The organism is Salinibacterium sp. ZJ450, from assembly GCF_011751885.2.
Lineage (GTDB): Bacteria > Actinomycetota > Actinomycetes > Actinomycetales > Microbacteriaceae > Ruicaihuangia.
This window is the reverse complement of the sequence record NZ_CP061771.1, coordinates 1,651,969-1,767,311: the sequence shown is the minus strand read 5'-3', so window position 1 is coordinate 1,767,311 and position 115,343 is coordinate 1,651,969. Positions and strand designations below refer to the sequence as shown.

Below are 115,343 nucleotides of genomic sequence, written 5' to 3'. Positions count from 1 at the left end.
GCCGGGCGTGACTACTACCAGCCCACCGAGCATGGGTTCGAGCGGGAGATCAGCGCCCGCTGGGCGAAACTGCGGAAGATCATCCGAGGCCACTAACGAACGGATGCCGCAATCGGCGCCGCGTCTGTTAGTCTGGTCGCTGCCTAATATCGGTTTCTCGCGTGCGGCTGCGTCGAGGATCTGATCAGTGAGCGATGGTCTGTAGCCGACCAGTCTCCGTGGCGTATCCCTCTAACTTTCACCGGTCATCCGTTGTGCGCTCATGCGTGGTCGCAAACCGGCCGGTGCCATCGTTGGATTCTTACAGAAAAGGAAACCGTGTCTACCAAGTCACGTACTCGTAGCAAGACCCGCCTCTCACGCGCCCTGGGCATCCCCCTGACGCCGAAGGCAGCCAAGTACCTCGAAAAGCGCCCGTACGCTCCCGGCGAGCACGGCCGCACCAAGCGCAAGGCTGACAGCGACTACGCCGTCCGTCTGCGCGAGAAGCAGCGTTTGCGCGCCCAGTACGGCATCCGCGAAGCACAGCTGAAGATCGTCTTCGCTGAGGCCCGCCGCGCCCCCGGACTGACCGGTGAGAACCTGGTCGAGCTGCTCGAGATGCGTCTCGACGCTCTCGTCGTTCGCGCAGGCTTCGCCCGCACCACCTCGCAGGCTCGCCAGCAGATCGTGCACCGTCACATCCTGATCGACGGCCAGCTCGTTGACCGCCCGTCGTACCGCGTCAAGCCCGGCCAGCTCATTCACGTGAAGCCGAAGAGCGAATCGATGGACATGTTCCAGGTTGCAGCGGCCGGCGGCCACGCCGACGTTCTGCCCAAGGTTCCTGAGTACATCGAGGTCGAGCTGGACAAGCTGCAGGCACGCCTGCTGCGACGTCCGAAGCGCGCCGAGGTTCCGATCACGGCTGAGGTTCAGCTCGTGGTTGAGTACTACGCAGCCCGCTAAGCAACTCGCACACACGAAGGGCGGGACATCCATCGGATGTCCCGCCCTTCCGCATTCTCTCGCCGCTCAGGTACACGCGCGGCCACCCGATAAGCTGAGTATTCGGATTATCGTCGAGGGAGAATCGCTATGAAGAAAGCACTGTGGCTGCTGATCGGCGTCGTCGCCGGCTTTATCGTCGCCCACCAGGTCAACAAGACCCCCGAGGGTCGCCGGTTCTTCGCCGAGGTTGACGACAGGACTCGCTCCTTCGGCAGCGCCGTTGTCGATGGCTACAAGTCGCGTGAGGCTGAGCTGCGTGCTGCCGTCGCCGACGCCGAAGAGGCCATCGCCGATCTCGCCAAGCGCGTCAAGTAGACCCAGCCGGGCGCAGGTCCGGTTTCCCCGCCAACACCCATCAGGACTCCATGCAAACCGCTGACATCCAACGCCGCTGGCTCGACTTTTTCGGGCAGCGCGGACACACCGTCGTCCCCTCCGCCTCGCTGGTGAGCGACGACCCGACACTGCTCTTCACCGTCGCAGGCATGGTGCCGTTCATCCCGTACCTCACCGGACTGGTGCCACCGCCGGTTCCCCGCGCGACGAGCGTGCAGAAGTGCATCCGCACGCTGGATATCGACGAGGTGGGCAAGACCACCCGGCACGGCACGTTCTTCCAGATGAACGGCAACTTCTCGTTCGGCGACTACTTCAAGGAGCAGGCAATCGCCTACGCCTGGGAGCTGCTGACCACCCCCGAGCGCGACGGCGGACTCGGCTTCGATGAGAAGGACCTCTGGGTCACCGTCTACGAGGACGACGACGAGGCTGCGGGCTTCTGGAAGAAGATCGCCGGGCTTCCGGATGAACGCATCCAGCGCATGGGCAAGGCAGACAACTACTGGCACACCGGGCAATCCGGACCGGCAGGGCCCTGCTCGGAGATCTACGTCGACCGCGGACCCGCGTACGGCCCCGACGGCGGTCCCGCCGTCGACGACACCCGGTACATCGAGATCTGGAATCTCGTGTTCATGCAGTACCTGATCGACGACGTCACCTCCAAGACCGACTTCCGCATCGTCAGCGAACTGCCGCGCAAGAACATCGACACCGGCATGGGCATGGAACGGGTCGCGTTCCTCAAGCAGGGCGTCGAGAACTTCTACGAGATCGACCAGGTACGCCCGGTGCTCGATCGGGCGGCCGAACTGTCGGGACGCCGCTACGGCGCGAACCACGACGACGACGTGCGGATGCGCGTGATCGCCGACCACGTGCGCTCCTCGCTGATGCTGATGTCCGACGGCGTCACCCCATCGAACGAGGGCCGTGGCTACATCCTGCGCCGGCTGATGCGCCGCACCGTCCGCGCGATGCGCCTGCTCGGCGTCGAGGACCCCACCTTCACCGAGCTGTTCCCCGCCTCGCGCGACGCCATGAAGGCGTCGTACCCGGAGGTGGAGACCGAGTTCGACCGGATCAGTCGTCTCGCGATCGGCGAGGAGGAAGCGTTCCTCCGCACCCTCGCCAGCGGAACCAACATCCTCGACCTCGCGGTCGCGAAGACCAAGTCCGACGGCGCCGAGCAGCTGCCGGGTGACACCGCGTTCCTGCTGCACGATACGTTCGGCTTCCCGATCGACCTCACGCTCGAGATGGCGGACGAGGCCGGGCTGTCGGTTGACCGTGACGCGTTTGACAAGCTGATGGCCGACCAGCGCGCCCGGGCCAAGGCCGACGCGAAGGCTCGCAAGACCACGCTCGCCGACCTGTCCGTGTACAGCGCCTTCCGCGCCCAGGGCGAGACGGTGTTCACCGGCTACGAGTACCTGCAGACGGAGAGCTCCGTGCTCGGCCTCATCGTCGGCGGCGAGAGCGTAAGCCGCGCGGTCACCGGCGACATCGCCGAGGTCATCCTCGCCGAGACGTCGTTGTACGCCGAGTCCGGCGGCCAGGAGTCAGACGCCGGCAGCATCGTCGGCGCCGGATTCGACCTCGAGGTGCTCGACGTGCAGCGCCCGGTCAAGGGACTGATCAGCCACAAGGTGCAGGTGCGCGCCGGCGAGGTCGGCGTCGGCGACGCCGCCACCAGCGTCGTCGACCCGGCCTGGCGTCAGGCCGCGACCCAGGCGCACTCCGCCACCCACCTGATCCACGCGGCCCTGCGGCAGACCCTCGGCCCGGATGCGCACCAGGCCGGTTCGTACAACAAGGCCGGCTACATGCGCCTGGACTTCAACTGGAACAAGCCGCTGTCGCCCGAGACCCGCACCGAGATCGAAGAGATCGCGAACAACGCGGTGCACGAGAACCTCGAGGTCGTCACCCGGATCATGCCGCTCGATGAGGCCCGCCAGCTCGGTGCCATGGCGCTGTTCGGCGAGAAGTACGGGCAGACCGTGCGCGTGGTTGACATCGGCGGCCCGTGGTCGCGTGAACTGTGCGCGGGCACCCACGTCAGCCGCTCCGCCGAGGTGGGATTGATCAACCTGATCAGCGAATCCAGCATCGGCTCCAGCAACCGACGGGTGGAGTCCCTGGTCGGCCTCGACGCGTTCCGCGACCTCGCCACCGAGCGCACCATCGTGTCGCAGCTGACGTCGACCATGAAGACACCGCGTGAGCAGCTGCCCGAGCGCATCGCCGACCTGATGGCCAGCCTGAAGGCTGCCGAGAAGAAGATCGCCCAGTTCGAGTCCGCTGCGCTGTCCGGGCGGGTTCCCTCGATCACCGAGACGGCGACCCGGCTGGGGGAGAACACCGTGGTGCTCGAGAACATCGGCGAGATCGCCTCGGCCGACGACATCCGGAGCCTCGCCACTGCCGTGCGGGAGCGTCTCGGCAGCGATGCCGCCGTGGTCGCCCTCGCCGGTTCGGTGTCGGGCAAACCGGCCATCATCGTCGCCACCAACGCCGCCGCTCGCGCCAACGGGGTGAAGGCGGGCGCGCTGGCGAAGCTCGCTGCCGGCATTCTCGGCGGTGGCGGCGGCGGCAAGGACGACCTGGCGCAGGGTGGCGGGTCGAACGCGGCCGCGATCCCCGCCGCGATCGACGCGGTGCGGTCCGCGCTCGTCCGGTAGCGTGCGCACCGGAAGACGACTCGGCATCGACGTGGGCAAGGCCCGCGTCGGTGTCGCGGTGAGCGACCCGCACGGCATGCTGGCGACGCCGGTCGCCACCGTGCAGCGGGCGGATGACTCGGTGCGGCGGGTGCTGGAGCACGCCGCGGAACACGAGGTGATCGAACTGGTGGTGGGGCTGCCCCTGTCGCTGTCCGGCGGGGAAACGCCCTCGACCGCGGACGCTCGGGAGTTCGCCGCGCAGCTGGCCGCCGGCACCGACGCCCCGGTGCGGCTGGTGGATGAACGGCTGTCGACGGTCACGGCGCAGTCGGCGCTGCACGCCACCGGCCGCAACACCAAGAAGTCCCGCTCAGTCATCGACCAGGTTGCCGCCGTGATAATTTTGCAACACGCTCTGGACACCGAACGTTCGGGCGGTACCCCGCCCGGCAGCATCGTCGCCCCCGAGTAAGGATCACAGTGGCCCTAGAACCGAGCTGGGACGAGATGTTCACGCCCTCGCCCGACGCGCAAGCCCAGGCTCCGCAGGGGCCGGCCGCTCCGGCGAGCCGCCGGGCGCTGCGTGAGGAATCCGGTTCCCGTAGCAGCGGAGGCGGCCGATCGGGTCCGCCTCGCCGGAAGCGGCGACTGGGCTGGTTGTGGGCACTGATCGCCGTGGTCGCGGTACTCGGCGCCGGCACCGCGGCAGTCTGGTTCACGTTCGAGGACCAGGTGCGGTCGGTGCTCGGCTGGGAGCTGCCCAACGACTACGAGGGCACCGGCAACGGCGAACCGGTGACTGTCGTGATCGCCGAGGGCGACTTCGGCGCCGACGTCGCCCGCAGCCTGGTCGAGGCCGGCGTCACCATGACGTACGACGCCTTCTACGACCTGGCCGTGGCCGAGAACCCCACCTTCAGCCCGGGCGCTTACTCCCTGCAGAAGCAGATGAGCGCAAAGGCCGCCCTCGCGGCCCTGCAGGACCCCGCGAATCACGTCACCGCCACCGCGCTGATCCGGGAGGGCATCACGCTGCCGCAGATCTTCGCGGCACTGAGCGAGGCCACCGGCGTTCCCGTGGAGGACTACGAGGCGGCGGCGGCAGACCCCACGGCGTTCGGCATCCCGGCCGAGGCGCCCAGCCTCGAGGGCTACCTGTTCCCCGCCAAGTACACGTTCGATCCCGGAATCAGCGCACACGACCAGATCGCACACCTCGTGAACACGATGATGCAGCGCCTCGACAAGCTCGGCGTGGCACCGGAAGACCGTCAGCGCGTTCTCACCACGGCGTCGCTGATCCAACGTGAGGCGCGTCAGTCAGACGACTTCTTCAAGGTGTCCCGCGTCATCCAGAACCGTCTGGACACCGGGATGATGCTGCAGTTCGACTCCACCTCCCACTACGGTTTCGCCGTCACCCACGGCACGAGCTCCGCCGGTGCGACGGTGTTCACCACCGACGAGGAACGCGCCGACCCCAACCCGTTCAACACGTACGCGCACACCGGGCTGCCGGCCGGACCGATCTCAGCGCCCGGCGACGTGGCACTGGATGCCGCGCTGCACCCGGCCGACGGAACCTGGATCTACTTCGTCACGGTCAACCTCGAAACCGGCGAGACCGTGTTCACCACCACCACCGCCGAGCACAACGCGGCCGTGCAACAGCTGCGCACCTGGTGCAAGACCACCGACTTCGACTGCTGACGCGTCCATGACGACACAGCTCGCCGTTCTCGGCTCCCCGATTGCGCACTCCCAGTCGCCGGCGCTGCACGCCGCCGCGTACCGCACGCTGGGCCTGGACTGGTCATACGAACCGATCGAGGTGACCGAGGACACCCTCGCCGCGTTCGTCACCTCGCGGGACAGCAGCTGGCGAGGGCTGTCCCTGACGATGCCGTTGAAGCAGCAGGTGCTTCCGCTGCTCGACCGGGTCGACGAGCTCGCCACCCTGACAGGGGCGGCGAACACGCTGCTGTACACCGACGGCGGGCGGTTGGGGTTCAACACCGACGTCTTCGGGATCACCGAGCCGCTGAGAAGCGCCGGCCTCGACTCGGTCGAGTCTGGCGTGATCCTCGGGGCGGGGGCGACGGCCGCATCCGCACTGGTCGCACTGTCCCAACTCGGCGTAGACACGGTAACCGTGGCGGCCCGCAGCCCGCAGAAGGCGTTCCACCTGGTTGATCTCGGTCTGCGGGTGGGCGTGCGCGTGGATGTTCGTGAACTGGCGGATGTCGCGGCATTAGATGCCGATGTGGTGGTCAGCACCCTGCCGAACGGCGCCACCGTGAGCCTCGACTTCGCCGAGCGGGTGCGCCAGAGCGCCGTGCTGTTCGACGTTGCATACAAGCCCTGGCCGACCGGGCTCGCGACGGCCTGGTACCAGGCGGAGGGCACGGTGGTGCCCGGCATCGAGATGCTGATCGGGCAGGCCCTGCTCCAGGTGCGCATCTTCGTTCAGGGCGACGCCAGCACCCCGCTGCCCGATGAAGCCACCGTGCACGCGGCGATGCGCGCCGCGGTCGGAGTCCAGGGCTGAAATCCGAACGCTCCGGCTGTGGGAAGATTGAACAATGCTTCGATGGTTGACCGCAGGTGAGTCTCACGGCCCGGAATTGATTGCCGTCCTGGAAGGCCTGCCGGCCGGTGTGCCGGTGCGGCTGGAGGACCTCCGAGCCGACCTGGCCCGCCGCAAACTCGGCTACGGGCGCGGCGCGCGGATGAAGTTCGAAGAAGACGAACTGCACCTGTCCGGCGGCGTCCGCCATGGCTTCAGTCTCGGCAGCACCATCGCGGTGCGTGTCGGCAACACCGAATGGCCCAAGTGGGTCGACGTGATGAGCCCGGAGCCGGTCGAGCCCGAGAAGCTCACCGGCGGCCGCGGTGCCCCGCTCACCCGGCCACGCCCCGGCCACGCCGACCTGGTCGGCATGCAGAAGTACGGCTTCGACGAGGCCCGTCCGGTGCTCGAGCGGGCAAGCGCCCGGGAGACCGCCGCGCGCGTCGCCCTCGGCGCCGTCGCCAAGTCGTTCCTGGCTGAACTCGGCATCCGCCTGGTCAGCCACACCCTCTCGATCGGGCCGGTACGCGTGCCGGAAGGCAGCCCGCTGCCGCACCCGGACGATGTCGCCACGCTCGACGCCGATCCGCTGCGCTGCTTCGACCCCGCCACCAGCGAACTGATGGTCGCCGAGGTCGATGCCGCCCACCGGGACGGTGACACCCTCGGCGGCATCGTGGAGGTGCTCGCGTACGGATTGCCACCGGGACTCGGCTCATACGTGCACTGGGACCGGCGTCTGGACGCCCAACTGGCCTCAGCCCTGATGGGCATCCAGGCGATCAAGGGCGTCGAGGTCGGCGACGGCTTCCTCACCACCACCCGCCGCGGCTCAGCCGCGCACGACGAACTGGTGCAGGCCGGCGACACGATCGCCCGGCTGAGCGACAAGGCGGGCGGCACAGAGGGCGGCATGTCCACCGGCACCGTGCTGCGGGTGCGCGCCGGCATGAAGCCGATCGCCACCATCCCGCACGCGCTCCGCACGGTCGACGTCGCCACCGGAAGCGCCGCTGCCGCGCACCACCAGCGCTCCGATGTCTGTGCCGTTCCGGCGGCCGGCGTCGTCGCCGAAGCCATGGTCGCGCTCGTTCTGGCGAACTCGGTGATCGAGAAGTTCGGAGGCGACTCCGTCGCCGAGACCGCCCGCAACCTGCAGGGCTACCTCACCGCCATCCCGGACGCGCTGCGCACCGGCGACACCTCGATCTCGGTCGACTAGCCCATGGCCACTCCGATCGCCGTCTTCATCGGCGCGCCCAGTTCCGGCAAGTCGAAGATCGGCAAGCGGGTTGCGCGCCTGCTCGGCGTGCCCTTCATCGACACCGACAAGCGGATCACCGCGCTGCACGGCGAGATCACCGAGATCTTCGCCACGCACGGAGAACTGCACTTTCGCGAACTCGAACAGCGGGTGGTCGCCGAGGCGCTCACCGAAGAGGCCATCGTGTCCGTCGGCGGCGGCGCCGTCATCCACGAACTCACCCAGGCGGCGCTGCGCGACCAACGCGTGGTGCTGCTCACCACCACCGCCGACGCCGTGGCGGCGCGGATCACCAGCGGCAAGCGCCCGCTGCTGAAGGACGGCGGAGTGGACGCGTGGATCAGGCTCGTCGAGGCGCGCCGGCCGATCTACGAACGCCTCGCCGTGCGCACCTGGGACACCTCCGCCCGCCCGATCGACACCATCGCCGCCGAGATCGCCGACTGGCTGGCCGCCGAGCTGCCGCAGCTGACGGACACGCACCGTAAGGACACCGAGAAATGACCGACACCACCGTCATCACCGTTCCCGGCCTGGAGCCGTACGACGTGCGCATCGGCCGCGGCCTGGTCGGCTCCATCGCCGACCAGCTCGGCAGCAAGGTCAAGAAGGTGCTCGTCGTGCACGCCCCCACCCTGGGTGCCCGGGCGGAAGCCCTGCGCGAGCAGCTGTCTGGGCAGTACGAGGTGCTGCTGGCCGAGATCCCGGATGCCGAGGCGGCCAAGCGCATCGAGGTGGCCGCGTTCTGCTGGCAGATCATGGGACAGACCGACTTCACCCGCTCCGACGCGGTCATCGGCCTCGGCGGGGGAGCGACCACCGACCTGGCCGGGTTCGTCGCCGCCACCTGGCTGCGCGGCGTCACCCTGATCCAGGTGCCCACCACCGTGCTCGGCGCCGTCGACGCCGCCGTCGGCGGCAAGACCGGGATCAACACCAACGAGGGCAAGAACCTGGTCGGCGCCTTCTACGCACCCGCGGCCGTGCTCGTCGACCTTGACCTGCTCGATTCGCTGCCGAAGAACGAGATCCTCGCCGGTTTCGCCGAGATCGTGAAGGCCGGATTCATCGCCGAGCCGGAGATCCTCGACATCATCGAGGCCGACGTCGACGCCGTCACCGACCCGACGACGCCGCAGTTCCGCCGCGTGGTCGAGTTGGCGATCGGGATGAAGGCGCGCGTCGTCGGTGTCGACTTCAAGGAGTCCGACCAGCGCGAGATCCTGAACTACGGACACACGCTCGGTCACGCGATCGAGCACGCGGAACGCTACCAGTGGCGTCACGGTGCCGCGATCGCGATCGGCATGGTCTTCGCCGCGGAACTATCCCGCCTCACCGGGTCGCTCAGCGACGAGGCCGTCGACCGGCACCGCAGCATCCTGGAATCCCTCAGCCTGCCCACCACGTACCCTGTCGGTCGCTGGCGCACGCTGCTGGCCACCATGAAGCGGGACAAGAAGGCCAGGGGCAGCATGCTGCGCTTCATCGTGCTCGATGACATCGGCCGCCCCTCGGTGCTGACCGGGCCAGACGAGTCGCTGCTGTTCGCCGCGTACCAGGAGATCGGCCGCTAACCGACTGTCCTCAGGTCTGGCGCGCTAAACTACTTCGCGGGCATTTTCTGCCGACTGACTTTCTCCCAACTGAATGGATTTCTTTCATGGCTTCTACCGCTGACATCAGGAACGGCGTCGTATTGAAGATCGACGGCCAGCTGTGGACCGTGATCGACTTCCAGCACGTCAAGCCCGGTAAGGGTGGCGCGTTCGTGCGCACCAAAATGAAGAACGTGGTCTCGGGCAAGACCGTCGACAAGACCTACAACGCCGGCACCAAGATCGAGATCGAGAACGTCGACCGCCGCGACTTCACCTACCTGTACCAGGACGGTGACTCCTTCGTCTTCATGGACACCGCAGACTACGACCAGATCAACGTGTCGAGCACGGTCGTCGGCGACGCCGCCAACTTCATGCTCGAGAACCAGTCGGTCACCATCGCGCTGAACAACGGCAACCCGCTCTACGTCGAACTGCCGGCATCCGTTGTGCTCGAGGTCACCTACACCGAGCCTGGCCTGCAGGGCGACCGGTCGAGCGCCGGCACCAAGGCGGCCACCGTGGAGACCGGGTACGAGATCCAGGTTCCGCTGTTCCTCGAGACCGGCACCAAGGTCAAGGTCGACACCCGCACGGGTGACTACCTCGGCCGCGTGAACGACTAGTGAGCGCTCGCACCAAAGCGCGCAAACGCGCCCTCGATGTTCTGTACGTCGCCGACATCCGCGGGCTTCCGATCGCCGATGTTTTCGCCGATGAATCGCTGCGCGCCGCGGAGCGCCCGGAGCGGTCCTCGTCGTGGGGCTACGCCGCCGACATCATCACCGGCGTGAACGACCACCTCGACGAGATCGACGAGCTGATCGAGACATACGCGCAGGGCTGGACCATCCAGCGGATGCCGGTGCTTGACCGCGCGATCGTGCGGATCGGCATCTGGGAGATCCTGCACAACGACGAGGTACCCACCGTCGTCGCGATCTCGGAGGCCGTCGAATCGGCGACCGTGCTGAGCACGGAGGACTCCGCCGGGTTCGTGAACGGCCTGCTCGCGCGCATCGCGCAGCTCGCGGAGTAACCACCGCCCTGTAACCACACCACCATCGGCCGTCGCCGGCGCGCTCATCGCGCGTCCGCGGCGGCCTTCGGCGTTTAAAGAGCACGCGCGGCGTTTCGTGTCGCTGTGTTACGTGAGGTTTATGCCACTTCGCGCTGCGGCAATAACGTGAGGGTGTGACGTTGACAGCCGCTGCCCCCACCCGCACGAACCGCGCCCTGAGCGTGTCACTGCAGGGCGTAGGCCGCGCCTTCGCGAACGGCGCCGGCGCCGCCCGCCCGGTGCTCCGCGACGTCAGCATCGACATCGTCCCCGGCGAGATCGTCGCCCTGCTCGGCCCGTCCGGCTGCGGGAAGTCCACCCTGCTGCGGCAGATCAGCGGCCTCGACTTCCCGGATGCCGGTGAGGTCAGCATCGACGGCAGCCGGGTGACCGGAATCGACCAGCGCAGCGCGGTGGCCTTCCAAGAGCCGCGCCTGCTGCCGTGGCGCACCATCGAGCGCAACGTGGAACTGGGACTGCCGAAGGGCACCCGACGGGCCGACGGCCGCGCCAGGGTCGCCGAACTGCTGAAGCTGGTCGGCCTCGCCCACGCCAACACGCTGCGACCGCGCGAGGTATCCGGCGGCATGGCGCAACGCGCGTCGCTGGCCCGCTCGCTGGCGCGCAACCCCGGCGTGCTGGTGCTCGATGAGCCGTTCGGCGCGCTCGACGCCCTCACCCGGCTGCGCATGCAGGACCTGCTGCTCGAAATCCACGCCGCAGAACCGGCCACCATCGTGCTGGTCACCCACGACGTCGACGAAGCCCTCTACCTGGCCGACCGGGTCGTGCTGCTCGGCTCGGAACCGGGCATCGACGGCGCCACCGTGCGCCGCATCGTGACCGCACCCGGCGACCGGCCCCGCGACCGCGGCGCCGCCGCCCTCGCCGAACTCCGCGCCGACCTGCTCGACGGACTCGGCGTGCCCAGCCACCACACGGCACAGCACTAGCACCCCCAGCACGACCAGCACTTGCACCAGCACTCACAGCACTCACCAGATCAAGGACCCGATATGAAACAGCGCTCCATCCTCAGCCTCGCCGCCATCGCGGCCGCCGGCGCCCTCATCCTCACCGGATGCGCGGCAGGCGAAGGTTCCGCCGTCGCCCCGGCGGAAGAGAAGGCGGCCGACGGCTGGTCGACCGACACGCTGAACATCGACTTCGCCACCTACAACCCGCTCAGCCTGGTGGTCAAGGAGCAGGGGCTGCTCGAAGAGGCGCTCGGCGCCGACGTCACCGTCAACTGGGTGCAGTCCGCCGGGTCGAACAAGGCCAACGAGGCGCTGCGCGCCGGCGCCGTCGACGTCGGATCCACCGCGGGCTCGGCCGCCCTGCTGGCCCGCTCCAACGGGTCACCGATCCAGGTGATCGACATCTACTCGCAGCCGGAGTGGGCCGCGATCGCCGTGCCCGCGACATCCGACATCGACTCGGTCGAGGACCTTAAGGGCAAGTCGATCGCCGCCACCAAGGGAACCGACCCGTACTTCTTCCTGCTGCAGGCACTCGAAGAGGCCGGCATCGGCATCGACGAGGTCGAGATCCAGAACCTGCAGCACGCCGACGGCAAGGCCGCGCTCGAATCCGGCGCGGTCGACGCCTGGTCGGGACTCGACCCGCTGATGGCGACCAGCGAGATCACCGCAGGCTCGAAGCTCATCTACCGCAACATCGACTTCAACACCTACGGCTTCCTGAACGCCACCGAGGACTTCATCGCCAACTCGCCGGACGTGGCGCAGGTCGTCGTGAACGCCTACGAGAAGGCCCGCGAGTGGGCGCTTGCGAACCCGGACGAGACCGCGGCGATCCTCGCCGAGGTCGCCGGCATCGACATCGCGGTCGCCGAGAAGGTGCTGCTCGAGCGCACGGTGCTCGACCTCGACCCGATCCCCGGCAAGACCCAGCGCGACGTGCTCGCGATCGTCGGCCCGATCTTCGTCGAGTCCGACGACGTGGCCAACCAGGGCCTGATCGACGACGCGCTCGACTCGCTGTTCAACGACACCTTCGCGTCGAAGGCTGACGCTTCGGCAATCGGATGACAGTGACCCTCGATTCGCACACCGCCGAAGCAGCCCCCACCGGGGCTGCTTCGGCAGCGCCGATTCCGCCCCGGAACACCAGCAGAACCACACCACGCCGCTCCCGCAGGGCTTGGGTCATCCTCGGCGGCTTGCTGCTGCCGCTTGTCGCGCTCGCGAGCTGGCAGTGGCTCTCCGCCAGCGGCACGGTTCCCGCATACCGTCTGCCGTCACCGGCATCCGTATGGCAGGCCGGAATCGACATGACCGTCGACGGCGTGCTCGGTCAGCACATTGCCATCTCGACACAGCGGGTGCTGCTCGGCTTCCTCATCGGCTCCGTCGTCGGCCTGATCGTGGCTGCTGTCGTGGGGCTGTCCAAGGTCGGTGCGGTATTGCTGAGCCCGTCGCTCGGGGCCCTGCGGGCGGTGCCCTCGCTGGCCTGGGTGCCGCTGCTGATCCTGTACCTGGGCTTCAGCGAGGACCAGAAGGTCACCCTGATCGCCATCGGCGCCTTCTTCCCGGTGTACACCACCGTCGCCTCGGCCCTCCGGCACGTCGATCCGCAGCTCGTCGAGCTGGGACGAACGTATGGGCTGGGTCGGCTCCAGCTGCTGCGGCAGGTCCAGTTGCCCGCGATCATCCCGACCATGGTGTCGGGGTTGCGTCTCGCGCTTGCGCAGTCCTGGCTGTTCCTGGTGGCCGGCGAACTGCTCGGCGCGTCGATGGGACTCGGCTTCCTGCTCACCGATTCGCAGAGCAACGGCCGACTCGACCGGATGTTCCTGACCATCATCCTGCTCGCGGTGCTCGGCAAGGTCACCGACGCCCTGATCGGTCTGCTCGAGAAGTACCTGCTGAAGCGCTGGGGCTGATCCGCGCGCATGCAGGCGCTGCACCGGAAGCCGGTGCAGCGCCTGTATGCTGGAGCGCGGTAACAGACATCCTTTAAAGCCGTCCAGAGAGACGGGGAAGGAGGTCAGCATGACTGTGCGCACTGTGTTGCAGCAAGCTGATATCACCCGGGCGTTGACTCGGATCTCCCACGAGATCCTGGAGTCCAACCGGGGTTCACAGGGACTCGTCATCCTCGGCATCCCGACCAGGGGAGTCACCCTGGCCCGACGCATCGGCGACATCCTCGACGGCATCGAACCGGGCGCGGGCATTGTCGGGTCGCTCGACGTCACCCTGTACCGCGACGACCTGGCCCGGCAGCCGATGCGGGCGCCGTCACCCACCCAGATTCCCGCCGGCGGCATCGACGGCAAGACCGTGGTGCTGGTCGACGACGTGCTGTACTCCGGCCGCACCATCCGCGCCGCCCTCGACGCGCTGAACGACCACGGCCGGCCCCGCGTGGTGCGGCTCGCCGCGCTCGTTGACCGCGGCCACCGCGAGCTGCCGATCCGCGCCGACTTCGTCGGCAAGAACCTGCCCACCTCCACCAGCGAACGCATCCGGGTGCGCCTGGCCGAGGTCGATGGCGTCGACGAGGTGACGATCGAATCATGAGACACCTGCTCTCCACCAAGACCCTGACCCGTGACGAGGCCATCGGGCTGCTGGACGTCGCCGAGGACATGGCGGATGTCGCCACCCGCGAGGTCAAGAAGCTGCCCACCCTCCGCGGCAAGACCGTCGTGAACCTGTTCTTCGAGGATTCCACCCGCACCCGCATCTCGTTCGAGGCCGCCGCCAAGCGGCTCTCCGCCGACGTGATCAACTTCAGCGCCAAGGGCTCCAGCGTGTCCAAGGGCGAAAGCCTGAAGGACACCGCGCAGACCCTCGCCGCGATGGGCGCAGACGGCGTGGTGATCCGGCACAGCGCGTCCGGCGCCCCGCATACCCTCGCGGCCAGCGGCTGGATCGACGCCGGCATCGTCAACGCCGGCGACGGCACCCACGAACACCCCACCCAGGCGCTGCTCGACGCGTTCACCATGCGCCGCCGGCTGCACGGCACCGCGGCCCGCGGCAAGGCACTCGACGGTCTGCGGGTCACCATCGTCGGCGACATCCTGCACTCCCGCGTGGCCCGCTCCAACCTGTGGCTGCTGACCACCCTCGGCGCCGACGTGAGCTTCGTCGCCCCGGCGAGCCTGGTGCCGGTCGGCCTCGACAGCTGGCCGGTGAGCGTCGGCTACGACCTCGACGCGGCACTTGCCGCCGGGCCGGATGTCGTGATGATGCTCCGCATCCAGGCGGAACGGATGCACGCCGCATACTTCCCGAACGCCAGGGAGTACGCCCGCGAGTGGGGACTCGACGACACACGGTTCGACCGGTTGCCAGCGTCTACGATAGTGATGCACCCCGGTCCCATGAACAGAGGGCTGGAAATTTCCGCCGCTGCCGCCGACTCTCCACGCTCGACTGTGCTCGAACAGGTCACGAACGGGGTCGCGGTAAGGATGGCTGTTCTGTATCTCGTACTCGCCGGTGGTCGGGAGGCCCTCGTATGACCATGCTCATTACCGGAGCAACGCTGCCCGACGGCAGCCGCACCGACCTGCTGGTCGGCGACGGACGCATCCTGGAGACCGGCACGGCCCTGTCGGCTACCGGCGCGCAGCTGATCGACGCCGACGGCCTGCAGGCCCTGCCCGGCCTGGTGGATCTGCACACCCACCTGCGCGAACCCGGCTTCGAGCAGAGCGAAACGGTGCTCACCGGCTCGCGCGCCGCCGCCGCCGGCGGCTTCACCGCCGTGTTCGCGATGGCGAACACCTCACCGGTCGCCGACACCGCCGGCGTGGTGGAGCAGGTCGCCTCGCTCGGTGACACCCACGGCTACGCCACCGTGCGCCCGATCGGCGCCGTCACCGCGGGCCTGGCCGGCACGCATCTGTCCGAGATCGGCGCCATGGCGAAGAGCCGCGCCAGGGTCACCGTGTTCTCCGACGACGGCAACTGCGTCAGCGACCCGCTGCTGATGCGCCGCGCCCTGGAATACGTCAAGGGCTTCGGGGGAGTGATCGCCCAGCACGCCCAGGAACCGCGGCTCACCGAGGGCGCCACCATGAACGAGGGCGCGCTCTCCAGCGAACTCGGCCTCACCGGCTGGCCGGCCGTCGCCGAAGAGGCGATCATCGCCCGCGACCTGCTGCTGGCCGAACACGTGGGTGCCCGCATCCACATCTGCCACGTCTCGACCGCCGGCTCGGTCGATCTGATCCGCTGGTTCAAGTCCCGCGGCGTGCGGGTGACCGCGGAGGTCACCCCGCATCACCTGCTGCTGACCGAAGACCTGATCACCGGCTACGACTCCCGGTTCAAGGTCAACCCGCCGCTGCGCCGCCGCGACGACGTGCAGGCGCTCCGCGAGGGCCTCGCCGACGGCACCATCGACATCGTCGCCACCGACCACGCCCCGCACCCGGCCGAGGCGAAGGAATGTGCCTGGGATGAGGCCGCCAACGGCATGGTCGGCCTCGAGTCCGCCCTGTCGGTGGTGCAGGATTCCATGGTCGACACCGGTCTGATCGGCTGGGCGGATGTCGCGCGCGTACTGTCCGCGGCCCCGGCCAGGATCGGCCAGCTCGCCGGCTACGACGCACCGTTCACCATCGGTGCGCCGGCGAACTTCACCCTCTACGACCCGAACGCCCGGCGGAAGTTCGGCACCGAGCACCTGCACGGCAAGAGCCGGAACAGCCCATACCTCGAGCGCAGCCTGCCCGGCGCCGTGCTCGCCACCGTGCACAACGGCTACCTGACCGTGCAGGACGGCGCCCTCCGCGACGCTTCCGAGGTCGCCAGCCAGGCGGAGACTCGCCGGGGAGCGGAGGCACACCGTGGATAGGACATTCTGGGCAGCCATCACCATCGGCATCCTGGCCCTGCTGCTCGCGCTGATGCTGCTCGGCTGGCGCGCCCGCGGCAAACGGCAGGCCGGCCTCGCCACACCGGAGGCAGCGCCGAGCGACGTCGGCAGCACCCTGATCGACACCCCCGCGCTCTACGTGGGCACCACCGTCGCCGGGGAACCGTTAAACCGGGTCACCGCGAAAGGCCTCGGCTTCCGCGCCCGCGCCACACTCACCGTGGCCGAGGCCGGGCTGGTGCTGGCGATCCCCGGCCAGACCGACCTGTTCATCGCCCGTGACCGGATCACCGGTGCCGGCCGCGCCACCTGGACCATCGACCGCACCGTGGAACCGGACGGACTGCTGATGATCGGCTGGCTGCTCGGCGATGCACCGGTCGAGAGCTACTTCCGCCTGACCGGCGACGCCTCGCTCGACGAGGTCATCCGCCGGATCGCCAACCTACGTTCCGCACACACAGAGCCTGCATCAACAGAGCCCGCACCAACAGAGAGTGAGTCAGCGTGACCCACCACACCACGTCACAGGCCAAGGCCGTTCTGGTCCTCGAAGACGGCAGTCGCTACGTCGGCCGCGCCTACGGCGCCACCGGACGCACGCTGGGCGAAGCCGTCTTCGCCACCGGCATGAGCGGCTACCAGGAGACCCTGACCGACCCCAGCTACGCCGGACAGATCGTCGTGATGACGGCGCCGCACATCGGCAACACCGGCGTCAACGACGAGGACATGGAGTCCCGCCGCATCTGGGTGAACGGCTACGTGGTGCGCGACCCCTCCCGCATCGTCTCCAACTTCCGCGCCCAGCGCAGCCTCGACGACGACCTCGTCGCGGGCGGCGTGGTCGGCATCAGCGGAATCGACACCCGCGCCATCACCAGGCGGCTCCGGGATGTCGGTTCCATGCGCGCCGGCATCTTCAGCGGCGACGACGCCGCCCTTGACCCCGCCGAACAGTTGGCGATCGTCACGGGCGCGGAATCCATGATTGGGCGGAATCTGTCTGCCCAGGTCTCGACCACCGAGACCTACGTGATCCCCGCCGAAGGCGAATCCCTCGGCAAGCTCGCCGTGCTCGACCTCGGCGTGAAATTCTCGACACTGCGCAACCTGGCAGCACGGGGCTTCGAGGTGCATGTGATGTCGCAGGCGAGCACCCTCGACGACGTGCTCGCCATCGAACCCGTCGCGGTGTTCTACTCCAACGGCCCAGGCGACCCGGCCGCATCTGACGCCCATGTCGAACTACTGCGAGGCGTGCTGCGCGAGAAGCTTCCGTTCTTCGGCATCTGCTTCGGCAACCAGTTGCTCGGCCGCGCCCTCGGCTTCGACACCTACAAGCTGCCGTTCGGCCACCGCGGCATCAACCAGCCGGTCTGGGACAAGCTCAGCGGCACGGTGGAAATCACCAGCCAGAACCACGGCTTCGCCATTGACGCCCCGCGCGACGGCGTGCTCGACTCGCCCGCCGGATTCGGCCGGGTGGAGGTCAGCCACTTCAGCCTCAACGACCAGGTCGTTGAAGGGCTGCGGGCGCTCGACGTCCCCGCGTTCAGCGTGCAGTACCACCCCGAGGCGGCATCCGGCCCGCACGACAGCAACTACCTGTTCGACCGGTTCCGCGAGCTGGTGGTCTCGCAACGCGGAACAAACGGGACCAGCACGACCAACGACAACACGAAGGACGCCAAGTAATGCCCAAGCGCGACGACATCCAGAGCGTCCTTGTCATCGGCTCCGGCCCGATCGTCATCGGCCAGGCGGCAGAGTTCGACTACTCCGGCACCCAGGCCTGCCGGGTGCTCCGCGAGGAGGGCGTGCGCGTCATCCTGGTGAACCCGAACCCGGCGACGATCATGACCGACCCCGACTTCGCCGACGCCACCTACATGGAACCGATCACCGCGGAGGTGCTCGAGACCATCATCGCCAAGGAGCGCCCGGACGCGATCCTGCCGACGCTCGGCGGGCAGACCGCGCTGAACGCGGCGATCCAGCTCGACGCGCTCGGCATCCTGGCCAAGTACGACGTCGAACTGATCGGCGCCAAGGTCGAGGCCATCCAGAAAGGCGAGGACCGGCAGCTGTTCAAGGACCTGGTGCTCGCCGCCGGGGCGGATGTCGCGAAGAGCCGCGTCGCCCACACCGTTGACGAAGCCGTCGAGTACGCCGAGGAACTTGGCTACCCGCTCGTGATCCGCCCGTCATTCACCATGGGTGGGCTCGGCTCCGGATTCGCATACACCCGCGCCGAGCTGATCCGCATGGTCACCGACGGGCTGCACCAGAGCCCCACCACCGAGGTGCTGCTCGAGGAGTCCATCCTCGGCTGGAAAGAGTACGAACTCGAACTGATGCGCGACAACGCCGACAACACGGTGGTCGTCTGCTCGATTGAGAACGTCGACCCCGTCGGCGTGCACACCGGTGACTCGATCACCGTCGCCCCGGCGCTCACCCTCACCGATCGCGAGTTCCAGAACCTGCGCGACATCGGCATAGAGATCATCCGCCTGGTCGGCGTCGACACCGGCGGCTGCAACATCCAGTTCGCAATCGACCCCGCCGACGGTCGTGTCATCGTGATCGAAATGAATCCGCGCGTGTCGCGGTCCAGCGCCCTGGCATCCAAGGCCACCGGCTTCCCGATCGCCAAGATCGCGGCAAAGCTCGCCATCGGCTACCGCCTCGACGAGATCCCGAACGACATCACTAAGGTCACCCCGGCATCCTTCGAGCCGGCGCTCGACTATGTCGCGGTAAAGGTGCCGCGGTTCGCGTTCGAGAAGTTCCCGCTGGCGGACGCCACCCTCACCACCACCATGAAGTCGGTCGGTGAGGCGATGGCCCTCGGCCGCAACTACAGCACCGCGCTGCAGAAGGCGTTGCGCTCACTCGAGAAGCGTGGCTCGTCGTTCCACTGGCTGGGGGAGCCCGGCGACAAGGACGCCCTGCTGGAGACCTCGAAGGTGCCCACCGACGGCCGCATCATCACGGTGCAGCAGGCGCTCCGCGCTGGCGCCACGATCGAGGAGGTCTTCGAGGCCACCAAGATCGACCCGTGGTTCATCGATCAGATCGTGCTGATCAACGAGGTCGCCGACGAGGTGCGCGCCGCCCAGGAGCTCACCGAGGACCTCATCCGCACCGCCAAGGACCACGGCTTCAGCGACGCCCAGATCGCGCAGCTGCGCGGGCAGAGCGAACTCGAGATTCGCGCCATCCGGCACAACTACGGGCTGCGCCCGGTGTTCAAGACCGTCGACACCTGCGCGGGCGAGTTCCCGGCGCTGACTCCGTACCACTACTCCAGCTACGACCTGGAGACCGAGGTGGCGCCGAGCGATGCGCGCAAGGTCGTCATCCTCGGATCCGGCCCGAACCGCATCGGTCAGGGCGTCGAGTTCGACTACAGCTGCGTGCACGCCTCGTTCGCGCTGCACGACGCCGGGTTCGAGACCATCATGATCAACTGCAACCCCGAAACGGTGTCCACCGACTACGACACCAGCGACCGGCTGTACTTCGAACCGCTCACCCTGGAGGACGTGCTCGAGGTCATCCACGCCGAGAGCCAGTCCGGCGAACTGGTCGGCGTGATCGTGCAGCTCGGCGGGCAGACCGCCCTGGGACTTGCCAAGGGGCTGAAGGCCGCCGGCGTCACCATCCTCGGCACCTCACCGGAGGCCATCGACCTCGCCGAGGAGCGCGGCCTGTTCGCCGGCATCCTCGACGACGCCGGCCTGCTCGCGCCCCGCAACGGCACCGCCGTCGACGTGCACACCGCGATCGAGGTCGCCGAGGAGATCGGCTACCCGGTGCTGGTGCGGCCGAGCTTCGTGCTCGGCGGCCGCGGCATGGAGATCCTTTACGACAGCCCCTCGGTTGCCGACTACTTCGTGCGGGTGAAGGACCAGGCCATCATCGGCCCGAACCAGCCGCTGCTGGTGGACCGGTTCCTCGACGACGCCATCGAGATCGATGTCGACGCGCTGTACGACGGCACCGAGCTGTACATCGGCGGCATCATGGAGCACATCGAGGAGGCCGGTATCCACTCCGGCGACTCCGCCTGCACCCTGCCGCCGGTCTCGCTCGGCCGCGACATCATCGACCGCGTACGGGTCGCGACGCTCGGCATCGCGCAGGGCATCGGTGTCGAAGGCCTGCTGAACGTGCAGTTCGCGATCGGCCAGGGCGTGCTCTACGTGCTGGAGGCCAACCCCCGCGCCTCGCGCACGGTGCCGTTCGTCTCCAAGGCGCTCGGCATCCCCCTCGCCAAGGCCGCCGCGCTGATCATGGCAGGCTCCAGCATCCGCGACCTCGTCGAGGGCGGCATGCTGCCCACGCAGGACGGCTCCGTAGTGCCCGCCGATTCGCCGGTCGCGGTGAAGGAAGCGGTGCTGCCGTTCAAGCGGTTCCGCACCACCGAAGGGCAGATCGTCGACTCGGTGCTGGGCCCGGAGATGCGCTCCACCGGTGAGGTGATGGGCATCGACTCGAACTACCCCAAGGCGTTCGCGAAAAGCCAGGAAGCGGCATACGGCGGGCTGCCGGCCAGCGGCACCGTGTTCGTGTCAGTGTCAGACAACGACAAGCGCGCCGTCACCCTGCCGGTGCACCGGCTGCAGCAGCTCGGCTACACCATCCTCGCCACCGAGGGCACCGCGGAAGTGCTGCGCCGCAACGGCATCGAGGCACGGGTGGTGCGCAAGGCGTTCGAAGGCCAGCAGTCCACCGATGGTGAGCCGACCATCGTCGACCTGATCAACGCCGGCGAGGTCGACATCGTGGTGAACACGCCGTCCGGGCGCAGCTCCCGGGCAGACGGCTACGAGATCCGCACCGCCACGGTCGCCGCGGACAAGCCGATCTTCACCACCATCGCGCAGTTGGGCGCCGCGGTGGCCTCGCTCGAGACCGTCGGTCAGCCGTTCGAGGTCACCAGCCTGCAGGACTACGCGCTGCAGCGCGCCGAAAGGCTGGCGCGTGCCTGAATCCTTCGGTGACCGGCTGCGGGCGACCTTCGCCGCAGCCGGTCAGCTCTGCGTCGGAATCGATCCGCACCCGTACCTGCTGGCCGACTGGGGCCTGGCCGACACCGCCGAGGGCGCCCGCGAGTTCGGGCTGCGGGTGGTGCACGCCGCCGCGGGGCAGGTGGGCCTGGTGAAACCGCAGATCGCGTTCTTCGAACGCTTCGGATCGGCCGGCTTCCAGGCGCTGGAAGCGGTGCTCGCCGAGGCCCGCGCGGCCTCGCTGATGGTGATCGCCGACGTGAAGCGTGGCGACGTTGGATCCACGGTCGAGGCCTACGGGCAGGCCTGGCTGACCCCGGGCAGCCCGTTGGAGGCCGACGCCATCACGGTCAGCGCCTACCAGGGCGTCGCCTCCCTCGGCGCCGTGCGCGACCTGGCGGTGGCGGGCGGCAAGGGCCTGTTCATCCTCTGCGCCACCTCCAACCCGGAGTCGTTCGACACCCAGCGCGCGCTGGTGCAGCGCGGACCGCACGCCGGGCGCACCGTCGCCGCCGCGATCGCCGCGCAGGTGGGGGACTGGAATGCGGGGGCGGATGTCGGATCCTTCGGCCTCGTCGTCGGGGCCACCGTCGACCTGCCGTCCTACGGGATCGACCCGTCCGAGCTGATCGGCACCCCGTTGCTCGCCCCGGGGTTCGGCCATCAGGGTGCCCAGTTCAGCGACATCCGCTCCATCTACGGCGCCGCCGCGGATACGGTGGTGGTGAGCGCTTCGCGCAGCATCCTCGACGCGGGACCGTCCCGAGTTGGCGACGCGATCCGCGTGCAAGCAACGGAGGTGGCCCTGTGCCTCGCGTGAATCCGCCCGACGTCGATCGTGTGGCCGCAGCCCAGGCGGCCGTCGCCGCCCGGCGCGCGCGAGCCGCGGTGAAGCATACAGTGGCCACTCGCGCCCGCAGTGCCGTCGACGTGCTCGATACGGCCTGGTCGGATGAGGCACCATTCGCCGAGGCGACCTTGCGCGTGCGGGAGTTGCTGACCAGCATCCCGACCCTCGGCCCGACCCGCGCCGCCCGAGTGATGGAGCAGTTGGGCATCGCGCAGTCCAAGCGGGTCGGCGGACTCGGCGTGCGCCAGCGCGCGAAACTGCGGGCCTGGATCCAGGAGCGCGAGTCCGGCAAGGCGCCCAGCAGCCGACTCGTCGTGCTCGCCGGACCCACCGCGGTCGGCAAGGGCACCGTCTCCACCTACATCCGGGAGAACTACCCGCAGGTGCTGCTGAGCGTGTCCGCCACCACGCGGTCACCGCGCCCCGGCGAGGTCGAGGGCGAGCACTACTACTTCGTCAGCGACGACGAGTTCGACGCCATGATCGCCCGCGGCGAGTTCCTGGAATGGGCCACCGTACACAACCACAACCGGTACGGCACCCCGCGCCCACCGATCGATAAGGCGATGGCCGGCGGCAGCAGCGTGCTGCTCGAGATCGACATCCAGGGTGCCCGTCAGGTGCGCCAGGCGATGCCGGAGGCCGTGCTGGTGTTCCTACTGCCCCCGACCTGGGATGAACTGGTGCGCCGGCTTATCGGCCGCGGCACGGAAGACAGCGCAGAACAGGCCAGACGGCTGGAGACCGCCAAGGTCGAACTGGCCGCCCAGGACGAGTTCGATTACAAGATCGTGAACGCCGAGGTCAGCAGCGCCGCCCGGGAGGTCGTAGAATTGCTGACAGTGCCCGGATCACACTGACCCGACGGCACGCATTTTTATGTGAACGGCGGCGAAGCGCACGTTCCCCGATACAAGGAGTTCCCATGGCTGACAAGCTGTCCGGCATCATCGACCCGCCCATCGACGAGCTGCTCACCAAGGTGGACTCGAAGTACGCGCTGGTCATCTTCGCGTCCAAGCGCGCCCGCCAGATCAACGACTACTACGCCGACCTGCACGAGGGCTCGCTGTTCGACAACGTCGGACCGCTCGTCGACTCCACGATCGACGACAAGCCGCTGTCGGTTGCGCTGCACGAGATCAACGAGGACAAGCTCGAGATCAAGCCGCTCGCCGAGTAGCGTGACACCACGCCCGTGAGCACAGAGTCTGACCAGACCCACCAGCGCCCGCTGAACATCGTCGTCGGTATCACCGGCGGAATCGCCGCGTACAAAGCGGTCGGTGTCGTGCGGGCGTTTGTGCTTGCCGGGCACACCGTGCAGGTGGTCGCCACCGAGGCCGCCCTGCGGTTCGTCGGCCGCCCCACCCTCGAGGCCATCAGCCGCAACCCGGTGCACACCAGCCTGTTCGACGGTGTCGCCGAGGTTCGGCATGTGATGATCGGGCAGCGCGCCGACCTCATCGTGGTGGCTCCGGCCACGGCCAACTCGCTCGCGAAGCTGGCCGCGGGGCTTGCCGACGACCTGCTCGGCAACACCATCCTCGCGTCCACCGCTCCGGTGGTGGTCGCCCCGGCGATGCACACCGAGATGTGGCAGAACCCCGCCACCCGCGCGAACCTGGACACGCTGCGCGCCCGCGGCATCACCGTCGTAGGTCCCGCATCCGGTCAGCTCACCGGAGCAGACTCCGGCCCCGGCCGGATGAGCGAGCCGGACGACATCGTCGCCGCCGCCCTTCGCGCCATCACCCCGCAGGATCTCGCCGGGCGGCGCATCCTGGTCACCGCGGGCGGCACCCGCGAACCGCTCGACCCTGTGCGCTACATCGGCAACCGCTCCAGCGGCCGGCAGGGCGTCGCCATCGCCGAGGCAGCAGTTGCCCGCGGCGCGACCGTGACCCTGATCGCCGCGAACCTCGACATCCTCGCCCCCGACACGCTCGAGGTGGTGAGCGTCGGCACCGCGCTGGAGTTGCAGGCTGCCGTGACCGCCGCCGCCGAAACCGCCGACACGGTGATCATGGCGGCCGCCGTCGCCGACTACCGCCCAGAGGCGATCGTCGACGCGAAGATCAAGAAGGAACAGCAGGGCGACACGCTGACCCTCACCCTGGTGCAGAACCCAGACATCCTCCGCGGTGTGGTCGAGAACCGGCGCGACGGGCAGGTGGTGATCGGCTTCGCGGCCGAGACCGAACCAGACCGCGATGCCCTGCTCGCCCTCGGCCGCGCGAAGGTGGCGCGCAAGGGCAGTGACTATCTGGTCGTCAACAGGGTCGGGTGGACCGAGGGCTTCGGCACCGAGACCAACGCCATCATCATCCTCGATTCCACTGGCGTTATAGTGAGCGAAGCCGAAGGCTCCAAGGCGTCGGTGGCCGACCGTATCCTCGACCTACTGGCCTGAGACAGAAGCCGTCTGCTTCACGAACCACGAGCACAATCCACGACAGGATCCCTATGAGCACGCCCCTGCGCCTTTTCACTTCAGAGTCTGTGACCGAAGGTCACCCAGACAAGATCTGTGATCAGGTGTCCGACAGCATCCTCGACGCCCTGCTCGCAGCCGACCCGAAGAGCCGTGTCGCGGTCGAGACGCTCGTCACCACCGGCCTCGTGCATGTCGCCGGAGAGGTCACCACCGAGGGCTACGTCGACATCCCCGGCATCGTGCGCAAGCGGATCACCGACATCGGCTACACCTCGTCAGACGTCTGGTTCGACGGCCGCTCCTGCGGCGTGACCGTGTCGATCGGCGGCCAGTCGCCCGACATCGCGCAGGGCGTCGACGACGCGTTCGAGTCCCGCGAAGAGGCCTCGATCGACGAGGAAGACCGGCAGGGCGCCGGCGACCAGGGCATCATGTTCGGGTTCGCCACCACCGAGACCCCCGAGCTGATGCCGATCCCGATCTGGCTCGCCCACCGCATGTCCGAGCGGCTCGCCGAGGTGCGCAAGAGCGGCGTCGTCGACTACCTGCGGCCAGACGGCAAGACCCAGGTCACCATCGGCTATGACGGCGACAAGCCGAAGACGGTGGAGACCGTGGTGCTCTCCACGCAGCACTCTCCGCTGATCTCCACCCCGCAGTTGCGCGAGGAGGTCGAGGAGCTCGTGATCCGTCCGGTGCTGGAACGGGTCGGCCTCGACTCTGCCCAGGCACGCATCCTGGTCAACCCCACCGGTCGGTTCGAGATCGGCGGCCCGCAGGGCGACGCCGGGCTCACCGGCCGCAAGATCATCGTCGACACCTACGGCGGCGCTGCCCGCCACGGCGGGGGAGCGTTCAGCGGCAAAGACCCGTCGAAGGTGGACCGGTCGGCCGCGTACGCGATGCGCTGGGTCGCCAAGAACGCGGTGGCCGCAGGCTTCGCCGAGCGCCTCGAGGTGCAGGTCGCCTACGCGATCGGCAAGGCGTCACCGGTCGGCCTGTACGTGGAGACCTTCGGCACCGGGCATGTCAGTGACGAGACGATCATCGACGCGATCCGGGAGGTCTTCGACCTGCGCCCGGCCGCGATCATCCGCGAACTCGACCTGCTTCGCCCGATCTACGCGCAGACGGCCACCTACGGCCACTTCGGCCGCGAGCTTCCCGACTTCACCTGGGAAAAGCTCGACAAGGTCGACGACTTGCGCTCCGCAGCAAAGCTTTAGCGATGCCAGCAGCATCCATCGCCAGGGTGCTCATCGATTCGCCGCTCCCGCAGCTCGATCGACTCTTCGACTACCGGATCCCCGACGAGCTGCTGACCGGGGCCCAGCCAGGGGTGCGCGTGCGCGTGCCGCTGCGCAGCGCCGGCCGGATCGCCGACGGCTTCATCATCGAGCTCACCGACTCCGTCGACTACGAGGGCACGCTGAGCGACATCGACGCTGTCGTGTCGGCGGTGCCCGTGCTGGCTCCGGAGATCTGGACCCTGGCCCGCACGGTCGCCACCCGGGCAGCCGGCACGGCGAGCGATGTCATCCGCGTCGCTGTGCCGACCCGCCAGGTGCGGGTCGAGAAGGCGTGGCTCGCGCGGGATCCGCTCGCCCGACTCAGCCCGGCGCTTCCGGCCCCGCTCTCTGGCTACGGCGACGACTTGACCGAAGTGCTGGCCGGCTGCCGCCGGGCCGCCGTCGACGCCATCCCGCGCGTCGTGCCGGTGACCCCGGATCGCTGGGTCGGCCACTGGGCGGTCACCATGGCCGCCGCCGCCGCGACGACGGTGGCAGGCGGCGCATCCGCGATCCTCGCCGTCCCCGACTACCGCGACCAGGACCAGCTCGAAGCCGCCCTCGCGGCGGTGCTACCCGCGGATCGGATCGTGCGGCTGGATGCCCGGCAGTCGAACCCCGATCGCTACCGCGCGCTGCTTCGCTGCCTCGGCGACGAGCCGCTCGCGATCGTCGGCAACCGGTCGGCGGTGTACGCGCCCGCGGCGAGCCTCGGCCTCATCGCCCTGTGGGATGACGGCGACCCGCTGCACGCCGAACCGCACGCCCCGTACGCGCACACCCGCGACGTGGCTCTGATCCGGCAGGAACAGCAGGGCAGCGCGCTGCTGTTTCTCGGTCATTCCCGCAGCACCGAGGTGGAACGACTGGTCGAGGTGGGCTGGCTGACGTCGATCTCGCCCGCCCGCATCGTCTCGCCGAAGGTCATCCCCACCGCGCAGCAGACCTCAACCGATCGGCTGGCGGCGCAGGCGCGCATCCCGTCATCCGCGTGGCAGGCGGCGCGGCAGGCGCTGGATTCCGGTCCGGTGCTGGTGCAGGTCGCGCGGCCCGGCTACGCCCCGCGGGTAGCCTGCGAGTCCTGTCGACAGACCGCCCGTTGCAATCGCTGCGAAGGCCCGCTCAGCATGGCGTCATCGACCTCGACCCCGGCGTGCACCTGGTGCGGTGCCCTGGCCGTGGACTGGGCATGCTCGCTCTGCGAGGGGCGGCGATTCCGGCTGGTCGGCTCAGGATCCGCGCGCACCGCCGAAGACCTCGGCCGCGCCTTCCCCGGGGTGCGGGTGATCATCGCCGACGGCGACCATCCGGTGCAAGAGGTGCCCGGTAAGCCGGCGCTCGTCGTCGCCACCCGCGGCGCCGAACCCCTCGCCGCCGGCGGTTATCAGGCTGTGCTGCTGCTCGACGGGGAACGGATGGTGGCGAGGGAGAGCCTGCGCGTGGGCGAGGACTGCCTGCGCTGGTGGGCGAATGCCGCCGCGCTGGCCGCGCCCGGCGCCCCGACCGTGCTCGTCGGCGTGGGCGGCGCGCTCGCCTCCGCGATGGCCACCTGGCGGCTCGCCGACTACGCGCGGGCGGAACTCGCCGACCGGCGGCGGTTGCGCTTCCCGCCGGCGATCCGGGTGGCGACCGTCACCGGAGCGACCGATGCCGTGGCCACCGCCGTCGAAGCCACCCAGGGCGCCAGCCCCGGCGTCGATGTGCTCGGGCCGGTGGAGACCGACGAGGGCATGGCCCGCGCGATCGTGCGGTTCGACTACAGCGCGGGTGCAACGGTGGCGGCGACCCTGCGCTCCGAGGTGGTGCGCGCCGCCGCGAATCGGCGCAGGGCGGCCGCCGGCAAGGGCGGCAGGGGGCCGATGAAACCCCCGTTCCGGGTGCGCTTCGACGACAGTGAACCGTTCGCGGAGCAGTAGCGCCCGCCGATCGGCGAGAATTGACGCATGACCCCGTTGCGAATCGTGTTTGCCGGCAGCCCAGCAGCGGCGGTTCCCAGCCTGCACCTGCTGGCCGGAAGTGCCCACCAGATCGTGGCCGTTGTCACCCGTGAAGACTCCCCGCGGGGGCGCAAGCGCGTGCTGACTCCCACCGCGGTGGCGCAGGCGGCCGACGAACTCGGCCTGCCCGTGATCAAGACCAACCGGCTGGCCGGCGACGCCGCAGACGCGATCACCGCGCTCGACGCCGACCTGGGCGTCATCGTCGCCTACGGCGGCCTCGTGCGCGAGCCACTGCTCAGCGCGCCGCGCCTGGGCTGGATCAACCTGCACTTCTCCCTGCTGCCCCGCTGGCGGGGAGCCGCGCCGGTGCAGCACGCCATCATCGCCGGAGACGACATCACCGGGGCGACGGTCTTCCAACTGGTCGAGCAACTCGACGCCGGGGCCGGCTTCGGCCAGTTCACCCAGGCGATCGGACGCCATGAGACCGCCGGGCACCTGCTCGAATCGCTGTCGCAGGCCGGCGCCGGCCTGCTCGCCAACGTGGTGGACGCCCTGGCCGACGGCACGGCCCGCGCCGAACCGCAGACCGGCGACGTCACCCTCGCCCCGAAGCTGACCCTGGACGACGGACGCCTGGACTGGACGTTCGACGCGCAGAGCATCTACAACCGGCTGCGCGGGGTTACCCCGGAACCCGGCGCCTTCACCGATCTGGATGGCGCTCGCCTGAAGATCCTCGAAGCCGCCCTCACCCACGACGCCCTGCCGATCGAACCCGGCCAGCTCGAACTGGTCGGCAAACGCGTGCTGATCGGCACCGCAGACCGCCCGATGGAACTGGTCACGGTGCAACCCGCAGGCAAGAAGCCGATGGCCGCCGCCGACTGGTGGCGCGGCCGGGTGCACGCCAGCACTCGCAGCAACAGCACCAGCACCCAGACGGAAGACGCACGATGAACGCCGCACAGAACGAATCGGGCAGCCGGGGAGGCAGCCGGGCAGGCACCCGTCAGGGCAGCACCCAGCGCGGCGCTCAGGGCGGCCGCGTCCAGCCGGCCCGTCAGGTGGCATACGACGTGATCGCCGCCGTGCGCGATTCCGACGCGTACGCCAACCTGCTGCTGCCGGTGCGGATGAGCCGGGCCGCGCTCAGCACCGCGGACGCGGCACTGGCCACCGAACTCACCTACGGCACCCTGCGCCGACAGGGCTACTACGACGCCGTCATCGCGATCGCCGCCGGCCGCGCCGTCGACCAGATCGACCCGCCGATCCTCGACGTGCTACGACTCGCCACCCACCAACTGCTGTCGATGCGCACCGCCCAGCACGCCGCCGTCGACGAAGCCGTATCGCTGGCCCGGTCGGTCGGCTCCCGCTCGGCCACCGGGTTCGTGAACGGGGTGCTGCGCACCATCACCCGCACCGACCCCGCCGAATGGCAGCGGCGCGCGATCGCGACGGCGACCACGGATGACGAACGCCTGTCGATCGAGCACTCGCACCCGGTGTGGATCGTGCGGGCGTTCCGCCAGGCGCTCACCGCCGAAGGGCGCGAGAACGAGCTGGTCGCGCTGCTCGAGTCCGACAACGCCGCCCCGCGCGTGGGCATCGCCGCCCTGCCCGGCCTCGCCAACACCGACGAGCTGCAGGGCGCCGACCCCGCCGGGTTCTCCCCGGTGGGCGCCACCCTGCACGGCGGCGACCCGTCCGGGCTCCCGGCCGTCTCCGCCGGCCGTGCCAGGGTGCAGGACGAGGGCTCCCAACTGGCAGCGCTCGCGCTCAGCCGGGCGCGTCCGATCGAGGCGGGAGAGCGCTGGCTCGACCTGTGCGCCGGCCCAGGCGGAAAGGCCGCCCTGCTCGCCGCGGAGGCCCGAAACGGCGGCGCCACCCTCATCGCCAATGAGATCGTGCCCGCTCGCGCTCAGCTGGTGCGGAACGCCCTGGCCGTGTTCCACCCGGCGATCGAGGTGTGGGAGCAGGATGGCACGATGACCGGGGCCGAGCACCCGAACAGCTTCGACCGGATCCTGCTGGACGCCCCCTGCACCGGACTCGGTGCGCTGCGCCGCCGGCCGGAGGCCCGCTGGCGCAAGCAGCCGAAGGATGTCGGGCAGCTGACTCGCCTGCAGGAGGAGCTCCTGAGCTCCGCCCTCGACGCGCTGAAGCCCGGCGGCATCCTCGCCTACGTCACCTGCTCGCCGCACGTCGGCGAGACCCGCCTGATCGTCGACGCCGCGGTGAAGAAGGCCGGCGGCTCCGTCGTGAAGCTGAACACCGGTGCCGTACTCGACGGGGTCACCACCGAACAGCTCGATCTGCCGGACGCCGATCACGTGCAGCTGTGGCCGCACCGGCACGGCACTGACGCCATGTTCATCCAGCTGCTCAGTAAGGTTGGCTAGTGCCCGTTCGGATCAACCCCAGCATTCTCGCCGCCGATTTCGTCAACCTCGAACACGACCTGCAGCGCATCAGCTCCGCTGATCTGGTGCACGTGGACGTGATGGACAACCACTTCGTGCCGAACCTCACGTTCGGCCCGCAGATGGTCGGTCGCATCCAGGATGTCTCGCCGATTCCGCTCGACGTGCACCTGATGATCTCGGATGTCGACCGTTGGGCGCCCGGCTACGCGGAACTGGGCGCATACTCTGTGACCTTCCACGTGGAGGCCGCCACCGACCCGGTGGCCGTTGCCCGCCGACTGCGGCAGATCGGCGCACGCGCCGGCATCGCGGTGAAGCCCGGCACCCCCATCGAGCCCTACCTCGACCTGCTGCCGGAGTTCGACCAGGTGCTGGTGATGACCGTCGAACCCGGATTCGGTGGCCAGTCGTTCATGCCGGAGACCATGCCGAAACTGACCGCGCTGCGCGACGCGGTGAACCGGCAGGGGCTCGGCGTGTGGCTGCAGGTCGACGGGGGAGTGAGCCTCGACACCATCGGCATCGCCGCCGACGCGGGCGCCAACACCTTCGTGGCAGGCTCGAGCGTGTACACCGGCGGCGACCCGACCGACAACATCGCCGCGCTGCGGGCCGAAGCCGCACGCCACACCCACTGATTTCCGACCCACGAACTCATCCGTACCGACACCGACCAGAACCCTTTGATTGGATTGAACCCATGACGAACAAGACCAAGCCTGAGATCGACTTCATCGAGGGCCCCGAGCCCACCGAACTCGTGATCACCGACATCGAGATCGGCGACGGCGCCGAGGCCACCCCCGGCGCCACCGTTGACGTGCACTACGTCGGCGTCGACTTCGAAACCGGCGAGGAGTTCGACTCCAGCTGGAACCGTGGCCAGTCGATCAGCTTCCCGCTCGCAGGCCTGATCAAGGGTTGGCAGGAGGGCATTCCCGGCATGAAGGTCGGCGGACGCCGCCAGCTGGTCGCCCCGCCGCACCTGGCATACGGCCCGGCCGGAAGCGGCCACCGTCTGTCCGGCCGCACCCTCGTTTTCGTGATTGACCTGCTCGGCGTCAAGTAGGTGACCCGTCAGACCGGTTCACCCTCAGCCGGTAGCCTTGACACCGTGAAGACTTTCGATTCCCTGTTTGAGGAGCTGAGCGAGAAGGCCGTCAGCCGGCCCGCCGGCTCCGGAACGGTTGCCGAGCTCGATGCCGGCGTGCACGCCATCGGCAAGAAGATCGTCGAAGAGGCCGCGGAAGTCTGGATGGCCGCCGAGTATCAGAGCGACGACGAAACGGCCGAGGAGATCTCGCAGCTGCTCTACCACTTGCAGGTGCTGATGCTGGCGAAAGGGCTGAGAACCGCAGACGTCTACCGACATCTGTAACGGTCTCCCTCGTCATCATCCAGAACCCCAACGCCGCCAAAGCGGCGAGAAAAGATCAACAATGCTTCGCATAGCGGTGCCCAATAAGGGCTCACTGTCTGAGACCGCCGTTCAGATGCTGTTCGAGGCCGGGTACGCCACCCGCCGCGACTCCCGCGAGCTCACCGTGTCCGACCCGCGCAACGGGGTGGAGTTCTTCTACCTGCGCCCGCGCGACATCGCCACGTACGTGGGATCGGGCGCGCTGGACGTGGGCATCACCGGCCGCGACCTGCTGCTTGACTCCGGGTCGGTTGCCGCTGAGGTTGCCCCACTCGACTTCGGCGATTCCACCTTCCGGTTCGCCGGACCGGCTGGCGAGTTCGCGGACCTCGCCGACCTTGACGGCAAGCGTGTCGCCACCAGCTATGTCGGGCTCGTAGGTGACTTCCTCACCCAGCACGGCGTGTCAGCAGACCTAGTGAAGCTCGATGGCGCGGTGGAGTCGGCCGTGCGTCTCGGCGTCGCCGACGCGGTCGCCGACGTCGTCTCCACCGGCGGGACCCTGCGCGCACAGGGCCTCGAGATCTTCGGACCCGTGATCCTGCAGTCCACGGCCGTGCTGATCGCCGGGAACCCTGAGATCAGCGGGCTCGACACACTGCAGCGCCGTCTGCAGGGCGTGCTCGTGGCGCGGCAGTACGTGCTGATCGACTACGACCTTCCGGCGGACCTCGTCGAGGAGGCGGTCCTCATCACACCCGGATTCGAGTCACCGACGGTGTCGCCGCTGCGTGACGGAAACTGGGTGGCGGTTCGCGCCATGGTTCGCCGCAGCGAGACCAACCAACTGATGGATGCCCTGTATAGCCTGGGCGCCCGCGCCATCCTCGTCAGCTCCATCCACGCCGCGAGGATCTAGCCATGTCGGTCGCAGTGCGCGTGATCCCGTGCCTGGATGTCGCGGCCGGCCGCGTGGTGAAGGGCGTCAACTTCCTCAACCTGCGCGACGCCGGTGACCCCATCGAGCTGGCCCGGAAGTACTACGAGCAGGGTGCGGACGAGATCACCTTCCTCGACGTCACCGCCACGGTCGATGACCGCGCCACCACCTACGACGTGGTGCGCGCCACCGCGGAGCAGGTTTTCATCCCGCTCACCGTCGGCGGCGGCGTGCGCAGCGACGACGACGTGGCCCGGCTGCTCGCCAGCGGTGCAGACAAGGTGGGCGTGAACAGCGCCGCCATTGCCCGGCCGGCGCTGCTCGGCGAGATCGCCGACCGGTTCGGCGCTCAGGTGCTGGTGCTCTCGCTGGATGTGAAGCGGGCCGACCGCACCCCGTCAGGGTTCGTGGTCACCACGCATGGCGGCCGCACCGAAACCGACCTCGACGCGCTGGTCTGGGCGGCCGAGGCAATCGACCGCGGCGCCGGCGAACTGCTGGTGAACTCGATCGACGCCGACGGCACCAAAGCCGGCTTCGACCTGGAACTCATCGCCGCGATGCGTGAGATCAGCAGCGTGCCGGTGATCGCCTCCGGCGGCGCCGGCCGGGTCGAGCACTTCGCGCCCGCGGTGCACGTCGGAGCAGACGCCGTGCTCGCGGCATCCGTGTTCCACAATGCCGAACTGACCATCGGCGACGTCAAGGCGGCGCTGGCCGAGTCTGGAGTGGTAACCCGATGAGCGAACTGAGCAACAGCGAACTGACCAGCGAGACGGTGGGAGCGGTCATCGATCGCGCCCGGTTCAGCGCCGACGGCCTGCTGCCCGCCATCATCCAGCAGCACGACAGCCGTGATGTGCTGATGCTCGGCTACATGGACGCCGAAGCGCTGCGCCGCACCCTCACCGAGGGGCGCGTCACCTTCTGGAGCCGCTCCCGGCAGGAGTACTGGCGCAAGGGCGACACCTCCGGCAACGCCCAGTACGTGCGCGGCGCCGCCCTCGACTGCGACGGCGACACCCTGCTGGTCACGGTCGAGCAGATCGGTCCCGCCTGCCACACCGGCGCACACGCCTGCTTCGACGTGGACCCGCTCACCCCTCACGTGGGACACGCGGCATGAGCAGCACCACCACCCGCGCCGACTTCGCCGCCAGACTGGCCTCCGGCCACCGGGTGATCCCGGTGATTCGCGAGCTCTTCGCCGACGGCGAGACCCCGGTGGGCATCTACCGCAAGCTCGCCCAGGGCCGCCCCGGCAGCTTCCTGCTGGAGTCCGCCGAGCAGGGCGGGATCTGGTCGCGCTACAGCTTCGTGGGCGTGTCCAGCTTCGGCGTGCTGACCCAGGACGGGGATGCCGCCACCTGGCTTGACTACGGGATACCGGCCGACCGGGCCCTCGGCGCGGACGCGCCCGCCGGGCCACTCGCCGCCATCGCCCACCTGTACGAACGTTGGAGCACCCCGCACGTCGAGGGCCACCCGCCACTCACCGGCGGACTCGTCGGCTTCATCGGCTGGGAGGCCGTCCGCCAGCTCGAACGACTGCCTAACGTGCCGCCCGCCGAGTTCCCGGTGCCGGGGCAGGCGCTCAGCTTCGTCAGCGAGCTCGTGGTGCTCGACCACCGCACCGGCGCGGCCCTGTTGATCGCGGCCGCGCTCGGCGACGGCACCGACGACGAGAACACCCTCTGGGACGATGCCCAGCGTCGGCTCGACAGCATGCAGCACGGGCTCGCCCAGCCGGCCGAGGCCTGGCTCGCCCACGTCGACATGAGCATCGACCCCACGCCCACCCCGCGCGTCAGCGCCGAGGAGTTCCAGGACTCCGTGCTGCGCTCGAAGGAGTTCATCCGCGACGGCGACGTCTTCCAGGTGGTCATCTCGCAGCGCTTCGATCACGTGGCCACCGCCGACCCGCTCGACGTGTACCGGGTGCTGCGGGCGCTGAACCCCAGCCCGTACATGTACCTGCTCACCCTGAACGACACCGCCGGACGCCCGTACTCCATCGTCGGGTCGTCGCCGGAGGCGCTGGTCAAGGTGCAGCACGGTCGCGCCTTCTCTCACCCGATCGCCGGGTCGCGGCCGCGGGGCAGCACCCCGGAACAGGATGCCGCCCTCGCCGAGGAACTCGCCGCCGACGAGAAGGAGCGCGCCGAGCATCTGATGCTGGTCGACCTCGCCCGCAACGACCTGCTCAAGGTGTGCCAGGCCGGCACCGTGGAAGTCACCGAGTTCATGCAGGTGGAACGGTTCAGCCACATCATGCACCTGGTCTCCTCGGTGGAGGGCACCCTGCGACCGGGCGTGAACGCCGTCGACGCCTTCCGGGCCACCTTCCCGGCCGGCACCCTGTCCGGTGCGCCGAAACCCCGGGCGCTGCAGATCATCGACGAGCTCGAGGTGGCCCAGCGCGGCGTGTACGGGGGAGTGGTCGGGTACTTCGACTTCGCCGGCGACGCCGACCTCGCCATCGCGATCCGCACCACCGTGATCGCCGACGGCATCGCCACCGTGCAGGCCGGCGCCGGCCTCGTCGCCGACTCCGACCCGGCAACCGAACACCAGGAAGCGCAGAACAAGGCGGCAGCCCCGCTCCGCGCGGTCGCCGTCGCCAACGCCATGACCCGCATCGGACACGACGACCAGTGACCGTGCCTCGCCTCTCCGGCCGCGCCCTGAAGACCACGGCCATCCTCGCCGGGCTCATCATCGGCGGCGTCGAGCTGATCGCCGCCACCCAGACCTGGGTGCAGCTGCAGCTCACCAGCGGGCTCAGCCTGGCGGTATCCGGCGAGACCGCCGCTCCGGCGCTGGCGGCGATCGGCCTCGCCGGGCTGGCGCTGGCCGCCGCGCTGTCGCTGGCCGGCCCGGTATTCCGGGTGATCCTCGGCATCCTGCAGCTGCTGGTGTCCGCGACCGTGCTGCTGATGACCGCGCTGGCGATCATCGACCCGCTCGCCGCGTCGGCCTCCGCCGTCACCGACGCCACCGGGGTCGGCGGGAACGACTCCGTCACCGCGCTCGTCGCCACGGTTCAGCTCACCGCCTGGCCGTGGATCGTGCTCGTTCTCGGCGTGCTGGGGGCGCTGCTCGGCCTCGGCATCCTGATCACCACCCGCCACTGGCCGAGAACCGGCCGCAAGTACCAGGCGGTGCGCTTCGAGCAGGCCGCCGGCGAGTCATCCGTCGACGACTGGGACGCCCTGAGCGACGGTCAGGATCCGACCGCGCGCTAGACTATCTGCGGGCTATCGGACGAAATCACCAAGGAGAACTGTGTCACTAGACAACGACCCCGGCCACGGCAACTCACCGGCGGCGTGGACCGCCGTGATCATCATGCTCGCCGGCGTCCTCATCGGAACCGTCGCCTTCGTCCTCGACGCGCAGTGGCTCGTCTGGGCCTCCGGCGCTCTCGTGATCGTCGGCCTGCTGGTCGGCTGGGGCATGGCCAAGGCAGGCTACGGCGTGAACGGCGAGAAGACCACCGAAGCCACGATCCCGTCGAAGGTGCACTAACGCTTTGTTGTCCGATCTCGTAGCAGGATCCGTCGCCGACGCGCAGGATCGCCGCGCGCTCCGCAGTCTCGCCGAGGTGGAGGCGGCCGCACTGGCACGCCCCGCCGCACTCGATGCGCTGCAGGCCCTCGCGCCCGCCGACCGCATCAAGATCATCGCCGAGGTGAAGCGGGCATCTCCCTCACGCGGCCCGCTCGCCGACATCCCCGACCCGGCCGCCCTGGCCGCCGCGTACGAAACCGGCGGCGCCAGCGCCATCAGCGTGCTCACCGAGGGACGCAAGTTCGGCGGGTCGCTGGCCGACCTGGAGGCGGTGCGCGCGGCCGTGTCGATCCCGGTGCTGCGCAAGGACTTCATCGCCGAGCCGTACCAGGTGTTCGAGGCCCGCGCCGCGGGCGCCGACATCGTGCTGCTGATCGTGGCCGCACTGGATGACGCCACCCTCGGCTCGCTGCACACCCTGATCGGCGAGCTCGGCATGACCGCGCTGGTCGAAACCCACGACGCCGCAGAGCTGGACCGGGCCGTGCAGCTCGGCGCCCAGTTGGTCGGCGTCAACGCCCGCAACCTGTCGACCTTCGAACTCGACCGCGACCTGTTCGGCCGGCTGGTCGACAAGATCCCGGCCGGCGTCACTCGCGTCGCCGAGTCCGCAGTGATGGCGGCGGCGGATGTCGCGCACTACCGCGCCGCCGGAGCCGATGTGGTACTCGTGGGTGAGGCCCTGGTCACCCAGGGCGACCCCGTCGCCACGCTGACCGAATTCCTGGGCGCCTGATGGGCCTCCGCGACCAGGACGGCCCCTTCTTCGGCGAGTACGGCGGACGGTTCATGCCGGAATCGCTGATCCGCGCCATCGATGAGCTGGCCGCCGCCTACGACGTGGCCAAGGTCGACCCCCAGTTCCAGAGCGAACTGGCCGAGCTGCACCGCAGCTACACCGGCCGCCCGTCGATCATCACCGAGGTGCCCCGGTTCGCCGAGCACGCCGGGGGAGCGCGCATCATCCTGAAGCGCGAAGACCTGAACCACACCGGCTCGCACAAGATCAACAACGTGCTCGGCCAGGCGTTGCTGACCAAGCGACTCGGCAAGACCCGGGTGATCGCCGAGACCGGGGCCGGCCAGCACGGCGTGGCCACCGCCACCGCGGCCGCTCTGTTCGGCATGGACTGCACCGTGTACATGGGCGAGGTCGACACCCAACGGCAGGCGCTGAACGTGGCCAGGATGCGGCTGCTCGGCGCCGAGGTCGTCTCGGTCACCACCGGCTCCCGCACCCTCAAGGACGCCATCAACGAGGCGTACCGCGAGTGGGTCACCTCCGTCGAGACCACCAACTACATCTTCGGAACCGCGGCGGGGCCGCATCCGTTCCCCACCATGGTTCGCGACTTCCAGAAGATCATCGGCGAAGAGGCCAGGCAGCAGGTGCTCGACCTCACCGGCCGACTGCCCGACGCGGTCGCGGCCTGCGTCGGCGGCGGCTCGAACGCCATCGGCATCTTCCACGCCTTCCTCGACGACGCGAATGTCGCACTGTACGGGTTCGAGGCGGCCGGAGACGGCGTCGACACCGACAAGCACGCCGCGTCGATCGAACGCGGACGCCCCGGCGTGCTGCACGGTACGCGCAGCTACCTGCTGCAGGACGAAGACGGCCAGACCGTGGAGTCACACTCCATCTCGGCGGGCCTCGACTACCCCGGCGTCGGACCGGAACACGCCTGGCTCGCCGACATCGGCCGGGCCAGTTACCTGCCCGCCACCGACACCGAGGCGATGGACGCCCTGCGGCTACTCAGCCGCACCGAGGGAATCATCCCCGCGATCGAATCGGCACACGCCCTGGCCGGTGCACTCCGCCTCGGCAAGGAACTCGGACCTGACGCCATCATCCTCGTGAACCTCAGCGGCCGCGGCGACAAGGATGTCGCGACCGCCGGACGCTGGTTCGGACTGATGGATGAGGGAGCACGTCAGGAATGAGCACAGCAGTGCACTCCGTCGAAGAACGGATCCAGGCCAGGAAGGCAGAGGGCAAGGGCAGCTTCGTCGGCTACCTTCCCGTCGGCTTCCCCAACCTGCCGACCAGCATCGACGCCGCCGTGGCACTCGCCGAGAACGGCGCGGACGTGCTCGAACTCGGTGTGCCGTACTCCGACCCCGTGATGGACGGCCTGGTCATCCAGCAGGCCACCCGGTCGGCGCTGTCCGGCGGCTTCCGGCTGCGCGACGTGTTCACCGCGGTTGAGCAGATCCGCGCCAGGGTCGACGTGCCCGTGCTGGTGATGACCTACTGGAACCCCGTGCTGCAGTTCGGCGTGGACCGGTTTGCCGACGCCCTGGTCTCCGCCGGCGGCTCCGGTCTGATCACCCCGGACATCACCCCCGATTCGGCCGATGACTGGATCGCCACCAGCGAGCGCACCGGCCTTGACCGGGTGTTCCTGGCCGCGCCCACCTCCACCGACGAACGCCTGAAGCGCACGGTGGAAGCCACCCGCGGATTCGTCTACGCCGTGTCGACCATGGGCATCACGGGACTGCGCACCGACCTGGACGCCGCCGCACGCACGCTGGTCGCGCGGCTGCACGATGCCGGCAGCACGACCACCTGCGTCGGGATCGGCATCTCCACTGCCGACCAGGTGTCGCAGGTACTCGAGTACGCGGATGGCGCTATCGTGGGCACCGCCCTCGTGAAGGCACTGGCCGACGACGGAATTCCCGGGCTGGTGCGCACCGCACAGACCCTGAGCGCTGGCAAGTAGTCTTACCTAGTCTTTTCCCTGAAAGGTGACCAGAGCCGTGATCGCTCCCCTCAGCATCCCGAGCCCCGATGAGTCGTGGCGCGTCTTCAACCTCGGCGAGTGGTTGCGTGATATCGGCCTGACCTGGTTCGCCTTCGACATCAACATCCACGCCTACGCGCTGTGCATCCTGCTCGGCATCATCGTCGCGGGGATCATGACCAACTACCGGCTCACCCGCCGCGGCGCCGAGCCCGGCATCATGCTCGACATCGTGATCTGGGCCATCCCGTTGGGCATCATCGGGGCGCGCATCTTCCACGTGATCACCCACCCCGACGACTACTTCGCCGGCCAGGACATCATGCGGATCTTCTACGTCTGGGAGGGCGGGATCGCGATCTTCGGTGCGCTGATCGGCGGCGCCGTCGGCGCATGGATCGGCTGCCGCTTCACCGGAATCCGGTTCTGGACCTTCGCCGACGCCGTGGCACCCGCCATCCTGCTGGCGCAGGCGTTCGGCCGGTTCGGCAACTGGTTCAACCAGGAACTGTTCGGCCTGCCCACCGACCTGCCGTGGGGCCTCGAGATCGACGCAAACAACCCGGCGTTCCCGATCGGACTGCCGGAAGACACCCTGTTCCACCCCACCTTCCTCTACGAGGTGATCTGGAACGTCATCGGCGTCGCCGCCATCCTGTTCCTCGAGCGCCGGTTCCGGCTGCAGTGGGGCAAGGTCCTCGGCGTCTACCTGATCTGGTACGGCCTCGGCCGCATCGTCTTCGAGTCGATCCGCATCGACCCGAGCGAGGTCTTCTTCGGCCTGCGCACCAACGTCTGGGCCGCCGTGTTCGCGGTGGTCCTCGGCGTGGTCATCATCCTGGTGCAGCGTCGCCGGCACCCCGGTGCGGAACCCGGCCCGTACATGCCCGGTCGGGAGTGGATTCCGGCCGCCAGCGGTGTTGTAAACTCTGACGCGATCTATTCTGATCACGACGAGTCGGGCGATGACGCCGTTGATTCGTCTCACGACAACAGCGAGAGCACGCCCGCCACAAGTGGGGCTTCCCGCTCCTGATGTCCGTCGGCGATTCTCACCAGGAACACCGCACCAGCGCAGCACTTCGATAGAGGCGCGCTTCTTCGTCAACGAGGGCCAGCGACGTCCCTACAGCTTCAACTCGTGAGGACGGATCCAGATGGCATCCACGCCACCTTTTGACCGTGTCAGCACCGCGCCGTCCAGCGCGCCCACCCGGAGCGCGCCGTTCAGCACCGCGCCGGAGGCGACTGGCCTGTACAACCCCCGGTTCGAGAAGGACGCCTGCGGCCTGGCCATGGTCGCCACGCTCCGCGGCACCGCCGGGCACGACATCATCGACACCGCCCTCGGTGCGCTGCGCAACCTGGAGCACCGCGGCGCGGTCGGCTCCGACGCGGGAACCGGCGACGGCGCCGGCATCCTGAGCCAGATGCCCGACGCGTTCTTCCGCGCCGTGCTCGACTTCACGCTGCCGGCGATGGGCCGGTACGCCGCCGGAATCCTGTTCCTGCCGACCGACGCCGACGCGCGGGCCACCGTGAAGGCCGGCATCGAACGCATCGCGGAGGAGGAGAACCTCACGGTCCTCGGCTGGCGTGAGGTTCCGGTGAACCCCGACGTGCTCGGCACGCTTGCCCGTGACGCGATGCCCGCGTTCGAGCAGCTGTTCGTCGCCAGCGCGCTCGGCGCGGACGCCGCCGCGATCCCCAGCGGGATCGACCTCGACCGCCTGGTCTACCGGCTGCGGAAGCGCTCGGAGCGGGAGCTGCAGGCATACTTCACCTCGCTCAGCTCACGCACCATCACCTACAAGGGCATGGTCACCACGCTGCAGCTGGAGCCCTTCTACCCCGACCTGAGCGACGAACGGTTCGCCTCCCGCCTCGCGCTCGTGCACTCCCGCTACTCCACCAACACCTTCCCGTCCTGGCCGCTCGCCCAGCCGCTGCGGATGATGGCCCACAACGGCGAGATCAACACCGTGCAGGGCAACCGCAACTGGATGCGTGCCCGCCAGTCCCAGCTCGAATCAGAGCTGCTCGGCGACATCCGCCCCCTGCTGCCGATCATCTCCGACGGCGGCAGCGACTCCGCCTCATTCGACGAGGTGCTCGAGCTGCTCACCCTCTCCGGCCGCTCCCTGCCGCACGCGATGATGATGATGGTGCCGGAGGCCTGGGAGAACCAGGAATACAGCGACCCGGCCCGCCGCGCCTTCTACGAGTTCCACTCGATGCTGATGGAACCGTGGGACGGCCCCGCCGCGCTCACCTTCACCGACGGCTCCATGGTCGGCGCCACCCTCGACCGCAACGGGCTGCGCCCCGGACGCTTCCTCGTCACCGATGACGGCCTGGTAGTGCTGGCCAGCGAGATCGGCGTCATCGACGTCGACCCCAGCAAGGTGGTGCGCAAGGGCCGGCTGCGGCCGGGACGCATGTTCCTGGTCGACACCGTCGCCGGACGCATCATCGAAGACGACGAGGTCAAGGCCGAACTTGCCTCCGCCGAACCGTGGGGCGAATGGCTCGACGCCGGCCGGATCAACCTGAAAGACCTGCCGGATCGGGAGCACATCGTGCACACCCCGGCATCGGTCACCCGCCGCCAGCGCACCTTCGGATACACCGAAGAAGAAGTGCGGACGCTGCTGACCCCGATGGCCCGCACCGGCGCAGAGCCGCTCGGCGCCATGGGCTCGGACACCCCCATCGCGGTGCTGTCGAAGCGCCCCCGCCTGCTGTTCGACTACTTCGTGCAGCAGTTCGCGCAGGTCACCAACCCGCCGCTCGACTCGATCCGCGAGGCCGTGGTCACCTCGATGAGCCTCGGCCTCGGCCCGGAACGCAACCTGCTGTCGGCCGGCCCCAAGCACACCCGCCAGGTGATCCTCGATTTTCCGGTGATCGACAACGACGAGCTGGCGAAGATCCAGCACATCGACCCGCGGCCGGGCAACCGGGTCACCCGCACCATCCGCGGCCTGTACCGGTTCGACGCCGGGCCGGACGCGATGGAGCGCCGCATCGAGGCGATGTGCGCCGAGGCCGACGAGGCGATCGCCGACGGCGCAGAGTTCCTGGTGCTCTCGGACCGCGACTCCAACAAGGACCTTGCCCCCATCCCGTCGCTGCTGATGGTCGCCGCGGTGCACCACCACCTGATCCGTCAGGAGAAGCGCCTGCGGGTCGGTCTGATCGTCGAGGCCGGCGACGTGCGCGAGGTGCACCACGTCGCACTGCTGATCGGCTACGGGGCATCCGCCATCAACCCGTACCTGGCCATGGAGAGCTGCGAGGACCTGGTGCGCCGCGGCGTCATCACCGGGGTCACCGAAGACCAGGCGGTGCACAACGTGATCAAGGCGCTCGGCAAGGGGGTGCTGAAGATCATGTCGAAGATGGGCATCTCGGTCGTCAGTTCCTACGCCGGCGCGCAGGCGTTCGAAGCGGTCGGCCTGAGCCGCGGCTTCATCGACCAGTACTTCACCGGCACCACCACCCAGCTCGGCGGCGTCGGCATCGACGTGATCGCGGCCGAGACCCTCAGCCGGCACACGTCCGCGTACCCGGAGGACTCCGCGGCACTCGCGCACGAGCGCCTCGCCACCGGCGGTGAATACCAGTGGCGTCGCGACGGCGCCCCGCACCTGTTCAACCCCGAGACGGTGTTCCGGCTGCAGCACTCCACGCGCACCCGCCGCTACGACGTGTTCCGCGAGTACACCAAGCTCGTCGACGACCAGTCGGAACAGCTGATGACGCTGCGCGGCATGTTCAAGTTCCGCTCCGACCGCAAGCCGGTACCGATCGACGAGGTCGAGTCGGTGGAGTCGATCGTGAAGCGGTTCTCGACCGGCGCGATGAGCTACGGCTCCATCTCCGAAGAGGCGCACACCACCCTCGCGATCGCGATGAACCGGCTCGGCGCCAAGTCGAACACCGGCGAGGGCGGAGAGGATGTCGCGCGCCTGCTCGACCCGGAACGTCGCAGCAAGATCAAGCAGGTGGCGTCCGGACGATTCGGCGTCACCAGCCTGTATCTCACCCACGCCGAGGACATCCAGATCAAGCTCGCCCAGGGCGCCAAGCCCGGCGAGGGCGGCCAGCTGCCGCCCACCAAGGTGTACCCGTGGGTGGCCCGCACCCGGCACGCCACCGCCGGGGTCGGCCTGATCTCCCCGCCGCCGCATCACGACATCTACTCGATCGAAGACCTCAAGCAGCTGATCTTCGACCTGAAACGGGCCAACCCGTCCGCCCGGATCCACACCAAGCTGGTCAGCCAGTCCGGAATCGGCGCGGTCGCCGCCGGCGTCGCCAAGGCGCTGTCCGACGTGATCCTGGTCTCCGGCCACGACGGCGGAACCGGGGCAAGCCCGGTCAACTCGCTGAAGCACGCCGGCACCCCGTGGGAGCTGGGCCTGGCCGAGACCCAGCAGACGCTGATGCTGAACGGCATGCGCGACCGCGTGATGGTGCAGGTCGACGGGCAGCTGAAGACCGGCCGTGACGTGATCATCGGCGCGCTGCTCGGCGCGGAGGAGTTCGGCTTCGCCACGGCACCGCTCGTGGTGTCCGGCTGCATCATGATGCGCGTCTGCCACCTCGACACCTGCCCGGTGGGCGTTGCCACCCAGAACCCCACCCTGCGCAGCCGGTTCACCGGAAAGCCGGAGTTCGTGGTGAACTTCTTCGAGTTCATCGCCCAGGAGGTGCGGGAGTACCTCGCAGAACTCGGCTTCCGCTCGATCGAAGAGGCCGTCGGCCACCACGAGGTGCTCGACACCGATGGCGCGATCGACCACTGGAAGGCGTCGGGCATGGACCTGGCCCCCATCCTGGTCGGCCCGCAGTTCGCCGAGAACGAGCCGCGCTCCCACGCCCGCGAGCAGAACCACGAGCTGGAGAAGCACTTCGACAACCAGCTCATCGCGAAGGCCGCGAGCGTGATCGAGAACGGCGGGCGGATCAGCATCGAGCTGCCGATCCGCAACACGGAACGCGCGGTCGGCACCATGCTCGGCCACGAGGTCACCAAACGCCACGGCGAGCACGGGCTGCCGGCCGGGTCGATCGATATCACGCTGACCGGTTCTGCCGGCCAGTCGTTCGGCGCGTTCCTGCCGAGCGGTATCACGCTGCGGCTCGAGGGTGACTCCAACGACTACGTCGGCAAGGGCCTCTCCGGCGGTCACATCGTGGTCCGCCCCGACCGCGGCAGCGTGTTCGCCGCCGAACGCAACGTCATCGCCGGCAACGTCATCGGCTATGGCGCCACCCAGGGCAGCATGTTCATCCGCGGCGTCGTGGGGGAGCGGTTCCTGGTGCGCAACTCCGGAGCCACCGCGGTGGTGGAGGGGGTAGGCGACCACGCGCTCGAGTACATGACCGGCGGGCTCGCCGTGATCCTCGGCGTGACCGGCCGCAACCTGGGCGCCGGCATGTCCGGAGGCACGGCGTACGTCTACGACCTGCACGCCGACCGGGTGAACCGCGAGTCTCTCGCCTCCGGCGAACTGGACCTGTTGCCGCTCGGCAGCGGCGACGTGGAGATCGTCACCGACCTGCTCACCCAGCACCATCTGGAAACCGGTTCGGTGCTCGCCGAACGCCTGCTCGCCAACCTCGACGACACCATGGACCGGTTCGTCAAGGTGCTGCCACGCGACTATGCCGCGGTGATGGCCATCCGTCAGGAGGCCGTCGACGTGGGAACCGACCCCGACGGCGACGTTGTCTGGGGCAAGATCTTGGAGGTGACCGGTGGCTGATCCCAAAGGTTTTCTGAAAACCACCGAACGCGAGTTGCCCGCCAGGCGCCCGGTGTCGGTTCGGCTGATGGACTGGAAAGAGGTCTACGAGCAGGGTGACCCTGCCCAGTTGCGCCGCCAGGCCGGACGTTGCATGGACTGCGGCGTGCCGTTCTGTCACCAGGGCTGCCCGCTCGGCAACCTGATCCCGGAATGGAACGACCTCACCTGGCGCGGCGAGGGCCGCGACGCCATCGACCGCCTGCACGCCACGAACAACTTCCCGGAATTCACCGGGCGGCTGTGCCCGGCGCCCTGCGAGGCGAGCTGCGTGCTCGGCATCAACCAGCCGCCGGTGACCATCAAGCAGGTTGAGGTGTCGATCATCGATGACGCCGTCGCCAACGGCTGGGTGACTCCCATCCCGCCCTCGCGCCTGACCGGGAAGACCGTCGCCGTCGTCGGCTCCGGACCGGCCGGCCTCGCCGCCGCGCAACAGCTCACCAGGGCGGGCCACACCGTGGCCGTGTTCGAACGTGACGACCGCATCGGCGGTCTGCTGCGGTACGGCATCCCGGACTTCAAGATGGAGAAGAAGCACCTCGAGATGCGCCTGGCGCAGATGAAGGCGGAGGGCACCCGGTTCCGCGCCGGAGTCGAGATCGGCGTCGACATCAGCTGGCCAGAGCTCAAGCAGCGGTACGACGCGGTGGTGGTCGCCACCGGCTCCACCGTGCCCCGCGACCTGGCGATCCCCGGCCGTGACCTGCTCGGCGTGCACTTCGCCATGGACTACCTGGTGCAGCAGAACCGCGTGGGCGCCGGAGACAGTGTCGAGAACCAGATCAGCGCGGAGGGCAAGCACGTCGTTGTGCTCGGCGGCGGTGACACCGGCGCCGACTGCATAGGCACCGCCCACCGGCAGCGCGCGCTGAGTGTGACCAACCTCGCGATCGGCAAGCAGCCGCCAGAGGAACGCACCGCCGACCAGCCGTGGCCGATGTACCCGAACCTGTTCGAGGTGCAGAGCGCACACGAAGAGGGCGGCGAGCGGGTGTACCTCGCCTCGACCGTGGAGTTCCTGGCCAACGAGGCCGGTGAGGTTCGCGCCATCCGGGTCGCCGAGACCGAGTATCTCGACGGTCGCCGGGTTCCGAAGGCCGGCACCGAGCGGGAGATTCCCGCGGACCTGGTGCTGCTGGCGCTCGGCTTCACCGGCGCCGAACCGGAGACGCTCGACGCGCAGCTTGACGTTCCGTTCGACTCGCGGGGTAACGTGGAGCGGGACGGGCAGTACCAGACCAGCGAACCCGGCGTTTTCGTCGCCGGGGATGCCGGTCGCGGTCAGTCGCTCATCGTGTGGGCCATCGCTGAAGGGCGGGCCGCGGCATCCGCAGTTGATCGGTATCTGGAAGGGGACACGCAACTGCCGTTCCCGGTCAGGCCGACGGACCGTTCCATCACCGTGTGACAGCCCACATCTACCACCACCACTGTTAGGAAGTCATGAGACGCGCGAAAATCGTCGCCACCCTGGGGCCAGCAACCTCCAGCTACGAAGACATCAGGGCGATCATCGAGGCGGGCGTCGATGTCGCCCGGATGAACCTCAGCCACGGCAGCTACGCCGTGCATGAGGAGGTGTACGTCAACGTGCGGAAGGCCGCAGAGGATGCCCACAAGCCGGTCGCCGTGCTGGTCGACCTGCAGGGCCCGAAGATCCGCCTGGGCAAGTTCGAGAACGGCCCGCACCAGCTGAACGTCGGCGACATCTTCAAGATCACCACCGACGACATCACGGGCACCAAGGAGATCGTCTCCACCACGTTCAAGGGCCTGCCGGGCGACGTGAAGCCGGGAGACTACCTCCTGATCGATGACGGCAAGGTCAAGGTCAAGGTCATCGAAACCGATGGGGTCGTCGTCACCACCGAGGTGATCGTTGCCGGTGCGGTGTCGAACAACAAGGGCATCAACCTGCCCGGCGTTGCGGTCAACGTGCCCGCGCTGTCGGAGAAGGATGAGGCCGACCTGCGCTGGGGCCTCCGTCTCGGCGCCGACTACATCGCGCTCTCCTTCGTGCGGAACGCCGCAGACGTGGAGCGCGTGCACGAGATCATGGCCGAGGAGGAGCGCAAGGTTCCCGTGATCGCCAAGATCGAGAAGCCGCAGGCGGTCGATGCGCTCGAGGAGATCATCGACGCGTTCGACGGCATCATGGTTGCCCGCGGCGACCTGGGCGTCGAACTGCCGCTCGAGGCGGTGCCGATCGTGCAGAAGCGCGCGATCGAGCTGTCCCGCCGCATGGCGAAGCCGGTGATCGTGGCCACCCAGATGCTCGAGTCGATGATCAGCAGCCCGATTCCGACCCGGGCGGAGACCTCAGACGTCGCCAACGCGGTGCTGGACGGTGCAGACGCGGTCATGCTGAGCGGCGAGACCAGCGTCGGCGCATACCCGGTGATCACCGTGCAGACCATGGCCCGGATCGTCGAGTCAACCGAAGACCACGGCCTGGAGCGGGTTCCTCCGCTGGGCACCAAGCCGCGCACCCAGGGCGGGGCCATCACGCTGGCCGCCGCCGAGGTCGCCGACTTCGTCGATGCCCGCTACGTCTGCGTGTTCACCGAGTCCGGTGACTCTGCCAGACGGATGTCGCGACTCCGGTTCAAGATCCCGATGAAGGCCTTCACCCCGGATGCCGGCATCCAGCGCCGCATGTCGCTGACCTGGGGCATCGAGGCGTTCCTCGTGGAACGGGTGACCCACACCGACGCCATGTACCACCAGGTGGACGAGATCCTGTTGGCCGAGGGGCTCGCCGAGATCGGCGACAAGGTCGTGGTGATCTCCGGATCGCCTCCCGGAATCCCCGGCTCGACCAACGACCTGCGTGTGCACCGCATCGGCGATGCGCTGAACGCGGTCGCGCCGGCCTGGGCCAAGTAGCGCCATAGCGGCGGTCGCGACCGCCGGGCAAACCTACGAGCGCCGCTGTTTTTGCAGCGGCGCTCGTTTGTTTCTGCGGCGCTCGGGGCGACGGGAGGCCAGCCCTCAGCGTCGGTCGAGTACCGGTCGAGTACCCTTGAGCTGATGAACGAGATCACCGTTACCGACCTTGCCGCGCTCGGCCCCGCCGCCACCATCATCGACGTGCGTGAGCAGAACGAGTACCAGGCCGCCCGGGTGGAGGGCGTGACGCTCATTCCGCTCAGCGAATTCCAGGAGCGGATCGGCGAACTCCCGGCCGACGAGACCCTGTACATCATGTGCGCGTCCGGCGCCCGCAGCGCCCGCGTCGCCCAGTACCTCGAACAGAACGGCATCGACGCCGTGAACGTGGTCGGCGGCATCCAGGCCTGGCACGCCGAGGGCCTTCCGGTCACCGTCGGCACCGCCGCGTAGCGCAAGTTCAGGATGCGCCGTCCGCCCGCGGCTGCGGCGGCGCGTTTGATCCACCTCGTCGTGATTGAGCCACCGCGCGGTGGCTCAACCACGACAAACTGGCTCAGAAGCCGAGGGCACGCGCCGTGAGCCGGAAGCGCCCCACTCTCGGCGACCTCCGGCTCGAACCGGTCAGCGTGCGGCGGGGACGACCTCGATCCGGGTTCCCGGGCCGACCAGCACAAACACCTCGTCGCCGGTGACGCCGTCAAGCGCCCGGACAAGCTGAGCGGCGTCGGCCCCGGCCCCGGCTCCGGCTTCGGCACCGGGTCCCGCACCAGCACCCGCACCGACTGAGGCCGCGACATCCGTTCGTCTCCACACGGTGACGGCGGCGCCGGTGGCATCCCTGATCAGCCGCACCGCTGCCTCGGAATCGCCCGCGGTGACCAGCGTCACGTGGCCGATGGTGCGCGGACGCACCGGGGTAGCGGCGGCAATAGCCGCCCGGTCGCGCCGCCAGATACTGAAGTGGTACCCCGACACCAGCGCGGTGGCGACGAGCAGCCCGAACGGGGCGCGCACCCGGTCGAGCAGGCTGCCCGCCTGATCCACGTCGAAGAGGAACTCGAAGATCCGGAACCCGATCACCAGCAAGGCGATCAGGGCGACCACGGCACTCAGCCCGAACACCACGATCAGGTACACCCGGCGGGCGGGGGAGAGGGTGTCGGTCCCGCGCCAGAACAGCCACCACACCGGCGCGCCGACAATGAGCGAGCTGATGCCGCCGAGCAGCAGGGTGCGGGTGTCGGTGCCGGCGAGCGTCGGGGTCACCGCACCGAGCGTCGCATTCACGATCACGCCGACCCCGGATGCCGCGAACACCAACGCCACACCCGACGTGATCAGCCGGGCAGCCTGCCGAGCAGCGTCCGACCGCTCCGGCAGGACAGCGCGGTGGTAGAACCACACCAGCGCTCCGACCAGCGCGGCCGCGATCGCGGGCGCGAGCGGCTCGAGCAGCACCCGGTTCGGCTCGGAGCGATCGAACCCGAGTCGCAGCAGCACCCAGAGCACCACGCCGATACCGCCGAGCGTCAGGATGCTGGGAATGAGCACCCCGAACCCGATCACGGCCACGTCGGAGAGCACCGTGCGTAGCCGCCGTGCCCCCGACCGAACCCAGTGCCACCACCAGACGATCGCGCCGCCGACCGCCCACACCAGTGACTGCAGTACCGGTTGCCACCACGGATCGCCGACCGCCCCGGCCCCGGCAGAGCCGAGGATGGCTTCGTCGAGCAGGCTGCTGAGCGCCGTGATGGCACCGCCGACGCCGACCGCGAGCCCGAACGTGAAGCCGACGACATCCGGAACGCTGGACAGCCGGGTGGGCGCCTTGCCCGGGTGCCGCAGCATCCACCGATGCCAGGCCCAGACCGCGGCCCAGACCAGTCCGGTCGCGAGGTCGCCCGGCCGCCAATCGCCCTCGATCAGGGATGCCACGGTGGCAAGCAGCGCCGTCGTGAAGGTAATCAGCGAGACGGTGTACATGCCGGCGAGGTACAGCCCCCACGCGAGCGACGATCGCTCGGCCCGGTCGTCCAGACGTTTCCACACGAACCACCACAGAATCGCCGCGAGCGGCCCGGCGATCAGGGTGAAGGCGAATGACCTGGCCAGCTGGGAGGAGCCTCCGCCGACGATCACCTCGGTGGAGCCGAGCAAGCGCTCAAGCAGGCCGCTTACGCCGATCGCCGCGGTCACCACCAGCGCGAACAGCAGGATGTAGACGACCAGCCGGCGCACCGTGCGCTGCGCCGAGCCCGCAGAGGAGTCGGAAATCTGCGGCAGCGCCGTCACGTGATCACCTCGGTGTTCGGGCAGATCGCTCACTTGGTCACCTCGGTGTTCGGGCAGATCGTCAGTTGCCACGGCGCCGTGTCGACCAACCAGTCGCCGTTCTGTTTCACCAGGTCGAACACCTCGTCGACCTCATACTCCGACGGGCCGAAGGGGCCACTGTCGAACGAGGTCACGATCGTCACCCGCACGTCGGCGGACTCGTCGCGCTCGGTCGTCGACACGAGCGTGACACGGATGTCGTCGGTGACCGGCCGCTCGAACTGGTCGCACCCCTCCCGAGACCCTGCGGTGAGGTAGGTCATCGCCTCGGCTTCGTCGCCCGCGATGACCGCCGCCGAATAGCGCTGCACCACACCCTCGGGAGTGGACGCATCCAGCAGCTCTGGCTCGCCGCGTGAGAGCACCACCACCAGCGCGATCACGACCAGGGCGCCGATGATCGACAGGATCACGATCAGGCTGCGGTCACGCCCGGGCTTGGCCTCGGCTGCGGGAGGGGGAACCTCTGTGCTCATGGTCACATGATGGCAGTTGGACGCTGTCGCATGGTGGTATCAGATTCAGGATGTCGCGGTGCCGCACCAGCGGCGGTCAGGAGGTCGCGGTGCCGGACTTCGCGTGCCGCCCCAACGCGATGGTGGCGAGCACGGCCCGTCCACCGGGCGACTCCGCCGGGGCCATATCGACCAATGCGATCTGGGTCAGGCGCAGGCGGTCACCCTCGTGCACCCGACCGTGGTGCTTCTCGGTGACGTGGGCTCGGAATCGCCCGCCGGTGAAGGCGGTCTGGTTGGGGACTGCGGCGAACGGACGCACCGCATCCACGAGGGTGCCGTGCAGGGCGGTCAGCTCGGGATTCTCGACGAGCACCGTGACCGGCACGGTGCGCCGCCGCCCGAAGAGGTCGTGGTGGCCGGCAACCACGGTGAGAGGGGACTGGCGGGATGTCGCGGCAGTGATCGTCGCCGCGATGTCGGCGGGCTCCGCGTAAGTGAGGAACGGCGCCAGCACGGTGACGTGCAACGGCCAGTCCCGCACCGCGAAACGCTCGCCCGCGGTGAGCGGCGTCAGCGGCAGAACCACGACCAGTCGCGACATGCGCCGAGTCTAGGTGCCCGCACCAGAAACCGACCAATGGAGGTGAAAGTTCATCAGTCCCGCTAGGCTCCGATCGTGCATCACGCACCCCCGAGGAGGAAGCCGATGAAGACGGACGCCCCGTCCCGTTCCACCCAGGACAGCCAACAAGTGACTGCGCCGAACAGCGCTAGGCGAATTCTCTGGGGATTGGCAGCCTTCGTTATCGCGGCCGGCATCGGCATCGTGATCTGGGCGAGCGCCACGATTCCCCACTATGACCCGCACCTAGATGCCAACCTGAGCACCATCTTCGGGAGCAGCGACTGGCTGTCGTATCTTCACGCGCCACGCTAGCCCTACAGGAAGTACCGGTGGTGGGACTCGAACCCACACGTCTCTCGACAAAGCATTTTGAGTGCTCCGCGTCTGCCATTCCGCCACACCGGCTCGCCACAACGATGGCAACAATACCGTAGGCTCTACTGCGTGAACGACCAGGAAACAACACCAACTGCCCCGCGTCGCGTCGTCGTCGCTGAAGACGAGTCACTCATCCGCCTCGACATCGTCGAGACCCTGCGAGACAACGGCTTCGAAGTCGTCGGCGAGGCTGGTGACGGTGAAACGGCAGTGGCCCTCGCCACCGAGCTCCGCCCCGACCTGGTCATCATGGATGTCAAGATGCCCCAGCTCGACGGGATCTCCGCGGCCGAGCGACTCAGCAAGAACCACATCGCTCCCGTGGTGCTGCTGACCGCGTTCAGCCAGAAGGAACTCGTGGAGCGCGCCAGCGAAGCCGGCGCCCTGGCTTACGTGGTGAAGCCGTTCACCCCGAACGACCTGCTACCGGCGATCGAGATCGCGCTCAGCCGGTACCAGCAGATCATCACCCTCGAAGCCGAAGTCGCCGACATGGTCGAGCGGTTCGAGACCCGCAAGCTCGTCGACCGGGCCAAGGGCCTGCTCAACGAGAAGATGGGGCTTACCGAGCCCGAGTCGTTCCGCTGGATCCAGAAGGCGTCGATGGACCGCCGCCTGACCATGCACGACGTCGCCCAGGCGATCATCGAGCAGCTCAGCGCCAAGTAGCACCCAGCAAGGTTCAGGCCGCGCGACCCTTCGGGGACGTGCGGCCTTCTTACTGCGCGCTCCTACGCTGCGCGGTCCTTCAGGATGTTCGTCATCCGCACCGTCGACAGCCGGTTGCCTTCCTCGTCCCGCACCACGATCTCGTGAGTGGCGAGGGTTCGTCCGAGGCTCAACGCCGTGCAGGTGGCCACCACGTAGCCGCTGGTCACCGCACGGGAATGCGTGGCGTTGATCTCGATTCCCATTGCGATCCGGCCGGGCCCGGCGTGGATCGCCGAGGAGATCGAGCCGAGCGATTCGCCGAGCACCACGTGCGCTCCGCCGTGCAGCAGGCCGATCACCTGGGTGTTGCCCTCAACCGGCATCCGCGCCACCGAATGCTCGGCGGACAGTTCGAGGAACTCGATGCCCATCTTGTGAGGCAGCGCCCCACCGCCGGAATCGACGAGCCGTTCGATGAGTTCCGGGTCGAGGTGGGCGGGATACGTCGTCATCGGCTTCCTTCGCTGAACGGGGCTGTCGGCAGCCGCCTATAGGCTGTTTCGGTGTCGGATTCCGAAAAGCCTACCCTCCTGATCATCGACGGCCACTCCCTGGCATTCCGGGCGTTCTACGCCCTCCCGGTCGACAGTTTTGTCAACCGCGAGGGGCAGCACACCAATGCCATTCACGGCTTCATCTCCATGCTGATCCTGCTGCTGCAGAACGAGAAGCCCACCCACCTGGCCGTCGCCTTCGACATCTCCCGGTACTCGTTCCGCACCCGCGAGTACGCCGAGTACAAGGGCACTCGCGGTGACACTCCATCGGAGTTCATCGGCCAGGTGCCGCTGCTCGAGGAGGCTCTCGCCGCGATGAACATCGTGACGATCTCCAAGGAGGACTACGAGGCAGACGACATCCTCGCCACCCTCGCCACCCGGGGCGCCGCCGAGGGCTTCACCGTGCTGGTTGTCAGCGGCGACCGCGACAGCATCCAGCTGGTGAACGACGATGTCACCCTGCTCTACCCCAACGCGCGCGGCGTCTCCGAGCTGAAGCGATACGACCGGGAGGCCGTGCTCGAGCGCTACGGCATCGAGCCGGAGCAGTATCCGGATGTCGCGGCCCTGGTCGGCGAATCCAGTGACAACCTCATCGGCATCGACAAGGTCGGCGAGAAGACCGCGGTGAAGTGGATCAAGCAGTACGGCGGGCTCGACGGCATCCTCGAGCACGCCGAGGAGATCAAGGGCGTCGTCGGCCAGAAGCTGCGGGAGCAGAAAGACAACGCCATCCGCAACCGCAAGCTGAACCGGTTGGTGACGGATGTCGAGTTGCCGGTCGGCCCCGCCGATCTGGAACGGCAGCGCATCAACCCGGACGCGGTGCGCGAGATCTTCGACCGGCTGCAGTTCCGCACACTGCTCGAACGTGTGATGAAGATCGCCGCCGCGGAAGGCACCACCGACGAGATCGGTCACCCGGCGACGATCGTGGAGCCCCCGGCGGAGAAGACCGCGCCGGTCATCCGCACCCTCGTCGACGAGGAACTGGGCCAGTGGCTGCAGAAGGCGTCCCAGAACGGCAGCGTTCCACTCGGCGTGCAGCTGGAAACCGGCCCGAACGGCCTCACCGGCATCGGCATCGCGTCACCGCACGACTCCGCCTACGTGCCGTGGGCGCCCGGTCGCCCCGACTACACCGCCCTCGAGCGGTGGCTGGCGAGCGAATCGCCGAAGTACCTGCAGAACTCCAAGCGTCAGGTCAAGATCCTGAGCGAAGCCGGTCTGCCGCTGGCCGGAATCGCCTTCGACACCGCCCTCGCCGCCTGGCTGCTGAAGCCCGGCAGCAAGGCGGAGAGCCTCGAAACGCAGGTCTACGACTACCTCGGCGAGACCCTGCCGCAGGCCGACCCGAACCAGCTGCTGCCCGAGGCCACGGTGAGCGTCGCGACCGAAGCCTGGCTCGTTCTGCGCATCGCCGACCACCTGATCGAGCAGCTCGACACCGGTTCGCGGCGCGTGCTCGACACCATTGAACTTCCGATGGTCTCCGTGCTCGGGCAGATGGAACTCACCGGCGTCTCGGTGCGTCGCGACATCCTGACCGGCCTGAAAGAGAGCCTGACCCTGTCGGCCGCCGACTACGCCAAGCAGGCGTACGCCGAGATCGGCCACGAGGTGAACCTCGGCTCACCGAAGCAGCTGCAGCAGGTGCTGTTCGACGAGCTGAAGATGCCGAAGACCCGGGCCAACAAGACCGGATATTCGACGGATGCCGCGTCGCTGGCCGATCTGCAGGAGAAGTCCCCGCATCCGTTCCTCGGCCTGTTGCTGCAGCACCGCGACGCCACCAAGCTGAACCAGATCGTCGACTCGCTCGACAAGGCGGTAGCCGCGGACGGCCGCATCCACACCACATACGACCAGACCGGCACCAGCACCGGCCGCATCTCGTCGAATGACCCGAACCTGCAGAACATCCCGATCAAGACCGAGATCGGCAGGCAGATCCGCTCGGCGTTCGAGCACGGTTCGGAGTTTGAGACGCTGCTCACCGCCGACTACTCGCAGATCGAGATGCGCATCATGGCGCACCTGTCCGGCGATGAGGGCCTGATCGCGGCGTTCAACGCGGGGGAGGACCTGCACCGGTTCGTCGGCTCCAAGGTCTTCGGTGTCGACCCCAGCGAGGTCACCGCGCTGATGCGCACCAAGGTGAAGGCGATGTCGTACGGGCTGGCGTATGGGCTGAGCGCGTTCGGTCTGTCGAAGCAGCTGCGCATCGAGACATCCGAGGCCAAGGAACTGATGGCAGGGTACTTCGAACGCTTCGGCGCGGTGCGCGAGTACCTGCGGAACGTCGTCGCGCAGGCGCGCGTCGATGGCTACACCGAGACCATCTTCGGCAGGCGTCGGCCGTTCCCCGACCTGAACTCCAGTAACCGGGTGCTCCGCGACAACGCGGAACGCGCGGCGCTGAACGCACCCATCCAGGGTTCGGCGGCGGACATCATGAAGATCGCGATGCTCGGCATCGCCGACGACCTGCGCGGCCAGGAACTCAGCTCCCGCATGCTGCTTCAGGTGCACGACGAACTGATCTTCGAGGTGGCGCCCGGTGAGCTCGACCGGGTCACCGCGGTGGTGCGCACGCGCATGGGGTCCGCCGCCGAGCTGCTGGTGCCGCTGGACGTGCAGATCGGTACCGGCGCGAACTGGGATGCCGCCGCGCACTAAACGGCAGGCCGCGTAACGCTCACCACAACAATCGCGGGCGCCGCGATCCGGATGCTTGACAGTCACCCCCAAGAGGACTTGTATCGACCCACAAGTGGGCGTAACCACAAAGGGGTACAAAGATGTCCGACTACACACCTCAAGTGACCGGCACCGGCGTCCGTGCGCGAATCCAGCGGGGCGGAGCATTCCTTGCCGGCATGATCATGCCGAACCTCGGGGCGTTCATCGCCTGGGGTCTGATCACCGCCCTGTTCATCCCCGACGGCTGGGTCAACCAGATCGCCAGGTGGGGCCCCCTTCGCGAGGGTGAGACGCTACCGTTCGCCGACTCCTCCGCGGCGATCGTCGGCCCGATCATCCTCTTCCTGCTGCCGATCCTGATCGGATACACCGGCGGACGGCTCGTGCACGGTCAGCGTGGTGCGGTCGTCGGCGCGGTGGCCACCATGGGCGTCGTGCTCTCGCCGATCGCCTACGGGCTGGTCGACAACCTCGGCGAACTCAGCCCGCAGTTCCTCGGTGCTCTGTTCATCGGCCCGGTGACCGCATGGATTCAGAAGCAGGTTGACAAGCTGTTCGAGGGCAGGCTCAAGGCCGGCTTCGAGATGCTCATCGACAACTTCAGCGCCGGCATCATCGGGGCGGTGATGGCACTGGTCGGGTTGTGGCTGGTCGGCCCGGTCGTGCAATGGATCACCAATCTGTTCGCCACCGTCGTGGAATGGCTGGTGGTGATCGGCCTGCTGCCGCTGGTGTCGATCATCATCGAGCCGGCGAAGGTGCTGTTCCTCAACAACGCCCTGAACCACGGCGTACTCACGCCGCTCGGCGCCGATCAGGCCGCGGAGACCGGCAAGTCGATCCTGTTCATGCTCGAGTCGAACCCGGGACCTGGGTTTGGCGTGCTGACCGCGATGCTGCTGTTCGGGCCGCGGCTGATCCGTCCCACCGTGCCCGCCGCCATGGTGGTGCAGTTCCTCGGCGGCATCCACGAGATCTACTTCCCATACGTGCTGATGAAGCCGATCCTGATCATCGCCGCGATCTGCGGCGGAGCATCCGGCATCCTGATGTTCGTCCTCTTCGCCGTCGGGCTGCGAGCCCCGGCATCCCCTGGCAGCATCTTCGCCTACATCCTGGTGTCACCGCCGGCCGACCTGCTGTTCATCCTGCTTGGCATCCTCGTCTCCGCGGGAGTCTCGTTCATCGTCGGCGCGGTCCTGCTCAAGTTCGGCCGCGGCGAAGCACCCATCATGGAACTCGACGAGGCCCAGGCGCAGAGCGCCCGGAACAAGAACCGGCCATCGACGGCCACCGCATAACCGAAAGCAGAGGAGACCCCCATGGCCACGATCGACGGCTCACACGTCAAGAAGCTCATCGTCGCGTGCGACGCGGGAATGGGGTCGAGCGTCATGCTGGCCTCGACCCTGAAGAAGCAGCTGAGCAAGCAGGGCGTCACCGTCGAACATTCGGATGTCGCGCACATCCCCGCCGACGCGGACGTGGTGCTCACCCAGTCCGGGCTCGCCGACCGCGCCCGCGGGGTGGTGCCAGACATCCCCGTGGTGCCGTTCCAGCTGTTCCTCGGCGATCCCGCGGTGGCGAGGCTGGTGAAGGCCATCCAAAACGGCGACTCGCTCGAGGTGTGACCGGTGGCTGACGAGACCGTTCCCCTGACCGACCTGCTCGAGGAGCAATCGATTCGGCTGAACCAGACGGCGACCGACCGTGATGACGCGATCCGTCAAACCGGTCAGGCGCTGCTGGACTCCGGCGCCATCGACCCGACGTACATCGACGCGATGCTGGAGCGCGAGCAATCCGTGTCGACGTTCGTCGGCGAGGGGGTCGCCATCCCGCACGGCACCCTGGCGGCGAAGGATGTCGTGAAACACGACGCCATCTCGGTGCTGCGGTTCCCGGCCGGGGTCGACTGGGACGGCAACGACGTGACCGTCGCGGTCGGCATCGCCGCCCGCGGCAACGGCCACATCGCCCTGCTCGCCCAACTCGCTACGATCCTCCTTGACCCGCAGAAGGCGGAGTCCTTGCGAAACGCCACCACCAGCGCCCAGGTGTACGAGCTGCTGGCAAGCGACGACGACACGTCCGACGAGTAAGCCCGCTTGCCCGATCAGCCCCGGCCAGCAGGCCGGACCCACCCGGAGGAGACCCCCATGCCAGAACGCACCGTCACCGTCGCATCCAGTGTTGGACTGCATGCCCGCCCGGCGTCGCTGTTCAGCCAGGCGGCCGCGAAAGCCGGCGTGCCGGTCACCCTGACCTCGGCGGCGGGGCGCAGCGTGAATGCGGCAAGCATCCTGGGTGTGCTCTCGCTCGGGGTCGGCCACGGCGAGGAAGTGACGATCAGCGCGGAGGGCGATGGCGCCGACGCCGCCCTCGACAGCCTGGTCTCGCTGCTCAACACCGACCTCGACAAGGAGTGATCCTGACCGGAGCGAGCCTGACCTGAGCGATCATGACTGGGTACGCTGGCAGCATGACGAATGCTGATGCAAACTCGACGGAACGGACAGCCACGGCGATCGACGCGATCGCCGAAGAATGGGTGACAACGCTCGCCGACCTCAACCCCGACGTTGCCATCTGGATCGGCATTCCGGGACGCCACGGCGAGTTCGCGGATCTGTCTCCGGCCGGCCACGAGCAGCGCATCCACGCGGCGAAGCGGGTGCTGGCACAGCTCGAGCAGGCGCGCCCCGTCGACGAGGTGGACGAGGTGACCCTCGCGGATCTGACCGCGGAGCTCCGGCTCGACGTCGAAGAGTCCGAGGCGGGGCTGTTCAAGCGTGACCTCAACGTGATCGCATCGCCGGCGCAGGGGATCCGTGACACGTTCGACCTGATGCCGCACGCGTCGGAGTCAGACTGGGACACCATCGCCACCCGCCTGTCGAATCTGCCCGGCGCGGTCGACGGCTACATCGAGACCCTGCGACTGGGCATCAGCGACGGCACCACCCCGGCGAAACGCCAGGTGCGGGAGGTCATCGCGCAGGCCCGCAAGCATGCCGCCGCGGACGGGTTCTTCTACGCCTTCACCCAGAACGCCGAAGCCGAGGCAGGCCAGCCGCTGCCCGCATCCCTGCGCGCCGACCTCGAACGCGGCGCCGCGGCATCCGCCGAGGCCTATCAGAAGCTCGCCGGCTTCCTCGAGAACGAACTGGACGCCGCCGCCACCGACGACGACGCGGTCGGCCGTGACCTGTACGCGCTGCAGTCCCGTCGTTTCCTCGGCGCCACCATCGACCTCGACGAAACCTACGAGTGGGGGATCGAGGAGCTGGCCAGGATGGTGGAGGAACAGACGGCGATCGCCGGTGAGATCAAGCCGGGAGCCTCCGTCGCGGAGGCCATCGCCGTGCTCGACGCCGACGAGGCCCGCACCCTGCGCGGCACCGACGAGCTGCAACGGTGGATGCAGCGGCTGAGCGACAAGGCCGTCGACGAGCTGTCCCGCACCCACTTCGACATCCCCGACCAGGTGAAGCAGCTGGAGTGCATGATCGCTCCCACCACCGAGGGCGGCATCTACTACACCAGCCCCAGCGACGACTTCGCGCGGGCCGGCCGGATGTGGTGGTCGGTGCCCGAGGGCGTGACCGAGTTCAACACCTGGCGCGAGACCACGACCGTGTACCACGAGGGCGTTCCCGGCCACCACCTGCAGCTGGGCCAGGCGGTGTACAACCGGGCGATGCTGAACACCTGGCGGCGCCAGCTCGCCGGCACCAGCGGGCACGCCGAGGGCTGGGCCCTGTACGCGGAACGCCTGATGCAAGACCTCGGCTACCTGGATGACCCGGGAGACCGCCTGGGCATGCTCGACGGCCAACGGATGCGCGCAGCCCGCGTCGTGCTCGACATCGGCGTGCACCTCGGCAAGCCGCGCCTGGATGGCACCGGCACCTGGGACTACGACTACGCCTTCGAGTTCCTGAAGCAGAACGTGAACATGAACGAACCGTTTGTCCGGTTCGAGGTGAACCGCTACTTCGGCTGGCCGGGCCAGGCACCCGCATACAAGGTGGGGCAGCGCATCTGGGAGCAGATCCGCGACGAGTACCAGCGTCGTGAGGGCGACCAGTTCTCGATCAAGGAGTTCCACAAGAAGGCGCTCGATCTCGGCGGCGTCGGCCTCGACACGCTGAAGTCGGCGCTGCTCAACTAGTCGCTGCCGCTGGCCTCAGCCGAGCGCGCCCCTCACGACGGTGTCGATTGGGGGGCGCGGGTCGGCGTCGTCATGGCGCGCTATCCGGTGCAGCACGATTCCCTCGGCGCACGCCATCACGGCCCGCGCCGCGGTCAACGGCCTCAGAATTGAACGCGTGGAGGGTGTTTGGGCTCCCCGAGGCGCTGGCCCCGCGCGACGGGTGATGTCACACTTGTTCCCAGGACGAACGACGACATGGTTGATCTCGGGAATTCACTTTCGTACGCGGTCGAGAGGCCGCGGCTTCTGCTGACACTCGAGGGCGCTCTCGAGCTCCCGCTAACCGTCATCACCGCGCAGGCAGGGTCGGGCAAGACCGTACTGCTGTCGCAGTGGCATCAGCGGCATCCGCGCGACAACTTCTTCTGGCTCGACGTGATTGCCGCCGACAACGATCCCGCGCATCTCATGCGCAGGATGCTGACCGCACTGCCGCGCCAGGAGGCAGGCGACAGTCTGCCCGCCTTGGCCGCAGAGAACGACGGCGGATGGGGGGAGGCGTTCCTGACCGCCTTCGCGGCACAGCTCGGACAGCTGCCCGACACCGTCGTCATCTTCGATGACCTCCACCACCTGTCGAACACTCGGCTGATCGCCGACCTCGGACGTCTGGTGGAACGGCTGCCCGCCAACGTGCACTTCGTGTTCTCGAGCCGCGCCGATCTCCCGATCGGATCGAGCCGCCACCGGCTCCGTCTGGCCATGCTCGAAATCCGTCAGGCTGACCTCGCTCTGGACAACCGCGAATCCGCCCTCCTGCTCGAGCGAGTGACCGGCCGCGCCCTCGACGAGTCGGATGTCGCGTCGCTGGTGAGCCACACCGAGGGCTGGGCAGCGGGCATCCAGCTGGCCGGGCTGAGCCTGCGGTTTCACCCTCACCCGTCCGAGTTCATCGACCAGCTGACGGGCACCGACCGGCTGATCGCCGAGTACCTAACCGATGAGGTGCTGCAGGATCAGACCGCGGAGCGTCGCGCGACGCTGCTGCGCATGTCCGTGCTCGACACGATGTGCGACGGCCTGGTCAGCGCGGTCGCGGGGGAGCCCGAAGGCCACCTGATTGTCGAGCAGCTGGAACACGAGTCCCTGTTCCTGGTGCCGCTCGACAACCGTCGGGAATGGTTCCGATTCCATCCCCTGTTCCGTGACCTCCTCCGCTACCGGCTCAGGGTTGAGGACCCGGCAGCCGAAGAGCAGCTGCTCGACCACGCGGCGAGATGGCACCTCACGCGCAATGAGGCGACCGCGGCCGCCGCCTACTTCGCGCGTGCCCGGAACTGGGATGCGGTTATCGATCTCACCTTCACGCACGGTCTCGACCCCGTGATGCGCGGTGACCTGGCGACGGTCATCCACTGGATAGATCAGGTGCCCATCGTCGTTCGGTCGCGACATCCGAACCTCGAGATCCTGCGCGGGGTGCTCCTGGGCATGAGCGGCCAGTTCGGGACGGCAGAGGACGTCTTGACGCGGCTGGCGAACGACCCCGCCCTGTCGACCGGGCAACGGATGATCGTCTACGCGTATCTCGCCAGCCGAGTGCAGTTCCGACCAGACGTGCAGGTCTCGATCGCCTGGGGGGAGCGCTCCCTGCATCTGTTGGACAACCACCCGGACACCGTCCCACCCGACCTGCTCCGCCTCACCGATCGTGACCTGCTGCTGACCACGACGCTGCTGAGTCTCGGTCGCTCATACCTGCTGGCCGGCGATTTCGCCGGCGCCCGTCACTGCCTGAACCGGGCCCTCGGCATCCCGGGTTCCACGTTCTCGGCTCACCGCGTGCACACGCTCGGATCGTTGGCGCTGCTCGATGCGCTGACCGGCCGTCTCGACGCCGCCGACGACCGCGCCCACGAGGCCATTGCCCTCTCCGACGAGATCGGAGCACGGTCACGCCCGGCCACCGCCGATGCCTACCTCGCCTCGGCGTTCTCGTCACTGCAACGGGGTGAGCTTGCCCGCGCGGTTCCCGCGTTGCGAGAAGCCCGCCAGCTCGCCTCGGCCAACCGACGAACCCAGCTGATGTGGCTGGAGCACGTCGGCACCGCGTGGCTGAACGCCGATCAGGGTCGAACGGCGGTCCTCGACGAGCCTCCCGACACCCCACCGCCCCTGGTCCACGACCGTCTGGTCGCGCTCGAGAGCCGGCGTTTGCGGCTGGCCGGGTTCCCCGAGAAAGCACTCGCCATGCTGCCCTCCGCCCTGGGCCCCACGCCTTCGGCGATCATGTTCGAGAGCGCAGCCGCTGCCATCGCCAGCGACCAACTGATCCAGGCGCGCCTGGTGATCGACACGATCGCACCGGATGCCGAGAATCTCCGGGCCTCGCTCGACCAGCAGATCCTCCGGGCCTGGCTGTCCGAGGCCAGCGGTGAGCGGGAGGCCGCGGCCAGCCAGCTCGCCTCCGCCGTGACCTTCGCCGAGACACACGGTCTCATCGAGTCGTTCATGCAGGCCGGACCTGCCGTTCTGCGGCAGCTTGCTGCTTACGGGAACCGTCTGCCGGACTACCGCACCAGCATCCTGCGTCGAGCGAGCGAAACCGACCTGGAGCTCGCCGGTCCCGATCTTGCTGAGCCGCTGACCAGCCGCGAACTCGAGATCCTGTCCTATCTGCCGAGTCGATTCACCAACACCGAACTCGCCGAACAGTGCTTCATCTCGGTGAACACCATCAAGACCCACATGGCGCACATCTACCGCAAGCTGGATGCCCCGAACCGGAACGCCGCAATCCGCAAGGCCAGGGCGATCGGACTGCTCTGAGCGCAGGTTGCCCCTGTTCCGGCAGACACGGTACGCTTGAGAGTCGCTTTATGCGATCTTCCATCCGCACGCCGCCGGCGAAACAAACAGCAACATCTCGCGAGTGGCCCGAATTATGTCCATAACGGAGCAATAACTACATGACAATCGTAACGACCAAGGCACCCAAGCAGGTCGCCATCAACGACATCGGATCTGCTGAAGACTTCCTTGCCGCGGTCGAGAAGACTCTGAAGTTCTTCAACGACGGAGACCTCATCGAGGGCACCGTCGTCAAGATTGACCGCGACGAGGTTCTCCTCGACGTCGGTTACAAGACCGAGGGTGTTATCCCCTCCCGCGAACTTTCCATCAAGCACGACGTCGACCCGAGCGAAGTTGTTCAGGTCGGAGACACCGTCGAGGCTCTTGTTCTCCAGAAGGAGGACAAGGAAGGCCGCCTCATCCTGTCGAAGAAGCGCGCTCAGTACGAGCGTGCGTGGGGCGACGTCGAGAAGATCAAGGATGCCGACGGTGTTGTCACCGGTACGGTCATCGAGGTCGTCAAGGGCGGACTCATCGTCGACATCGGACTCCGCGGCTTCCTGCCTGCGTCGCTCATCGAGCTGCGCCGTGTTCGCGACCTGACCCCGTACCTGGGCCAGGAGATCGAGGCCAAGATCCTCGAACTCGACAAGAACCGCAACAACGTCGTGCTGTCCCGCCGCGCCCTGCTCGAGCAGACGCAGAGCGAGAGCCGCACCACGTTCCTCAACAACCTCAGCAAGGGACAGGTCCGCAAGGGCATCGTCTCGTCGATCGTCAACTTCGGTGCGTTCGTCGACCTGGGTGGCGTTGACGGTCTGGTTCACGTCTCCGAGCTCAGCTGGAAGCACATCGAGCACGCCAGCGAGGTTGTCGAGGTTGGCCAGGAGGTCACCGTCGAGATCCTCGAGGTCGACCTCGACCGCGAGCGCGTCTCCCTGTCGCTCAAGGCAACGCAGGAAGACCCGTGGCAGGTCTTCGCCCGCACCCACGCCATCGGCCAGGTTGCACCGGGCAAGGTCACGAAGCTCGTCCCCTTCGGCGCGTTCGTTCGCGTTGCAGAGGGCATCGAGGGCCTCGTGCACATCTCGGAGCTCTCCGCCAAGCACGTGGAACTGGCAGAGCAGGTTGTCTCGGTCAGCGACGAGGTGTTCGTCAAGATCATCGACATCGACCTCGAGCGTCGCCGCATCTCCCTCTCGCTGAAGCAGGCGAACGAGGGCGTTGACCCCGAAGGCACCGAGTTCGACCCGGCGCTGTACGGCATGCTCACCGAGTACGACGACCAGGGCAACTACAAGTACCCGGAGGGCTTCGACCCCGAGACGAACGAGTGGAAGGAAGGCTTCGACACCCAGCGCGAGAAGTGGGAGCAGGACTACGCTGCAGCCCAGGCTCGCTGGGAGGCGCACAAGAAGCAGGTCGCCGCATCGCTCGTCGAAGAGGCCAACTTCGTGGCTCCCGCCGCTGGCTCGTTCTCGAGCGAGTCGACCGGTGCTGGCACCCTCGCAGACGACGAGTCGCTCGCCGCTCTGCGTGAGAAGCTCTCGAGCAACAACTAGCAGTTCAGCAACACCGGCAGCTCAGTAGAGCTGCACGAAGCGGTCGGTCCCTCCGGGGCCGGCCGCTTCGGCGTTGCGCGGGCGTGGGCGTGAGCGCCGCACTTTCCCACGAGCGCCGCGGTCATGACAGCGGCGCTCGTGGGTTTCAGCGGCGCTCGCGCTGCTCGGTGCGCGTAACCCGCGCCTCGCGACATCCGTGTCGACGAGAGCTGCCCAAACGGCCGAGCGCGCGTGCCGCGGCGGCCTCGCTCGGCCGTTTCCGGCGCGCTCACGCGCGGCGGACCGCGACGGCGGCTGCGGGGGCGTGCCGACACGGTCAGGCCGGGCTCGCGGCATCCTTTCGCCGTTTGATCCGCCGGAAGACGCTGATCATGATCAGCACCCCGGCGGCAATCGCCAGGATCACCAGCACCGGCGCCAGGATCGCGAACACGGCGAGCATCAGGCTGCCGGCATCCTCGGCGCTGCTGACCACCGGGGCGGCGGCGCCCACGGTCACCGCGTTCAGCGCCGGCCGGGCCACCATCTTCGCCGCGTGCACGCCGAGCGCAATCAGGGCACCCAGCACGATCGGCGGCCACTGGGTGGAGGCGAAGAACCCGGCAGGGTCGCTCACCGCCACCGTTTCGGATGCCGCGCCGCTGCCGAACACGATGCCGCCCGAAGCCGGCCGCACCACGGTCTGCAGCCAGTCGTTCACGCTGTCGACCAGCGGCACCTTGTCCGCGATGATCTCGATCAGCAGCAGGATGGCGAGGATGACGAGCACCCACTCGTTCGACAGCCACGACCAGTCGGCCGGCAACTGCACCAGACCGGTGAAGCGATCGGCGAGCCCGAGCGCGAGCAACGGGATGTACGCGTTCAGACCGGCAGCGACGGCGAGGCCGGTGCCCGCCAGAAACTCGAGCATGGGGCGAGCCTACTTCGCCGCTAGGGTGAAAAGATGCAGCTAATCGGCCTCACCGGAGGAATTGCATCCGGCAAATCACTTGTCGCCTCGCGTTTGGCCGAGCTCGGCGCCGTGCACATCGACGCCGACCAGCTGGCCCGCGAGGTGGTGGAGCCGGGCACGCCTGCGCTGGAACGCGTCGCGCAGGAGTTCGGCGACGACGTGCTGAACCCCGACGGCAGCCTGAACCGCGGCGCTCTCGGCGCGATCATTTTCACGGATGCCGCCAAACGGGAGCTCCTGAACTCGATCACCCACCCGGCGATCCGCGAACTCGGACGCGAACGGGTGCTGGCCGCTGCTGAGGCCGACCCGAACGCGATCGTCGTGTACGACATCCCCCTGCTGGTGGAGGCCGGCCGGCAGAACAGCACCCGGTTCGACCTGATCGTGGTGGTGCACGCGCCCACCGAGACCCGGCTGCGGCGGATGGTGGAACTGCGCGGGCTCAGCCGGACGGAGGCCACCCACCGGCTCGACGCCCAGGCCAGCGACACCGACCGGCTCGCGGTCGCCGACATCGTGATCGACAATAACGGCACCATCGCGGAGACGCTGCAGCAGGTTGACGCCCTGTGGAGGCACCTCACCGAGCGCAGTGTCAGGAGTGGCTCCTAAGCTGGAGGGCATGGAGCCCACTCGCGCTGTCCGACCCTTCGAGGTCATCAGCGACTACGTACCAAGCGGCGACCAGCCCGCCGCCATCGCAGACCTGGCCGGTCGCATCAACGCTGGCGAGACGGATGTCGTGCTGCTCGGCGCCACCGGCACCGGCAAGTCGGCGACCACCGCCTGGCTGATCGAGAAGGTGCAGCGGCCGACGCTCGTCCTCGCCCACAACAAGACCCTCGCCGCGCAGCTGGCGAACGAGTTCCGCGAGCTCATGCCGAATAACGCCGTCGAGTACTTCGTCAGCTACTACGACTACTACCAGCCAGAGGCCTACGTTCCGCAGACCGACACCTTCATCGAGAAGGACAGCTCGGTGAACGCCGAGGTCGAACGGCTGCGGCACTCCACCACCAACTCGCTGCTCAGCCGCCGCGACGTGATTGTGGTCTCCACCGTGTCCTGCATCTACGGCCTCGGCAGCTCCGAGGAGTACCTCGACGCCATGATGGCGTTGCAGGTGGGCATGCACATCGACCGCGACACGCTGATCCGCAAATTCGTGTCGATGCAGTACCAGCGCAACGACGTCGACTTCTCCCGCGGCCACTTCCGGGTGCGCGGCGACACCATCGAGATCATCCCGATGTACGAAGAGCTGGCGATCCGCATCGAGATGTTCGGCGACGAGATCGAGGCCCTGTATGCGCTGCACCCGCTGACCGGCGATGTGGTGCGCACCATGGACGCGGTCTCGGTGTTCCCCGGCTCGCACTACGTCGCCGGTCAGGAGACCGTGCACCGCGCGATCGGCACGATCAGGGAAGAACTGGCCGAACGCCTGACCGAACTGGAACGCCAGGGCAAGCTGCTGGAGGCACAGCGGCTGCGGATGCGCACCACCTTCGACCTGGAGATGATGGAGCAGCTCGGCTTCTGCAACGGTATCGAGAACTACTCGAGGCACATCGACGGCCGCGCGCCCGGGCAGCCGCCGCACTGCCTGCTGGACTATTTCCCCGACGACTTCCTGGTCGTCATCGACGAATCGCACGTCACGGTGCCGCAGATCGGCGCCATGTACGAGGGGGATGCCTCACGCAAGCGCACCCTGGTCGAACACGGCTTCCGACTGCCCAGCGCCATGGACAACCGGCCGTTGAAGTGGGAAGAGTTCCTCGGCCGGGTCGGCCAGAAGGTGTACCTGTCGGCGACCCCCGGCCGGTACGAGCTGGGCATCACCGACAGCGTGGTGGAGCAGATCATCCGTCCGACCGGTCTCATCGATCCCGAGATCGTGGTCAAGCCGTCCAAGGGACAGATCGACGACCTGCTGGAAGAGATCAAGCTGCGGGTGGAGCGTGACGAGCGGGTGCTCGTCACCACCCTCACCAAGAAGATGGCGGAGGAGCTCACCGACTTCCTCGGCGAACACGGCGTGCGGGTGCGGTACCTGCACTCCGACGTCGACACGCTGCGCCGGGTCGAGTTGCTCACCGAGTTGCGCGCCGGCGTGTACGACGTGCTGGTCGGTATCAACCTGCTGCGGGAGGGCCTGGACCTGCCGGAGGTGTCGCTGGTGGCGATCCTCGACGCAGACAAGGAAGGCTTCCTCCGCTCGTCGACGTCGCTGATCCAGACCATCGGCCGCGCCGCCCGCAACGTGTCGGGGCAGGTGCACATGTACGCCGACGTGCTCACCGACTCGATGAAGCAGGCGATCGAGGAGACCACGCGCCGGCGTGAGAAGCAGGTGGCGTACAACACCGAGCGGGGGATCGACCCGCAGCCGCTGCGCAAGCGGATCGCCGACATCACCGACGTGCTCGCCCGTGAGGAGGCCGACACGGCCGCGCTGCTGGCCGGCCGCGGCGGCCGGAAGCGGTCCGCGACGCCGGTGCTCGGTCGGGAAGGCCTCGGAGCGGCCGGCGCGGAGCAGTTGGAAGGCATCATCGCCGACCTCAACGACCAGATGATCGCCGCCGCGGCCGAGCTCAAGTTCGAGCTGGCTGCCCGGCTCCGTGACGAGGTCCATGACCTGAAGAAAGACCTCCGCCAGATTGAGGCGGCCGGGCACGTGCGCTGACGCCCCGCTAGCTGAACGTCCCGCAGGCGAATGTCAGTGGGGCACCCTAACATTGGTACAGTGTCGATTTCCTCTGTTCCCAGTTCCTCCAAGCTGACTGTCCGCGGCGCGCGGGTGCACAACCTGCGCAACGTCGACCTTGAGATCCCGCGCGACTCACTGGTGGTCTTCACCGGGCTGTCCGGCTCCGGAAAGTCATCGCTCGCCTTCGACACCATCTTCGCCGAGGGGCAGCGGCGATACGTCGAGTCGCTGTCCGCGTACGCCCGGCAGTTCCTCGGCCAGGTCGACCGGCCTGATGTCGACTTCATCGAAGGCCTCAGCCCCGCGGTGTCGATCGACCAGAAGTCGACCAACCGCAACCCGCGCTCGACGGTCGGTACGATCACCGAGATCTATGACTACATGCGCCTGCTCTGGGCGCGCATCGGCATCGCGCACTGCCCGGAGTGCGGTGAGAAGATCGCCCGCCAGACCGTGCAGCAGATCGCCGACCAGCTGATGACCCTGGAGAAGGGCACCCGGTACCAGGTGCTCAGCCCCGTCGTGAGCAAGAAGAAGGGTGAGTTCGTCGACCTCTTCAAGGAGCTCTCCTCCAGCGGATACGCCCGCGCCATCGTCGACGGCAAGCCGATCCAGCTGTCCGAGCCGCCGACACTGAAGAAGCAGATCAAGCACGACATCGCCGTCGTGATCGACCGGCTGGTGGCATCCGACGACATCCTCTCCCGTCTGACCGACTCGCTCGAGACCGCGCTCGGCCTGACAGACGGCGTGGTCACGATCAACTTTGTCGACGAGACCGGGGATGCCGCCTACCAGAGCTTCAGCGAGAAGCTGTCCTGCCCCAACGGGCACCCCCTCCAGCTGACCGAGATCGAGCCGCGCACCTTCTCGTTCAATGCGCCGTTCGGCGCCTGCGCCGAGTGCTCCGGCCTCGGCACCCGCATGTCTGTGGATTCAGAGTTGCTGATCGGCGACCCGTCGCTGAGCATCAATGAGGGCGTCATCCTGCCTTGGGCGCAGCAGGGCAAGGGGCTGTATAACTACTTTCAGAAGCTGCTCGAGGGACTCACCGACGACCTCGACTTCTCGCTCGACGACCCGTGGAAGAGCCTCTCGGCCGACGCGAAAGAGGCCATCCTCGGCGGCAACGACTTCACCGTGAAGGTGCGGTGGAAGAACCGGTACGGCCGCGAGATCAAGTACACCACCGGCTTTGAGGGCGTGATCCCCTACATCGAGCGCAAATACGCGGAGGCCGAGACCGACGTGCAACGGCAGCGGTTCGCCAGCTACCTGCGCGAGGTGCCGTGCATGGTCTGCGACGGCAAGCGGCTGAAGCCCGAAGTTCTGGCGGTGCTGGTCGACGATCACAGCATTTCGGATGTCGCGGAGCTCAGCCTCGTCGACGCGTACGACTTCATGCAGCGGTTGGAACTGACCGAACGCGACGCACGGATCGCCGCTCAGGTGTTGCGGGAGATCCGGGTGCGCCTGGAGTTCCTGATCGAGGTCGGCCTCAGCTACCTCGACCTGGCGCGGGCGGCGGGCACCCTGTCTGGTGGGGAAGCGCAGCGCATCCGTCTGGCCACCCAGATCGGTTCAGGGCTGACCGGCGTGCTGTACGTGCTCGATGAGCCGTCGATCGGCCTGCACCAGCGCGATAACCGGCGACTGATCGAGACTCTGGTCAAGCTGAAGAACCTCGGCAACACGCTGATCGTGGTCGAGCACGATGAAGACACCATCCGCACCGCCGACTGGATCGTCGACATCGGCCCGGGCGCCGGCGAACACGGTGGCACCGTCGTGCACTCCGGCGACTACGACAGCCTGCTGAGCAACGAGTTCTCGATCACCGGCGACTACCTGAGCGGGCGTCGGGAGATCGAAACCCCGACGAAGCGTCGTCCCACAGACCCGGCCAAGCAGCTGAGCGTGGTCGGGGCGCGCGCGAACAACCTAAAGAACGTCACCGTCGACTTCCCGCTCGGCGTCTTGGTCGCCGTCACCGGGGTCAGCGGCTCCGGCAAGTCGTCGCTGGTCAACGACATCCTGTACAAGGTGCTCGCGAATGAGCTGAACGGCGCCAGGCAGATTCCCGGCAAACACACCAGAGTTACCGGCCTCGACAACCTCGACAAGGTCGTGCATGTCGACCAGGCGCCGATCGGCCGCACCCCGCGGTCGAACCCGGCAACCTACACCGGCGTGTTCGACCGCATCCGCAACCTGTTCGCCGAGACGGTGGAGGCCAAGGCGCGCGGCTACCTGCCCGGACGCTTCAGCTTCAACGTGAAGGGCGGTCGCTGCGAGAACTGCAGCGGTGACGGCACCATCAAGATCGAGATGAACTTCCTGCCGGACGTGTATGTCGTGTGCGAATTGTGTGGGGGAGCACGCTACAACCGCGACACCCTCACCGTGCACTACAAGGGCAAGAACATCGCCGAGGTGCTGGACATGCCGATCAGCGAGGCCGCCGAGTTCTTCGAGCCGATCAGCGCCATCCATCGATACCTGAAGACCCTGGTCGACGTCGGACTGGGCTATGTGCGGCTCGGGCAGAGCGCCACGACGCTGTCCGGCGGTGAGGCGCAGCGCGTCAAGCTGGCGACCGAACTGCAGAAACGATCAAACGGACGCAGTGTGTACGTTCTCGACGAACCGACCACTGGCCTGCACTTCGAAGACGTGCGCAAGCTGCTGATGATGCTCGGCAGCCTGGTCGACAAGGGCAACACGGTCATCGTGATCGAACACAACCTCGACGTGATCAAGTCGGCGGACTGGGTGATCGACCTCGGCCCAGAAGGCGGCGCCGGCGGCGGGCAGGTGCTGGTCACCGGCAGCCCCGAGAAGGTGGCGCGCTCCAAGAAGAGCCACACCGGCCTGTTCCTCAAGGACGTGCTCGCCGGGCAGGCCAGAGAAGCCAAGGCAGGATAGTCTCGCAACCAGAATGGCCGACACTGTCAGTTACCGCCCCAAGGCGGGGGAGATCCCGACCGCACCCGGCGTCTACCGTTTTCGCGACGCCAACCGGCGGGTGCTGTACGTCGGCAAGGCGAAGAACCTGCGGGCTCGGCTCAGCAACTACTTCGCGCCACTCGCTACCCTGCACGAGCGCACCCGGCGGATGGTCACCACCGCGGCATCCGTGGAATGGACGGTCGTTGCCACCGAGTTCGAGGCGCTGCAACTCGAGTTCACCTGGATCAAGGAGTTCGACCCGCCGTTCAACGTCAAGTTCCGAGACGACAAGACCTACCCGTACCTTGCCCTGACGATGGCCGACGAGGCGCCGCGGGTGATCGTCACCCGCAACCACAAGATCCGTGGCGCCAAGTACTTCGGCCCGTATCCCAAGGTGTGGGCGGTGCGCGAAACCATCGACCTGATGATCAAGGCGTTCCCGATCCGCACCTGCTCCGACTCCAGCTACAAGCGGGCGATGCAGAGCGGGCGGCCGTGCTTCCCCGGGCAGATCGGCCGCTGCGGCGGACCATGCTCCGGCAAGGTCACCATCGAGCAACACCGTGCGATCGTCGACGACTTCGCGGCGTTCATGGCCAGCCACGACCGGCGGGTGATCGGCCGGCTCACCAAGGACATGAAACGCGCCTCGGAGCACCAGCAGTACGAGGAGGCCGCGAAGATCCGCGACCGCATTCTGGCGCTGGAGGCGGTGCTGGAGAAGAGCGCCGTGGTGCTGCCGGAAACCGTGTCGTGTGACCTGTTCGGCATCGAACACGACGAGCTCGCCGCGGCCGTGCAGCAGTTCGTGGTGCGCGGTGGCCGGATCCGCGGTGTGCGCAGCTGGGTGGTCGACAAGGAGCTCGACCTCGAGATGGGGGAGTTGGTCGACTCCATCCTGCAGCGCGCCTACGACGGCGATGAGCGGCCGCCGCGCGAGGTGATCGTGCCAGAGCTGCCCGAGGATGTCGCCGAGCTGGAGCTCTGGCTGCAGACCCTGCGCGGCACCGGGAAGGTGCACCTGCACACCGCGCAGCGCGGCGACAAGGCGGCACTGATGCAGACCGCGACCCTGAACGCGAAGCATGCCCTGCAGCTGTACAAGACCCGCCGCTCCGGCGACTTCACGGCCCGCTCGCAGGCCCTCGCCGACATCCAGGAGGCGCTGGAACTGAGCGAGGCGCCACTGCGGATGGAGTGCTACGACGTGTCCCACCTGAGCGGCACCAACATCGTGGCATCCATGGTGGTGTTCGAAGACGGCCTGGCCCGCAAGGACCAATACCGGCGGTTCAGCATTCCCGAGTACGCCGATGACACCGAGGCGCTGTATCAGGTGCTCAGCCGTCGGCTGGCCTACCTGTCCGGCGATGCGCAGACCGAGGAGGCCGGCGTGGGCCCGGCAGGCGCCGTCGCTGCAGACGCGGCCGCCGCCGCGGCTGTCGCCGGTGCGGAGACGCCGGATGCCGTGCGCCGCAAGAAGTTCGCCTACCGCCCCAACCTGCTCGTGGTCGACGGCGGGCAGCCTCAGGTTGCGGCCGCCGCCAGGGCGCTGCGCGACTCCGGGGTCAGCGGCATCGAGATCTGCGGGATCGCGAAGCGCCTGGAGGAGATCTGGCTGCCGGACAGCGACTACCCGGTGATCCTGCCGCGCAACAGCGACGCGTTGTTCATGTTCCAGCGGTTGCGCGACGAGGCGCACCGCTTCGCCATCACCTATCAGCGGCAGAAGCGCAGCCGCGACATCTCGTCGGTGCTGTCGGATATCCCCGGCCTCGGCCCGTCACGGGTGAAGGTGCTGCTCAAGCACTTCGGTTCGGTCGCCCGGTTACGCTCAGCTGACGCCGACGCGATCGCCGAGGTCAGGGGCATCGGGGTGACCCTCGCGGAAACCATCGTCACCACGCTGCGCAGCTGACCCGTGGTGCGCCCTGCCGCGCTGATCGCTCGGTAGGCTGGAGGCCACACCGACGCGAGAACGAGGGACAATGGCGGGCACCGGCCAGCAGGAACTGCTGATCGTCACAGGAATGTCCGGCGCGGGCCGGTCGACGGTCGCCAACGCACTCGAGGATCTCGGCTGGTACGTGGTCGACAACCTTCCGCCGATGATGCTGCGGCCGCTCACCGAGCTGGCCGAAAAGGCAGGCAACGCCATCCCGAAGATCGCCGCGGTCGTCGACGTGCGCGGGGGCCGATTGTTCACCGACGCGGTGGAGGCCCTGCGTGAACTCCGCGAAAGCAGCAATCTGCGCATGGTGTTCCTGGAGGCCACCGACGCCGTGCTGGTGCGCCGGTTCGAGCAGGTGCGCCGCCCGCACCCGCTACAGGGTGACGGCACACTGCTCGACGGCATCGCCGCGGAACGCGCCCTGATGATCGAGCTGCGAGCCAACAGCGACATCGTGATCGACACCTCAGACCTCAACGTGCACCAACTCGCGACCGCCGTGCACGAGAAGTTCGGCACGGAAGACACGCCCGGCGTGACCGTCACCGTGCTCAGCTTCGGATTCAAATACGGGCTCCCCGCCGACGCCGACCACGTGGCCGACGCCCGCTTCCTGCCGAACCCGTTCTGGGTGCCGGCCCTGCGGGCGTTGAACGGCACAGACCAAACCGTCAGCGAGTACGTCTTCGAGCAGGAAGGCGCCCGAGAATTCGTGGAGGCGTACGCCGCCGCCCTGGAGCCCGTGCTCGCCGGTTATCAGCGGGAAAACAAGAGACACGCTACGATCGCCATTGGTTGCACCGGAGGAAAACACCGGTCGATCGCCCTCGCCGAAGAGCTCGCCACCCTACTGCGTGGCCTGCCCGGTGTCGGCGTGAACGTGAAACACCGCGACCTCGGACGCGAGTAACCTCGTTCAGATCCGCACACACCTCATCGTGTGCCGACCCAGAATTACCAAGCCAAGCAAAGGACACCATCAGTGGCTCTCACCGCCGACGTCAAAGACGAACTCACCACGGTCGACGCGGGGAAGACGACGGTTCGGGCAGCGGAACTCGCCACCATCCTGCGGTTCTCCGGCGGGCTGCACGTCATCTCCAACCGCATCGCGGTCGAGTCCGAGGTCGACACCGCGCAGCTCGCGCGGCGGGTACGTAAGGACCTCGCCGAACTCTACGGTGTGCGCAGCGACGTGACCGTGATCTCGGCATCCGGGATGCGCCGCACCAGCAACTACCTGGTGCGGGTGCTCGACGGCGGCGAGACCCTCGCGCGCCAGACCGGTCTGCTCGACGCCAGACGCCGACCGATCCGCGGCCTGCCGAACAAGCTCACCACCGGAGGCCAGGAGATCCTCGCCGCCGTCTGGCGCGGGGCGTTCCTGGCCCGCGGCACGCTCACCGACCCCGGCCGCTCCGCTGCACTCGAGGTCACCTGCCCCGGCAACGAGGCCGCGATGGCCCTGGTCGGCGCCGCCGGACGCCTACAGATCCCCGCAAAGGCTCGCGAGGTGCGCGGCGTGCACCGCGTCGTCGTACGGGATGGCGAAGCCATCGGCGCCATGCTGCGACTGATGGGTGCGACCGCCAGCGTCACCGCGTGGGAGGAACTGCGCCAGCGCCGCGAGGTGCGCGCCACCGCCAACCGCCTGGTCAACTTCGACGACGCCAACCTGCGCCGCTCCGCGCAAGCCGCGGTGGCCGCCTGCGCCCGCGTCGACCGGGCCATGGAGATCCTCGGCGACACCATCCCCGACCACCTGCGCTATGCCGGCGACCTGCGCCTGGCGCACCGCGAAGCCAGCCTCGACGAGCTCGGCCACTTCGCCGACCCGCCGATGACGAAAGACGCCGTCGCCGGCCGCATCCGCCGCCTGCTGGCGATGGCCGACAAGCGCGCCTTGGACCTCGGCATCCCCGGCACGGACGCGGGACTGCCCTCGGACCTCGACCGGGACTAGACCGGGTCGCCGGATCCCGGCCGGGTGGGAAGTTTCCCTCGACACCGTTGTTGTGCTCATTAGACTGACAAAGTCACCCCGCGTGCTGCACCGTCTGATACCGGGGCCAATTCGCTAGGAGAAAATGCATGGCTGAATACACGTTGCCCGAACTTGCCTACGACTACTCGGCCCTGGAGCCGAGCATCAGCGGCACGATCATGGAACTGCACCACTCGAAGCACCACGCCACCTACGTCGCCGGGGCGAACACCGCCCTCGAGAAGCTCGCCGAAGCGCGCGATTCCGGTGACTTCACCAACGTCAACAAGCTCGAGAAGGACCTGGCGTTCAACCTCGGTGGCCACGTCAACCACTCGATCTTCTGGACCAACCTGTCTCCGAACGGCGGAGACAAGCCGACCGGTGAGCTCGCCGCCGCCATCGACGACAACTTCGGTAGCTTCGACAAGTTCACCGCTCACTTCACCGCCGCCGCGCTCGGCGTGCAGGGCTCAGGATGGGCGGCCCTGGTGTGGGATTCCATCGGGCAGCGACTGATCGTCCAGCAGTTCTTCGACCAGCAGTCGAACTTCGCGCCGGGCACGATTCCGGTGCTGCTGCTGGATGTCTGGGAGCACGCGTACTACATCGACTACAAGAACGTGCGTGCCGACTACGTGAAGGCGTTCTGGAACATCACCAACTGGGCAAACGTGCAGCAGCGCTTCACCACCGCCCGGGAGAAGACAAACGGCCTGCTGGTACTGTCGTAAACGGCATGGTGGCCGGGGTGGCCGCTGGTCGCCCCGGCCACCGTCCGCTGGTATGACCAGTTGCCCCACCACCCTTGCGTCTGATTCAGACGCCTGAGCAACAGGAGATCCATTGTCAGTCAAGATCGGCATCAACGGCTTCGGCCGAATCGGCCGCAACTACTTCCGCGCTGCGCTCGCCAAGGGCAGCGACCTTGAGCTCGTCGCAGTCAACGACCTCACCGACAACAAGACGCTTGCCCACCTTCTGAAGTACGACTCGATCAACGGCCGGCTCGACGCCACCGTGGAGCTTGAGGGCAACCAGATCGTCGTCAACGGTAAGCCGATCACCGTGCTCGAAGAGCGCGACCCGGCAAACCTCGGCTGGGGCGACCTGGGCGTTGACATCGTCATCGAGTCCACCGGCCGTTTCACCAAGGCCGACGACGCCCGTAAGCACATCCAGGCTGGCGCCAAGAAGGTTCTCATCTCGGCTCCGGCCAACGGTGAAGACGCCACCTTCGTGATGGGCGTCAACCACGAGTCCTACGACCCCGCGGCGCACCACATCATCTCCAACGCGTCGTGCACCACGAACTGCCTCGCGCCGCTCGCGAAGGTCTTCAACGACAAGTTCGGCATCGAGCGTGGGTTGATGACCACGATCCACGCGTACACCGCCGACCAGAACCTGCAGGACGGCCCGCACAGCGACCTCCGCCGTGCCCGTGCCGCCGCGGTCAACATCGTGCCGACCTCAACCGGTGCTGCCAAGGCAATCGGCCTGGTCCTGCCGGAGCTCGTCGGCAAGCTCGACGGCTTCGCCCTGCGCGTGCCGGTACCCACCGGCTCCATCACCGACCTCACCGTCACCGCCTCGCGCAACGTGACCGTGGACGAGGTCAAGGCGGCGTACAAGAACGCTGCAGAGGGCAAGCTCAAGGGCATCCTCAAGTACACCGAAGACGAGATCGTCTCCTCCGACATCGTGTCAGACCCGCACTCCTCGATCTTCGACGCAGGCCTCCTGCGTGTGCTGGGCAACCAGGTCAAGCTGTCCGCCTGGTACGACAATGAGTGGGGATACTCCAACCGCTTGGTCGACCTGACCGAGTACGTCGCCGAACGCCTGTAAGGAAACTATTTCGTGGCATTGCGCACAATCGAGAGCCTCGGTGCTCTCACCGGCAAAACGGTACTGCTGCGATGCGACCTGAACGTTCCGCTCCAAGACGGGGTCATCACCGACGACGGACGCATTCGTGCCTCCGTCCCCACGGTGACTGACCTCGCCGGGGCGGGCGCGAGAGTCGTCATCGTCTCGCACCTCGGACGCCCAGAGGGCGCACCGGACGAGCGCTACAGCCTCGCCCCGGTCGCCGCGCGGCTCGCCGAGCTGCTGGGAGCTCCGGTGGCGTTTGCCACAGATACCGTGGGTCCGGATGCCGAGGCCACCGTGCGTGATCTGCCAGCGGGCGGCGTCGCCCTGCTCGAGAACCTCCGCTTCAACCCGGGGGAGACCAGCAAGCAAGACGCCGAGCGTCAGGAGTTCGCCGCCAAGTTGGCTGCTCTCGGTGACGCGTTCGTCTCCGACGGTTTCGGCGTCGTGCACCGCAAGCAGGCGAGCGTCTACGAGCTCGCCACGCTGCTGCCGAGTGCCGCAGGCACGCTGATCGCGGCAGAGCTCGACGTGCTGAACCGCCTGACCGAGTCACCGGAGCGGCCATACACGGTCGTGCTCGGCGGCTCCAAGGTCAGCGACAAGCTCGGCGTGATCGGGCACCTGCTGCCCAAGGTCGACTCGCTGCTGATCGGCGGCGGCATGCTGTTCACCTTCCTCGCCGCGAACGGGCACAAGGTCGGGGCGAGCCTGCTCGAAGCCGACCAGATCGACACGGTCAAGGGCTACCTGGCCGAGGCCGAACGCCTCGGCGTTGACATTGTGCTGCCGACCGATGTGGTCGTCGCATCCAAGTTCGGCGCTGACGCAGAGCACCTGGTGGCTCCGGCGGACGGCATTGAAGACACCCCGTTCGGTGCGGCAGGGCTCGGCCTGGACATCGGCCCCGCGACATCCGCCCGGTTCGCCGACGTCATCCGGTCCTCGAAAACGGTGTTCTGGAACGGCCCGATGGGCGTGTTCGAGTTGGCACCGTTCGCCGCGGGCACCGAAGCGGTCGCGGCCGCACTCACCGAGATCGACGGTCTCGGCGTGGTCGGAGGCGGCGATTCCGCCGCCGCGGTGCGCGCGCTCAAGTTTGACGATTCCCAGTTTGGTCACATATCTACCGGCGGCGGTGCGAGCCTCGAGTTCCTCGAGGGTAAGAAGCTTCCGGGCTTGGAGGTTCTTGGATGGCAGCAGTAAATTCCCAGCGTGTTCCGCTGATCGCGGGCAACTGGAAAATGAACCTTGACCACCTGCAGGCGATCGCCTTCGTGCAGAAGCTCGCCTGGAGCCTGAAGGACGCCCGGCACGACTTCGACGGCGTGCAGGTTGCCGTGTTCCCGCCGTTCACCGACCTCCGGTCGGTGCAGACGCTGATCGCGGCAGACAAGCTGCCGCTGCAATACGGCGCTCAGGACGTCAGCCAGCACGACTCCGGCGCATACACCGGCGAGGTGGCGGGTTCCTTCCTGAAGGCGCTGCACTGCGACTACGTGATCATCGGCCACTCGGAACGTCGCCAGTATCACGGTGAGACCGACGAGATCGTCGGCGCCAAGACCGCGGCGGCCATCAAGAACTCGGTGACCCCGATCATTTGCGTTGGGGAGACGGCCGAAGACCTCGAGCAGCACGGCCCGAGCGCCGTTCCGGTCGCCCAACTGCGGACCGCGTTGGCGGTTGCGGGCAAGGCCACCGACGTCGTCGTCGCCTACGAGCCGGTCTGGGCGATCGGATCCGGCCAGGCCGCCACGCCCGAACAGGCCGAACAGGTCTGCGCGGCGCTTCGCGCCGTGGTCGCGGAAGCCCTCGGCGACGAGGTGGCGGCTGCCACCCGCATCCTGTACGGCGGTTCCGTCAAGTCATCGAACATTGCCGGCTTCATGCGGCAGCCGAACGTCGACGGCGCGCTGGTCGGCGGGGCAAGCCTCGACGTCACCGAATTCACGAGCATCGCTCGGTTCAAACAGCACGTCGGCGTGTGACGCCTATACTGGTTGACGGTCTACAACCGTTCGAAAGGTAACCCGTGGATATTCTTCAGGTCGTGCTGCAGGTTCTCCTCGGCATCACGAGCCTCCTGCTCACGCTGCTGATCCTGCTGCACCGCGGGCGCGGTGGCGGCTTGTCCGACATGTTCGGCGGCGGCGTCACCTCAAACCTGGGAGCATCCGGGGTCGCGGAGCGCAACCTGAACCGCATCACGGTGATCCTCGCCGTCGTGTGGATCACCTGCATCGTGGTGCTCGGGCTCATCACCAAGTTCGACTCGGGCATCTAGGCCAGCAGAATTCTGAGCAAGGGGGACCGAAGTGGCTTCAGGCGGTAGTGCAATTCGTGGTTCGCGCGTCGGCGCGGGCCCCATGGGGGAACAGGACCGCGGCTTCCAAGCCGAGCGTGTCGCCGTGTCCTACTGGGACGAACTCGGCAATGAGACGGTGCGCTACTATTCAGCCACCCTTCCCGACGACGAGATCCCCGCGACGATCGACAGCCCCTCAACCGGGCTGCCCGCCGGTCGCGACAAAGACAACCCGCCTCAGGTGACGAAGCTTGAGCCGTACAAGACGCACCTGGCATACGTCAAGGAGCGCCGCACCGAAGAAGAAGCTGAGGCGCTTCTCGAGGAGTCGCTGCAGCAGCTGCGCGCCCGCCGCGGCATGACCGCGTAGCGCTCACCAAAACAGCGCTCACCAAAGTTCAACAAGTAAAGGCCGCCCAATCGGGCGGCCTTTAGTTGTTGCTGCTACGACTCAGTTGTCGTCGGCTGACGTCCAGTACCGGTTCTTCGCGATGAGATCCTCGGGAACCTCGGCCGTGGCCTCCTGGTCGACGAAGAACACCGTGCGCTTGCGCCCCTGCACTCCGGCGGCCGGAACGGAGTCGGTCGCGACCCCCGCCATGGTGAGCCCGAGAGCGGATGCCTTGTCCTGACCGGCAAGCATCAGCCAGACCCGGTCGGAGTTGTTGATCACCGGCAGGGTGAGGCTGAGGCGTTCCGGCGGTGGCTTGGGCGAGTTGCGCACCGCGATGACGCTTCTCTCGGTTTCCCGGATGCCGGGCAGGCCAGGGAACAGCGATGCCACGTGTCCGTCAGGTCCCACCCCGAGGAATGTGACGGCGAACCGCGGGTAGCTGCCCTCGGCAGCGGCGTTCGCGAGCTCCGCCGCGTAGGCGTCGGCCGCGGCATCCAGATCCTCGTACTCGCCCGGAGCCGGGAACGTGTGCACATGCGACTCGTCGACCGCCACGTGAGTGAGCAACGCGTCGATCGCCTGCTGGTCGTTGCGGTCAGCGTGACCGCGCGGCACCCAGCGCTCGTCGCCCCACCAGAAGTGCAGCCGCGACCAGTCCAGGCTGTCGCGCGCGGCCGAGGCGTTGATGGCGTCCAGCACGGCGATGCCCATCGAGCCGCCGGTCAACGCCACATGCGCCTCGTCTTCGGTCTCGAGCACGTCGATCATCTTGGTGATGAACCGCGCCGCGGCCGACCCGGCGAGGGAGATCTTGTCTGGGTGCACGAGCACCCGCCGTTCATTCGTCACGGAATCTACGCCTGGCCTTTCCCGGTCGGGAACGGGGTGGTGACGGCCGCCTGGTCGGCGATCAGCGCCACTCCGTCCGTGATCACTCGTCCAAACAAAACATCGGGATCGAGTCTGCGCAACTCTTCCGAGAGGCAGTCGCGCAGGTTGCGGCGGGGCAGCGAGATGTCGTGCACCGGCTGGTTCGGCTGGGTGAGCGTCGCGACGCCCGGGATCTCCCGCTCCAGATCGATCACACCGCTCGCTCGGTGCAACCGCACTCCGTGGATTCCGCCTCGCTCCTCGTCGGGGCTGGTCATGGTGAGGTTCACCGGCACCTCGAGCTGCAATGTCAGCCACGCGGCGAGCAGCATGGTCGAGGGGGAGTCGGATGCCCCGGTCACGTCGATTCCGGTGATCGGCTCGTACGGCGGCTGGTCGAGCACCGCGGCAAGCTGCGCCCGCCACAGGGTGAGGCGGGTCCAGGCGAAGTCGGTGTCGCCGGGCGCGTAGGACACCGAGCAACGGGCGATCGCCGCCGCCGGGTCGGCCGCGGCGGCGGCATCGCTGATCCGGCGCTGCGCGATCCGTCCCAACGGGGAGGTGCTGGGCACCGGGGGAGCCTCGCGCGGCCACCAGGCCACCACGGGGGCATCCGGAAGCAGCAGCGCCATCACCAGGCCCTCCTCGTCGGCGGCGATCTCGCCGTAGGCGCGCAGCACGATGACCTCGCTGGCCCCGGCGTCGCCGCCCACCCGGATCTCGGCATCGAGGCGGTTGGGCTTCGTGGGGTCGGTGGAGACCACGATGACCCGCATCGGATGCTCGCGGGAGGCGTCGTTCGCGGCCTTGATGGCCTCTTCCTCATCGCCGATCGGGACCGCGATGACGAGCGTCAGCACACGCCCGAGAGCGACGACGCCGCCCTCCTCGCGGATGCTGACAATGCTCTTCGACACCGCGCTGGTGGTGGTGTTGGGCAGGTCGACGATCATGGACGCCTCCAGGTGCGGCCGTCGCGGGCCATCAGTTCATCGGCGGAGCTCGGACCCCAGGTGCCGGGCTTGTACTGTTCCGGCTGACCCTGGGTCTGCCAGAACTCCTCGATCGGGTCGAGGATCTTCCAGCTGAGTTCAACCTCAGCGTGGCGGGGGAACAGCGGCGGGTCGCCGAGCAGCACGTCGAGGATGAGCCGCTCGTAGGCTTCCGGGCTCGCCTCGGTGAAGGCGTGACCGTAGCCGAAGTCCATGGTGACGTCGCGGATCTGCAGGCTGGCCCCCGGCACCTTCGACCCGAACCGGATGGTGACGCCCTCGTCGGGCTGCACCCGAATCACGATCGCGTTCTCACCGAGCTCGGAAGTCTGGCTTTCGGCGAAGAGGTACTGCGGTGCTCGTTTGAACACCACCGCGATCTCGGTGACGCGACGGCCCAGGCGCTTGCCCGCGCGCAGGTAGAACGGCACGCCCGCCCAGCGGCGCGTGTTGATGTCCAGCCGCATTGCCGCGTAGGTCTCGGTGAGCGATTCCGGGTTCATGCCGTCCTCGTCGAGGAAGCCGAGCACCTTCTCGCCACCCTGCCAGCCGCCGGCGTATTGCCCGCGCGCGGTCGACGCGGCAAGATCATCGGTCAGGCGCACTGCAGCCAGCACCTTCTCCTTCTCGGCGCGCAGGTCGGCGGCGTCGAACGAGTTCGGCTCCTCCATGGCGGTGAGCGCGAGCAACTGCAGCAGGTGGTTCTGGATCACGTCGCGGGCCGCGCCGATGCCGTCGTAGTAGCCGGCACGGCCGCCCACTCCGATGTCTTCGGCCATCGTGATCTGCACGTGGTCGACATAGTTGCTGTTCCAGATCGGCTCCCACAGCTCGTTGGCGAAGCGCAGCGCCAGAATATTCTGAACCGTCTCCTTGCCGAGGTAGTGGTCGATGCGGAACACCGAACCGGGTGGGAAGACCGACTCCACCACCGCGTTCAACTCGCGGGCGGATTTCAGGTCGCTGCCGAACGGCTTCTCGATCACCACGCGGCGCCACGAGTTGTCGGACTGCTCAGCGAGCCCCGCGGATCGCAACTGCTCGGTGACCAGCGGGAACGCCTTCGGCGGGATCGACAGGTAGAACGCGTGGTTGCCCATCGTTCCCCTGGAGGAGTCGAGCTCCTCGAGCGTCGCCTTCAACCGCGCGAACGCGGCAGGGTCGTCGAACTCACCCTGGACGAAGCGGATGCCCTGGCTGAGTTGCTGCCAGACCGCCTCGTCGAACGGGGTACGCGCGTACTTCTTGACCGCGTCGTGCACCTCCCGTTCGAAGTCCTGGGTCTCCCAGTCGCGTCGGGCGAAGCCGACCAGGGCAAACCCCGCGGGCAGCAGCCCGCGGTTCGCCAGGTCGTACACCGCCGGCATCAGTTTCTTGCGCGACAGGTCACCCGTCACGCCGAAGATGATGAGCGCGCTCGGTCCGGCTATGCGGTTGAGTCGACGATCGGTGGGCAGGCGCAGCGGGTTGATCCCGGGCGCGATCTCCACGGGGGGCATAGAGCTCCTTGTTGCGGTGGGTGAGCTAGCCGAGCGCGCGCGCGAGCGTGGCCAGCCCGTTCGCCGGTTCGGTGAGGGTGAGGGTCAGCACCGGGCGGCCGTGCTCGCCGAGCACGGTCGCGTCTCCGGCAGCCTGCGCCTGGATCAACTGTCCGAACGTGAACGGACGGTCCGGGATCTCCAGGTCGTGCGGCTCGCTGGCAAGGATCTGCAGGAACACGCCGATCGCGGGTCCACCCTTGTGGAACTGACCAGTCGAGTGCAGGAAGCGCGGACCCCAACCGAAGGTGACCGGGCGTCCGGTCTTCTCGGCGATCAGGTTGCGGAGCTTCTCGAAATCGGGGTGAGCGACCCGGTCGACGTACGCCTGAACTGACACGTATCCGGTGTCGGAGAGCTGGTCGAACAGGGCCTCGAGCGCGGCATCCAGCGTCGTGGCGTGCTCGGCGACTGCCCCGCGGACCTCGACTCCCTCTGCCACGAACAGCGGCGCGGCCGGTTCGGGTCGGGCGTCCAGCAGGCCGCGCGCGGCCACCTTGGCCGACTCGACGTCTGGCTGGTCGAACGGGTTGATGCCGAGCAGGCGGCCGGCGACCGCGGTGGCGTACTCCCAGGTGAGCAGCTGCGCGCCGAGGGTGCCGGTGATCTCGATCTCGCCCTCCTCGACCTCCTTGGTGTCGTTCCAGTCACCGACCAGGCGAATCACCTGCAAGTCGGGCAGGTCGGCGGAGAGCTCCGGAGCGTCGGTGCCGAACACCACCGGAAGCAGTCCGGTGCCGTTCTTGCCTGTCGATTCGGCGATCAGCTGCTCCGCCCAATCGGCGAAGCCCAGGATGTGGGTGCCGTCGGCGACGATGGCCAGCTTGTTCTTCAGCGGCCGGGTGCCCGCGATCGCCGCGCCCAGCACGAGGCCGGGGTTCGACGGGATGTCCTGCGCAAGCTCCAGGGAGACCGCTTCGGCCTCGTCGAGCAGGCGCTTGATGTCGACACCGGCGAGTCCGGACGGCACCAGCCCGAACGCGGTGAGCGCCGAGTAGCGCCCGCCGACGTTAGGGTCGGCGTTGAACACGCGGTAGCCGGCTTCGCGCGCCGAGATGTCGAGCGGCGATCCGGGATCGGTGACGATGATGATCCGGTCGATCGGGTCGATGCCGGCGTCGCGGAACGCCTGCTCGTACACCCGCTTCTGGCTGTCGGTTTCGACGGTGCCGCCGGACTTGGACGAGATCACCACGGCGGTGCTCGCGAGACGGTCGTTCAGCGCGGCGAGCACCTGTCCGGGGGAGGTCGAGTCAAGCACGGTCAGTGCGACGCCCTCGGTGCGGGTGATCACCTCGGGGGCGAGCGAGGATCCGCCCATCCCGCCGAGCACGATGTGGTCGACGCCGTCGGCGCGCAGCTTGTGACGGAGCGCGAGGATGTCGTCGACCAGGGGCCGCGATACCACGATCGACTCGGTCCAGCCGAGGCGCTTGCCCGCCTCGGCTTCCGCGTCGGGGCCCCACAGGGTCTCATCCTGATCGGTGATGCGGCTGGCAACGAGGTCGCTGACCAGCTGCGGCACGATGCGGCCGACAGCCTCCGCTGCCGCGCCGCTCACGCCGATCTTGATGCTCACTTGGCCTCGACCTTCGCCGCGTCGAGCGCTGCGGTGACGGTGTCGAGCAGTTCGTTCCAGGAGACTACGAACTTGTCCACGCCCTCACGCTCGAGCAGCTCGGTGACGTCGTCGTATGAGACACCCTGCGCGGCGATTGCGTCCATCGTGGCGTTGGCCTCCGCGTAGCTAGCGGTGACCTTGTCGCCCTCGATCACGCCGTGGTCGAAGGTGGCTTCCAGCGTCTTCTCCGGCATGGTGTTGACCGTGTTCTTGACGGCGAGCTCGGTCACGTACAGCGTGTCGGGCAGGCTGGGGTCCTTGACACCGGTCGACGCCCACAGCGGGCGCTGAATGTTCGCTCCGGCGGCGAGCAAGGTCTTGGCCCGCTCGGAGTCGAAGGACTGCTCGAACACCTCGTAGGCGAGGCGCGCGTTCGCAACGCCAGCCTTGCTCTTCAAGGCCTTGGCCTCGTCGGTGCCGACCGCTTCGAGGCGCTTGTCGATCTCGGTGTCGACGCGCGACACGAAGAACGAGGCGACCGAGTGGATGGTGGACAGGTCGTGACCGGCGGCCTTCGCCTTCTCCAGCCCGGTGAGGTACGCGTTGATGACCTCGCGGTAGCGCGTCAGGCTGAAGATCAGGGTGACGTTGACGCTGATGCCCTCGGCGATGGTGGCGGTGATGGCGTCCAGGCCCTCGACCGTTGCCGGGATCTTGATCATCACGTTGGGACGGTCGACCTTGGCCCACAGGGTCTTCGCCTCGGCGATGGTGTCCTCGGTGTGGTTGGCGCGCGCCGGCTCAACCTCGATCGAGACGCGGCCGTCGAAGCCGTTGCTGGCGTCGTAGACCGGGCGCAGGATGTCGCAGGCCGTGGTCACGTCGTGCGTGGTGATCTCGAACACGGCTTCGGTGACGTCGGCGCCGGTCTTGGCCAGTTCCGCGACCTGCGCGTCGTAGGTGGTGCCCTTGGCAAGCGCGGAGGCGAAGATCGTGGGGTTGGTGGTGACACCGACGACGTTGCGGTCGGCCATCAGCTCTTTCAGGCCGCCGGAGACGATGCGGTCGCGGGACAGGTCGTCGAGCCAGATGCTGACGCCGAGGTCGGAGAGGGCCTGGGTGGGGGTGCTGTTCGTCATTTTCTTCTTCCTTCTCTGACGCCCTAGAGGGCGGCCAGCGATTCCTTGGCGGCCGCGAGAGCAGCCTCGGTGGTGATCCCGAACTTGTGGAACAGGGTCTTGTAGTCGGCCGAGGCACCGAAGTGCTCGATCGAGACGCTGCGGCCGGCGTCGCCGACGTAACGCTGCCAGGTCAGGTCGAGGCCGGCCTCGATCGACACCCGCGCCTTGACGGCGGCGGGCAGAACGGACTCCTTGTACTCCGCGCTCTGCTCTTCGAACCACTCGACGCTCGGCATCGACACGACGCGCGCGTTGATGCCGTCGGCCTTGAGCGCCTCGCGGGCGTTGACGGCGAGCTGAACCTCGGACCCGGTGGCGATGAAGATCACGTCTGGGGTGCCGTTCGGGGCCTCTGCCAACACGTAGCCGCCCTTGGCGACGTTCTTCGCCGACGCGAACGTGTCGCCGCTGGCGTCACCCTCACCACGCGCGAACACCGGGATGTTCTGGCGGGTCAGCGCGATACCGGCCGGCGCGTTGCGGCGCTCGAGGATCGTCTTCCAGGCCCAGGCCACCTCGTTGGCATCTCCCGGGCGCACGATCTCAAGACCGGGGATGGCGCGCAGCGTGGACAGCTGCTCGACCGGCTGGTGGGTGGGGCCGTCTTCACCGAGCGCGACGGAGTCGTGCGTCCAGACGAAGATCGACGGCACCTTCATGAGTGCAGCCAGACGCACCGCGGGGCGCATGTAGTCGCTGAAGATCAGGAAGGTTCCACCGAATGCGCGGGTCGGGCCGTGCAGCACGATGCCGTTCAGGATGGCGCCCATGGCGTGCTCGCGGATGCCGAAGTGCAGCACTCGGCCGTACTTGTCGCCCTTCCACGCAGCCGTGGAGTACTGCTCAGGCACGAACGACTTGGCACCCTCGATGGTGGTGTTGTTCGACTCTGCGAGGTCGGCGGAGCCGCCCCACAGTTCTGGCACGATCGCGCCCAGGGCGTTCAGCACCTTGCCGGATGCGGCGCGGGTGGAGACGTCCTTGCCCGGCTCGAACACCGGCAGCGCGGCGTCGATGCCCTCGGGCAGTTCGCCGCGGAGGAGCCGGTCGAGCAGCGCCTTCTTGTCAGCGTTGGCCTCGGCCCACGCGTCGAAGGACTTCTGCCACTCTGCGCGCCTCTCGGCGCCACGATCGATGGCCTTCCGGGTGTGCTCGATGACCTCGTCGGCGACGACGAAGTTCTTGGCCGGGTCGAAGCCGAGCACCTCCTTGACGGCGGCGAGCTCCTCGGCGCCGAGCGCGGAGCCGTGGATCTTGCCGGTGTTCTGCTTCTTCGGGGCGGGCCAGCCGATGATCGTCTTCAGGATGATCAGGCTGGGCTTGGAGGTCTCGGCCTGGGCTGCCTCGATGGCGGCGTTCAGCGCCTGGATGTCCTCGACGTACTCGCCGGTCTTCTTCCAATCGACGACCTGAACCTGCCAGCCGTACGCCTCGTACCGGGCCTGTACGTCTTCGGTGAAGGCGATGTTGGTGTCGTCTTCGATCGAGATCTGGTTGGAGTCGTAGATCGCGATGAGGTTGCCGAGCTGCTGGTGGCCGGCGAGCGATCCGGCCTCGCTGGTGATGCCCTCCTGCAGGTCACCGTCGCCGGCGATCACGTAGATGTTGTGATCGAACGGGCTGGTGCCGTCCGCGGCATCCGGGTCAAACAGGCCACGCTCGTAGCGGGCGGCGTAGGCGAAGCCCACGGCGGACGCGAGTCCCTGGCCGAGCGGGCCGGTGGTGATCTCCACGCCGTCGGTGTGACCGAACTCGGGGTGGCCGGGGGTCAGCGAGCCCCAGGTGCGCAGCTTCTTGAGGTCGTCGAGCTCGAGGCCGTAGCCGCCCAGGTAAAGCTGGACGTACTGGGTCAGCGAGCTGTGGCCCGCAGACAGGATGAACCGGTCCCGACCGAGCCAGTGCTGGTCGCTGGGGTCATGGCGCATGACCTTCTGGAAGAGCAGGTACGCCGCGGGAGCAAGGCTCATGGCCGTCCCCGGGTGTCCGTTACCGACCTTCTCCACGGCATCCGCCGCGAGAACTCGAGCGGTGTCTACTGCCTGGTTGTCAATGGAATCCCATTGGAGTGCTGCCACTGGAATGATGACCCTTCTATTGCGGTACCGGAGTGTCCGGTCGGGGGGTGTGCATGCCGAAGACTTCGTTGGCTTGTGTGAAGGCACCGCCTGATATCAATCTGCGGGGGGAACTGGACCTTCGGTTAGGCAAGCATGACCAAGTATAGAGAGCCACGCCGATTCGGGCAGTGCGGGGTTACCGCTGGCGTAACACCGAACGGCCGTGCGGCGCGGATTGGTCGGCGCACGCATCGATTAGACTCGACATCGAGATTCCAGGACCAACGAGGAGCGATGAACGTAGCCGTAGAACCCCAAATCCGGGCCCCCCGCACCGGGTTCCGGCGCACGGTCAAGGCGTACGTCTCGCTGACCAAACCGCGGGTGACCGAGTTGCTCTTGGTCACCACGGCGCCCGTGATGATCCTTGCCCAGAACGGCATCCCGAACCTGTGGCTGATGCTTGCCACCCTCATCGGCGGCTCGATGAGCGCCGGGGCGGCAAGTGCGTTCAACTGCTACTTCGACCGCGACATCGACAAGCTGATGCACCGCACCGAGAACCGACCGCTAGTGACGGGGGAGATCACCCCACGGGCTGCGCTGATCTTCGCCTCGACGCTGGCCGTGCTGTCGACGGTGTGGCTGCTGGTGTTCACCAACTGGCTCGCCGCGGCGCTGTCGGTTGCCGCGATCTTCTTCTATGTCGTGGTGTACACGCTGGTGCTGAAGCGGCGCACCGAGCAGAACATCGTCTGGGGCGGAATCGCCGGATGCTTCCCCGTGGTGATCGGCTGGTCGGCGGTGACCGGATCGTTGACCTGGGCACCCGTCATCCTGTTCGCCGTCGTCTTTCTCTGGACGCCGCCGCACTACTGGCCGCTGTCGATGAAGTACCGCGACGACTACGAGAACGCGGGAGTGCCGATGCTCGCCGTGCTGCGCGGCCACGCCGAGGTGGGTCTGCAGACCATCCTGTACGCGTGGGCGACCGTGGCGTGCTCGTTGCTGCTGATCCCGGTGGCGTCGATGGGGCTGCTGTACAGTGCCGTCGCGCTGATCGCCGGCGGATGGTTCGTCTTCGAGACGCACCGACTGTACAGCCAGGCGATCCGCGGCGAGAAGGTGCGCCCGATGCTGGTCTTCCAGGCGAGCATCACCTACCTGACGCTGCTGTTCCTGGCTGTGGGCGTAGACCCGCTGCTGCCCTTCTAACCGCGGAACCACGGCCGCGCGCGCAGATTCCGGTGCGGGCGCGCGCTGAGGTCCATCATTTGGTCCTTCGTCGGGAGCCGAAAGGGCCGAAGCACAGACCTCACGGACCCGCGTCGGGAAAACCAGGCGCCCGCATCGCCGCTCAGCACGATCAGGTCGACCGTGTCGTTGCCGATCTCCGCCCGACGCTGCGCTACCGCGGGCTACGCGTTGCCGCGGGCTACGCGTTATCGCGGGCTAACTCTGCGGCGTGAGGGGCTCGGCGGCGACCGGGCGCTTCTGCGCCAGCAGCACCACCGTCATCACCGCGGCCAGCAGCGCGGCGAGCACCATGTGCACGCCGACGGCGAGTTCGGGCAGGCCGTTGCGCGCCTGGTAGAGGCCGACGGCGATCTGCACCAGTTCCACCGCGAGCAGCGCCAGCGTCCACGACCTGAGCCGCGGCATCCGCCATGCTCCAATCACGAGCACGATGGTCAGCGCGAACAGGGCATAGCCGGGCCACGCGTGCACGTGCTCCAGCAGTTCGGCGTTGAAGCCGTTGCGGCCGGCGGCCGCGTCGCCGGAGTGCGGTCCCGCGCCGGTGGTGAGCACCCCGAAGGCGATCGTGAGCGCCAGCACCGCCGTCGTCACGTGGGTGAGACCGGCATATCGGCCGGACACGACCCGCTCCCGCCGCCCGGCGGGGGAGTACACCCGGTAGACCAGGGCAGCGGCGACACAGACCAGGACGAGCGACGCGACGTAGTGGAAGCCGACGATCACCGGGTTGAGGCCGGTCCACACGGTGATGCCGCCGACGATCGCCTGGGCGAGGATTCCGGCGAGCAGCACCAGGCTGAGCACGAACAGGTCGCGCCGCTCACGCCGGATGCGCCAGAGCAACACGAGCATCACCACCGCGACGATGCCAAGCACCCCGGTCATCGTGCGGTTGCCGAACTCGATGATGCCGTGGATGCCCATCTCGGCGGTGGGGACGAGGGAATCCGGCGTGCAGGTCGGCCAGGTGGGGCAGCCAAGCCCGGAGCCGGTGAGGCGCACGGCGCCGCCCGTTCCGATGATCGCCCACTGGGTGAAGAGGGACAGCCAGGCGAAAACTTTGATGCCGGTCGACAGCCCGCCGAGCGAACGATTGCGGGGCACAACGGCGGTTGTGGGGGAGCTACTCAAGGGGATTCTCGTCCTTCGTTACTTTTCAGGCTGCTCCCTGTAGAATTGACGGGTTCTACGAACACGCCACTTGCCGGGAGTCAGAGTTGACCAACGGGGTCACCACTCCCGTGTCCTGGATCAGTCTAAGCAACCCACCGATTAACGGGATGTGGGACAGATCCGCTTCTGGCTGTGCTGCGCGTAAGGAATGCTGGCCCGACCACCTTGGTTGAGTCCAGTAGGAAATGAGGTAATCCATGTCAGATGTCCTGATCGACCGACCCGAGCTCGCTGGCCTCGGCCAATACGAATTTGGCTGGGCAGACTCCGACTCTGCCGGCGCATCCGCCCGTCGTGGCATCTCGGAACAGGTCGTCACCGACATCTCCGCGCTGAAGGACGAGCCGGAGTGGATGCTGAAGAACCGGCTGAAGGCACTCAAGCTCTTCGGCATGAAGCCCATGCCGAAGTGGGGTGCCGACCTTTCCGGCATCGACTTCGACAACATCAAGTATTTCGTGCGCTCCACCGAGAAGCAGGCCACCTCGTGGGAAGAGCTGCCCGACGACATCAAGAACACGTACGAGAAGCTCGGCATCCCCGAGGCGGAACGCCAGCGCCTCGTCGCCGGCGTGGCAGCCCAGTATGAGTCCGAGGTGGTCTACCACACGATCCGCGAAGACCTTGAGGCGCAGGGTGTCATCTTCATGGACACCGACACCGCACTCCGCGAGCACCCCGAGTTCTTCAAGGAGTACTTCGGCACCGTCATCCCGTCTGGTGACAACAAGTTCGCGGCCCTGAACTCCGCCGTCTGGTCCGGCGGCTCCTTCGTCTACGTGCCGCCGGGCGTACACGTCGAGATTCCGCTGCAGGCCTACTTCCGTATCAACACGGAGAACATGGGCCAGTTCGAGCGCACGCTGATCATCGCCGACGAGGGCAGCTACGTGCACTACATCGAGGGCTGCACCGCCCCGATCTACAAGTCAGACTCGCTGCACTCCGCCGTGGTCGAGATCATCGTGAAGAAGAACGCCCGCGTTCGCTACACGACGATCCAGAACTGGTCGAACAACGTCTACAACCTGGTCACCAAGCGCGCGATCGCGCACGAGGGCGCCACCATGGAGTGGATCGACGGCAACATCGGCTCCAAGGTCACCATGAAGTACCCGTCGATCTACCTGATGGGGGAGCACGCCAAGGGCGAGACCCTGTCGGTCGCATTCGCCGGACCCGGCCAGCATCAGGATGCTGGGGCCAAGATGATCCACATGGCGCCGTACACCACCTCGTCGATCGTCTCCAAGTCGATCGCCCGCGGCGGCGGTCGCGCCGGGTACCGCGGTGAAATCCGCATCGACGCGAACGCCCACCACTCGGCGAACACGGTGCGCTGTGACGCGTTGCTGGTCGACACCATCTCCCGCTCCGACACCTACCCGGCCATCGACATCCGCGTCGACGACGTGCAACTCGGTCATGAGGCGACCGTGTCCCGTGTCAGCGAAGAGCAGCTGTTCTACCTGCAGTCCCGCGGCATGCCAGAGGACGAGGCAATGGCCATGATCGTGCGCGGGTTCATCGAACCGATCGCCCGCGAGCTGCCGATGGAGTACGCGCTCGAACTCAATAAGCTCATCGAGATGAGCATGGAAGGATCCGTCGGCTAAATGTCGGAAGCGACCACTGTCACACCTGAACAGCATGGACTGAAGCAACACAGCGACGGAGGATGGGCTGAAGTTCCCCTTCAGACTCGCTCGGAGCGGTTCTCTTCTGTGCACCACACCGACTTCCCCGAGGTCACCGGCCGCGAGGCGGAATGGCACCTCACCCCGGTCGACTTGGTGCGTCCCCTCATCGACGATGCCCTGGACGGCAGCCCGTACGCGGTGCTGTACCCAGAAGTCGCCGGAGCGGATGTCGAGTGGATCGACCGCACGGATGCGCGCATCGGCACCGCAGGCACCTCCGAAGAGCGAGCGGCCGCCAACGCGTGGTCCAGCTTTGAGAAGGCGCTGTCGATCACCGTGAGCGGCGACGAGCCCGTGGTGCTGAAGGTGAGCCGGTCAACCTTGACCGCTGACCGCCGCGCCGCGCACACCATCGTCACGGCTAAGCCGAACAGCACCGGCCTCGTCATCCTGCAGAGCAACGGCGACGCCCAGCTCAGCGAGAACGTCGAGATCATCGTCGAAGACGGCGCCCGCCTCACCGTTGTCTCCGTGCAGGAATGGAATGCCGACGCCCTGCACCTGGCCAGCCACTTCGCCCGCATCGGCCGCGACGCCACCCTGAAGCACATCGTCGTCTCGCTCGGCGGCAAGGTGGTCAGGGTCAACCCATCGGCGCACCTCGCCGAGCAGGGCGCCGACGGTGAACTCTTCGGCGTGTACTTTGCCGACGCCGGCCAGCACCTGGAACAGCGCGTCTACGTGAACCACGACGCCCCGAACACCCGCAGCCGCGTCAACTACAAGGGCGCGCTGAACGGACAAGGCGCCCGCACCGTCTGGGTGGGCGACGTGCTCATCGGCCGCACCGCGCCCGGCACCGACAGCTACGAGCAGAACCGCAACCTGGTGCTGAGCGACGGCACCCGCGCCGACTCCATCCCGAACCTCGAGATCGAAACCGGCGACATCGCCGGCGCCGGACACGCCAGCGCCACCGGTCGTTTCGACGACGAGCACCTGTTCTACCTGCGCTCCCGCGGGATCAGCGAGGACGAGGCCCGTCGCCTTGTCGTGCTGGGCTTCCTGTCGGAGATCGTGCAGAAGATCGGTCAGCCCGAACTCGAGGAGCGCCTGCACCACGCTCTGGAAGCGGAGCTCGCCGCAGCAGGATCGAACTGATGGCGGCAAGTCGGGCGTGCTCCGTCGACGAAATCGCCGTGGGACAGGCGAAGCGTGTCGTCATCGACGGCGTACCCATCGCGGTCGTGAAGGACTCAGCCGGCGACATCCACGCCATCGGGGACACCTGCACACACGGAGACATCTCGCTCTCAGAAGGGTTCGTCGAGGATGACACGTTGGAGTGCTGGGCCCACGGCTCACGCTTCTCGCTGATCAGCGGCAAGCCCCTCTCCCTGCCGGCCTACGAGCCGGTCCCGGTTTTCGTCGTGACCATCACCGATGGCGACATTTACATTGACCCCAGCGACACGGTCGCTGTAGACGCATAGGAATAGAACATGTCAGTACTTGAAATCAAGGGCCTCAAGGTCTCGATCGACACCGACCAGGGCGCCAAGGAGATCCTGAAGGGCGTCGACCTGACGATCCAGGAGGGCGAGATCCACGCCATCATGGGCCCGAACGGTTCGGGCAAGTCGACGCTCGCGTACACGATCGCCGGACACCCGCGCTACAACGTGACCGGCGGAACGATCACCCTCGACGGCGAAGACGTGCTGGCCATGAGCATCGACCAGCGCGCCCGCGTCGGCCTGTTCCTCGCCATGCAGTACCCGGTTGAGATCCCCGGTGTGACGGTCTCCAACTTCCTGCGCACGGCCAAGACCGCCATCGACGGGGAGGCGCCGCCGCTTCGCCCGTGGATCAAGCAGGTCCGCGAGTCGATGCAGAACCTGCGCATGGACGGCACGTTCGCCGAGCGCAACGTCAACGAGGGCTTCTCCGGTGGCGAGAAGAAGCGTCACGAGATCCTGCAGCTCGAGCTGCTGAAGCCGAAGTTCGCGGTGCTCGATGAGACCGACTCCGGACTGGATGTCGATGCGCTCAAGGTCGTGTCGGAGGGGGTCAACCGGGCCAAGGCCAACACCGGTCTCGGCATCCTGTTGATCACCCACTACACCCGCATCCTGCGCTACATCAAGCCGGACTTCGTGCACGTCTTCGTCGACGGCAAGGTGGCAGAAGAGGGCGGCCCCGAGCTCGCCGAGCGCCTCGAGAACGAGGGCTACGATCGCTATCTCACAGAGTCGAGCGTAAGCTAGCGCCATGGCAACAGCACTCGCTCCAGCGCTGTTCGACCAGATCGAAGAGGCGCTGAAAGACGTGATGGACCCGGAGCTCGGCGTGAATGTCGTCGACCTCGGGCTCATCTACGACCTCACCTGGGACGACGAGAACGACGCGCTCATCATCAGCATGACGCTGACCTCGGCCGGCTGCCCGCTCACCGATGTGCTCGAGGAGCAGACCGCCCAGTCGCTCGACGGAGTCGTGGAACGATTCCGCATCAACTGGGTATGGATGCCGCCGTGGGGTCCCGAAAAGATCACCGACGATGGCCGCGACATGATGCGCGCCATCGGCTTCAGCATCTGACCGCGATCCACCACCAACACTGATTCACCAAACCCCGCGTGCTGCCACCGCCGGCAGCACGCGGGGTGTTTCATGAGCCGAACTACACTGGTCGGCTGATTCCCCTTGACTGTTCGCGCCATCGTGCGCGTTGTAAACGAAATGGACACCGACTGTGCTGAATGCTCACGACCTCGAGATTCGGGTGGGCGCACGCCTGCTCATGGAGGGTGTGAACTTCCGCGTCGATAAGGGCGACAAGGTCGGCCTCGTCGGGCGCAACGGTGCCGGCAAGACCACCCTCACCAAGACGCTCGCGGGGGAGACCGCGCCCAGCGGCGGCACCATCTCCCGCAACGGCGAGATCGGCTATCTACCGCAGGACCCGCGCTCCGGCAACCCGGAAGAGCTGGCCCGCACCCGCATCCTTGACGCGCGCGGACTCGGCCAGCTCGTGCTCGGCATGCGCGAGGCGACGCACAACATGGCGTCGACGGATGCCGCGACAGCCGAGAAGGCGATGGAGAAGTACGGCCGCCTCACCGACCGCTTCGATGCCCTCGGCGGGTACGCCGCCGAAGCCGAAGCCGCGTCCATCGCGAGCAACCTGAACCTGCCTGACCGCATCCTGGACCAGCCGTTGAAGACGCTCTCCGGTGGTCAGCGTCGCCGCATCGAGCTGGCACGCATCCTGTTCTCCGACGCGCAGACGCTGATCCTCGACGAGCCGACCAACCACCTCGACGCGGACTCCGTGGTCTGGCTGCGCGAGTTCCTGAAAGGCTACAGCGGCGGGTTTATCGTGATCAGCCACGACATCGAGCTGGTTGGCGAGACCGTCAATAAGGTGTTCTACCTCGACGCGAACCGTCAGGTGATCGACATCTACAACATGGGCTGGAAGCACTACCTGCGGCAGCGCGAGTCCGATGAGGAACGCCGCAAGAAGGAACGCTCCAACGCCGAGAAGAAGGCAACAACCCTGCAGTTGCAGGCGGCCAGGTTCGGCGCCAAGGCGTCCAAGGCCGCCGCAGCGCACCAGATGGTGGCGCGGGCGGAGAAGCTGCTCGCGGGACTTGACGACGTGCGCGCCGTCGACCGGGTGGCGAAGCTGCGCTTCCCCGACCCTGCCCCCTGCGGTCGCACCCCGCTGATGGCCTCGAACCTGAGCAAGAGCTACGGCTCGCTGGAGATCTTCACCGCCGTCGACCTGGCGATCGACCGCGGATCGAAGGTCGTCGTGCTCGGGCTGAACGGTGCGGGCAAGACCACGCTGCTGCGGATGCTCGCCGGCGTCGACAAGCCGGACACCGGTCAGGTCGAGCCGGGCCACGGCCTGCGGGTGGGCTACTACGCGCAGGAGCACGAGACCATCGACGTCAAGCGCTCGGTTCTGGAGAACATGGTGTCCTCGTCGCCGAACCTGACCGAGACCGAGGCGCGGCGCGTGCTCGGCTCGTTCCTGTTCACCGGTGACGACGCCACCAAGCCGGCCGGTGTCCTCTCCGGCGGTGAGAAGACCCGGCTCGCGTTGGCGATGATTGTGGTCTCCGGCGCCAACGTGCTGCTGCTCGACGAACCGACCAACAACCTCGACCCGGCAAGCCGTGAAGAGATCCTCGGCGCCCTGGCCAGCTACACCGGTGCGGTGGTGCTGGTCAGCCACGACGCTGGTGCCGTTCAGGCGCTCAACCCCGAGCGGGTACTGATCCTGCCCGACGGGGTAGAGGACCACTGGAACAAGGACTACGTCGACCTGATCGAGCTGGCCTAAAAGACCTCTGAACAAGTAGGGCCGCGCGGCTCGGCTGCGCCGACTGCAACTGCGGCTCGCGCGCGCGGGCCGAGGTTGCAGTCACATCTGAACGGGAGACGCCCGCTACCCGCAGTTGCGCGCGCTGGCGATTGTTCAGGCGCCCGCGCGACTGAGAGGCGCGCAAGTCCCGGGCTGACTGACCGGCTGCAATTCAGGGCCGCGCGCGCGGCTCGGAATCGCGCTTGAACGGCCGCGCTCCTCCGCAGCGATACCCGACGGGTCAGTCGACCCTGTCGAGCAGCGCGTCCTCGATGTCGCTGTCGGTCGGCCCGCGGGCATCCTGCTTGCGCTGACGCTCCGCGGCGCGCTTGCGCTCGGCGGGGTCATCGGCGTTCGCGATGCGGTACTCGGTGCGAATTGCCCAGCCGAGTCCGAAGAAGCCCATCAGGCCGAACGCGATCCACTGCAGCGCGTACGAGAAGTGCGGTCCCTCGTCCTCGGGGGGACGCTCCAGCGCGATCGGTCGGTCGGCGACCGGGGGAGTCTCGCTGGCCAGCAGGCCGTACGCGTTCAGGTAGGTGTTCTCACCGACCAGGTCTTGCACGGTCGGCAGGTTGACGGTGGCGATCTGACCCTCCGGCGCCGAGCGGTTCGGTAGCGTCGGTTCGCCGGCCTTCATCCGGGCGACCACGGTGACCCGACCCTCCGGCGGGGCCGGAATGCTGTCCGGCGCGTCCTGCGCAGAACCGGTGGGCAGCCAGCCGCGATCGACGACGAACACGCTGCCGCCGTCAAGCCGCAGAGGGGTCAGCACATCGAAGCCGGGCTGACCGTTCAGCGGCCGGTTGCGCACCAGCAGCTGCTCCTCGACCAGGTAGGTGCCGGTCATCTCGACCGGGGTCCACTTGAGCATGTCATCCCAGCCTTCGCGATCGGCGAGCACCTCCGTGAGCGGACGCGGTGCGGCATCCCAGTTCGCGGCGACCTTGGCGTTCTCCGCCTTCGCCTCATCGAGGCGGGCAAACTGCCAGTTGCTGAGTAGCACGCAGGCGAGAGCGAAGACCAGGGTGGCAAGCAGGTACCCGGCCCAGCGGCGGTTGAGCACGAACCTCCAGCCGCTCATTCCGTCCCCTCCACCGGCGCATCGGCCAGTGACTCGACGACCACGCCGACGGGCGTGATCGTGACGGGGAAGGATCGGGCGTCCAGGAAGTCGTACAGATAGTCGCGGTGCTCATCGCAGGCCAGCCAGACCTTCACCCGGTCGGCGGCGTGGATCTTGGGGTTACGCCAGTTGACGTTCCAGCTGGCGTCCGCTGAGCAGCCCGCGCGCGAGCACGTCGGCACGGTCGGGTTCTGGCCGAATCCGATCATTGAGTGTTGTCATCCCTCGGCTTGGCGGGAAGAAGGGCACCGGGCCGCATCACTTCCGCAGGTTCAGCTGCCGAGTGTACATTCGCGATCACCACGGCAATGTACGGCAGCACCACGGCGCCGATCGCGGGCACTAGCAGCCACCAGCCCTGCACGAAGAAGCAGGCGAAGACGCACAACAGTCGGATGCCCATGGTCACCGAATACTTGATCATCCGGGCGCGACGGTCTGCCTCCGGAGCGGGGGGAAGTGAGGTGATCGACGCTGCGTGCTTCATAGTCACTCCTCAGCGTACGCCGCTCTCAAGCGACGGTAGGCTCGAGAATCATGTCAATTTCCCGCACAGTTCTGGTCACCGGTGGCAACCGCGGAATCGGATATTCCATCGCCGAAGAATTCATCGCCCAGGGTCACCGCGTCGCGGTGACGGCCCGCTCCGGAGAGGGCCCAGCCGGCAGCCTCACGGTCACCGCCGACGTCACGGATGCCGCATCCATCGACGCGGCGTTCAGCCAGATCGAGGCGGAACTCGGCCCCGTCGAGGTGGTCGTCGCGAACGCCGGAATCACCCGCGACACCCTGCTGCTGCGTATGAGCGACGACGATTTCACCGAGGTGATCGACACCAACCTGAGCGGCGCATTCCGAGTGGTCAAGCGCGCCTCGAAGGGCATGCTGAAGGCCAAGTTCGGTCGCGTCATCCTGGTCGGCAGCGTCGTCGGGCTCTACGGCGGTCCCGGCCAGATCAACTACTCAGCCTCGAAGGCGGGCCTGGTCGGCATCGCGCGATCGCTGACCCGCGAACTCGGCTCCCGCGGCATCACCGCCAATGTCGTCGCCCCCGGCTTCATCGAGACCGAAATGACTGCAGTGCTGCCGGATGCCACGCAGACCGAGTACAAGAAGAACATCCCCGCCGGTCGATTCGCCACCCCGAACGAGGTGGCGCGAGTCATCACCTGGCTGGCCGGCGACGACGCCGCATACATCTCCGGGGCGGTCATCCCGGTGGATGGCGGCTTGGGGATGGGTCACTAGACCCACGGATGCCGCGTGGCCTCGGCATCTGCCGGATGCCCCGCGGCTCGGCCCGTCAGCCGCGGAGGCCGAGCAACGGCAGCAGCTGCGACAGGTCGCGAGCGTCGATGATGACGTCGGCCTCATCCCGCACCGGTGCCTTGGCGTCGAAGCCCACCGCGAGCCCGGTGATCGCCATCATCCGCAGGTCGTTCGCTCCGTCGCCGACCGCAACGGTCTGGCTGAGGGGGATGCCGAAGTCATCGGCCCACTCTCGGAGTGTGTCGGCCTTGGCCTCGGCATCCACCACCGGTCCAGACAGTGCGCCGGTGAGATGGCCATCAACCACCTCGAGCCGATTGGCGCGCCAGTAGTTCAACCCGAGCGCTTCGGCGATGGGATCCACGATTTCGTGGAAGCCGCCGGAGACCACTCCGACTCGGCCGCCGGCCGCCTGCACGGCGGCAATCATCTCAGGCACACCGTGGGTGACGGCGACCCGCTCGCCCGCCAGCTGGAACACCGAGACGGGAAGCCCGGCCAGAGTGGCAACACGGGCGCGGAGGCTTGCCTCGAAGTCGAGTTCACCGTTCATCGCCCGGTAGGTGATCTCGGCGACTTGCTCGAGCGACCCAGCTTCCTCGGCGAGCAGTTCGATCACCTCGTTTTCGATGAGGGTGGAATCGACATCGAGGACAACGAGGAACTGGGCCATGGAGTGCGGTGCTGCCTTTCGAGCGGGTGCTGTGCGTCGAGTACTCAGTCGACAGTCACGCCTTTGCCGACCACGGTGATGCCGGTCGGCGTGACGGTGAAGCCCTTCGCGCGATCGGCCTCGTGGTCGACCCCGACCGTTGCGCCGGGAGCGACGACGACTTCCTTGTCCAGAATAGCCCGCTTGACCACCGCTCCTTCGCCGATTACCGACCGCTCGAAGATCACCGAGTCGACGACTCTGGCACCCGATTCCACGTTCACCCAGGTGCCCAGCACGCTGCGCTCGATGTGCGCGCCGGAGATCACACACCCGAGCGAGACGATCGAGTCGATCGTCGTGCCGACGCTGTTGCGCGCGTCGCGCACAAACTTGGCGGGCGGCGAGTTCAGTTGTTGGCTGAAGATGGGCCAATCCGTGTTGTACAGGTTGAACACCGGCAGAGCGGAAATCAGGTCCTGGTGCGCCTCGAAGAAGGACTCGATGGTTCCCACGTCGCGCCAGTAGGTGCGGTCCCGGTCGGTGGAGCCGGGCACGCTGTTGTACTTGAAGTCGTACACGGCAGCCTCGCCGCGGGACACGAAGTCGGGCACGATGTCGCCGCCCATGTCATGACTGGAATCGGCGCGCTGCCCGTCTCGGGTGACCGCCTCCATCAGCACGTCGGCGTTGAAGATGTAGTTGCCCATCGAGGCGAGCACCTCGCCAGGCGAATCCGCGAGCCCGGTCGGGTTCTTGGGCTTCTCGAGGAACGCGGCGATGCGATCCGGATGCTTCGGGTCGACTTCGATCACCCCGAACTGGTCGGCGAGGCTGATCGGCTGGCGAATCGCAGCCACGGTCACCCCGGCACCCGACGCGATATGCGCCTCAAGCATCTGGTGGAAGTCCATCCGGTAGACGTGGTCGGCGCCCACCACGATCACGATGTCCGGCTTCTCGTCGCGCAGCAGGTTGAGGCTCTGGAAGATCGCGTCGGCTGAGCCGCTGAACCAGCGTTTGCCCAGTCGCTGCTGGGCCGGAACGGATGCCACGTAGGCGTTGAGCATGCCGGTCAGCCGCCAGGTCTGCGAGATGTGCCGGTCGAGGCTGTGCGACTTGTACTGGGTGAGCACGACGATCTGCCGGAGCCCGGAGTTGATCAGGTTCGACAGCGCAAAGTCGATCAACCGGTACCCACCGGCGAAGGGCACGGCGGGCTTCGCTCGGTCAGCGGTCAGCGGCATCAGGCGCTTTCCCTCGCCACCAGCGAGGACAATTCCGAAAACCTTCAGAGGCGCCATGCCTCCACAGTATTGCCGCGCGACCAGATGCACTAGCGTCGGCTTTATGCGAGTCGACGTGATCAGCCGTGAGTATCCGCCGGAGGTCTACGGGGGAGCGGGGGTGCATGTCGCTGAACTCGTGCGAGCACTGCGTGATTCCCTCGACGTGCGCGTGCGCTGCTTCGGCATGCCACGAGATGAAGAGAACGTGTTCAACTACCTGGTTCCCGGCCAGCTCAGCGAGGCGAATCCGGCGCTGGCCACCCTCGGGGTTGACCTGCAGATCGCCCAGGATGTCGCCGGCGCCGACCTGGTGCACTCGCACACCTGGTACGCGAACGGCGCAGGGCATCTGGCGAAGCTGCTGCACGACATCCCGCACATTGTCACTGCCCACAGCCTGGAGCCGCTGCGCCCGTGGAAGGCCGAGCAACTGGGTGGCGGCTACCGCGTGTCGAGCTGGATCGAGCAGACCGCGTTCGAGGCCGCCGACGCGGTGATCGCGGTCAGCCACGGCATGCGGCGCGACATCCTTCGTTCCTATCCCACCCTCGACGAGAACACGGTCGCGGTGGTGCATAACGGGATCGACCTGGAGCGGTGGGTGCCCAGCGACGACGCCGACCTGGTGCGGTCGCTCGGCGTGGACCCCGACCGCCCCTCGGTCGTGTTCGTCGGTCGCATCACCCGGCAGAAGGGGCTGCCATATCTGTTGCGCGCCGCGGCCCTGCTACCGCCCGACGTGCAGGTCGTGCTCTGCGCCGGCGCCCCCGACACCCAGGAGATCCTCGCCGAGGTGCACTCCGGGGTCGCGGCGCTGCAACTGCAGCGATCCGGTGTCATCTGGCTGGATCGGCTGCTGAGCCAGCCGGAGCTGGGGGCGGTGCTCTCGCACGCCACCACCTTCGTCTGCCCATCGGTCTACGAACCACTCGGCATCGTCAATCTGGAAGCAATGGCGTGCGGCGCGCCGGTTGTCGCCACCGCCACCGGCGGCATCCCCGAGGTCGTCGACGACGGAGTGACCGGGCGGCTGGTGCCGATCGAGCAGCTGGATGACGGCTCGGGCACGCCGCTCGACCCCGAACGGTTTGTGGCCGATCTGGCGGTGGCCCTGACCGAGGTGGTCAGCAACCCCGACGAGGCCAGGCGGATGGGCCGGGCCGGTCGGGCCAAGGCACAGGCCGAATTCGGCTGGGATCGCATCGCCGTTCGCACCCGTGAGATCTACGATTCCGTACTGAACTGATGCCAGCGGGGGAGTGAGGAACCCTTGCTCACTCGGACTAAACTTGTAGCCATCATGGCTGCTAGCGTTATTGAACTCTCCGATGTCTCCGTCGTCCGGGATGGCAACACGATCCTCGATTCCTTGAGCTGGCAGGTCGCTGATGACCAGCGCTGGGTGATCCTCGGCCCGAACGGCGCAGGCAAGACCACGCTGTTGCAGGTGGCCTCGGCATCCATTCACCCGTCGCATGGCAGCGCGGAGGTGCTCGGCAGCAAGCTGGGGGCGGTGGATGTCTTCGAGCTTCGGCCGCGCATCGGGTTCGCGTCGACGGCCATGGCCCGCCGCATCCCGCGCGATGAGACGGTGCTGAACTCGGTGATGACGGCCGCGTACTCGGTCACCGGACGCTGGAACGAGGAGTACGAGAACCTCGACGTGCGCCGCGCGCAGCGGGTGCTCGCCGAGTGGAAGCTCAGCGCCCTGGAGGACCGCAAGTTCGGAGACCTGAGCGACGGCGAGCAGAAGCGGGTGCAGATCGCCCGCGCCGTGATGACCGACCCGGAGCTGCTGCTGCTCGACGAGCCAGCGGCCAGCCTTGACCTGGGTGCGCGCGAAGAACTGCTGCAGTTGCTGAGCGGTTACGCCAGCGCGCCATCCGCCCCGGCGATCGTCATGGTCACCCACCACGTCGAGGAGATCCCGGCTGGTTTCACCCACGCGCTGCTGCTCGCGGACGGCGCAATCACCGCGCAGGGACCGGTCGATGAGGTCATCACCGCCGAGAACCTGGGCGAGACCTTCGGCCTGAACCTCAGCGTCACGCGCGAAAACGGCCGGTTCGCCGCGCGAGCCGCCTGACATCTGGTAACGTATTTAGCTGGCAGTTGTGGCAATACACACGCGCCATCAGACTTTCTCATCTCTGACAGACAACAACGAGGATCACCATGAAGACCGCTATCCACCCCACGTACGCGCCGATCGTATTCCGTGACCTCGCTTCTGGTGCCACGTTCCTCACTCGTTCGACCGTGAGCAGCGACAAGACGATCGAGCTCGACGGTGTCACCTACCCGGTGATCGACGTTGAGATCTCGTCGGAGTCGCACCCGTTCTACACCGGCAAGCAGCGCATCATGGACAGCGCCGGCCGCGTCGAGAAGTTCAACCAGCGCTTCAAGAACTTCGGCAAGTAACGCACTGCCCCACGTTCTTCGAAACGGCCGCACTCCTCGCGAGTGCGGCCGTTTTGTTTGTCGTGGCTCAGACTGAGTGATTCGCCGGGCCGCCAGCTTAGGCTGAGCGGCATGGCAGGGAGTCAGGTTTCGCGTCATCCGGAGCGCTGGCGCTGGGTGCTCGGCATCGTCGGCGTCGCCGTTGTCGTCATCGCGGTCTTGTCGTTCCGAGTCGGGGAGTGCATCGACTACGTGCCGGAAGCGGGAGCGGAGAGCTTCTGCACGTCGGGCCCTGCAATCGGTGTGCCTGGCGCCTGGGTGCTGGTGGTGGTCAGCACGCTCCTGATTGGCTACTTTGTCTATCGCCTCGTTCGGCCGCAGCCGCCGAAGGCTGACTGATCGGACTACGGCGCTGTCGCGTGAGACCGGGCGTCACTGCTGCGGGCGGAACTCGCTCAGCGTGAGCTCTGCGCCCTGAGGGTCCCGGATGCGGGCGAGGGCGACCCACGGCGTCTCCTCGGTGCTGAGCACGGTCGCGCCCAGCTTCTCGGCGAGTTCGACGCTTGAATCGCGGTCGGCGACGCTGATCTTCACGTGCCAGTTCGGCGGCTCGTCGCCGGTCACGCCCTCGATCGCCCCGATCACGTCGGCGAAACCGGGCGGGGCGTCGACCTGCCGCACGTAGATGTCGGGGTCGGCGGTCGCGGCGAGGTGGTCGCCGTAGCCCGACACGGCGATCATCGACTCGACGGACTCCCCGTAGTCGACATACTTCCAGCCGAAGACGCGGGTGTAGAACCGAGTGGCGGCCTCCCGGTCGGTGGTGCGCAGGTCGCTGAAGTTCCAGGAGCCCGGCACGTTCACGGTCTGCGCGCCGAGGCGTCGGTACGCCTGCCAGAGGCGGAACTTCGCTCCCTGCGGATCGGCGCAGGTCGCCGTGCGGCCGCCGGGTCCCGCATCGGCAGGCGCGTCGAGCACGGAACCGCCGGCGGCCGTGATCGCAGCGACGGCCGAGTCGACATCAGTGACGGCGATGTACGTGTTCCAGGTCGGGGTGCCGCTTCCCGAGCCGATCGCCGCGACGTCGCTGCCGTCGAGCCGTGCGATGAGGTACACCGCCGGGTCATCCGGCGGCATCACGTTCTCGAAGGTCCAGCCGAGTAGTTCGTCGTAGAACCGGCTGGCGGCCCACGGATCGGGCTGTTCGGTATCGATCCAGCAGGTGACGCCCTGCGGGTAGGTACGCGGCGGAATCTCGGCCATGGGTGCTCCCATCCGGTGCACAGCGGTTCGGCGCGGGTTTACCCGTCGAGCGTACGACGAACCGACGGGGTAGTCGACCGGTGCTGAACGCGAGCGACGGACTTCACCGGCTCGGAAGGACGCAATCCGGGTTTCCGTCCTTCGGAGCCGCCGAACTCCGACCGTGGAGGGAGCCCGGGCGGCGGCGAGCCCTACCGCTCCGGCCAGGCGCCGCTCGTAGTGAAGGTGGGGTCCTTGGTGCGGCGCATGTAGTCCTGGAAGCTCGCGGCGCTCTCGGCGCACCAGCCGATCTGCAGACGGTGCAGCTCCGCGACATCCGTCGGCAGCTTGTCGGCGTGCTGACGGGCGATGGCCTGCGCGATCCGGCCAGCGGCGACCGCATCGGCGCCGGCGTCGTGGGCGTTGGAGAGGGTGACCCCGTACACCTGGGATGCCGCGGCCAGGGTGCGCTTGCCCTTGCGGTACCGATCCATGGCCTTGTCGATCACCAGCGGGTCGATGATCGGCCCCGACAGCTCGAGCGGCGCGATGCCGTGACGGACCGCCTCCCGGTTGAGCAGGGTCAGGTCGTACGGGGCGTTGTACACGGTGAGCGCCAGGCCACGGGAGAACAGCCCGCGCAGTGTCGCGACGATCTCGCCGACCACTTCGGCCGCGGGGCGCCCCTCGGCGCGCGCCCGAACCGTGCTGATGCCGTGCACCGCGGTGGCCTCTTCCGGAATCTCGACGCCGGGGTCGGCCAGCCAGGTCCACTCCTCGAGCACCGTTCCGGTGGTGTCGAGGATGCCGACGTGGGCCGACACGATCCGGGCGGTTTCGACATTCACCCCCGTGGTTTCGAGATCAAATACGCCAAGAGTGTCGAACCACGGATTGCTCATGCAAGAAAGCTACAGGCGACCACCGGCAAACCGAGGTTCCCCCACGTGCAACCAGTAAAAACTCTGGGTTCCGAGGGTCAACTCGATGGTGCCCTCTTCGCTGATCGTCGGGAACTGGCTGCCGCCGAACAGGTCGAAGGTGGTGGCGCCGGCCAGCTCCTGGGCCTCGATCTGCACCGTCAGCGGGTTGTGCGCGAAGCTGAACACGCAGAGGATGCGCTCGGGCGAGTCACCGAACTGCGTGCCGGATCCGGCGTACTCGCGCACGAAGGCGAGCACCGAGTCGTGGTTGGTGCGCAGCACCGTGATCGTGCCGAGCCCGAACGCGGGGTGCGCCTTGCGCACGTGGATGACGTTGCGCACCCAGTGCAGCAACGACCGGGATTGCGCCAGCTGGGACTCCACGTTGATCTGGCTGTAGTTGTACACCAGCGACTGCACCACCGGCAGGTACACCTTGCCGGGATCCGCGGTGGAGAACCCGGCGTTGCGGTCCGGGGTCCACTGCATCGGGGTGCGCGATGCGTCGCGGTCGGGCAGCCAGATGTTGTCGCCCATCCCGATCTCGTCGCCGTAGTACAGGAACGGGCTGCCCGGCAGCGAGAACAACAGGGCGTGCACCAGCTCCAGCTCGGCGCGCGAGTTGTCCAGCAGCGGGGCCAGCCGGCGACGGATGCCGACATTCACCCGCATCCGCGGGTCGTAGGCGTACCAGCCGTACATCGCCTGCCGGTATTCCTCGCTGACCATCTCGAGGGTGAGCTCGTCGTGGTTGCGCAGGAAGACGCCCCATCCGGCGCCCTCCGGGATGTCGGTGGTCTCCGACAGCACCCGCACCAGTTCGTTGGCCTGCTGCGACCGCAGCGAGTAGAAGATGCGCGGCATCACCGGGAAGTCGAACGCCATGTGGCATTCCGGCTCCTCTTCGGTGCCGAAGAACGCCGCGACCTCACGGGGCCACTGGTTCGCCTCGGCGATCATGATCCGGCCGGGGTAGTCGCGGTCCACCATGGCGCGCAGCTTCTTCAGGAACTCGTGGGTGGGCGGCTCGCCCTCACCGTTGCCCTCGTCGGACTCGAACAGGTAGGGCACGGCGTCCAGCCGGAACCCGTCGATGCCGAGGTCGAGCCAGAACCGCACCACGTCGAAGATCGCCTCGTGCACGGCAGGGTTGTCGAAGTTCAGGTCGGGCTGGTGCGAGAAGAACCGGTGGAAGTAGAACTGCCGACGCTCGGAGTCGAACGCCCAGTTCGAGTCCTCGTAGTCGGTGAAGATGATCCGGATGTTCTCGTACTTCTCGTCGGTGTCGCTCCACACGTAGAAGTCGCCGTACGGTCCTTCCGGGTCGCTGCGCGACTGCTGGAACCACTCGTGCTGGTCCGAGGTGTGGTTCAGCACCAGGTCGATGATCACGCGCATGTTGCGCTCGTGCGCCCGGGTGACCAGGTCACGGAACTCGTCGAGCGTGCCGAACTCGGGAAGGATCGCCTTGTAGTCGGCGACGTCGTAGCCGCCGTCGCGGAGCGGCGACTGGAAGAACGGCGGCAGCCAGAGCGCGTCAACGCCCAGCCACTGCAGGTAATCGAGTTTGCCGATCAGCCCGGCGAGATCGCCGCTGCCGTCGCCGTTGCTGTCGACGAAGGACCGCACCATCACTTCGTAGAACACCGACCTTCGGTACCAGTGAGGGTCGAGCGTCAAACCTGGCAGCGTGATAGGCGCGGTGAAAGTCACCGTTTGAGTCTAGGGGCGGGCATCCGCGTTTCACGAGGGTCCGCCCGCCTAAACTGGCTCACGATGTCCGTTGAATCCCCGTATGCCCGAGATCTCCGCGCGGTGCCTGTGAAAGCGCTGTCAGTCGACGTGCTCGGCAGCACCACCCGGTACTGGGAGTACGGTGCCGTGACCGCCGACGCGCCGCAGACGGACACCATCCTGACGACGGATACAACGGATGTCGCGACCACCATCGTTCTGGTGCACGGTTTCCGAGGTGACCACCACGGCCTCGAACCGGTGATCGCCGAGCTCGGCGGCGCCGTGCGCATCATCGCTCCTGACCTGCCCGGCTTCGGGGCATCCGATCGCCTGCTCGGCCGGGACCACAGCGTCGCAGGGTACGGCGACTGGCTGGCCGCCTTCATCGACGCGCTCGACCTGCAGGACGCCGTCGTGCTGGGGCACTCCTTCGGCTCCATTGTGGTGTCCGAGGCCGTCGCCGCGGGTCTGCCGGTGAAGCGCCTGGTGCTGGTGAACCCGATCGCCGCCCCCGCGCTGGCAGGTCCCAGCGGCATCCTCACCCGCCTTGCCGTGTTCTATTACTGGTTGGCCGCCGCCCTGCCGGAGCGGGCCGGCTTCGCCCTGCTGCGCAATCGGGTGATCGTGCGGGTGATGAGCGTCGCGATGGCGAAGACTCGCGACCCGCGGCTGCGCCGCTGGATCCACGACCAGCACGACCGGTATTTCAGCGTGTTCTCCGACCGCCGCGTGGTGCTGGAGGCGTTCAGGGCGTCGGTCAGCTCCGATGTCAGCCACTTCGCGCCGTCGATTACCGTTCCCACCCTGCTGATCGCCGCCGCCGAAGACCAGATCACCTCGGTCGCCGCCGAGCGCCGCCTGCAGGCGCTGTTCCCCGATGCCCGGCTGATCGTGATTCCGGATGTCGGACACCTGATCCACTACGAAACGCCGAAGCCCGCCGCCCAGGCGATCGAGGCATTCCTCACCGAAACGGCGGATCGCTCGTGAAACTTGTCGTCGACTGCCGCTACACCCGCATCGGCCGCCATGACGGCATCAGCCGGTACACGGCGGGCATCGTGACCGCCCTGGCGAAGCGGCATCCGGTGACCATGCTGATCTCCGACAAGCGGCAGCTGACCATGCTGCCCGACCTGCCGTGGCAGCTGATCTCGGCGCCCACCAGCTGGCGGGAGCCGTTCGTCGCCCGCCAGGTGAACGCGCTGAACCCCGACATCGTGTTCACCCCGATGCAGACCATGGGCACCTTCGGGCGCCGCTACAAGCTGGTCTCCACGCTGCACGACCTGATCTATTTCGCGCATCCGACCCCGCCGCGCAACCTGCCCTGGGCGATCCGGTTGCTCTGGCGGCTGTACCACCTGGCCTGGTGGCCGGAGCGGATGCTGCTGAACCGGGCAGACGCGGTGGCGACCGTGTCGCAGACCACCCGTGACCTGATGCTGCGGCACCGGCTGACCAAGCGGGAGATCGCCGTGGTCCACAACGCCGCCGACCACCGGCCGGCCGTGCACCGCACGCAACCGGCGACCCGCGACCTGGTCTACATGGGCTCGTTCATGCCGTACAAGAACGTGGAGACGCTGGCGAGCGCGTTGCAGCACCTGCCCGGGTACCGGCTGCACCTGATGAGCCGCCCGGCGGAGGCCGACCAGGCCAGACTGGCGGCGCTGGCGCCGGAGGGCGCGCTGGTGTTCCACAACGGGGCGACGGATGACGCGTATGACGCGCTGCTCGCGGCCGCGTTCGCCCTGGTCACCGCGTCCCGGGACGAAGGATTCGGCATCCCGCTGGTCGAGGCGATGGCGCACGGCACACCGATCGTGGTCAGCGACATCCCCATCTTCCGGGAGATCGGGGGAGAGGCCGCCGTTTACTTCCCGTCGGACAGTGTCGGCGAGGCGGCCGCCGCGATCCGCTCGCTGGAGGACCCGGACCTGTGGCAGCGCCGCTCCCGGCTGGCCGGGGTTCAGGCGGCCCGGTTCGACTGGGACAGCTCCGCCGACGTGCTGCTCGACCTGCTGGAGCGGGTGGCCGGCGCCCGTGCCGAAACACCCACGCCCCCGAACTGACGCCCGCGTCAGACCAGCCGGTCGCGCAGGCGGGTGAGGATCTCGGTGGTTCCGGCGTCGATCTTCAGCACCGAGCGGCCGTCGCCCTTGGTCGGTCCGCGGTTGATGATCACGATCGGCATGTGCCGGCGCCTGGCCTGCTCCAGTAAGCGGATTCCGGAGTTCACCGCCAGCGACGAGCCGGCGACGATGAACGCCGACGCGGCCAGCACCATCGACCGTGCCTCCGCGAACTTCTCGGTGGGCACCAGCTCGCCGAAGAACACCACCTGCGGTTTCAGCATCCCGCCGCAGACCGTGCACTCCGGCAGCACGAACGCGTCGATGTCGCTGACCTCGACGTCCCCGTCCGGCGCCAGCCGCACCGCGTCCGGTGCTTCCAGCCAGGGGTTGTCCGCGCTGATCCGCGCGGCGATGGCGTCGCGCGCGTAGATCTGCCCGCAGACCAGGCACCCCACCCGGTCCATCGTGCCGTGCAGGTCGACCACGCGCTGCGATCCGGCTGCCAGGTGCAGGCCGTCCACGTTCTGGGTGATCACCCCGTTGGTGAGGCCCGCCTGCTCCAGGCTGGCGAGCGCCTCGTGCCCCGGGTTCGGGTGCACGCTCGAGAACCGCTTCCAGCCCAGGTGACTGCCCGCCCAGTAACGCTTGCGGTAGCGCAGGTCGGCCAGAAACTGCTGGTAGGTCATCGGATTGCGCGGCAACGCCCCCTCACCCCGGTAGTCCGGGATGCCGGAGTCGGTGCTCAGCCCCGCGCCGGTGAGCACCGCGGTGATGCGGCCGCTCAGCATGTCGGCGGCGGCGTCGGCTTGCGCATCGAGCTCGTGACTGGCGTGGATGATCATGCTGACTTTCGGTGGGGGTGGCTGCTGCAAGAATAAACGGACGCGGCATCCGGAATCTTCCGATTTCCTTCAGAACCGCCGGAGCGGAGCAACAGCAGGTGCGAATTGTGCAGATCGACGACCTCGATCACGAGGGCCTCAGCGACTACACGCAGCTGACGGATGTCGCGTTGCGGCGCGTGCGGGAGCCGGAGGGTGGCCTGTACATCGCCGAGTCGACCAAGGTGATCCAGCGTGCCCTTGCGGCCGGACACCAGCCGCGTTCGGTGCTGCTGCAGGACAAGTGGCTCGGCGACGTTGCCCCGTTCCTCGAGAGCTACGACGTGACCGTGTACCTGGCCGAACCGGAGCTGCTGGAGCGGCTGATCGGGTTCAACCTGCACCGCGGTGCCCTCGCCGCGATGCACCGTCCGCCGCTGCCGTCGGTTGACGACATCCTGCGCGACGCCCGCCGGGTGGTGGTGCTGGAAGACATCGTCGACCACACCAACGTCGGGGCCATTTTCCGCAGTGTCGCCGGGCTCGGCGCGGACGCGGTGCTGATCAGCCCCCGCTGCGCCGACCCGCTGTACCGGCGCAGCGTGCGCGTGAGCATGGGCACCGTGCTGCAGGTGCCGTGGACGCGCATTCCGGAATGGCCGGAAGCCGCCGATGTGCTGCACGCCGCGGGCTTCGAAGTGGCGGCTCTGGCGCTGACCGATGACGCCGTGCCGCTCGATGAGTACGCGGCATCCGCCCCTGACCGGGTGGCGCTGCTGCTCGGGTCGGAGGGCGATGGTCTCACCCATTCGGCGTTGGCCGGCGCCGATCGGGTGGTGACGATCCCGATGCTGCACGGGGTGGATTCGCTGAACGTGGCGTCGGCGAGTGCCGTCGCGCTCTGGGCGCTGCGGCTGCCGGCCGCGGCGTCTGCCTGATCCGGCCTGCCTGATCCGGCCAGTTAGCGGGATTCCTCGTTCGCCGCTCGCACCCGGTCGACGAGCTCCCGCCACGGTCCCTGCACCTGGGGTTCGGTGAGCACCACCTCGTGCGGTTCGCAGCGGATCCGGTAGATGTAGCGGTCGGGCAGCTGCGGGGCGGGCGGCACGTCGTCCCACGGCAGGTCGTGCAGGAACGCCGACCATCGGGGGGCGTCCGGCTGGTCGTCGACCTGCAGCTCCCAGGTGGCGCGGAGCCCGGCGAAGCCGCCGGTGCGCACCACGATCACCTTCATGCGGCCGATGCTACTCCGACCGTTCCGCCGGCAGCAGTACCCCCACGCTCTCCCACGCCACCACCACCGCATCGGCCTCGCGCGAGCCCGCGCCGTGGCGTTCCGCGGCGACCTCGATGGTGGCGCGCGCGAAGCCGGCGAAATCGACCGTCGTCGGCAGGTCGTCGCGCATCACCGTGTCGAACCAGATGTGCCCGGCGGCCTCCCAGGCGTTGCCGCCGAGGGCATCGGCCACCAGGTAGAACGCCCGATTCGGGATGCCGGAGTTTAGGTGCACCCCGCCGTTGTCCTCGTCGGTGTCGATGTAGCCGTCCATGCTGGCCGGTTGCGGGTCGGTGCCCAGCACGTCGTCGTCGTACGCGGTGCCCGGCGCCTTCATCGACCGGATGGCCCGGCCTTCCACCTGGTCGGTGAACAGGCCCTCGCCGATCAGCCAGCTCGCGCTGGCCACATCCTGACCGAGCGCGTGCTGCTCCACCAGCGCGCCGAAGACGTCGGAGATCGACTCGTTCAACGCGCCGGACTGACCCTGATACGGCAGGTTGGCGCTGTACTGGATGACGCCGTGCGCCAGCTCATGCCCGATCACGCTGAGCGACGCGGTGAACCGGGTGAATACCTCGCCGTCTCCGTCACCGAAGACCATGCGCCGGCCGTCCCAGAACGCGTTGTCGTAGTGGTGCCCGTAGTGCACGCTCGCCTCCAGCGGCAGGCCGACCCCGTCGATGGAGTCGAGGCCGAACTGGGTCCAGAACAGCGCGTGGGTATGGCCGAGACCGTCATACGCCTCATCGACCGCGGGATCACCGGTGGCCGGGTTACCCTCGCTCCGCACCAGCCGCCCGGGCAGGATCTCGAGTCCCGCGGCATCCGAAATCCATCGCTGCGGCAGGCCGGGCTCCCGGTCCGGCGCGGGCATGGCGCCTCGCCTCGGATGCGCGGGCGGTTCACCCTCGCGGATGCCGCGCAGCGGGACATCCGTCAGCAACGACTGGCGGGCTGCGTCGGCTGCCACCGCGAACCGCGGGTCGTCGACCCGGGCCAGCCTGGCCAGCAGATACGGCGGCACGATGCTGCGACGAACGGCGGGATGCGGTGTGGCTGCCATGACCCGAGTGTGCCAGTTCATACACTGATCGGGTGCCTCTGACCCGCAACCAGATCTATCGCAGGCGGCGGATCGCCGTGTTCAGCAGTATCGGCGTCGTGCTCGGCAGTCTCGTCTACCTGCCGATGACCCTGCTGGCGCCGCTGACGCCCGCGACGGCGGTGGTTCAGCCGTACTCGGTGGCGCCGAGCGTCGCGGCCGAGGTGTCCGTTCCCAGCTACGGCGCGAGCCTGATCGCCGCCGACGGGTACGGCACGCTCGCCCGCGGTGGCAGCGAGGCTGCGGTGCCGATGGCGAGCATCACCAAGGTGATCACCTCGCTCGTCGTGCTGGAGAAGAAGCCGCTGAAGCCGGGGGAGTCCGGGCCGTCGGTGACCACGACGGCAGAGGATGTCGCGGTCTATGACGACTACCTGACGGTGAACGGCTCGGTGAAGCCGGTGCGCGCCGGGCTGAGCTTCACCGAGTACGAACTGCTGCAGCTGGTGCTGATCGAGTCGGCGAACAACTACACTGAGACCCTGGTGAACTGGGCGTTCGGCTCGCAGGAGGCCTACCTGCCGGTGGCGCGCGAGTGGCTGAGCACGCACGGCTTCACCGGCATCACGGTGGCGGATTCCACCGGGATCTCGCTTGAGAACACCGCAACGGCCACCGACCTTGTGGCTCTGGCACAACTGGCGCTGCAGCATCCGGTGATCGCCGAGATCGTGGCGACGCCCGGCCTGCGGATGCACGACATCGGCATGCTCGAGAACAGCAACCCGGTGCTCGGAGAGGCGGGTGTCACCGGGCTGAAGACCGGAACCCTGCGGGTGTTCGGCTACAACCTGCTGTTCACCGCCAGTCACCAGGTGGGGGACACCCAGATCAGCCTGTACGGGGTGGTGATGGGAGCGCCGAACGATGCCCGGCTGGAACAGGACGTGCTGGCGTTGTTGCAGAGCGCGACCGCCGGTTTCCAGGAGGTGTCGCTCGTCACCGCCGGATCGGTGCTCGCCGAGTACGGCACCGCGTGGGGTGACACGGCCCGACTGGTGGCCGACGAATCCGAGTCCGTGGTGGTCTGGGGCGGCACCGCGATCTCCGTGCTGGTCAGCGGCGACCCGGTGACCACCGGAGAGGCCGGCGAGGAGGCCGGCACTGCCACGTTCGTGGTCGGCGATCGCACTATCGAGCTGCCGCTGGTGCTGGATTCGGATGTCGCGGACCCTGGCTTCTGGTGGCGCCTCGCCAACCCCGTGGCGCTGCTTTAGGGTCGCGACCGCAAGCTGGTCGTCTGGGTCGGCCGCCTAGTCGTCGGCGAGGCGCGCCGAGCCCGCATCCGGGCGCTTCGGCAGCACGTTGTCGCCGGAGGACTGGTGCCGGATGCGGCGGACCACCCATGGCACCAGGTGCTCCCTGGCCCAGCCGATGTCGTCCACCCTCGCCTGCCGCCAGGTGGGGTGCGGCAGCGGCTCCGGCGCGTACGGCGCCAGGTCGTTCTCCACGTTCAGTGCCGCGAGCACCATCCGGGCGATCATGTGGTGGCCGATCGGGGAGAAGTGCAGCCGATCTGCGGCCCACATGCGCGGGTCCTTCAGCTCACGCATCGCCCACATGTCCGCAATGATCGCGTCGTGGCGCTGTGCGATGGCGCGGAGGTTTTCGTTGTAGATCGCCACCTTGCCGCGCACCCTGCCGAGCACCGGGGTCATGCCGATGTCCGGGCCGGTGAAGAGTACGACGGTGGCGCCGTCGGAGCGCAGCCCGGTGACGAGCGTCTCTACCCGGCGGGCCACCTCATCGGGGTCGGTGCTGGGGCGGATGATGTCGTTGCCGCCCGCCGACACGGTGATCACGTCGGGGCGCAGCAGCAGCGCGGCTTCCAGCTGCTCGTCGATGATCTGCTGCAACAGCCGGCCGCGGATTGCGAGGTTGGCGTAGGCGAAGTCGGGGGAACTCTCGCCGAGCGTCTCGGCCACCCGGTCTGCCCAACCGCGGTGCCCGCCCTTGCTGCGCGGTTCCGGGTCGCCGATTCCTTCGGTGAAGGAGTCGCCAATCGCGACATATCGCGACCACGGATGCTGCTGGGTCATTGGTCAAGGGTGCCAAAATTCTGCGACACGCGCCAATTTACCTTTGACCCCCGAATAGGGGATATGCCAAGCTATGTCATGCGCCACTGAGATTCGGTGACGCGCACAACAAAATATGCTGGAGGTCCTTGTGGGTTTCTTTAGTTTCCTCATTCTGGGTCTGATTGCCGGCGCGATCGCAAAGTTGATCCTGCCGGGCCGTCAGGGTGGTGGCTGGTTCATCACCCTGCTGTTGGGAGTCGTCGGGGCATTCCTTGGCGGCCTGCTGGGCGGACTCCTGTTCGGTCGCGGTCTCACCGAGTTCTTTGACCTCGGCACGTGGCTGCTCGCCATTGCGGGGGCGATCGTCGTCCTGCTCATCTATGGCATGGTGACCCGTCGCAGCAACGCTACCTAACTAGGCCCATCAGCCCGCAGCGGATGCCGATTCGTCGGCATCCGCTGCGCTGGTTAACCGGCGGTTCTGCGTACCTAGACCGATGATCTGCGCTGTCAGCGGTGACTGCGAGAATGAGCGCATGGGCAAACAAGACGGGTCGGGGCGCCTCATCACCACCGAGCCGGTCGATGATGCGACCGCCACGATCATGCACGTCGACATGGACGCCTTCTTCGCCTCGGTCGAACTGCTCAGCCGCCCAGAGCTCCGCGGCAAGCCCGTGATCGTGGGTCATACCGGTGCGCGTTCGGTGGTCACCGCGGCCACCTATGAGGCCAGGCGGTTCGGCGTCAACTCGGCGATGCCGATGTCGATCGCGCTGCGTCGCTGCCCGCAGGCCATCGTGCTCGAACCGCACTTCGACGAGTATGTGCGCTGGTCCAAGCACGTCATGGGCATCCTTGAGCAGTTCACCCCGCTGGTCGAGCCGCTCAGTATCGATGAGGCGTTTCTGGATGTCGCGGGCGCCAAGGCGTTATTCGGAGGGTCGTATGCGATCGGCACCGAGCTGCGCCGGCGGGTGCGGGCGGAGACCGGGCTGGTCTGCTCGGTCGGCGCGGCGGCCACCAAGTACGTGGCGAAGCTCGCGTCCGGCCGCAGCAAACCCGACGGGCTGCTGGTGATCCCGGCATCCGACACCATTGATTTTCTGCACCCCCAGCCGATCACCGCCCTCTGGGGCGTCGGCGGCAAGACGGCGGAGCACCTCACCCGGCTCGGGCTGCGCACCGTCGGTGATCTCGCCACCACGCCGATCGAGGCGTTGCGGTCGACCATCGGCGACGCCGGCGCCACCCGGCTGCACGAGCTCGCCTGGGGCCGTGACCCGCGCGGCGTGAGCACGGAGCATGAGGAGAAGAGCGTCGGGCATGAGGTGACCTTCGAGTACGACATCACCGACCCCGAGACGATCCGCCGGGAGCTGCTGCGGCTGTCCGACATGGTGGGGGTGCGGTTGCGCCGGCACGGCGTGCTGGCGCGCACGGTGGCGCTGAAACTGCGGTTCGGTGACTTCAGCACGATCACCCGGTCGAAGACGCTCGCTGAGGCCACCGACCTCGGTCGACGCATCTTCGAGGAGGCCCGCGCGCTGTACGAGGCCACCGGCAAGCAGCACGCGCGCATCCGCCTGGTCGGAGTGCGCGCCGAGCAACTGGTCGGCGACGACACGCTGATGCAGGGGCTGTGGGATCCCGACGAGGACTGGCGTGAGGCGGAACACGCGGTCGACGCGGTGAGC

Annotated in this window: 110 protein-coding genes and 1 tRNA gene (2 of these 111 only partly in view); 86 read left to right on the top strand and 25 right to left on the bottom strand. The window is 67.7% G+C overall.

Annotated elements, in window-relative coordinates; all coding sequences use genetic code 11:
* The 46 genes from HCT51_RS08365 to HCT51_RS08140 all read left to right on the top strand — a co-directional run.
* On the top strand, positions 1-96 hold the final stretch of the coding sequence (locus HCT51_RS08365; RefSeq protein ID WP_166871809.1) for a replication-associated recombination protein A. Its footprint begins 1,299 nt before the window's first position; 96 of the gene's 1,395 nt are visible here — the last part of the coding sequence; its start codon lies off the left edge, out of view; its stop codon occupies positions 94-96.
* 222 nt (positions 97-318) lie between these two features.
* Positions 319-948 carry a 30S ribosomal protein S4 gene (gene rpsD, locus HCT51_RS08360; protein WP_166871812.1) on the top strand — a complete coding sequence of 210 codons (630 nt, stop codon included), beginning with the start codon at positions 319-321 and terminating at the stop codon, positions 946-948.
* A 129-nt stretch (positions 949-1,077) separates the two neighbouring features.
* Positions 1,078-1,305 (top strand): hypothetical protein, encoded by a 228-nt coding sequence (locus HCT51_RS08355; RefSeq protein WP_166871816.1) that lies wholly within the window; start codon positions 1,078-1,080, stop codon positions 1,303-1,305.
* A gap of 50 nt (positions 1,306-1,355) precedes the next feature.
* On the top strand, positions 1,356-4,013 hold the full coding sequence (gene alaS / locus HCT51_RS08350; RefSeq protein ID WP_166871819.1) for an alanine--tRNA ligase: 2,658 nt from the start codon (positions 1,356-1,358) through the stop codon (positions 4,011-4,013).
* A gap of 1 nt (position 4,014) precedes the next feature.
* A complete protein-coding gene (gene ruvX, locus HCT51_RS08345) occupies positions 4,015-4,467 on the top strand; it encodes a Holliday junction resolvase RuvX (protein WP_166871822.1) in 453 nt (150 codons plus the stop codon).
* An 8-nt stretch (positions 4,468-4,475) separates the two neighbouring features.
* Positions 4,476-5,705 (top strand): endolytic transglycosylase MltG, encoded by a 1,230-nt coding sequence (gene mltG, locus HCT51_RS08340; protein ID WP_166871824.1) that lies wholly within the window; start codon positions 4,476-4,478, stop codon positions 5,703-5,705.
* A gap of 7 nt (positions 5,706-5,712) precedes the next feature.
* Positions 5,713-6,543 carry a shikimate dehydrogenase gene (locus HCT51_RS08335; RefSeq protein WP_166871827.1) on the top strand — a complete coding sequence of 277 codons (831 nt, stop codon included), beginning with the start codon at positions 5,713-5,715 and terminating at the stop codon, positions 6,541-6,543.
* A gap of 34 nt (positions 6,544-6,577) precedes the next feature.
* Positions 6,578-7,786: a chorismate synthase gene (gene aroC, locus HCT51_RS08330; RefSeq protein WP_166871831.1), complete on the top strand. Its 1,209-nt coding sequence runs from the start codon at positions 6,578-6,580 to the stop codon at positions 7,784-7,786.
* Positions 7,787-7,789: 3 nt separating this feature from the next.
* Positions 7,790-8,332, top strand: a complete 543-nt coding sequence (locus tag HCT51_RS08325) for a shikimate kinase (protein ID WP_166871835.1) — start codon at positions 7,790-7,792, stop codon at positions 8,330-8,332.
* The gene (aroB, locus tag HCT51_RS08320) at positions 8,329-9,405 is read left to right on the top strand and encodes a 3-dehydroquinate synthase (RefSeq protein WP_166871837.1); all 1,077 of its coding nucleotides are present in this window, start codon (positions 8,329-8,331) and stop codon (positions 9,403-9,405) included. Before HCT51_RS08325 ends, aroB begins: the two co-directional genes overlap by 4 nt.
* 86 nt (positions 9,406-9,491) lie before the next feature.
* A complete protein-coding gene (efp, locus tag HCT51_RS08315) occupies positions 9,492-10,055 on the top strand; it encodes an elongation factor P (protein ID WP_166871840.1) in 564 nt (187 codons plus the stop codon).
* Entirely contained in the window at positions 10,055-10,468 is a 414-nt protein-coding gene (gene nusB, locus HCT51_RS08310; protein WP_166871843.1) for a transcription antitermination factor NusB, read from the top strand. The genes efp and nusB overlap by 1 nt, the downstream gene beginning before the upstream one ends.
* A 155-nt stretch (positions 10,469-10,623) precedes the next feature.
* Positions 10,624-11,442, top strand: a complete 819-nt coding sequence (locus HCT51_RS08305) for an ABC transporter ATP-binding protein (protein ID WP_208322708.1) — start codon at positions 10,624-10,626, stop codon at positions 11,440-11,442.
* Positions 11,443-11,505: 63 nt separating this feature from the next.
* Complete coding sequence (locus HCT51_RS08300; RefSeq protein WP_166871846.1) at positions 11,506-12,540, top strand: aliphatic sulfonate ABC transporter substrate-binding protein; 1,035 nt, start codon at positions 11,506-11,508, stop codon at positions 12,538-12,540.
* A complete protein-coding gene (locus HCT51_RS08295) occupies positions 12,537-13,394 on the top strand; it encodes an ABC transporter permease (protein ID WP_166871849.1) in 858 nt (285 codons plus the stop codon). The genes HCT51_RS08300 and HCT51_RS08295 overlap by 4 nt, the downstream gene beginning before the upstream one ends.
* 109 nt (positions 13,395-13,503) lie before the next feature.
* On the top strand, positions 13,504-14,034 hold the full coding sequence (pyrR, locus tag HCT51_RS08290; RefSeq protein WP_166871852.1) for a bifunctional pyr operon transcriptional regulator/uracil phosphoribosyltransferase PyrR: 531 nt from the start codon (positions 13,504-13,506) through the stop codon (positions 14,032-14,034).
* Positions 14,031-14,984 (top strand): aspartate carbamoyltransferase catalytic subunit, encoded by a 954-nt coding sequence (locus HCT51_RS08285; RefSeq protein WP_166871855.1) that lies wholly within the window; start codon positions 14,031-14,033, stop codon positions 14,982-14,984. Before pyrR ends, HCT51_RS08285 begins: the two co-directional genes overlap by 4 nt.
* A complete protein-coding gene (locus HCT51_RS08280; protein WP_166871859.1) occupies positions 14,981-16,324 on the top strand; it encodes a dihydroorotase in 1,344 nt (447 codons plus the stop codon). Before HCT51_RS08285 ends, HCT51_RS08280 begins: the two co-directional genes overlap by 4 nt.
* Entirely contained in the window at positions 16,317-16,856 is a 540-nt protein-coding gene (locus HCT51_RS08275) for a PH-like domain-containing protein (protein WP_166871863.1), read from the top strand. Before HCT51_RS08280 ends, HCT51_RS08275 begins: the two co-directional genes overlap by 8 nt.
* Positions 16,853-18,043 (top strand): glutamine-hydrolyzing carbamoyl-phosphate synthase small subunit, encoded by a 1,191-nt coding sequence (carA, locus tag HCT51_RS08270; protein ID WP_166871866.1) that lies wholly within the window; start codon positions 16,853-16,855, stop codon positions 18,041-18,043. Before HCT51_RS08275 ends, carA begins: the two co-directional genes overlap by 4 nt.
* The gene (gene carB / locus HCT51_RS08265) at positions 18,043-21,345 is read left to right on the top strand and encodes a carbamoyl-phosphate synthase large subunit (protein WP_166871869.1); all 3,303 of its coding nucleotides are present in this window, start codon (positions 18,043-18,045) and stop codon (positions 21,343-21,345) included. Before carA ends, carB begins: the two co-directional genes overlap by 1 nt.
* Complete coding sequence (gene pyrF / locus HCT51_RS08260) at positions 21,338-22,183, top strand: orotidine-5'-phosphate decarboxylase (RefSeq protein WP_166871873.1); 846 nt, start codon at positions 21,338-21,340, stop codon at positions 22,181-22,183. Before carB ends, pyrF begins: the two co-directional genes overlap by 8 nt.
* A complete protein-coding gene (gmk, locus tag HCT51_RS08255; RefSeq protein ID WP_224760735.1) occupies positions 22,171-23,073 on the top strand; it encodes a guanylate kinase in 903 nt (300 codons plus the stop codon). The genes pyrF and gmk overlap by 13 nt, the downstream gene beginning before the upstream one ends.
* A 65-nt stretch (positions 23,074-23,138) precedes the next feature.
* Positions 23,139-23,396 (top strand): DNA-directed RNA polymerase subunit omega, encoded by a 258-nt coding sequence (rpoZ, locus tag HCT51_RS08250; RefSeq protein WP_166871875.1) that lies wholly within the window; start codon positions 23,139-23,141, stop codon positions 23,394-23,396.
* Positions 23,397-23,447: 51 nt separating this feature from the next.
* On the top strand, positions 23,448-24,626 hold the full coding sequence (gene coaBC / locus HCT51_RS08245; RefSeq protein ID WP_166872880.1) for a bifunctional phosphopantothenoylcysteine decarboxylase/phosphopantothenate--cysteine ligase CoaBC: 1,179 nt from the start codon (positions 23,448-23,450) through the stop codon (positions 24,624-24,626).
* Between the two features lie 53 nt (positions 24,627-24,679).
* Positions 24,680-25,876 (top strand): methionine adenosyltransferase, encoded by a 1,197-nt coding sequence (metK, locus tag HCT51_RS08240; protein WP_166871878.1) that lies wholly within the window; start codon positions 24,680-24,682, stop codon positions 25,874-25,876.
* 2 nt (positions 25,877-25,878) lie between these two features.
* The gene (locus tag HCT51_RS08235) at positions 25,879-27,855 is read left to right on the top strand and encodes a primosomal protein N' family DNA-binding protein (RefSeq protein WP_166871881.1); all 1,977 of its coding nucleotides are present in this window, start codon (positions 25,879-25,881) and stop codon (positions 27,853-27,855) included.
* 36 nt (positions 27,856-27,891) lie between these two features.
* Positions 27,892-28,839 carry a methionyl-tRNA formyltransferase gene (gene fmt / locus HCT51_RS08230; RefSeq protein WP_166872884.1) on the top strand — a complete coding sequence of 316 codons (948 nt, stop codon included), beginning with the start codon at positions 27,892-27,894 and terminating at the stop codon, positions 28,837-28,839.
* Positions 28,836-30,287, top strand: coding sequence for an RsmB/NOP family class I SAM-dependent RNA methyltransferase (locus HCT51_RS08225; protein ID WP_166871884.1), 1,452 nt, complete (start codon positions 28,836-28,838; stop codon positions 30,285-30,287). Before fmt ends, HCT51_RS08225 begins: the two co-directional genes overlap by 4 nt.
* Entirely contained in the window at positions 30,287-30,949 is a 663-nt protein-coding gene (gene rpe, locus HCT51_RS08220) for a ribulose-phosphate 3-epimerase (protein ID WP_166871887.1), read from the top strand. The genes HCT51_RS08225 and rpe overlap by 1 nt, the downstream gene beginning before the upstream one ends.
* Positions 30,950-31,011: 62 nt before the next feature.
* A complete protein-coding gene (locus tag HCT51_RS08215; RefSeq protein ID WP_166871891.1) occupies positions 31,012-31,380 on the top strand; it encodes an FKBP-type peptidyl-prolyl cis-trans isomerase in 369 nt (122 codons plus the stop codon).
* A gap of 45 nt (positions 31,381-31,425) precedes the next feature.
* Positions 31,426-31,689: a phosphoribosyl-ATP diphosphatase gene (locus tag HCT51_RS08210; RefSeq protein ID WP_166871893.1), complete on the top strand. Its 264-nt coding sequence runs from the start codon at positions 31,426-31,428 to the stop codon at positions 31,687-31,689.
* A gap of 61 nt (positions 31,690-31,750) precedes the next feature.
* Positions 31,751-32,590, top strand: coding sequence for an ATP phosphoribosyltransferase (gene hisG, locus HCT51_RS08205; RefSeq protein ID WP_166871896.1), 840 nt, complete (start codon positions 31,751-31,753; stop codon positions 32,588-32,590).
* A gap of 2 nt (positions 32,591-32,592) precedes the next feature.
* Positions 32,593-33,354 carry an imidazole glycerol phosphate synthase subunit HisF gene (hisF, locus tag HCT51_RS08200; RefSeq protein WP_166871900.1) on the top strand — a complete coding sequence of 254 codons (762 nt, stop codon included), beginning with the start codon at positions 32,593-32,595 and terminating at the stop codon, positions 33,352-33,354.
* Positions 33,351-33,737 (top strand): phosphoribosyl-AMP cyclohydrolase, encoded by a 387-nt coding sequence (gene hisI / locus HCT51_RS08195; RefSeq protein WP_166871903.1) that lies wholly within the window; start codon positions 33,351-33,353, stop codon positions 33,735-33,737. Before hisF ends, hisI begins: the two co-directional genes overlap by 4 nt.
* Positions 33,734-35,269: an anthranilate synthase component I gene (locus tag HCT51_RS08190; RefSeq protein WP_166871906.1), complete on the top strand. Its 1,536-nt coding sequence runs from the start codon at positions 33,734-33,736 to the stop codon at positions 35,267-35,269. The genes hisI and HCT51_RS08190 overlap by 4 nt, the downstream gene beginning before the upstream one ends.
* Complete coding sequence (locus HCT51_RS08185) at positions 35,266-35,856, top strand: Trp biosynthesis-associated membrane protein (RefSeq protein ID WP_166871909.1); 591 nt, start codon at positions 35,266-35,268, stop codon at positions 35,854-35,856. The genes HCT51_RS08190 and HCT51_RS08185 overlap by 4 nt, the downstream gene beginning before the upstream one ends.
* Positions 35,857-35,896: 40 nt before the next feature.
* A complete protein-coding gene (locus HCT51_RS08180; RefSeq protein WP_166871912.1) occupies positions 35,897-36,139 on the top strand; it encodes a DUF6704 family protein in 243 nt (80 codons plus the stop codon).
* A 4-nt stretch (positions 36,140-36,143) separates the two neighbouring features.
* Positions 36,144-36,917, top strand: a complete 774-nt coding sequence (gene trpC, locus HCT51_RS08175; RefSeq protein WP_166871915.1) for an indole-3-glycerol phosphate synthase TrpC — start codon at positions 36,144-36,146, stop codon at positions 36,915-36,917.
* On the top strand, positions 36,917-38,128 hold the full coding sequence (gene trpB / locus HCT51_RS08170; protein ID WP_166871918.1) for a tryptophan synthase subunit beta: 1,212 nt from the start codon (positions 36,917-36,919) through the stop codon (positions 38,126-38,128). Before trpC ends, trpB begins: the two co-directional genes overlap by 1 nt.
* Positions 38,125-38,913: a tryptophan synthase subunit alpha gene (gene trpA / locus HCT51_RS08165; RefSeq protein ID WP_166871921.1), complete on the top strand. Its 789-nt coding sequence runs from the start codon at positions 38,125-38,127 to the stop codon at positions 38,911-38,913. The genes trpB and trpA overlap by 4 nt, the downstream gene beginning before the upstream one ends.
* Positions 38,914-38,950: 37 nt before the next feature.
* Positions 38,951-39,970 (top strand): prolipoprotein diacylglyceryl transferase, encoded by a 1,020-nt coding sequence (gene lgt / locus HCT51_RS08160; protein WP_370626958.1) that lies wholly within the window; start codon positions 38,951-38,953, stop codon positions 39,968-39,970.
* A gap of 121 nt (positions 39,971-40,091) precedes the next feature.
* Complete coding sequence (gene gltB / locus HCT51_RS08155) at positions 40,092-44,708, top strand: glutamate synthase large subunit (protein ID WP_166871924.1); 4,617 nt, start codon at positions 40,092-40,094, stop codon at positions 44,706-44,708.
* The gene (locus HCT51_RS08150; protein ID WP_166871927.1) at positions 44,701-46,158 is read left to right on the top strand and encodes a glutamate synthase subunit beta; all 1,458 of its coding nucleotides are present in this window, start codon (positions 44,701-44,703) and stop codon (positions 46,156-46,158) included. Before gltB ends, HCT51_RS08150 begins: the two co-directional genes overlap by 8 nt.
* Before the next feature lie 35 nt (positions 46,159-46,193).
* Complete coding sequence (pyk, locus tag HCT51_RS08145) at positions 46,194-47,636, top strand: pyruvate kinase (protein ID WP_166871930.1); 1,443 nt, start codon at positions 46,194-46,196, stop codon at positions 47,634-47,636.
* A 144-nt stretch (positions 47,637-47,780) separates the two neighbouring features.
* Positions 47,781-48,092, top strand: a complete 312-nt coding sequence (locus tag HCT51_RS08140; RefSeq protein ID WP_166871933.1) for a rhodanese-like domain-containing protein — start codon at positions 47,781-47,783, stop codon at positions 48,090-48,092.
* A 171-nt stretch (positions 48,093-48,263) separates the two neighbouring features.
* Here HCT51_RS08140 and HCT51_RS08135 read toward each other — a convergent pair whose 3' ends face one another.
* The 3 genes from HCT51_RS08135 to HCT51_RS08125 all read right to left on the bottom strand — a co-directional run bounded on the left by HCT51_RS08135 (position 48,264) and on the right by HCT51_RS08125 (position 51,038).
* Positions 48,264-49,970 (bottom strand): DUF5671 domain-containing protein, encoded by a 1,707-nt coding sequence (locus HCT51_RS08135; protein WP_224760734.1) that lies wholly within the window; start codon positions 49,968-49,970, stop codon positions 48,264-48,266.
* Positions 49,967-50,455, bottom strand: coding sequence for an LpqB family beta-propeller domain-containing protein (locus HCT51_RS08130; RefSeq protein WP_166871936.1), 489 nt, complete (start codon positions 50,453-50,455; stop codon positions 49,967-49,969). Before HCT51_RS08130 ends, HCT51_RS08135 begins: the two co-directional genes overlap by 4 nt.
* A gap of 76 nt (positions 50,456-50,531) precedes the next feature.
* Positions 50,532-51,038 (bottom strand): 2'-5' RNA ligase family protein, encoded by a 507-nt coding sequence (locus tag HCT51_RS08125; RefSeq protein ID WP_166871939.1) that lies wholly within the window; start codon positions 51,036-51,038, stop codon positions 50,532-50,534.
* Between the two features lie 189 nt (positions 51,039-51,227).
* Here HCT51_RS08125 and HCT51_RS08120 point away from each other — a divergent pair, with 189 nt between their 5' ends.
* The gene (locus tag HCT51_RS08120) at positions 51,228-51,374 is read left to right on the top strand and encodes a hypothetical protein (RefSeq protein WP_166871942.1); all 147 of its coding nucleotides are present in this window, start codon (positions 51,228-51,230) and stop codon (positions 51,372-51,374) included.
* Positions 51,375-51,386: 12 nt separating this feature from the next.
* On the opposite strand, the gene HCT51_RS08115 is transcribed toward HCT51_RS08120, so the two are convergent.
* Positions 51,387-51,467, bottom strand: a tRNA-Leu gene (locus HCT51_RS08115).
* 39 nt (positions 51,468-51,506) lie between these two features.
* Here HCT51_RS08115 and HCT51_RS08110 point away from each other — a divergent pair.
* Entirely contained in the window at positions 51,507-52,109 is a 603-nt protein-coding gene (locus tag HCT51_RS08110; protein ID WP_166871945.1) for an ANTAR domain-containing response regulator, read from the top strand.
* A gap of 62 nt (positions 52,110-52,171) precedes the next feature.
* Here the strand turns inward: HCT51_RS08110 and HCT51_RS08105 are convergent, their stop codons facing one another.
* Complete coding sequence (locus HCT51_RS08105; RefSeq protein WP_166871948.1) at positions 52,172-52,603, bottom strand: PaaI family thioesterase; 432 nt, start codon at positions 52,601-52,603, stop codon at positions 52,172-52,174.
* 51 nt (positions 52,604-52,654) lie between these two features.
* Here HCT51_RS08105 and polA point away from each other — a divergent pair, with 51 nt between their 5' ends.
* From polA to rpsA, 8 genes are all read left to right on the top strand, one after another.
* On the top strand, positions 52,655-55,330 hold the full coding sequence (gene polA, locus HCT51_RS08100) for a DNA polymerase I (RefSeq protein WP_166871952.1): 2,676 nt from the start codon (positions 52,655-52,657) through the stop codon (positions 55,328-55,330).
* 122 nt (positions 55,331-55,452) lie between these two features.
* Complete coding sequence (locus tag HCT51_RS08095; RefSeq protein WP_166871955.1) at positions 55,453-56,655, top strand: PTS transporter subunit EIIC; 1,203 nt, start codon at positions 55,453-55,455, stop codon at positions 56,653-56,655.
* A 21-nt stretch (positions 56,656-56,676) separates the two neighbouring features.
* Positions 56,677-56,985 carry a PTS sugar transporter subunit IIBC family protein gene (locus HCT51_RS18720; protein WP_166871958.1) on the top strand — a complete coding sequence of 103 codons (309 nt, stop codon included), beginning with the start codon at positions 56,677-56,679 and terminating at the stop codon, positions 56,983-56,985.
* Between the two features lie 3 nt (positions 56,986-56,988).
* Entirely contained in the window at positions 56,989-57,456 is a 468-nt protein-coding gene (locus HCT51_RS08090) for a PTS mannitol transporter subunit IIA (protein WP_224760733.1), read from the top strand.
* A gap of 57 nt (positions 57,457-57,513) precedes the next feature.
* The gene (locus tag HCT51_RS08085; RefSeq protein WP_166871962.1) at positions 57,514-57,783 is read left to right on the top strand and encodes an HPr family phosphocarrier protein; all 270 of its coding nucleotides are present in this window, start codon (positions 57,514-57,516) and stop codon (positions 57,781-57,783) included.
* A 53-nt stretch (positions 57,784-57,836) separates the two neighbouring features.
* The gene (locus tag HCT51_RS08080) at positions 57,837-59,528 is read left to right on the top strand and encodes a DUF885 domain-containing protein (RefSeq protein ID WP_166871966.1); all 1,692 of its coding nucleotides are present in this window, start codon (positions 57,837-57,839) and stop codon (positions 59,526-59,528) included.
* A 237-nt stretch (positions 59,529-59,765) separates the two neighbouring features.
* Positions 59,766-62,339: a winged helix-turn-helix domain-containing protein gene (locus HCT51_RS08075; RefSeq protein WP_166871969.1), complete on the top strand. Its 2,574-nt coding sequence runs from the start codon at positions 59,766-59,768 to the stop codon at positions 62,337-62,339.
* Between the two features lie 140 nt (positions 62,340-62,479).
* A complete protein-coding gene (gene rpsA, locus HCT51_RS08070; protein WP_166871971.1) occupies positions 62,480-63,925 on the top strand; it encodes a 30S ribosomal protein S1 in 1,446 nt (481 codons plus the stop codon).
* Positions 63,926-64,241: 316 nt separating this feature from the next.
* Here the strand turns inward: rpsA and HCT51_RS08065 are convergent, their stop codons facing one another.
* A complete protein-coding gene (locus HCT51_RS08065) occupies positions 64,242-64,838 on the bottom strand; it encodes a DUF4126 domain-containing protein (protein ID WP_166871974.1) in 597 nt (198 codons plus the stop codon).
* A 33-nt stretch (positions 64,839-64,871) separates the two neighbouring features.
* On the opposite strand from HCT51_RS08065, the gene coaE reads away from it, so the two are divergent.
* From coaE to HCT51_RS08005, 12 genes are all read left to right on the top strand, one after another.
* Complete coding sequence (gene coaE, locus HCT51_RS08060) at positions 64,872-65,495, top strand: dephospho-CoA kinase (protein ID WP_166871977.1); 624 nt, start codon at positions 64,872-64,874, stop codon at positions 65,493-65,495.
* Between the two features lie 10 nt (positions 65,496-65,505).
* Positions 65,506-67,572, top strand: a complete 2,067-nt coding sequence (uvrB, locus tag HCT51_RS08055) for an excinuclease ABC subunit UvrB (protein WP_166871980.1) — start codon at positions 65,506-65,508, stop codon at positions 67,570-67,572.
* A 30-nt stretch (positions 67,573-67,602) separates the two neighbouring features.
* Positions 67,603-70,521: an excinuclease ABC subunit UvrA gene (uvrA, locus tag HCT51_RS08050; RefSeq protein ID WP_166871983.1), complete on the top strand. Its 2,919-nt coding sequence runs from the start codon at positions 67,603-67,605 to the stop codon at positions 70,519-70,521.
* Positions 70,522-70,534: 13 nt separating this feature from the next.
* Positions 70,535-72,466: an excinuclease ABC subunit UvrC gene (gene uvrC, locus HCT51_RS08045; RefSeq protein ID WP_166871986.1), complete on the top strand. Its 1,932-nt coding sequence runs from the start codon at positions 70,535-70,537 to the stop codon at positions 72,464-72,466.
* 70 nt (positions 72,467-72,536) lie between these two features.
* Positions 72,537-73,409: an RNase adapter RapZ gene (gene rapZ, locus HCT51_RS08040; RefSeq protein WP_166871989.1), complete on the top strand. Its 873-nt coding sequence runs from the start codon at positions 72,537-72,539 to the stop codon at positions 73,407-73,409.
* A gap of 72 nt (positions 73,410-73,481) precedes the next feature.
* Positions 73,482-74,462 carry a DNA-binding protein WhiA gene (gene whiA, locus HCT51_RS08035; RefSeq protein ID WP_166871992.1) on the top strand — a complete coding sequence of 327 codons (981 nt, stop codon included), beginning with the start codon at positions 73,482-73,484 and terminating at the stop codon, positions 74,460-74,462.
* A gap of 128 nt (positions 74,463-74,590) precedes the next feature.
* Positions 74,591-75,217 (top strand): superoxide dismutase, encoded by a 627-nt coding sequence (locus HCT51_RS08030; protein WP_166871995.1) that lies wholly within the window; start codon positions 74,591-74,593, stop codon positions 75,215-75,217.
* A 112-nt stretch (positions 75,218-75,329) separates the two neighbouring features.
* Complete coding sequence (gene gap, locus HCT51_RS08025; protein WP_166871998.1) at positions 75,330-76,334, top strand: type I glyceraldehyde-3-phosphate dehydrogenase; 1,005 nt, start codon at positions 75,330-75,332, stop codon at positions 76,332-76,334.
* A gap of 12 nt (positions 76,335-76,346) precedes the next feature.
* The gene (locus tag HCT51_RS08020; RefSeq protein ID WP_166872001.1) at positions 76,347-77,564 is read left to right on the top strand and encodes a phosphoglycerate kinase; all 1,218 of its coding nucleotides are present in this window, start codon (positions 76,347-76,349) and stop codon (positions 77,562-77,564) included.
* Positions 77,552-78,349, top strand: coding sequence for a triose-phosphate isomerase (gene tpiA, locus HCT51_RS08015; protein ID WP_166872003.1), 798 nt, complete (start codon positions 77,552-77,554; stop codon positions 78,347-78,349). Before HCT51_RS08020 ends, tpiA begins: the two co-directional genes overlap by 13 nt.
* A gap of 44 nt (positions 78,350-78,393) precedes the next feature.
* On the top strand, positions 78,394-78,645 hold the full coding sequence (gene secG, locus HCT51_RS08010; protein ID WP_166872006.1) for a preprotein translocase subunit SecG: 252 nt from the start codon (positions 78,394-78,396) through the stop codon (positions 78,643-78,645).
* A 31-nt stretch (positions 78,646-78,676) separates the two neighbouring features.
* Positions 78,677-79,036, top strand: coding sequence for an RNA polymerase-binding protein RbpA (locus tag HCT51_RS08005; RefSeq protein WP_166872009.1), 360 nt, complete (start codon positions 78,677-78,679; stop codon positions 79,034-79,036).
* A gap of 81 nt (positions 79,037-79,117) precedes the next feature.
* Here HCT51_RS08005 and pgl read toward each other — a convergent pair whose 3' ends face one another.
* From pgl to tkt, 6 genes are read right to left on the bottom strand one after another with little or no spacing between them, the layout of a single operon-like run.
* Complete coding sequence (gene pgl, locus HCT51_RS08000) at positions 79,118-79,909, bottom strand: 6-phosphogluconolactonase (protein WP_166872012.1); 792 nt, start codon at positions 79,907-79,909, stop codon at positions 79,118-79,120.
* A gap of 5 nt (positions 79,910-79,914) precedes the next feature.
* Entirely contained in the window at positions 79,915-80,883 is a 969-nt protein-coding gene (locus HCT51_RS07995) for a glucose-6-phosphate dehydrogenase assembly protein OpcA (protein WP_166872015.1), read from the bottom strand.
* Positions 80,880-82,421, bottom strand: coding sequence for a glucose-6-phosphate dehydrogenase (gene zwf, locus HCT51_RS07990; RefSeq protein ID WP_166872018.1), 1,542 nt, complete (start codon positions 82,419-82,421; stop codon positions 80,880-80,882). Before zwf ends, HCT51_RS07995 begins: the two co-directional genes overlap by 4 nt.
* A 25-nt stretch (positions 82,422-82,446) precedes the next feature.
* Positions 82,447-84,039, bottom strand: a complete 1,593-nt coding sequence (locus tag HCT51_RS07985; RefSeq protein WP_166872022.1) for a glucose-6-phosphate isomerase — start codon at positions 84,037-84,039, stop codon at positions 82,447-82,449.
* Positions 84,036-85,160, bottom strand: coding sequence for a transaldolase (gene tal, locus HCT51_RS07980; protein WP_166872025.1), 1,125 nt, complete (start codon positions 85,158-85,160; stop codon positions 84,036-84,038). The genes HCT51_RS07985 and tal overlap by 4 nt, the downstream gene beginning before the upstream one ends.
* 23 nt (positions 85,161-85,183) lie before the next feature.
* Positions 85,184-87,277, bottom strand: a complete 2,094-nt coding sequence (tkt, locus tag HCT51_RS07975) for a transketolase (RefSeq protein WP_166872029.1) — start codon at positions 87,275-87,277, stop codon at positions 85,184-85,186.
* Positions 87,278-87,553: 276 nt separating this feature from the next.
* On the opposite strand from tkt, the gene HCT51_RS07970 reads away from it, so the two are divergent.
* Complete coding sequence (locus HCT51_RS07970) at positions 87,554-88,474, top strand: heme o synthase (RefSeq protein WP_166872032.1); 921 nt, start codon at positions 87,554-87,556, stop codon at positions 88,472-88,474.
* Positions 88,475-88,711: 237 nt separating this feature from the next.
* Here the strand turns inward: HCT51_RS07970 and HCT51_RS07965 are convergent, their stop codons facing one another.
* Complete coding sequence (locus HCT51_RS07965) at positions 88,712-89,620, bottom strand: COX15/CtaA family protein (protein WP_166872035.1); 909 nt, start codon at positions 89,618-89,620, stop codon at positions 88,712-88,714.
* A gap of 266 nt (positions 89,621-89,886) precedes the next feature.
* On the opposite strand from HCT51_RS07965, the gene sufB reads away from it, so the two are divergent.
* The 6 genes from sufB (at position 89,887) to HCT51_RS07935 (ending at position 95,683) form a co-directional block, all read left to right on the top strand.
* On the top strand, positions 89,887-91,305 hold the full coding sequence (sufB, locus tag HCT51_RS07960; protein WP_166872038.1) for a Fe-S cluster assembly protein SufB: 1,419 nt from the start codon (positions 89,887-89,889) through the stop codon (positions 91,303-91,305).
* The gene (gene sufD, locus HCT51_RS07955) at positions 91,306-92,490 is read left to right on the top strand and encodes a Fe-S cluster assembly protein SufD (protein WP_166872041.1); all 1,185 of its coding nucleotides are present in this window, start codon (positions 91,306-91,308) and stop codon (positions 92,488-92,490) included.
* A complete protein-coding gene (locus tag HCT51_RS07950) occupies positions 92,490-92,822 on the top strand; it encodes a non-heme iron oxygenase ferredoxin subunit (protein WP_166872044.1) in 333 nt (110 codons plus the stop codon). Before sufD ends, HCT51_RS07950 begins: the two co-directional genes overlap by 1 nt.
* Before the next feature lie 9 nt (positions 92,823-92,831).
* Positions 92,832-93,596 carry a Fe-S cluster assembly ATPase SufC gene (gene sufC, locus HCT51_RS07945; protein WP_166872047.1) on the top strand — a complete coding sequence of 255 codons (765 nt, stop codon included), beginning with the start codon at positions 92,832-92,834 and terminating at the stop codon, positions 93,594-93,596.
* A gap of 4 nt (positions 93,597-93,600) precedes the next feature.
* Positions 93,601-93,930: a metal-sulfur cluster assembly factor gene (locus HCT51_RS07940; protein WP_166872050.1), complete on the top strand. Its 330-nt coding sequence runs from the start codon at positions 93,601-93,603 to the stop codon at positions 93,928-93,930.
* A gap of 154 nt (positions 93,931-94,084) precedes the next feature.
* On the top strand, positions 94,085-95,683 hold the full coding sequence (locus tag HCT51_RS07935; RefSeq protein WP_166872053.1) for an ABC-F family ATP-binding cassette domain-containing protein: 1,599 nt from the start codon (positions 94,085-94,087) through the stop codon (positions 95,681-95,683).
* Between the two features lie 262 nt (positions 95,684-95,945).
* Here the strand turns inward: HCT51_RS07935 and HCT51_RS07930 are convergent, their stop codons facing one another.
* Genes HCT51_RS07930 through HCT51_RS07920 form a run of 3 tightly spaced genes read right to left on the bottom strand, consistent with a single transcriptional unit; the run spans position 95,946 to position 97,317 of the window.
* Positions 95,946-96,788, bottom strand: a complete 843-nt coding sequence (locus tag HCT51_RS07930; protein WP_166872056.1) for an SURF1 family cytochrome oxidase biogenesis protein — start codon at positions 96,786-96,788, stop codon at positions 95,946-95,948.
* The gene (locus HCT51_RS07925; RefSeq protein WP_166872060.1) at positions 96,785-97,039 is read right to left on the bottom strand and encodes a hypothetical protein; all 255 of its coding nucleotides are present in this window, start codon (positions 97,037-97,039) and stop codon (positions 96,785-96,787) included. Before HCT51_RS07925 ends, HCT51_RS07930 begins: the two co-directional genes overlap by 4 nt.
* A complete protein-coding gene (locus HCT51_RS07920) occupies positions 97,036-97,317 on the bottom strand; it encodes a DUF3099 domain-containing protein (RefSeq protein ID WP_166872062.1) in 282 nt (93 codons plus the stop codon). The genes HCT51_RS07925 and HCT51_RS07920 overlap by 4 nt, the downstream gene beginning before the upstream one ends.
* A 50-nt stretch (positions 97,318-97,367) precedes the next feature.
* On the opposite strand from HCT51_RS07920, the gene fabG reads away from it, so the two are divergent.
* Positions 97,368-98,078, top strand: coding sequence for a 3-oxoacyl-ACP reductase FabG (gene fabG, locus HCT51_RS07915; protein WP_166872065.1), 711 nt, complete (start codon positions 97,368-97,370; stop codon positions 98,076-98,078).
* A 55-nt stretch (positions 98,079-98,133) separates the two neighbouring features.
* On the opposite strand, the gene serB is transcribed toward fabG, so the two are convergent.
* The gene (serB, locus tag HCT51_RS07910; protein WP_166872068.1) at positions 98,134-98,772 is read right to left on the bottom strand and encodes a phosphoserine phosphatase SerB; all 639 of its coding nucleotides are present in this window, start codon (positions 98,770-98,772) and stop codon (positions 98,134-98,136) included.
* A 44-nt stretch (positions 98,773-98,816) separates the two neighbouring features.
* Entirely contained in the window at positions 98,817-100,055 is a 1,239-nt protein-coding gene (glgC, locus tag HCT51_RS07905; protein ID WP_166872071.1) for a glucose-1-phosphate adenylyltransferase, read from the bottom strand.
* Positions 100,056-100,101: 46 nt separating this feature from the next.
* Here glgC and glgA point away from each other — a divergent pair, with 46 nt between their 5' ends.
* From glgA to HCT51_RS07885, 4 genes are all read left to right on the top strand, one after another.
* Positions 100,102-101,286 (top strand): glycogen synthase, encoded by a 1,185-nt coding sequence (glgA, locus tag HCT51_RS07900; RefSeq protein ID WP_166872074.1) that lies wholly within the window; start codon positions 100,102-100,104, stop codon positions 101,284-101,286.
* A gap of 54 nt (positions 101,287-101,340) precedes the next feature.
* A complete protein-coding gene (locus HCT51_RS07895) occupies positions 101,341-102,126 on the top strand; it encodes an ABC transporter ATP-binding protein (RefSeq protein WP_166872077.1) in 786 nt (261 codons plus the stop codon).
* Between the two features lie 89 nt (positions 102,127-102,215).
* Positions 102,216-102,464, top strand: a complete 249-nt coding sequence (locus HCT51_RS07890; RefSeq protein ID WP_166872082.1) for a type B 50S ribosomal protein L31 — start codon at positions 102,216-102,218, stop codon at positions 102,462-102,464.
* Between the two features lie 111 nt (positions 102,465-102,575).
* Positions 102,576-102,842 carry a hypothetical protein gene (locus HCT51_RS07885; RefSeq protein WP_166872084.1) on the top strand — a complete coding sequence of 89 codons (267 nt, stop codon included), beginning with the start codon at positions 102,576-102,578 and terminating at the stop codon, positions 102,840-102,842.
* Between the two features lie 33 nt (positions 102,843-102,875).
* On the opposite strand, the gene HCT51_RS07880 is transcribed toward HCT51_RS07885, so the two are convergent.
* The 3 genes from HCT51_RS07880 to treS all read right to left on the bottom strand — a co-directional run bounded on the left by HCT51_RS07880 (position 102,876) and on the right by treS (position 106,321).
* Positions 102,876-103,706, bottom strand: a complete 831-nt coding sequence (locus tag HCT51_RS07880) for a VOC family protein (protein ID WP_166872088.1) — start codon at positions 103,704-103,706, stop codon at positions 102,876-102,878.
* A 191-nt stretch (positions 103,707-103,897) separates the two neighbouring features.
* Positions 103,898-104,587, bottom strand: a complete 690-nt coding sequence (locus tag HCT51_RS07875) for a 3'-5' exonuclease (protein WP_166872090.1) — start codon at positions 104,585-104,587, stop codon at positions 103,898-103,900.
* Positions 104,588-104,596: 9 nt separating this feature from the next.
* A complete protein-coding gene (gene treS, locus HCT51_RS07870) occupies positions 104,597-106,321 on the bottom strand; it encodes a maltose alpha-D-glucosyltransferase (RefSeq protein ID WP_166872093.1) in 1,725 nt (574 codons plus the stop codon).
* A gap of 63 nt (positions 106,322-106,384) precedes the next feature.
* On the opposite strand from treS, the gene HCT51_RS07865 reads away from it, so the two are divergent.
* Both HCT51_RS07865 and HCT51_RS07860 read left to right on the top strand, forming a co-directional pair.
* Positions 106,385-107,335 carry an alpha/beta fold hydrolase gene (locus tag HCT51_RS07865; protein ID WP_166872096.1) on the top strand — a complete coding sequence of 317 codons (951 nt, stop codon included), beginning with the start codon at positions 106,385-106,387 and terminating at the stop codon, positions 107,333-107,335.
* Entirely contained in the window at positions 107,332-108,420 is a 1,089-nt protein-coding gene (locus HCT51_RS07860) for a glycosyltransferase family 4 protein (protein WP_166872101.1), read from the top strand. Before HCT51_RS07865 ends, HCT51_RS07860 begins: the two co-directional genes overlap by 4 nt.
* Positions 108,421-108,428: 8 nt before the next feature.
* Here HCT51_RS07860 and HCT51_RS07855 read toward each other — a convergent pair whose 3' ends face one another.
* Positions 108,429-109,265 (bottom strand): Sir2 family NAD-dependent protein deacetylase, encoded by an 837-nt coding sequence (locus tag HCT51_RS07855; protein ID WP_166872104.1) that lies wholly within the window; start codon positions 109,263-109,265, stop codon positions 108,429-108,431.
* A 98-nt stretch (positions 109,266-109,363) separates the two neighbouring features.
* Between HCT51_RS07855 and HCT51_RS07850 the strand changes: the two genes are divergently transcribed.
* Complete coding sequence (locus HCT51_RS07850) at positions 109,364-110,182, top strand: TrmH family RNA methyltransferase (RefSeq protein WP_166872107.1); 819 nt, start codon at positions 109,364-109,366, stop codon at positions 110,180-110,182.
* Positions 110,183-110,205: 23 nt separating this feature from the next.
* Here the strand turns inward: HCT51_RS07850 and HCT51_RS07845 are convergent, their stop codons facing one another.
* Together HCT51_RS07845 and HCT51_RS07840 are read right to left on the bottom strand one after the other, a co-directional pair.
* Positions 110,206-110,478, bottom strand: a complete 273-nt coding sequence (locus HCT51_RS07845; RefSeq protein WP_166872109.1) for a protealysin inhibitor emfourin — start codon at positions 110,476-110,478, stop codon at positions 110,206-110,208.
* A 10-nt stretch (positions 110,479-110,488) separates the two neighbouring features.
* Positions 110,489-111,586 carry a M4 family metallopeptidase gene (locus tag HCT51_RS07840; RefSeq protein WP_166872112.1) on the bottom strand — a complete coding sequence of 366 codons (1,098 nt, stop codon included), beginning with the start codon at positions 111,584-111,586 and terminating at the stop codon, positions 110,489-110,491.
* 32 nt (positions 111,587-111,618) lie between these two features.
* On the opposite strand from HCT51_RS07840, the gene HCT51_RS07835 reads away from it, so the two are divergent.
* Positions 111,619-112,842 (top strand): D-alanyl-D-alanine carboxypeptidase family protein, encoded by a 1,224-nt coding sequence (locus tag HCT51_RS07835; RefSeq protein ID WP_166872114.1) that lies wholly within the window; start codon positions 111,619-111,621, stop codon positions 112,840-112,842.
* A 36-nt stretch (positions 112,843-112,878) separates the two neighbouring features.
* Here the strand turns inward: HCT51_RS07835 and HCT51_RS07830 are convergent, their stop codons facing one another.
* A complete protein-coding gene (locus HCT51_RS07830; protein WP_166872116.1) occupies positions 112,879-113,664 on the bottom strand; it encodes an SGNH/GDSL hydrolase family protein in 786 nt (261 codons plus the stop codon).
* Positions 113,665-113,794: 130 nt separating this feature from the next.
* On the opposite strand from HCT51_RS07830, the gene HCT51_RS07825 reads away from it, so the two are divergent.
* Both HCT51_RS07825 and dinB read left to right on the top strand, forming a co-directional pair.
* Positions 113,795-114,061, top strand: coding sequence for a GlsB/YeaQ/YmgE family stress response membrane protein (locus tag HCT51_RS07825; RefSeq protein ID WP_166872896.1), 267 nt, complete (start codon positions 113,795-113,797; stop codon positions 114,059-114,061).
* Positions 114,062-114,182: 121 nt separating this feature from the next.
* Positions 114,183-115,343, top strand: the 5' portion of a protein-coding gene (gene dinB, locus HCT51_RS07820; protein ID WP_166872118.1) for a DNA polymerase IV. It continues 69 nt past the right edge of the window; only the first 1,161 of its 1,230 coding nucleotides appear in the window; it begins with the start codon at positions 114,183-114,185; the stop codon falls past the right edge of the window.

Coding starts and splice junctions, on each gene's coding strand:
- hisI (WP_166871903.1), top strand. CDS start 33,351: ATGAGCGAACTGAGCAACAGCGAACTGACCAGCGAGACGGTGGGAGCG.
- tpiA (WP_166872003.1), top strand. CDS start 77,552: ATGGCAGCAGTAAATTCCCAGCGTGTTCCGCTGATCGCGGGCAACTGG.
- HCT51_RS07995 (WP_166872015.1), bottom strand. CDS start 80,883: ATGATCGTCGACCTGCCCAACACCACCACCAGCGCGGTGTCGAAGAGC.
- HCT51_RS07890 (WP_166872082.1), top strand. CDS start 102,216: ATGAAGACCGCTATCCACCCCACGTACGCGCCGATCGTATTCCGTGAC.
- HCT51_RS07875 (WP_166872090.1), bottom strand. CDS start 104,587: ATGAGCAATCCGTGGTTCGACACTCTTGGCGTATTTGATCTCGAAACC.
- HCT51_RS07855 (WP_166872104.1), bottom strand. CDS start 109,265: ATGATCATCCACGCCAGTCACGAGCTCGATGCGCAAGCCGACGCCGCC.
- HCT51_RS08130 (WP_166871936.1), bottom strand. CDS start 50,455: ATGAGCACAGAGGTTCCCCCTCCCGCAGCCGAGGCCAAGCCCGGGCGT.
- efp (WP_166871840.1), top strand. CDS start 9,492: ATGGCTTCTACCGCTGACATCAGGAACGGCGTCGTATTGAAGATCGAC.
- HCT51_RS08285 (WP_166871855.1), top strand. CDS start 14,031: ATGAGACACCTGCTCTCCACCAAGACCCTGACCCGTGACGAGGCCATC.
- HCT51_RS08080 (WP_166871966.1), top strand. CDS start 57,837: ATGACGAATGCTGATGCAAACTCGACGGAACGGACAGCCACGGCGATC.
- HCT51_RS07930 (WP_166872056.1), bottom strand. CDS start 96,788: ATGAGCGGCTGGAGGTTCGTGCTCAACCGCCGCTGGGCCGGGTACCTG.
- HCT51_RS08095 (WP_166871955.1), top strand. CDS start 55,453: ATGTCCGACTACACACCTCAAGTGACCGGCACCGGCGTCCGTGCGCGA.
- HCT51_RS08300 (WP_166871846.1), top strand. CDS start 11,506: ATGAAACAGCGCTCCATCCTCAGCCTCGCCGCCATCGCGGCCGCCGGC.
- hisG (WP_166871896.1), top strand. CDS start 31,751: ATGCTTCGCATAGCGGTGCCCAATAAGGGCTCACTGTCTGAGACCGCC.
- rpsA (WP_166871971.1), top strand. CDS start 62,480: ATGACAATCGTAACGACCAAGGCACCCAAGCAGGTCGCCATCAACGAC.
- carB (WP_166871869.1), top strand. CDS start 18,043: ATGCCCAAGCGCGACGACATCCAGAGCGTCCTTGTCATCGGCTCCGGC.
- HCT51_RS07880 (WP_166872088.1), bottom strand. CDS start 103,706: ATGGCCGAGATTCCGCCGCGTACCTACCCGCAGGGCGTCACCTGCTGG.
- metK (WP_166871878.1), top strand. CDS start 24,680: ATGAGCACGCCCCTGCGCCTTTTCACTTCAGAGTCTGTGACCGAAGGT.
- HCT51_RS07925 (WP_166872060.1), bottom strand. CDS start 97,039: ATGATCGGATTCGGCCAGAACCCGACCGTGCCGACGTGCTCGCGCGCG.
- serB (WP_166872068.1), bottom strand. CDS start 98,772: ATGGCCCAGTTCCTCGTTGTCCTCGATGTCGATTCCACCCTCATCGAA.
- pyk (WP_166871930.1), top strand. CDS start 46,194: ATGAGACGCGCGAAAATCGTCGCCACCCTGGGGCCAGCAACCTCCAGC.
- rapZ (WP_166871989.1), top strand. CDS start 72,537: ATGGCGGGCACCGGCCAGCAGGAACTGCTGATCGTCACAGGAATGTCC.
- rpoZ (WP_166871875.1), top strand. CDS start 23,139: ATGGCTGACAAGCTGTCCGGCATCATCGACCCGCCCATCGACGAGCTG.
- gltB (WP_166871924.1), top strand. CDS start 40,092: ATGGCATCCACGCCACCTTTTGACCGTGTCAGCACCGCGCCGTCCAGC.
- glgC (WP_166872071.1), bottom strand. CDS start 100,055: ATGGCGCCTCTGAAGGTTTTCGGAATTGTCCTCGCTGGTGGCGAGGGA.
- trpA (WP_166871921.1), top strand. CDS start 38,125: ATGAGCACAGCAGTGCACTCCGTCGAAGAACGGATCCAGGCCAGGAAG.
- HCT51_RS08225 (WP_166871884.1), top strand. CDS start 28,836: ATGAACGCCGCACAGAACGAATCGGGCAGCCGGGGAGGCAGCCGGGCA.
- HCT51_RS08235 (WP_166871881.1), top strand. CDS start 25,879: ATGCCAGCAGCATCCATCGCCAGGGTGCTCATCGATTCGCCGCTCCCG.
- HCT51_RS08140 (WP_166871933.1), top strand. CDS start 47,781: ATGAACGAGATCACCGTTACCGACCTTGCCGCGCTCGGCCCCGCCGCC.
- aroB (WP_166871837.1), top strand. CDS start 8,329: ATGACCGACACCACCGTCATCACCGTTCCCGGCCTGGAGCCGTACGAC.
- coaE (WP_166871977.1), top strand. CDS start 64,872: ATGCAGCTAATCGGCCTCACCGGAGGAATTGCATCCGGCAAATCACTT.
- hisF (WP_166871900.1), top strand. CDS start 32,593: ATGTCGGTCGCAGTGCGCGTGATCCCGTGCCTGGATGTCGCGGCCGGC.
- sufB (WP_166872038.1), top strand. CDS start 89,887: ATGTCAGATGTCCTGATCGACCGACCCGAGCTCGCTGGCCTCGGCCAA.
- fabG (WP_166872065.1), top strand. CDS start 97,368: ATGTCAATTTCCCGCACAGTTCTGGTCACCGGTGGCAACCGCGGAATC.
- alaS (WP_166871819.1), top strand. CDS start 1,356: ATGCAAACCGCTGACATCCAACGCCGCTGGCTCGACTTTTTCGGGCAG.
- sufD (WP_166872041.1), top strand. CDS start 91,306: ATGTCGGAAGCGACCACTGTCACACCTGAACAGCATGGACTGAAGCAA.
- HCT51_RS08325 (WP_166871835.1), top strand. CDS start 7,790: ATGGCCACTCCGATCGCCGTCTTCATCGGCGCGCCCAGTTCCGGCAAG.
- aroC (WP_166871831.1), top strand. CDS start 6,578: ATGCTTCGATGGTTGACCGCAGGTGAGTCTCACGGCCCGGAATTGATT.
- HCT51_RS07865 (WP_166872096.1), top strand. CDS start 106,385: ATGTCCGTTGAATCCCCGTATGCCCGAGATCTCCGCGCGGTGCCTGTG.
- trpB (WP_166871918.1), top strand. CDS start 36,917: ATGGGCCTCCGCGACCAGGACGGCCCCTTCTTCGGCGAGTACGGCGGA.
- sufC (WP_166872047.1), top strand. CDS start 92,832: ATGTCAGTACTTGAAATCAAGGGCCTCAAGGTCTCGATCGACACCGAC.
- HCT51_RS07885 (WP_166872084.1), top strand. CDS start 102,576: ATGGCAGGGAGTCAGGTTTCGCGTCATCCGGAGCGCTGGCGCTGGGTG.
- HCT51_RS08105 (WP_166871948.1), bottom strand. CDS start 52,603: ATGACGACGTATCCCGCCCACCTCGACCCGGAACTCATCGAACGGCTC.
- HCT51_RS08065 (WP_166871974.1), bottom strand. CDS start 64,838: ATGCTCGAGTTTCTGGCGGGCACCGGCCTCGCCGTCGCTGCCGGTCTG.
- HCT51_RS07895 (WP_166872077.1), top strand. CDS start 101,341: ATGGCTGCTAGCGTTATTGAACTCTCCGATGTCTCCGTCGTCCGGGAT.
- HCT51_RS08075 (WP_166871969.1), top strand. CDS start 59,766: ATGGTTGATCTCGGGAATTCACTTTCGTACGCGGTCGAGAGGCCGCGG.
- HCT51_RS07920 (WP_166872062.1), bottom strand. CDS start 97,317: ATGAAGCACGCAGCGTCGATCACCTCACTTCCCCCCGCTCCGGAGGCA.
- HCT51_RS08280 (WP_166871859.1), top strand. CDS start 14,981: ATGACCATGCTCATTACCGGAGCAACGCTGCCCGACGGCAGCCGCACC.
- HCT51_RS08355 (WP_166871816.1), top strand. CDS start 1,078: ATGAAGAAAGCACTGTGGCTGCTGATCGGCGTCGTCGCCGGCTTTATC.
- HCT51_RS07970 (WP_166872032.1), top strand. CDS start 87,554: ATGAACGTAGCCGTAGAACCCCAAATCCGGGCCCCCCGCACCGGGTTC.
- HCT51_RS08085 (WP_166871962.1), top strand. CDS start 57,514: ATGCCAGAACGCACCGTCACCGTCGCATCCAGTGTTGGACTGCATGCC.
- HCT51_RS07940 (WP_166872050.1), top strand. CDS start 93,601: ATGGCAACAGCACTCGCTCCAGCGCTGTTCGACCAGATCGAAGAGGCG.
- uvrC (WP_166871986.1), top strand. CDS start 70,535: ATGGCCGACACTGTCAGTTACCGCCCCAAGGCGGGGGAGATCCCGACC.
- HCT51_RS08125 (WP_166871939.1), bottom strand. CDS start 51,038: ATGTCGCGACTGGTCGTGGTTCTGCCGCTGACGCCGCTCACCGCGGGC.
- HCT51_RS07845 (WP_166872109.1), bottom strand. CDS start 110,478: ATGAAGGTGATCGTGGTGCGCACCGGCGGCTTCGCCGGGCTCCGCGCC.
- HCT51_RS07840 (WP_166872112.1), bottom strand. CDS start 111,586: ATGGCAGCCACACCGCATCCCGCCGTTCGTCGCAGCATCGTGCCGCCG.
- uvrA (WP_166871983.1), top strand. CDS start 67,603: ATGTCAGTGGGGCACCCTAACATTGGTACAGTGTCGATTTCCTCTGTT.
- tal (WP_166872025.1), bottom strand. CDS start 85,160: ATGACGAACAGCACCCCCACCCAGGCCCTCTCCGACCTCGGCGTCAGC.
- HCT51_RS07950 (WP_166872044.1), top strand. CDS start 92,490: ATGGCGGCAAGTCGGGCGTGCTCCGTCGACGAAATCGCCGTGGGACAG.
- pyrR (WP_166871852.1), top strand. CDS start 13,504: ATGACTGTGCGCACTGTGTTGCAGCAAGCTGATATCACCCGGGCGTTG.
- uvrB (WP_166871980.1), top strand. CDS start 65,506: ATGGAGCCCACTCGCGCTGTCCGACCCTTCGAGGTCATCAGCGACTAC.
- HCT51_RS08030 (WP_166871995.1), top strand. CDS start 74,591: ATGGCTGAATACACGTTGCCCGAACTTGCCTACGACTACTCGGCCCTG.
- glgA (WP_166872074.1), top strand. CDS start 100,102: ATGCGAGTCGACGTGATCAGCCGTGAGTATCCGCCGGAGGTCTACGGG.
- HCT51_RS18720 (WP_166871958.1), top strand. CDS start 56,677: ATGGCCACGATCGACGGCTCACACGTCAAGAAGCTCATCGTCGCGTGC.
- HCT51_RS07830 (WP_166872116.1), bottom strand. CDS start 113,664: ATGACCCAGCAGCATCCGTGGTCGCGATATGTCGCGATTGGCGACTCC.
- HCT51_RS08335 (WP_166871827.1), top strand. CDS start 5,713: ATGACGACACAGCTCGCCGTTCTCGGCTCCCCGATTGCGCACTCCCAG.
- zwf (WP_166872018.1), bottom strand. CDS start 82,421: ATGCCCCCCGTGGAGATCGCGCCCGGGATCAACCCGCTGCGCCTGCCC.
- HCT51_RS08215 (WP_166871891.1), top strand. CDS start 31,012: ATGACGAACAAGACCAAGCCTGAGATCGACTTCATCGAGGGCCCCGAG.
- HCT51_RS08190 (WP_166871906.1), top strand. CDS start 33,734: ATGAGCAGCACCACCACCCGCGCCGACTTCGCCGCCAGACTGGCCTCC.
- HCT51_RS08295 (WP_166871849.1), top strand. CDS start 12,537: ATGACAGTGACCCTCGATTCGCACACCGCCGAAGCAGCCCCCACCGGG.